The 114,849-nt window shown below is 63.2% G+C and carries 97 protein-coding genes, 2 tRNA genes and 1 pseudogene (1 of these 100 only partly in view); 55 read left to right on the top strand and 45 right to left on the bottom strand.

Features of this window, described 5'->3' with window-relative positions:
- The 7 genes from AC3WR3_RS14035 to AC3WR3_RS14005 all read left to right on the top strand — a co-directional run.
- Positions 1-1,007: the 3' portion of a polyamine ABC transporter substrate-binding protein gene (locus AC3WR3_RS14035; protein ID WP_492292135.1), read on the top strand. Its footprint begins 73 nt before the window's first position; the window shows 1,007 of its 1,080 coding nt (coding positions 74-1,080); the start codon falls outside the window, past its left edge; it ends in the stop codon at positions 1,005-1,007.
- Between the two features lie 76 nt (positions 1,008-1,083).
- Positions 1,084-2,238: a polyamine ABC transporter ATP-binding protein gene (gene potA / locus AC3WR3_RS14030; protein ID WP_005328474.1), complete on the top strand. Its 1,155-nt coding sequence runs from the start codon at positions 1,084-1,086 to the stop codon at positions 2,236-2,238.
- A complete protein-coding gene (locus tag AC3WR3_RS14025) occupies positions 2,235-3,140 on the top strand; it encodes an ABC transporter permease subunit (RefSeq protein ID WP_139438030.1) in 906 nt (301 codons plus the stop codon). The genes potA and AC3WR3_RS14025 overlap by 4 nt, the downstream gene beginning before the upstream one ends.
- Positions 3,137-3,979, top strand: a complete 843-nt coding sequence (locus AC3WR3_RS14020) for an ABC transporter permease subunit (protein ID WP_025328719.1) — start codon at positions 3,137-3,139, stop codon at positions 3,977-3,979. Before AC3WR3_RS14025 ends, AC3WR3_RS14020 begins: the two co-directional genes overlap by 4 nt.
- A gap of 89 nt (positions 3,980-4,068) precedes the next feature.
- Complete coding sequence (locus AC3WR3_RS14015) at positions 4,069-4,794, top strand: MOSC domain-containing protein (RefSeq protein WP_265435062.1); 726 nt, start codon at positions 4,069-4,071, stop codon at positions 4,792-4,794.
- Positions 4,795-4,934: 140 nt separating this feature from the next.
- Positions 4,935-5,011: transfer RNA gene (locus AC3WR3_RS14010), tRNA-Pro, on the top strand.
- A gap of 564 nt (positions 5,012-5,575) precedes the next feature.
- Positions 5,576-8,554 carry a hypothetical protein gene (locus tag AC3WR3_RS14005; RefSeq protein WP_342058870.1) on the top strand — a complete coding sequence of 993 codons (2,979 nt, stop codon included), beginning with the start codon at positions 5,576-5,578 and terminating at the stop codon, positions 8,552-8,554.
- A 711-nt stretch (positions 8,555-9,265) separates the two neighbouring features.
- On the opposite strand, the gene AC3WR3_RS14000 is transcribed toward AC3WR3_RS14005, so the two are convergent.
- Both AC3WR3_RS14000 and AC3WR3_RS13995 read right to left on the bottom strand, forming a co-directional pair.
- Positions 9,266-9,793, bottom strand: a complete 528-nt coding sequence (locus AC3WR3_RS14000; RefSeq protein ID WP_139438026.1) for an AbiTii domain-containing protein — start codon at positions 9,791-9,793, stop codon at positions 9,266-9,268.
- Between the two features lie 123 nt (positions 9,794-9,916).
- Complete coding sequence (locus AC3WR3_RS13995) at positions 9,917-10,381, bottom strand: thioesterase family protein (protein WP_162519265.1); 465 nt, start codon at positions 10,379-10,381, stop codon at positions 9,917-9,919.
- Between the two features lie 133 nt (positions 10,382-10,514).
- Here AC3WR3_RS13995 and recQ point away from each other — a divergent pair, with 133 nt between their 5' ends.
- Entirely contained in the window at positions 10,515-12,338 is a 1,824-nt protein-coding gene (recQ, locus tag AC3WR3_RS13990) for an ATP-dependent DNA helicase RecQ (protein ID WP_492292134.1), read from the top strand.
- A 108-nt stretch (positions 12,339-12,446) separates the two neighbouring features.
- On the opposite strand, the gene AC3WR3_RS13985 is transcribed toward recQ, so the two are convergent.
- Complete coding sequence (locus tag AC3WR3_RS13985; protein ID WP_171272867.1) at positions 12,447-12,749, bottom strand: c-type cytochrome; 303 nt, start codon at positions 12,747-12,749, stop codon at positions 12,447-12,449.
- 104 nt (positions 12,750-12,853) lie between these two features.
- Between AC3WR3_RS13985 and AC3WR3_RS13980 the strand changes: the two genes are divergently transcribed.
- The 3 genes from AC3WR3_RS13980 (at position 12,854) to AC3WR3_RS13970 (ending at position 15,365) form a co-directional block, all read left to right on the top strand.
- Positions 12,854-14,281 (top strand): protein adenylyltransferase SelO, encoded by a 1,428-nt coding sequence (locus AC3WR3_RS13980; RefSeq protein ID WP_492292133.1) that lies wholly within the window; start codon positions 12,854-12,856, stop codon positions 14,279-14,281.
- A gap of 10 nt (positions 14,282-14,291) precedes the next feature.
- Complete coding sequence (locus AC3WR3_RS13975) at positions 14,292-14,585, top strand: DUF3630 family protein (protein ID WP_492292132.1); 294 nt, start codon at positions 14,292-14,294, stop codon at positions 14,583-14,585.
- A 105-nt stretch (positions 14,586-14,690) separates the two neighbouring features.
- A complete protein-coding gene (locus tag AC3WR3_RS13970; RefSeq protein WP_247627556.1) occupies positions 14,691-15,365 on the top strand; it encodes a 7-cyano-7-deazaguanine/7-aminomethyl-7-deazaguanine transporter in 675 nt (224 codons plus the stop codon).
- Positions 15,366-15,637: 272 nt separating this feature from the next.
- Here the strand turns inward: AC3WR3_RS13970 and rraA are convergent, their stop codons facing one another.
- The 12 genes from rraA to AC3WR3_RS13910 all read right to left on the bottom strand — a co-directional run bounded on the left by rraA (position 15,638) and on the right by AC3WR3_RS13910 (position 30,247).
- Positions 15,638-16,123, bottom strand: a complete 486-nt coding sequence (gene rraA, locus AC3WR3_RS13965) for a ribonuclease E activity regulator RraA (RefSeq protein ID WP_005328442.1) — start codon at positions 16,121-16,123, stop codon at positions 15,638-15,640.
- A gap of 209 nt (positions 16,124-16,332) precedes the next feature.
- Complete coding sequence (gene mgtE, locus AC3WR3_RS13960) at positions 16,333-17,757, bottom strand: magnesium transporter (protein ID WP_429161850.1); 1,425 nt, start codon at positions 17,755-17,757, stop codon at positions 16,333-16,335.
- 133 nt (positions 17,758-17,890) lie between these two features.
- Positions 17,891-19,297 (bottom strand): siroheme synthase CysG, encoded by a 1,407-nt coding sequence (cysG, locus tag AC3WR3_RS13955; protein WP_492292131.1) that lies wholly within the window; start codon positions 19,295-19,297, stop codon positions 17,891-17,893.
- Positions 19,298-19,309: 12 nt separating this feature from the next.
- Entirely contained in the window at positions 19,310-20,122 is an 813-nt protein-coding gene (nirC, locus tag AC3WR3_RS13950; RefSeq protein ID WP_492292130.1) for a nitrite transporter NirC, read from the bottom strand.
- 134 nt (positions 20,123-20,256) lie between these two features.
- Entirely contained in the window at positions 20,257-20,574 is a 318-nt protein-coding gene (gene nirD / locus AC3WR3_RS13945) for a nitrite reductase small subunit NirD (protein ID WP_319861933.1), read from the bottom strand.
- A 106-nt stretch (positions 20,575-20,680) separates the two neighbouring features.
- Entirely contained in the window at positions 20,681-23,227 is a 2,547-nt protein-coding gene (gene nirB / locus AC3WR3_RS13940) for a nitrite reductase large subunit NirB (protein ID WP_492292129.1), read from the bottom strand.
- Positions 23,228-23,464: 237 nt separating this feature from the next.
- A complete protein-coding gene (locus AC3WR3_RS13935) occupies positions 23,465-24,553 on the bottom strand; it encodes an ABC transporter permease (RefSeq protein WP_492292128.1) in 1,089 nt (362 codons plus the stop codon).
- A 2-nt stretch (positions 24,554-24,555) separates the two neighbouring features.
- Complete coding sequence (locus tag AC3WR3_RS13930) at positions 24,556-25,665, bottom strand: ABC transporter permease (protein ID WP_492292127.1); 1,110 nt, start codon at positions 25,663-25,665, stop codon at positions 24,556-24,558.
- Entirely contained in the window at positions 25,662-27,416 is a 1,755-nt protein-coding gene (locus AC3WR3_RS13925; RefSeq protein WP_492292126.1) for an ATP-binding cassette domain-containing protein, read from the bottom strand. The genes AC3WR3_RS13930 and AC3WR3_RS13925 overlap by 4 nt, the downstream gene beginning before the upstream one ends.
- Positions 27,413-28,381, bottom strand: a complete 969-nt coding sequence (hlyD, locus tag AC3WR3_RS13920; RefSeq protein WP_492292125.1) for a secretion protein HlyD — start codon at positions 28,379-28,381, stop codon at positions 27,413-27,415. The genes AC3WR3_RS13925 and hlyD overlap by 4 nt, the downstream gene beginning before the upstream one ends.
- A gap of 85 nt (positions 28,382-28,466) precedes the next feature.
- On the bottom strand, positions 28,467-29,099 hold the full coding sequence (locus AC3WR3_RS13915) for a TetR/AcrR family transcriptional regulator (RefSeq protein ID WP_492292124.1): 633 nt from the start codon (positions 29,097-29,099) through the stop codon (positions 28,467-28,469).
- A gap of 227 nt (positions 29,100-29,326) precedes the next feature.
- Positions 29,327-30,247: a LysR family transcriptional regulator gene (locus AC3WR3_RS13910; RefSeq protein WP_492292170.1), complete on the bottom strand. Its 921-nt coding sequence runs from the start codon at positions 30,245-30,247 to the stop codon at positions 29,327-29,329.
- A gap of 187 nt (positions 30,248-30,434) precedes the next feature.
- Here AC3WR3_RS13910 and AC3WR3_RS13905 point away from each other — a divergent pair, with 187 nt between their 5' ends.
- Positions 30,435-31,823 (top strand): MFS transporter, encoded by a 1,389-nt coding sequence (locus tag AC3WR3_RS13905; RefSeq protein WP_492292123.1) that lies wholly within the window; start codon positions 30,435-30,437, stop codon positions 31,821-31,823.
- 60 nt (positions 31,824-31,883) lie between these two features.
- Here the strand turns inward: AC3WR3_RS13905 and hslU are convergent, their stop codons facing one another.
- From hslU to argS, 4 genes are all read right to left on the bottom strand, one after another.
- Positions 31,884-33,212, bottom strand: coding sequence for an ATP-dependent protease ATPase subunit HslU (gene hslU / locus AC3WR3_RS13900; RefSeq protein ID WP_005328414.1), 1,329 nt, complete (start codon positions 33,210-33,212; stop codon positions 31,884-31,886).
- A 68-nt stretch (positions 33,213-33,280) separates the two neighbouring features.
- Positions 33,281-33,814, bottom strand: a complete 534-nt coding sequence (gene hslV / locus AC3WR3_RS13895; RefSeq protein ID WP_025328697.1) for an ATP-dependent protease subunit HslV — start codon at positions 33,812-33,814, stop codon at positions 33,281-33,283.
- A 187-nt stretch (positions 33,815-34,001) separates the two neighbouring features.
- The gene (locus AC3WR3_RS13890) at positions 34,002-34,841 is read right to left on the bottom strand and encodes an SPOR domain-containing protein (protein WP_139437992.1); all 840 of its coding nucleotides are present in this window, start codon (positions 34,839-34,841) and stop codon (positions 34,002-34,004) included.
- 3 nt (positions 34,842-34,844) lie between these two features.
- Positions 34,845-36,590, bottom strand: a complete 1,746-nt coding sequence (gene argS / locus AC3WR3_RS13885; RefSeq protein ID WP_492292122.1) for an arginine--tRNA ligase — start codon at positions 36,588-36,590, stop codon at positions 34,845-34,847.
- Positions 36,591-36,904: 314 nt separating this feature from the next.
- Between argS and AC3WR3_RS13880 the strand changes: the two genes are divergently transcribed.
- The 3 genes from AC3WR3_RS13880 to AC3WR3_RS13870 all read left to right on the top strand — a co-directional run bounded on the left by AC3WR3_RS13880 (position 36,905) and on the right by AC3WR3_RS13870 (position 38,823).
- A complete protein-coding gene (locus tag AC3WR3_RS13880) occupies positions 36,905-37,471 on the top strand; it encodes an LON peptidase substrate-binding domain-containing protein (protein WP_319917398.1) in 567 nt (188 codons plus the stop codon).
- Between the two features lie 124 nt (positions 37,472-37,595).
- Positions 37,596-38,165 (top strand): sigma-70 family RNA polymerase sigma factor, encoded by a 570-nt coding sequence (locus AC3WR3_RS13875; RefSeq protein WP_025328693.1) that lies wholly within the window; start codon positions 37,596-37,598, stop codon positions 38,163-38,165.
- Positions 38,158-38,823, top strand: a complete 666-nt coding sequence (locus tag AC3WR3_RS13870; RefSeq protein WP_492292121.1) for a ChrR family anti-sigma-E factor — start codon at positions 38,158-38,160, stop codon at positions 38,821-38,823. The genes AC3WR3_RS13875 and AC3WR3_RS13870 overlap by 8 nt, the downstream gene beginning before the upstream one ends.
- A 59-nt stretch (positions 38,824-38,882) precedes the next feature.
- On the opposite strand, the gene bacA is transcribed toward AC3WR3_RS13870, so the two are convergent.
- The 6 genes from bacA to galE form a co-directional block, all read right to left on the bottom strand.
- The gene (gene bacA, locus AC3WR3_RS13865; protein ID WP_247627545.1) at positions 38,883-39,698 is read right to left on the bottom strand and encodes an undecaprenyl-diphosphate phosphatase; all 816 of its coding nucleotides are present in this window, start codon (positions 39,696-39,698) and stop codon (positions 38,883-38,885) included.
- A 270-nt stretch (positions 39,699-39,968) separates the two neighbouring features.
- A complete protein-coding gene (locus AC3WR3_RS13860; protein ID WP_492292169.1) occupies positions 39,969-40,964 on the bottom strand; it encodes an aldo/keto reductase in 996 nt (331 codons plus the stop codon).
- 131 nt (positions 40,965-41,095) lie between these two features.
- The gene (locus AC3WR3_RS13855) at positions 41,096-42,088 is read right to left on the bottom strand and encodes a galactose-1-epimerase (RefSeq protein ID WP_492292120.1); all 993 of its coding nucleotides are present in this window, start codon (positions 42,086-42,088) and stop codon (positions 41,096-41,098) included.
- Positions 42,089-42,136: 48 nt separating this feature from the next.
- On the bottom strand, positions 42,137-43,285 hold the full coding sequence (gene galK / locus AC3WR3_RS13850; protein ID WP_492292119.1) for a galactokinase: 1,149 nt from the start codon (positions 43,283-43,285) through the stop codon (positions 42,137-42,139).
- A 91-nt stretch (positions 43,286-43,376) separates the two neighbouring features.
- Positions 43,377-44,426 carry a UDP-glucose--hexose-1-phosphate uridylyltransferase gene (locus tag AC3WR3_RS13845; protein WP_492292118.1) on the bottom strand — a complete coding sequence of 350 codons (1,050 nt, stop codon included), beginning with the start codon at positions 44,424-44,426 and terminating at the stop codon, positions 43,377-43,379.
- A gap of 51 nt (positions 44,427-44,477) precedes the next feature.
- Positions 44,478-45,491, bottom strand: a complete 1,014-nt coding sequence (gene galE, locus AC3WR3_RS13840; protein WP_492292117.1) for a UDP-glucose 4-epimerase GalE — start codon at positions 45,489-45,491, stop codon at positions 44,478-44,480.
- Positions 45,492-45,708: 217 nt separating this feature from the next.
- Between galE and AC3WR3_RS13835 the strand changes: the two genes are divergently transcribed.
- From AC3WR3_RS13835 to AC3WR3_RS13810, 6 genes are all read left to right on the top strand, one after another.
- Positions 45,709-46,713: a substrate-binding domain-containing protein gene (locus AC3WR3_RS13835; protein ID WP_106885518.1), complete on the top strand. Its 1,005-nt coding sequence runs from the start codon at positions 45,709-45,711 to the stop codon at positions 46,711-46,713.
- Between the two features lie 691 nt (positions 46,714-47,404).
- Positions 47,405-50,446, top strand: a complete 3,042-nt coding sequence (locus AC3WR3_RS13830) for a beta-galactosidase (protein ID WP_492292116.1) — start codon at positions 47,405-47,407, stop codon at positions 50,444-50,446.
- Between the two features lie 221 nt (positions 50,447-50,667).
- Positions 50,668-51,654, top strand: coding sequence for a galactose/glucose ABC transporter substrate-binding protein MglB (gene mglB, locus AC3WR3_RS13825; protein WP_025328672.1), 987 nt, complete (start codon positions 50,668-50,670; stop codon positions 51,652-51,654).
- A gap of 53 nt (positions 51,655-51,707) precedes the next feature.
- Positions 51,708-53,228 (top strand): galactose/methyl galactoside ABC transporter ATP-binding protein MglA, encoded by a 1,521-nt coding sequence (mglA, locus tag AC3WR3_RS13820; RefSeq protein ID WP_265435042.1) that lies wholly within the window; start codon positions 51,708-51,710, stop codon positions 53,226-53,228.
- Between the two features lie 16 nt (positions 53,229-53,244).
- The gene (gene mglC / locus AC3WR3_RS13815; RefSeq protein ID WP_041206572.1) at positions 53,245-54,255 is read left to right on the top strand and encodes a galactose/methyl galactoside ABC transporter permease MglC; all 1,011 of its coding nucleotides are present in this window, start codon (positions 53,245-53,247) and stop codon (positions 54,253-54,255) included.
- A gap of 56 nt (positions 54,256-54,311) precedes the next feature.
- Positions 54,312-56,045: a methyl-accepting chemotaxis protein gene (locus AC3WR3_RS13810; protein ID WP_492292115.1), complete on the top strand. Its 1,734-nt coding sequence runs from the start codon at positions 54,312-54,314 to the stop codon at positions 56,043-56,045.
- Between the two features lie 801 nt (positions 56,046-56,846).
- Here the strand turns inward: AC3WR3_RS13810 and AC3WR3_RS13805 are convergent.
- Positions 56,847-57,023, bottom strand: coding sequence for a hypothetical protein (locus tag AC3WR3_RS13805; protein ID WP_139437965.1), 177 nt, complete (start codon positions 57,021-57,023; stop codon positions 56,847-56,849).
- 747 nt (positions 57,024-57,770) lie between these two features.
- On the opposite strand from AC3WR3_RS13805, the gene arcA reads away from it, so the two are divergent.
- From arcA to AC3WR3_RS13785, 4 genes are all read left to right on the top strand, one after another.
- Positions 57,771-58,991, top strand: coding sequence for an arginine deiminase (arcA, locus tag AC3WR3_RS13800; protein WP_025328667.1), 1,221 nt, complete (start codon positions 57,771-57,773; stop codon positions 58,989-58,991).
- 62 nt (positions 58,992-59,053) lie between these two features.
- Positions 59,054-59,980 (top strand): carbamate kinase, encoded by a 927-nt coding sequence (gene arcC, locus AC3WR3_RS13795; protein ID WP_043128648.1) that lies wholly within the window; start codon positions 59,054-59,056, stop codon positions 59,978-59,980.
- Positions 59,981-60,050: 70 nt separating this feature from the next.
- On the top strand, positions 60,051-61,055 hold the full coding sequence (gene argF / locus AC3WR3_RS13790) for an ornithine carbamoyltransferase (RefSeq protein WP_202047623.1): 1,005 nt from the start codon (positions 60,051-60,053) through the stop codon (positions 61,053-61,055).
- A 122-nt stretch (positions 61,056-61,177) separates the two neighbouring features.
- Entirely contained in the window at positions 61,178-62,584 is a 1,407-nt protein-coding gene (locus AC3WR3_RS13785) for a YfcC family protein (protein WP_139437958.1), read from the top strand.
- A 112-nt stretch (positions 62,585-62,696) separates the two neighbouring features.
- On the opposite strand, the gene AC3WR3_RS13780 is transcribed toward AC3WR3_RS13785, so the two are convergent.
- From AC3WR3_RS13780 to AC3WR3_RS13765, 4 genes are all read right to left on the bottom strand, one after another.
- Complete coding sequence (locus AC3WR3_RS13780; RefSeq protein WP_025328663.1) at positions 62,697-63,188, bottom strand: arginine repressor; 492 nt, start codon at positions 63,186-63,188, stop codon at positions 62,697-62,699.
- Between the two features lie 218 nt (positions 63,189-63,406).
- On the bottom strand, positions 63,407-63,871 hold the full coding sequence (gene pyrI, locus AC3WR3_RS13775) for an aspartate carbamoyltransferase regulatory subunit (RefSeq protein WP_005324452.1): 465 nt from the start codon (positions 63,869-63,871) through the stop codon (positions 63,407-63,409).
- Positions 63,872-63,888: 17 nt separating this feature from the next.
- Positions 63,889-64,809 (bottom strand): aspartate carbamoyltransferase, encoded by a 921-nt coding sequence (gene pyrB, locus AC3WR3_RS13770; RefSeq protein ID WP_005324450.1) that lies wholly within the window; start codon positions 64,807-64,809, stop codon positions 63,889-63,891.
- Between the two features lie 232 nt (positions 64,810-65,041).
- Complete coding sequence (locus tag AC3WR3_RS13765; RefSeq protein WP_492292114.1) at positions 65,042-65,626, bottom strand: hypothetical protein; 585 nt, start codon at positions 65,624-65,626, stop codon at positions 65,042-65,044.
- 202 nt (positions 65,627-65,828) lie between these two features.
- Between AC3WR3_RS13765 and AC3WR3_RS13760 the strand changes: the two genes are divergently transcribed.
- Positions 65,829-65,905: transfer RNA gene (locus AC3WR3_RS13760), tRNA-Trp, on the top strand.
- A gap of 328 nt (positions 65,906-66,233) precedes the next feature.
- Positions 66,234-67,052 (top strand): alpha/beta fold hydrolase, encoded by an 819-nt coding sequence (locus tag AC3WR3_RS13755; protein WP_492292113.1) that lies wholly within the window; start codon positions 66,234-66,236, stop codon positions 67,050-67,052.
- Positions 67,053-67,100: 48 nt separating this feature from the next.
- Here the strand turns inward: AC3WR3_RS13755 and AC3WR3_RS13750 are convergent, their stop codons facing one another.
- On the bottom strand, positions 67,101-67,697 hold the full coding sequence (locus AC3WR3_RS13750; protein ID WP_492292112.1) for a LysE family translocator: 597 nt from the start codon (positions 67,695-67,697) through the stop codon (positions 67,101-67,103).
- A 104-nt stretch (positions 67,698-67,801) separates the two neighbouring features.
- Between AC3WR3_RS13750 and AC3WR3_RS13745 the strand changes: the two genes are divergently transcribed.
- Both AC3WR3_RS13745 and AC3WR3_RS13740 read left to right on the top strand, forming a co-directional pair.
- Positions 67,802-68,719, top strand: a complete 918-nt coding sequence (locus tag AC3WR3_RS13745) for a LysR family transcriptional regulator (protein ID WP_454009162.1) — start codon at positions 67,802-67,804, stop codon at positions 68,717-68,719.
- Positions 68,720-68,906: 187 nt separating this feature from the next.
- Positions 68,907-70,796 carry a methyl-accepting chemotaxis protein gene (locus AC3WR3_RS13740; protein WP_404837354.1) on the top strand — a complete coding sequence of 630 codons (1,890 nt, stop codon included), beginning with the start codon at positions 68,907-68,909 and terminating at the stop codon, positions 70,794-70,796.
- Between the two features lie 61 nt (positions 70,797-70,857).
- On the opposite strand, the gene AC3WR3_RS13735 is transcribed toward AC3WR3_RS13740, so the two are convergent.
- A complete protein-coding gene (locus AC3WR3_RS13735; protein WP_492292111.1) occupies positions 70,858-71,364 on the bottom strand; it encodes a lipocalin family protein in 507 nt (168 codons plus the stop codon).
- Position 71,365: 1 nt separating this feature from the next.
- Positions 71,366-72,289, bottom strand: a complete 924-nt coding sequence (locus tag AC3WR3_RS13730; protein WP_139437943.1) for an AraC family transcriptional regulator — start codon at positions 72,287-72,289, stop codon at positions 71,366-71,368.
- Between the two features lie 118 nt (positions 72,290-72,407).
- Here AC3WR3_RS13730 and yqhD point away from each other — a divergent pair, with 118 nt between their 5' ends.
- The 6 genes from yqhD to AC3WR3_RS13700 all read left to right on the top strand — a co-directional run bounded on the left by yqhD (position 72,408) and on the right by AC3WR3_RS13700 (position 81,673).
- Positions 72,408-73,571 (top strand): alcohol dehydrogenase, encoded by a 1,164-nt coding sequence (gene yqhD, locus AC3WR3_RS13725; RefSeq protein WP_492292110.1) that lies wholly within the window; start codon positions 72,408-72,410, stop codon positions 73,569-73,571.
- 506 nt (positions 73,572-74,077) lie between these two features.
- Positions 74,078-75,604, top strand: coding sequence for a Re/Si-specific NAD(P)(+) transhydrogenase subunit alpha (locus tag AC3WR3_RS13720; protein WP_492292109.1), 1,527 nt, complete (start codon positions 74,078-74,080; stop codon positions 75,602-75,604).
- 11 nt (positions 75,605-75,615) lie between these two features.
- Positions 75,616-77,100, top strand: coding sequence for a Re/Si-specific NAD(P)(+) transhydrogenase subunit beta (gene pntB, locus AC3WR3_RS13715; protein ID WP_139437938.1), 1,485 nt, complete (start codon positions 75,616-75,618; stop codon positions 77,098-77,100).
- A 322-nt stretch (positions 77,101-77,422) separates the two neighbouring features.
- Positions 77,423-78,715 (top strand): L-cysteine desulfidase family protein, encoded by a 1,293-nt coding sequence (locus AC3WR3_RS13710; RefSeq protein ID WP_492292108.1) that lies wholly within the window; start codon positions 77,423-77,425, stop codon positions 78,713-78,715.
- A 156-nt stretch (positions 78,716-78,871) separates the two neighbouring features.
- Positions 78,872-80,272 (top strand): L-cystine transporter, encoded by a 1,401-nt coding sequence (locus AC3WR3_RS13705; RefSeq protein ID WP_492292107.1) that lies wholly within the window; start codon positions 78,872-78,874, stop codon positions 80,270-80,272.
- A 72-nt stretch (positions 80,273-80,344) separates the two neighbouring features.
- Positions 80,345-81,673, top strand: a complete 1,329-nt coding sequence (locus tag AC3WR3_RS13700) for a CoA-disulfide reductase (protein ID WP_492292106.1) — start codon at positions 80,345-80,347, stop codon at positions 81,671-81,673.
- A 199-nt stretch (positions 81,674-81,872) separates the two neighbouring features.
- Here AC3WR3_RS13700 and AC3WR3_RS13695 read toward each other — a convergent pair whose 3' ends face one another.
- Positions 81,873-82,628 carry an outer membrane protein assembly factor BamD gene (locus AC3WR3_RS13695; protein WP_162852238.1) on the bottom strand — a complete coding sequence of 252 codons (756 nt, stop codon included), beginning with the start codon at positions 82,626-82,628 and terminating at the stop codon, positions 81,873-81,875.
- Between the two features lie 116 nt (positions 82,629-82,744).
- Here AC3WR3_RS13695 and rluD point away from each other — a divergent pair, with 116 nt between their 5' ends.
- From rluD to AC3WR3_RS13675, 4 genes and pseudogenes are all read left to right on the top strand, one after another.
- On the top strand, positions 82,745-83,725 hold the full coding sequence (gene rluD / locus AC3WR3_RS13690) for a 23S rRNA pseudouridine(1911/1915/1917) synthase RluD (protein ID WP_005324417.1): 981 nt from the start codon (positions 82,745-82,747) through the stop codon (positions 83,723-83,725).
- Between the two features lie 109 nt (positions 83,726-83,834).
- A complete protein-coding gene (pgeF, locus tag AC3WR3_RS13685; protein ID WP_492292105.1) occupies positions 83,835-84,572 on the top strand; it encodes a peptidoglycan editing factor PgeF in 738 nt (245 codons plus the stop codon).
- A 274-nt stretch (positions 84,573-84,846) separates the two neighbouring features.
- Positions 84,847-87,420 carry an ATP-dependent chaperone ClpB gene (gene clpB, locus AC3WR3_RS13680; protein ID WP_492292104.1) on the top strand — a complete coding sequence of 858 codons (2,574 nt, stop codon included), beginning with the start codon at positions 84,847-84,849 and terminating at the stop codon, positions 87,418-87,420.
- Positions 87,421-87,479: 59 nt separating this feature from the next.
- Positions 87,480-88,303: pseudogene (locus AC3WR3_RS13675) on the top strand (MBL fold metallo-hydrolase).
- Between the two features lie 321 nt (positions 88,304-88,624).
- On the opposite strand, the gene asnA reads toward AC3WR3_RS13675, so the two are convergent.
- A complete protein-coding gene (gene asnA / locus AC3WR3_RS13670; RefSeq protein WP_492292103.1) occupies positions 88,625-89,617 on the bottom strand; it encodes an aspartate--ammonia ligase in 993 nt (330 codons plus the stop codon).
- Between the two features lie 153 nt (positions 89,618-89,770).
- Here asnA and asnC point away from each other — a divergent pair, with 153 nt between their 5' ends.
- Positions 89,771-90,232: a transcriptional regulator AsnC gene (asnC, locus tag AC3WR3_RS13665; protein ID WP_139437917.1), complete on the top strand. Its 462-nt coding sequence runs from the start codon at positions 89,771-89,773 to the stop codon at positions 90,230-90,232.
- A gap of 8 nt (positions 90,233-90,240) precedes the next feature.
- Here the strand turns inward: asnC and AC3WR3_RS13660 are convergent, their stop codons facing one another.
- Positions 90,241-90,996, bottom strand: a complete 756-nt coding sequence (locus tag AC3WR3_RS13660) for a substrate-binding periplasmic protein (RefSeq protein WP_492292168.1) — start codon at positions 90,994-90,996, stop codon at positions 90,241-90,243.
- Positions 90,997-91,088: 92 nt separating this feature from the next.
- Here AC3WR3_RS13660 and AC3WR3_RS13655 point away from each other — a divergent pair, with 92 nt between their 5' ends.
- Positions 91,089-91,625: a DUF2301 domain-containing membrane protein gene (locus tag AC3WR3_RS13655; RefSeq protein ID WP_492292102.1), complete on the top strand. Its 537-nt coding sequence runs from the start codon at positions 91,089-91,091 to the stop codon at positions 91,623-91,625.
- On the opposite strand, the gene AC3WR3_RS13650 is transcribed toward AC3WR3_RS13655, so the two are convergent.
- Complete coding sequence (locus AC3WR3_RS13650) at positions 91,622-92,026, bottom strand: CBS domain-containing protein (protein ID WP_265435022.1); 405 nt, start codon at positions 92,024-92,026, stop codon at positions 91,622-91,624. The genes AC3WR3_RS13655 and AC3WR3_RS13650 overlap by 4 nt on opposite strands.
- Before the next feature lie 129 nt (positions 92,027-92,155).
- Here AC3WR3_RS13650 and AC3WR3_RS13645 point away from each other — a divergent pair, with 129 nt between their 5' ends.
- The gene (locus AC3WR3_RS13645; RefSeq protein WP_492292101.1) at positions 92,156-92,860 is read left to right on the top strand and encodes an SDR family oxidoreductase; all 705 of its coding nucleotides are present in this window, start codon (positions 92,156-92,158) and stop codon (positions 92,858-92,860) included.
- A 71-nt stretch (positions 92,861-92,931) separates the two neighbouring features.
- Here AC3WR3_RS13645 and AC3WR3_RS13640 read toward each other — a convergent pair whose 3' ends face one another.
- A complete protein-coding gene (locus AC3WR3_RS13640) occupies positions 92,932-93,480 on the bottom strand; it encodes a 2-amino-4-hydroxy-6-hydroxymethyldihydropteridine diphosphokinase (RefSeq protein WP_492292100.1) in 549 nt (182 codons plus the stop codon).
- Positions 93,481-93,605: 125 nt separating this feature from the next.
- Between AC3WR3_RS13640 and cydH the strand changes: the two genes are divergently transcribed.
- The 4 genes from cydH to AC3WR3_RS13620 all read left to right on the top strand — a co-directional run bounded on the left by cydH (position 93,606) and on the right by AC3WR3_RS13620 (position 97,169).
- A complete protein-coding gene (gene cydH, locus AC3WR3_RS13635; protein ID WP_106885551.1) occupies positions 93,606-93,698 on the top strand; it encodes a cytochrome bd-I oxidase subunit CydH in 93 nt (30 codons plus the stop codon).
- Between the two features lie 102 nt (positions 93,699-93,800).
- On the top strand, positions 93,801-95,213 hold the full coding sequence (locus AC3WR3_RS13630) for an ATP-binding protein (protein WP_492292099.1): 1,413 nt from the start codon (positions 93,801-93,803) through the stop codon (positions 95,211-95,213).
- A gap of 104 nt (positions 95,214-95,317) precedes the next feature.
- Positions 95,318-95,827, top strand: a complete 510-nt coding sequence (locus AC3WR3_RS13625) for a hypothetical protein (protein ID WP_247627517.1) — start codon at positions 95,318-95,320, stop codon at positions 95,825-95,827.
- Positions 95,828-95,888: 61 nt separating this feature from the next.
- Entirely contained in the window at positions 95,889-97,169 is a 1,281-nt protein-coding gene (locus tag AC3WR3_RS13620; protein ID WP_139437902.1) for a sigma 54-interacting transcriptional regulator, read from the top strand.
- Between the two features lie 43 nt (positions 97,170-97,212).
- On the opposite strand, the gene AC3WR3_RS13615 is transcribed toward AC3WR3_RS13620, so the two are convergent.
- Positions 97,213-97,695: a DUF1097 domain-containing protein gene (locus AC3WR3_RS13615; protein ID WP_492292098.1), complete on the bottom strand. Its 483-nt coding sequence runs from the start codon at positions 97,693-97,695 to the stop codon at positions 97,213-97,215.
- Positions 97,696-98,065: 370 nt separating this feature from the next.
- Here AC3WR3_RS13615 and msrP point away from each other — a divergent pair, with 370 nt between their 5' ends.
- Both msrP and msrQ read left to right on the top strand, forming a co-directional pair.
- The gene (msrP, locus tag AC3WR3_RS13610; protein WP_454009171.1) at positions 98,066-99,070 is read left to right on the top strand and encodes a protein-methionine-sulfoxide reductase catalytic subunit MsrP; all 1,005 of its coding nucleotides are present in this window, start codon (positions 98,066-98,068) and stop codon (positions 99,068-99,070) included.
- A 91-nt stretch (positions 99,071-99,161) separates the two neighbouring features.
- On the top strand, positions 99,162-99,800 hold the full coding sequence (msrQ, locus tag AC3WR3_RS13605) for a protein-methionine-sulfoxide reductase heme-binding subunit MsrQ (RefSeq protein WP_454009172.1): 639 nt from the start codon (positions 99,162-99,164) through the stop codon (positions 99,798-99,800).
- Positions 99,801-99,840: 40 nt separating this feature from the next.
- Here the strand turns inward: msrQ and AC3WR3_RS13600 are convergent, their stop codons facing one another.
- On the bottom strand, positions 99,841-100,089 hold the full coding sequence (locus tag AC3WR3_RS13600; RefSeq protein WP_005332668.1) for a PepSY domain-containing protein: 249 nt from the start codon (positions 100,087-100,089) through the stop codon (positions 99,841-99,843).
- 63 nt (positions 100,090-100,152) lie between these two features.
- Between AC3WR3_RS13600 and AC3WR3_RS13595 the strand changes: the two genes are divergently transcribed.
- The 4 genes from AC3WR3_RS13595 (at position 100,153) to AC3WR3_RS13580 (ending at position 103,194) form a co-directional block, all read left to right on the top strand.
- Positions 100,153-100,485 carry a PepSY domain-containing protein gene (locus tag AC3WR3_RS13595; protein WP_139437895.1) on the top strand — a complete coding sequence of 111 codons (333 nt, stop codon included), beginning with the start codon at positions 100,153-100,155 and terminating at the stop codon, positions 100,483-100,485.
- Between the two features lie 81 nt (positions 100,486-100,566).
- Positions 100,567-101,223, top strand: coding sequence for an AHA_4052 family stress response regulator transcription factor (locus AC3WR3_RS13590; protein ID WP_025328630.1), 657 nt, complete (start codon positions 100,567-100,569; stop codon positions 101,221-101,223).
- 37 nt (positions 101,224-101,260) lie between these two features.
- A complete protein-coding gene (locus AC3WR3_RS13585) occupies positions 101,261-102,610 on the top strand; it encodes a sensor histidine kinase (RefSeq protein ID WP_139437893.1) in 1,350 nt (449 codons plus the stop codon).
- A 122-nt stretch (positions 102,611-102,732) separates the two neighbouring features.
- On the top strand, positions 102,733-103,194 hold the full coding sequence (locus AC3WR3_RS13580) for a hypothetical protein (protein ID WP_492292097.1): 462 nt from the start codon (positions 102,733-102,735) through the stop codon (positions 103,192-103,194).
- Between the two features lie 136 nt (positions 103,195-103,330).
- On the opposite strand, the gene torA is transcribed toward AC3WR3_RS13580, so the two are convergent.
- Complete coding sequence (torA, locus tag AC3WR3_RS13575) at positions 103,331-105,811, bottom strand: trimethylamine-N-oxide reductase TorA (RefSeq protein WP_492292096.1); 2,481 nt, start codon at positions 105,809-105,811, stop codon at positions 103,331-103,333.
- Between the two features lie 22 nt (positions 105,812-105,833).
- On the bottom strand, positions 105,834-106,964 hold the full coding sequence (locus AC3WR3_RS13570) for a NapC/NirT family cytochrome c (protein WP_202047597.1): 1,131 nt from the start codon (positions 106,962-106,964) through the stop codon (positions 105,834-105,836).
- A gap of 347 nt (positions 106,965-107,311) precedes the next feature.
- Here AC3WR3_RS13570 and AC3WR3_RS13565 point away from each other — a divergent pair, with 347 nt between their 5' ends.
- Positions 107,312-109,282 carry a DNA topoisomerase III gene (locus tag AC3WR3_RS13565; RefSeq protein WP_429108689.1) on the top strand — a complete coding sequence of 657 codons (1,971 nt, stop codon included), beginning with the start codon at positions 107,312-107,314 and terminating at the stop codon, positions 109,280-109,282.
- Positions 109,283-109,362: 80 nt separating this feature from the next.
- Here the strand turns inward: AC3WR3_RS13565 and AC3WR3_RS13560 are convergent, their stop codons facing one another.
- Positions 109,363-110,718, bottom strand: a complete 1,356-nt coding sequence (locus AC3WR3_RS13560) for a TrkH family potassium uptake protein (protein WP_265435007.1) — start codon at positions 110,716-110,718, stop codon at positions 109,363-109,365.
- Positions 110,715-111,368 carry a potassium channel family protein gene (locus AC3WR3_RS13555; RefSeq protein ID WP_042650608.1) on the bottom strand — a complete coding sequence of 218 codons (654 nt, stop codon included), beginning with the start codon at positions 111,366-111,368 and terminating at the stop codon, positions 110,715-110,717. Before AC3WR3_RS13555 ends, AC3WR3_RS13560 begins: the two co-directional genes overlap by 4 nt.
- A 125-nt stretch (positions 111,369-111,493) precedes the next feature.
- Between AC3WR3_RS13555 and murB the strand changes: the two genes are divergently transcribed.
- Complete coding sequence (gene murB, locus AC3WR3_RS13550; RefSeq protein ID WP_492292095.1) at positions 111,494-112,531, top strand: UDP-N-acetylmuramate dehydrogenase; 1,038 nt, start codon at positions 111,494-111,496, stop codon at positions 112,529-112,531.
- Entirely contained in the window at positions 112,528-113,493 is a 966-nt protein-coding gene (birA, locus tag AC3WR3_RS13545; RefSeq protein WP_492292094.1) for a bifunctional biotin--[acetyl-CoA-carboxylase] ligase/biotin operon repressor BirA, read from the top strand. Before murB ends, birA begins: the two co-directional genes overlap by 4 nt.
- Positions 113,494-113,570: 77 nt before the next feature.
- Here the strand turns inward: birA and coaA are convergent, their stop codons facing one another.
- Complete coding sequence (coaA, locus tag AC3WR3_RS13540; protein WP_202047593.1) at positions 113,571-114,509, bottom strand: type I pantothenate kinase; 939 nt, start codon at positions 114,507-114,509, stop codon at positions 113,571-113,573.
- Positions 114,510-114,849: the final 340 nt, after the last annotated feature.

Genomic DNA, 114,849 nt, shown 5'->3' with positions numbered 1-114,849 from the left:
TTTACAACTGGTCCGATTATATCGGCGAGACCACCCTCAGTGACTTTCAGCAGAAGACCGGGATCAAGACCGTCTACGACGTGTTTGACTCCAACGAGACGCTGGAGGGCAAGCTGCTGACCGGACGCACCGGTTACGATCTGGTCGTGCCTTCCAACAATTTCCTGGCCAAGCAGATCAAGGCGGGGGCTTTCCAGAAGCTGGATCCCGCCCTGCTGCCCAATCTGAGCAACCTGGATCCCCTGCTGCTCAAGCAGCTCGACAAGGTGGATCCGGGCCATCAGTACGCCGTGCCCTATCTGTGGGGCACCAACGGCATAGGTTACAACGTCGAGAAGGTGAAGGCCGTGCTGGGGGTCGACAAGATTGACTCCTGGGCGACCATCTTCGAGCCGGAAAACATGAAGAAGCTCTCCCACTGCGGGGTGGCCTTCCTCGACTCGGCGGACGAGATGATCCCGGCTGCCCTGAACTACCTCGGCCTCAATCCCAACAGCCACGATCCTGCGGATCTCAAGCGTGCCGAGGAGCAGTTGCTCAAGGTGCGGCCCTATGTGACCTACTTCCACTCCTCCAAGTACATAGGGGATCTCGCCAATGGCGACATCTGTGTGGCGGCGGGGTTCTCCGGTGACATACTGCAGGCGGCGGCCCGGGCCGACGAGGCGGGCAAGGGGATCAAGATTGCCTACAGCATCCCCAAGGAGGGGGGCAATCTGTGGTTCGACATGATGGCGATCCCCTCCGATGCCACCAACGTCAAAGAGGCTCACGCCCTGATCAACTACATTCTCGAGCCGCAGGTCATCGCCAAGGTGAGCGACTACGTGGGCTACGCGAACCCGAACCTCAAGGCGGGAGAGTTCATGGACAAGGCCGTGCGCGATGACGAGTCAGTCTATCCCCCCCAGGCGGTGCTGGAGCGTCTGTATGTGCAGGAAGCACATCCCCGCTCGGTGCAGCGCCTGATCACCCGGAGTTGGACCAAGATCAAGTCCGGAACCTAACCTTGGCGCCCATCCCGGGGCGCCAGATTGTATTGATGGATCGGCCCCGGCCGGTATCACCTTTGGGAGTTTGGTAATGGCGATAGCCTCCAGTGCCTACAAGAAAGCCCTCGAGGGCAGCCAGCAGCGTAAAGAAGTGCTGGTTAAAATAGACAGGGTAAGCAAGCAGTTCGACGAAACGCTGGCGGTCGATAACGTGTCTCTCAACATCCACAAGGGCGAGATCTTCGCCCTGCTGGGTGGTTCAGGTTCCGGCAAGTCCACCTTGCTGCGGATGCTGGCCGGGTTCGAGCGCCCCACCGAGGGGCGGCTGTTCCTGGATGGGGTCGACATTACCGACATGCCGCCCTATGAACGTCCCATCAACATGATGTTCCAGTCCTACGCCCTGTTTCCCCACATGACGGTGGCGCAGAACATCGCCTTCGGCCTCAAGCAGGATGGCCTGCCCAAGGCAGAGGTCGACGCCCGGGTGGAGGAGATGCTCAAGCTGGTGCAGATGACCCAGTATGCCCGTCGCAAGCCGCACCAGCTCTCCGGCGGTCAGCGCCAGCGGGTCGCCCTGGCCCGGTCGCTGGCCAAGCGCCCCAAGCTGCTGCTGCTCGATGAGCCCATGGGGGCGCTGGACAAGAAGCTGCGCTCCAAGATGCAGCTGGAGCTGGTGGAGATCATCGAGCGAGTCGGCGTAACCTGCGTCATGGTGACCCACGATCAGGAAGAGGCCATGACCATGGCGGAGCGGATCGCCATCATGCACCTCGGCTGCATCGAGCAGATCGGCAGCCCGATGGACATCTACGAAACCCCGGCCAGCCGGCTGGTGTGCGAGTTCATCGGCAACGTCAACCTGTTTGACGGCCTGCTGGTGGAAGATGAACAGGACCACGCCACCATCGCCTGCGCGGATCTGGAGCAGCCCATCTACGTGGGCCACGGCATCAGCTCCCGCGCCGAGAACAAGAAGGTGACCTACGCCCTGCGGCCGGAAAAATTGCTGATGAGCCTGCACAAGCCGGAGGAGATCGAGCATCCGGACTTCAACTGGACCAAGGGTGAGGTCTATGACATCGCCTATCTGGGCGGTCACTCGGTTTATCACATCCAGCTGCCCTCGGGCAAAATCGTTCAGGCTTTCATCGCCAATGCCGAACGCCACGGCAAGCGGCCAACCTGGGATGACCAGGTGTTCCTCTACTGGGAAGATGACAGCGGCGTGGTGCTGCAATCATGAAGGCATTGAGACGACTCAAGCAGATGGGGGGACGCCAGCTGGTGATCGGCATTCCCTTCTTCTGGCTGTTCCTGTTCTTCCTGCTGCCCTTCGTCATAGTGGTGAAGATCAGCTTCGCCGAAGCGGATGTGGCGATCCCGCCCTACACCGACGTGATGAGCTGGGCCGACAATCAGCTCACCATACTGCTCAACATGGGCAACTACCTGCTGCTGCAGGAGGATGAGCTCTATATCGCGGCCTATCTGGGCTCCCTCAAGATGGCCTTCATCAGCACCCTGCTCTGCCTGCTGATCGGCTATCCCATGGCCTACTCCATTGCGCGGGCCAACAAGGAGACCCAGACAGTTCTGCTGCTGCTCATCATGATGCCGACCTGGACCGCCATCCTGATCCGGGTCTACGCCTGGATGGGTATCCTCAGCAACAACGGCCTGCTCAACAGCGTCTTGCTGGGGATAGGGGTGATAGACGAGCCCTTGCAGATCCTCAACACCAACCTGGCGGTCTACATCGGCATCGTTTACTCCTACCTGCCGTTCATGGTGCTGCCGCTCTACGCCAACCTGGTCAAACATGACCAGAGCCTGCTGGAGGCGGCCTCCGATCTCGGCGCCCGCAACCTGACCCGGTTCTGGCAGATCACTGTGCCGCTCTCCAAGAACGGCATCATCGCCGGTTGCATGCTGGTCTTCATTCCCGTGGTGGGCGAGTTCGTCATCCCCGAGATGCTGGGCGGCCCCGAGACCCTGATGATCGGCAAGGTGCTGTGGCAGGAGTTCTTCAACAACCGTGACTGGCCGGTGGCGTCCGCCCTGGCGGTGGTGATGCTGGCGGTGCTGATCATTCCGATCATCCTGTTCAACCGCAACCAGGCCAAAGAGCTGGAGGGGAAAGTATGAGGCGCTTTGGTTTTGCCAAGCTGATGCTCTGGCTGGGGCTGCTGTTCATCTACCTGCCCATGATCATCATGGTCATCTACTCCTTCAACGCCTCCAAGCTGGTGACTGTGTGGGGGGGCTGGTCGCTCAAGTGGTACTTCGGTCTGCTCGACAACAAACAGTTGATTGGCTCCGTGTTCCGCTCCCTGGAGATCGCCTTCTACACCGCCATCGCCGCGGTGGCGCTGGGGACAGTGGCGGCCTTCGTGCTGACCCGGATCCCGCACTTCCGTGGCCGCACCCTGTTCGGCGGCATGGTGACGGCGCCCCTGGTGATGCCAGAGGTGATCACGGGTCTGTCGCTGCTGCTGCTGTTCGTGGCCATGGCCCAGCTGGTGGGCTGGCCCGCCGAGCGGGGCATGTTGACCATCTGGATTGCGCACACCACCTTCTGTACCGCCTATGTGGCGATCGTGGTGTCGGCGCGGTTGCGGGAGCTGGATCTCTCCATCGAGGAGGCGGCCATGGATCTGGGCGCCAAGCCGTGGAAGGTGTTCTTCCTCATCACCATCCCGATGATAGCCCCGTCGCTGGCGGCGGGCGGCATGATGTCGTTCGCCCTGTCGCTGGATGATCTGGTGCTGGCGAGCTTCGTCTCGGGTCCGGGTTCCACTACTTTGCCGATGGAGGTGTTCTCGGCGGTGCGCCTCGGGGTGAAACCCGAGATCAACGCGGTGGCGAGCCTGATCCTGCTGTCGGTGTCGCTGTTCACCTTCGGCAGCTGGTACCTGATGGCGAGGGCGGAGAAACGCCGCCGCGCCGAGATTGCCATGACCACCCAGATGCAGGCCGTCGCCTGACCCCGGGGCTGTTGACGCAGTAACACGGCTTGCGCCGACGGCTCAACAGCCCCTAAGATCCGCATTCTCTCATCCGTCAGGAGAATGGAATGCGGATCTCCCTCTTTATCGGCCAGAGCGCCGAGATGAATGCCGAACTCGCCCCCGGACTCGTCAGTGCCATCGACAAGCATGAGGCAGGGCATCCCCTGTGGTGCGGCTTCTCGGGCCTGGAGGGCGATGAGCAGAGCGACAAGCGCCATCACGGCGGCCCGGATCGCGCCCTGCACTACTACCCTGCGGATCACTACCCCTGGTGGAAGAGCTGGCAAACCGCGCTGGGTCTGCCTGCCCCCCGAGCCTCCTGGCAGCCGGCGGCCTTTGGCGAAAACCTCTCCGGCCTCGGATTGACAGAGGCGCAGGCCTGCATCGGCGATGTCTATCGCCTCGGCGCCGCCCTGATCCAGATCAGCCAGCCGAGATCCCCCTGCTTCAAGCTCAATCAACGCTTTGGCTACCCGCACCTCTCCCAGGTGATGCAGCTCAGCGGCCGCTGCGGCTGGTTGCTGCGGGTGCTGGAGGAGGGGCGCGTGGCCCCGGTGGATGAACTGCTGCTGATGGACAGGCCCTATCCCGAGCTGACGGTGAAGCGCACCGCCGACATCCTGTTCAACCAGGCCCGCCACGAAGGGGACCTGCAACTGCTGCTGGACAACCCGGCGCTCTCTCCAAACTGGCGCCAGCATGCGGCCCACTGGCTGGAGCACGGGGTCGTTGCCGATTGGAGTCGGCGTCTGCTGGGACCTGCCGAGTTTCAGCTGCCGCCAAAGGCGTAACTGAGCACCTGGACGAGCCCGGTGCTCCGTATCGCCATGAAACGCTGGATTATTGAGCGTAAAGCCCTTTTTTTACGGCAGATGCAAAAAAAGGCTTGTGTCATGTCGGGGCTTTCGGTAAATTCTCGCCCCGCAGACATCGGTGTGTAGCGCAGCTTGGTAGCGCACTTCGTTCGGGACGAAGGGGTCGGAGGTTCGAATCCTCTCACACCGACCACATTAGAAAAGGCCGCTCATCGAGCGGCCTTTTCGCATTTTGGACTGCCTCCATGCTGTAGGAGCTCTCCTCTGAATATCCTCGTCATTGTCCTTGTTCGCTCGGCGCATTACCCCTCATGCAAGGGCATATTCCTCGGGATGGCCATGCGCATCCCGTTCAACCCCCTTGAGCCAGTCACGCTGCTTTCACCGCTTTCGCCAGCACCAGACGCTCATTGACAGACCACTTTCAAGTCGCGGGCACCCCTGCCGTGGTCGCTCGACGGGGCAGGGTGCGTCAGGCACCGGCACCGCGAGTATCAATCGCGATACATCATGCACCATGTTCGTTTGGTCCAGTTATCAACGACTTGTGGCCCGTCCCGACGGATCGTTCGGTGCCATGTGTTTCATGCCTGTGACACGTCCGGCGGCAGATCTCCGTAACCCCTTGTTTTTGCACCTCACATTCACTGGCACACGACTTGCTCTATCGCTCTCGTCATGACGACCGGCGGTCGTGGGTGCTCGTGTCGAACGATGCTACCCGGCCACACAAGGACAACGTCAAGGAGACATCGACATGTTCGTCAGCAAACGATGGAAGACGACGCTGGGAGCCCTGCTCACGCTCGGGCTGCTCGGCACGCCGCCGGCGCAGGCCGCCGATCCCGTTGGGGTGCAGACTACCTTGGAGGGGTGTCGCAAAGACGCGAACTTCACCTTCCCCGATGGCGGTCCCTTTATCTGCCCCGACGCGGACTACACCACTGGTAACCTAGGCAAGACGTGGAACGAACTCGACCTCGTTCCTTATCGCATCACGCTGCAGGCCGGCAACTCCGCCCCTGCCAGCCAGATGTACACCCTTGGCGTGGTACTGGACAACGAGGATGCAGGCAAACCCGGATATGACATTATTTCGGTCCCGGTGCTGAATGTGGGCAAGTCGAGTGCGTCCTGTGCGGCAGCCCAGTCGACGCCGCAAACGGAATTGGATCCCGGCATTGGCGGAACCGACGTCTCGATTTACCGGCTGATCACGGTCACACAGGCGAAAAATACCACCTGTGTCTATGACTACTACGGCCGGTTGGCCCTGGGATCGCACCTGTTCCCGGGGTCATCGCTGCACGCCAATCTCCTGGCCGAGGATCTCGACACCGGAGGGGCTGGTGCACGCGACGTCTCCATCCCGGTGAAGGAGATAGAGCCGCAAGAGATTTCCAAGACGATGACGGCCCACCAGGGCGCGGAGCAGACCTGGAATATCTCCAAGGGGACCGAAGATTCGCTGGACTTTGGCAACGTCTGCCGCAGCGATGCGCCGACCTCCCTTCCCGTCCAGATCACTGTCACCTGGACCAAGGCGGAAGTCATCGGTGGCAAGGTTGCGGTCAACATAGTGTTGAATGCGAAGAATCCAGCCGCGCGTACGATCACCGTCGAGTTGACCGACAAGCTGTACAAGGGATCGGACAACACCGGTACCCTGCTCGACACCTATAACGAGGGTCCATTCGACCTCGCTGCCGGCTTCAATGGCATGGTCGCCGAATTCACGGTCGAATTCGACGCGGCGACGGCGGGCAAGGTCGGTGACTGGCTGCACAATGAGGTGTCAGGGACCTATACGGATAAGGCAACCGGCATCCCGGTTCCGGGCACCACGACGGCGGTCGCGAACGCCCAGATCCAGCAGGGCGAGGTCACGAATGCGTCGACGACCATCAAGGACGTGGAGGAGATCGACGGAGTGGGTCTGATGTATGCGGTCGGGGTGCCGTCGTTCGGCGACTTCCTGGATGGCTACCTGGCGGACACGCAGACGGACGGCGAGGTAGGGTGGCAGACGACTGGCCAGACAGACAGTGGTTCCATCACCTTTGAGAAGATGGTTTATCTCGACGATCCCAAGCGCGTCACGACGGGCATGTTGAGAGACACCGCCTACCTGACCGCCTCGGACGGATTTGCGGCCAGCACCAACGAGCTGCAGATCCCGATCGCTTCCTCGGCCAAGGCCAAGCTCACGATCCAGAAGAGCATTCCCAACTTCCTGGATGCGGGTGAGAAACTCGAGATAACATTCCACATTACCCGTGCCAATGACGAGTCGTTCAGCAAGACCAAGGTCATTACCTTCACGGGAGGAGGCGTGACGACGCAATCCGTCACGGCGTGGGGCCTGGTTCCCGACACCTATTATGTCGAAGAGGTGAGCAGCGTGTTCTTTGCCGCAGGCAGCGACATTGGCGTCCCTGTCGGTCTGGCTGACCCGCGCGATCCAGCCGAGTATCCGAACCCGAGGACGGTGGATCTCCAGCTCGAAGACGGCATCGCGACCCATTGTGCGGCAACCGTCGACTTCCTGAACGAACCGACAGACGAGCCTGCCAAGGCGCAGGTGCAGAAGACCACGGAGCCGGCACTCGAAAACTCGGATGACGACTATTACTGGACCTTCAAGTTGTATGGTCCGGGCGGTGGGCTGTTGAGTACGCAAGACGTCGGTGCGGGTGCGGGCTATAGCAAGTTCCAGAGCGCTGGCCTCGATCTGCTCCTCACCGCCGAGGGTACCTATACCGTGGTGGAGACGACCAAGACGGGTTGGGATCTGATTTCGGCCAATCCGGACTCGCCGATCCAGGACAAGGTCTGCGACTTTGTGGTCGACTATCCGGAAGATGCAGGCAAGGTCTTCTCCTGTTCGTTCCTTAACCGTGAACGCGGCAGGGCACAGGTTCTCAAGACCATGAACGGACTTCCCGACTTGGGCAGCTATTCGTTCACCTTCGTGCTGCGGCAGGGGGCTACCACCTTCTCCGTCGGCGAGACTCTGGAGTCGATGTCGGCCAATGCCGGGAACGGCGGCATCCTGGCATTTACGCAGGAGCTCATCCCGGGCCAGACCTATCAGATCTGCGAGATCGTGGGTCCGGGGTGGCTCAGCAACTTCGGAAACTTTGTTCCGAATGCGTTCATGCCACCGGATGGCGTCGTCATCAACCCGAATGTCGACAACAGTATTCTCTGTGGCAACTTCGAGGTGGGTCCGGGCGAGACAAAGGTGTTCAATATCGACAACACACCGCCCCCAGGCGGCCGTGCATTGACCATAGGTTTCTGGCGGAACTGGGCGTCCTGCGCCAAATCCAATGGCAAACAGGAACCCGTGCTTGATCAGACGCTGGCCTCCTTTGCCGGTGGCGGTGTCTATATCGGTAAGCTGTTCGTGGATACCTGCCAGGAGGCCGTACGCATCCTGAGCAAGCAGGATGTCGGGAGCGGCAAGCAGAAGTCGAGTGATCCGGCGTTCAACATGGCGGCGCAACTGCTGGCTGCGAAGTTGAACGTACAAGCCGGGGCGGGTCAGTGTCCGAATGCCGTCACGGCTATGGTTGCGGGCCAAGCCATTCTTGATGGACCGCCACCCAGCTACGCGGTGAACTTCACCGGGATGGGGGATTATCCGAAGAAGGGCCAATTCGCGACCGAGGCGAACAACCTCGCCACGACGCTGGACCAGTACAACAACAACTATCTGTGCACTGGACCGTAACGGCGTAGCATCGTTGCGCTCAACCGAGGGGCCCGCACAAGCGGGCCCCTCTTCTCTGTCTGCGCTCCTCAGCGAAGGCCATTGGCGCCTGTGCTTGTGGCACAACCGGTGTGACCGCACTGCTCATGCCCGATGCCAAAGACAGGACGCGATGACGCGGAGCAGCAGGAACATGGTGTTGGTATGTCGGGCGTTATGGGACTTGCTATCGAGAGTGGGCCTGGTCAGACGGAAGGGGCATCGCCCATAGGTGCACCCCGATGAGGTGAGCGTCAAGCTTGCATGCCAGCTCAGGGCCAGGCAGTTGATTGCCATGGCTGATGCCTTGGTGCCATGGCACATGTTGCGGAGGCAATGGAAGCAATGCAGCAGTACAGGCCGTCAGTTCATAGACCCCTAGGCCATCGAGGCGCAGATCGAGCAAGCTCTCAAAGAGCCGTCTTCCCGTGGCTCACCATGCAGCTCCGCTTGGGTGCATACCATGGGGTTCAATGAGCTGTCCTTCGCATTGGGCTATTTGCCTTGGCCGTGATTGGCAGACGCATGGTCGGTATGCAGGGGAGATGGTCCGGTGCTGAATGTCGCCCATTAAAAGGGCCACCGCTCGGTGGCCCCACAGGTGGAGTCTGATCCTGACTCCGGCACTCTAGATTGTGGCAATCTCGTTGTGGGTCTTGTCGATGGTGCCCTCCTTGCGCCCCGGGCGCATGATCAGATATGCCAGTGTTGATGCCGCAATGCCTTGAAGCCGTGCTGAGTTTGCAGAGCCGCATGCTTGGGGTACTCGCTGATGAAATGTGCTATTCCCTCCATCAGTTGTGACCGCAGAGAAGACACGGGCTCGTGCCAGGCCTGCAGGCAGAGATGGCCGGGGATCAACTGCTCTCGATACGCTTCCAGCAGCTGTTCTGGCCAGGGCTCGATATGGGAATCATGACGCAGTAAATAGTGGGCGGCGGGTTCACGGGCATAGATGAACTGAACTTGGGCCAGGTCGCGTTGGCTTAGCGTTTGGCTGCCGATATGGCAAGTCAGATATTTCCCCGTCTTCAGATTCAGGAAGTGACCGCGTTGCCGACAGGCAATGATGCGATACCAAGGCAGGGGTGAGCAGAGAGAATACCCCTCCAGCTCCTGTTCCAACCAGTGACGGCACTCAGGCGTCTGCACTTCTTCGCGCATGGACTCGAGCTGTGTCAACAAGGCTCTGGATGGTTGGGTAGCCAGCATCGCGCTCATCGTCTGCAATCCTCCCTCTGCACACAATCCCGACTTTCAGTATGGACCCTGACCGGTGGCGGGGGTAACTATTCTAATGATTAAAATCAGCTTAGAAGCGCACTTTTTATGCAATAAAGGCCATTAGCCGACCAGGTAGGTGCCGGTACCAAAGGCGATATGGGTCCCCTCTTCGTTGTGCAGCTCCATACGGGCGACGGCGACCTTGCTGCCTGCCCGAATGATGTGGGCGGTGGCGATGAACTCGTTGCCGCGACCGGGCCGCAGGTAGTCGACCCTCAGATCTATGGTGCCGAGGCGGGAGAAGCGCTCCTTGAGGTAGCTGGGGGAGAAGTCCTCCAGCTCGTCGATGCAGGAGGCGGCGACTATCATGCCGCCCGCCACATCCAGCAGGCTGGCGGTCACGCCGCCGTGCAGTATGTTGTGAAAGGGGTTGCCGATCAGCTTGTCATCCATCTTGATGCGCAGCTCCACCTTCTCGAAGTCATAGTGGGTCACCTGCATGCCGATGAGCTTGTTGAACGGCATCTTCTCGGCGAACAGGTTGGCAATGCCACTGAGCGCCATCTTCTTCAACATCTGTTTCATTCTCTGATACCGATCCCTGTCATCAAAGCCGAGTAAAAACCCCAGCCAGTCTGCAACACTTCCTTAACAGTCGCAATGGCAGGTTTATTGTGGGCGGCGGCTGCTTTAGAATGGCGACCCCAAAGGAGAGCCCATGACCGCCATTGCCGATACCTTGCCCGATACCCCCCTTGCCCTGCTGCAGGCGGTCTTCGGCTACCAGCAATTTCGGCCGGGCCAGCTCGAGATCATCGAGCAGATAGTGGCGGGGCGCGATGCCCTGGTGCTCAAGCCCACCGGTGGCGGCAAGTCGCTCTGTTACCAGATCCCGGCCCTGCTGCGGCCCGGTCTCGGGGTGGTGGTCTCCCCCCTTATCTCGCTGATGAAGGATCAGGTGGACAGCCTGCGCGCCAACGGTGTGGCGGCCGTCTACATCAACTCGGCCCTGAGCCGGGAGGAGATGATCCAGAACTTTGCCGCCATGCGCCGCGGCGAGATCAAGCTGGTCTATGTCTCCCCCGAACGGCTGCTCCAGCACGAGTTTCTGGATCGACTGGCAGAGCTACCCCTCGGGCTGTTCGCCATCGACGAGGCCCACTGCGTCTCCCAGTGGGGCCACGATTTTCGCCCCGAATACGCGGCGCTGGGGCGGCTCAAGCAGTGGTTCCCCCAGGTGCCCGTGGTGGCGCTCACCGCCACCGCCGACGAGGCGACCCGCAGCGACATGCTGCACCGGTTGGAACTCAACGATCCCTTCATCCACACCGCCAGCTTCGACAGGCCCAACATCCGCTACAGCCTGGTGGAGAAGTTCAAGGGGGCCGAGCAGCTGCTGCGCTACGTTCAGAGCCAGAAGGGCAACTGCGGTATCGTCTACTGCTCCAGCCGCAACCGGGTGGAGGAGGTCGCAGAGCGGCTCTCCCGCCACGGCTGCAAGGCTGCGCCCTATCATGCGGGCCTGCCGCTGGATCAGCGGCTGCGCACCCAGGATGGCTTCCTCAAGGACGACGTCGAGATAGTGGTGGCGACGGTGGCGTTCGGCATGGGGATCGACAAGCCCAATGTGCGCTTCGTGGTGCACTACGACATCCCCAAGAACATCGAATCCTACTATCAGGAGACCGGCCGTGCCGGCCGTGACGGCACCCCCGCCGAGGCGCTGCTGCTGTACGATCCCGCCGACATAGGCCGGGTGCGGCGCCTGCTCGACAACATAGAGAATCCCCAGCAGTTGCAGGTGGAGCAGTACAAGCTCAACGTGATGGCGGCCTTCGCCGAGGCGCAGACCTGCCGCCGTCAGGTGTTGCTCAACTATTTTGGCGAGTACAACGACAAGCCGTGCGGCAACTGCGACATCTGCCTCGATCCCCCCAAGAGCTATGACGGCACCGAAGATGCCCAGAAGGCGCTCTCCTGCGTCTGGCGGGTGGGGCAGAATTTCGGGGTAGGCTATGTGGTGGAGGTGCTGCGCGGTTCCCTCAACCAGCGCATCAAGGATCACGGCCACGACAAGCTGTCGACCTACGGCATCGGCAAGGATCAGAGCCACGAATACTGGATGAGCGTGATCCGCCAGCTGATCCACAAGGGGCTGCTGACCCAGAACATCACCCGCAACCTGGTGCTGCAGCTGACCGAGGCGGCCCGCCCCGTGCTGCGTGGAGAGACGACGCTGGCCCTGGCGGTGCCGCGGCTGCAGCCCATCTCCAGCCGCAAGGAGAAGCGCAGTGGCCTGCTCGACAATGCCAACTACGACAAGCGGTTGTTCAAGGAGTTGCGGGCCCTGCGCAAGCAGATCGCCGAGGACGAAGAGGTGCCGCCCTACGTGGTGTTCAACGACGCCACCCTGGTGGAGATGGCCCAGCTGATGCCCATGACCGAGGACGAAATGCTGGCCATCAATGGTGTCGGCCACCGCAAGCTGGAGCGCTTCGGTGAGGCCTTTATGGACCTTATCATCGAGTATTGCCGCCGCTAGGAAGTGACCCCAGCCTTCCCCTCGAGAATGGAGGGGCACTTTTACGCCTCTCTCTGTAAAGGAAGGTCCTCTTTGCAAGAAAGGGCCGGGTTGCCTGGGTAAGGCCGGTTATTTCAGGCTGGCGTAATAGGCCGCCAGGTTCTCCATATCCGCCTCGGTCAGCATCGCCATGAAGGGTGCCATCAGGGGCTCGGTGCGGCTGCCCTCCTTGAAGGCTTTCATCTGTTTCAGCAGATAGGCAGAGTTCTGTCCGGCCAGATGGGGATAGACGGGGACACTCGCCTTGCCATCCACCCCATGACAGGCGGCGCAGACAGTCGCCTTGGCCTTGCCCGCTTCGATGTCGGCGGCCTTGACCTGATGTCCCCAGGCCAGTGCCAGCAGGGGCAGGGCATATATCCATTTTTGCATTGTTTTCTCCGTGAAATGAAATAGCGCGATCGCCTGTTAGCCTGTGCGGGCAGACGGCGGTATAAAGAGTGACACGAGCATACGCAGGGACAACCCCCATCACCATGAAGTTGATCAACACTTTCGCCACCGAACTGCCCTGGGCCTGCGAGCCCGTTGCCCCCCAGCCATTGCATGCCCCCAGGTTGCTGCATCTGAACCGTGCGCTGCTTGGGGAGCTGGGGCTCGGTGAGGTGAGCGAGGCAGAGTGGCTCGCCTGCTGCGGCCAGGGGCAGCCGTTGCCGGGCATGCAGCCGGTGGCCCAGGTCTATGCGGGGCATCAGTTTGGCGGTTACAGCCCGCGCCTGGGGGATGGCCGTGCCCTGCTGCTGGGGGAGCAGCTGGCGCCGGATGGCCAGCGCTGGGATCTGCACCTGAAGGGGGCGGGCAAGACGCCGTTTTCCCGCTTCGGCGACGGCCGTGCCGTGCTGCGCTCCAGCATCCGCGAATACCTCGCCTCAGAGGCGCTCCATGCCCTCGGCATTCCGACCACCCGGGCCCTGGTGCTGGTGGGCAGTGACGAACCCGTCTACCGGGAGCAGGTCGAGAGCGGGGCGACAGTGCTGCGCACAGCGCCCAGTCACCTGCGTTTCGGTCACTTCGAGTACTTCGCCTGGAGCGGCCAGGGGGAGAAGATCCCGGCTCTCATCGATTATCTGCTGCGTCACCACTTCCCCGAACTGGAAAGCGGTGCCGAGCTGTTCGCCGAGGTGGTGCGGCGCACCGCGCGCCTCATCGCCAAGTGGCAGGCGGCGGGCTTCTGTCACGGGGTGATGAACACAGACAACATGTCCCTGCTCGGGCTGACCCTGGATTACGGCCCCTACGGTTTCATCGACGCCTATGTGCCGGACTTTGTCTGCAACCACTCGGATCCGGGTGGCCGCTACGCCCTGGAGCAGCAGCCGGCGGTGGGTTACTGGAACCTGCAGAAGCTGGCCCAGGCGCTGGCTGGCCACATCGATGGGGATGCGCTGGCGGCGGCCCTGGCCCAGTACGAGCATCAGCTGATGCTGCACTACTCCGAACTGATGCGCGCCCGGCTTGGCCTGGAGACCTGGGAGGATGAAGATCCCGCCCTGTTCCGCCAGCTGTTCCAGTCGCTGGCGGCACATCGGGTGGACTATCACCTCTTCCTGCGTCGCCTGGGTGAGCTGACCACCCAGGGGGAGTGGCCCGCCTCCCTGCTGGCGCTGTTGCCGGACCCGGCCGCCTGGCAGGAGTGGCTCGAAACCTATCGGGCCCGGCTGGTCCGTGAAGGGAGCCAGGATGCGGCGCGCAAGGTGCGGATGGATGCCGTCAATCCCAAGTACGTGCTGCGCAATGCCCTGGCCCAGCAGGTGATAGACGCCGCCGAGACGGGGAACATGGCGCCGTTCGAGCGGCTGTTTGCCGCCCTGCAGCGCCCCTATGACGAGCAGCCGGAATACGAGGATCTGGCGACCCCGGTGCCCCAGTGGTATTGCGGTGGCGAGCTCTCTTGCAGCAGTTGAGGAACAACAGATGAACTGGCGTGTCATGCAGATGGATCGGGAGGCCGGGGTGGTGTTGCTGGCCTGCCCGGGCCTTGACTGGGACAACTTCCCGGCTCTTGCCGAGGCCTTGCTGCAGGAGTGGGAACTGGCGGCACTCGAGCGGGAGTGGGGCGCGGATCGCCACAGCTGGCTGCTGGAGTTCGAAGGCAGCCGGTTGCGGCTGGAGTATGAGCAGCACAGCGGCTGCTGGCTGGAGGCGACGCACCCGGACGACAGGGAGGTGGTGCTCTGGCTCGGCCGTCAGCACTCAGCCGCCTCGTAGCATAAGGATTGAACTATCCGCGTCGGGGCGTATAATCTCGCCCCTCAATTATCGCCATGGTGGCGGTATGGGTTCCCTAACCCCATTAACCAAAAAGGTCACAACATGAATCTGACCCCTGCTCAGCACCAGACGGCGCTGGTGCGCCTCTCGTTGTTCCACATCCTGATCATCGCCAGCAGCAACTACCTGGTGCAGCTGCCGATCACCATCTTCGGCTTCCACACCACCTGGGGTGCCTTCAGCTTCCCGTTCATCTTCCTGGCCACCGATCTGACGGTGCGGATCTTCGGCGCCGGACTGGCCCGGAAGATTATCCAGACCGTGATGCTGCCGGCCCTGGCCGTTTCCTATGTGCTCTCCGTGCTCTTCTTCGAAGGCAGTTATCAGGGTATGGGCAACCTGGCGGAGTTCAACCTCTTCGTGGCGCGCATCGCCCTGGCCAGCTTTATGGCCTATCTGGTGGGCCAGTTCATGGACGTGGTGGTGTTCAACCGCTTGCGGCTGCTCAGGGCCTGGTGGGTGGCACCGGCCGCCTCGACCCTGTTCGGCAACCTGGTGGATACCATCGCCTTCTTCAGCATCGCCTTCTGGCGCAGCACGGATCCCTTCATGGCCGAGCACTGGGTCGAGATCGCGACCGTGGATTACGTATTCAAGCTGCTGATAAGCCTGGGATTGTTCGTGCCACTCTACGGCGTGCTGCTGCGCTACCTCAGCCGCAAGCTGGTGGGAGAGGCCGGCCTGGCCAGTCTGCAAACGGCCACACGACAAGCCTGACGAGAATGACCACCCGCGCGGTGGTCATTTTTTTTGCACTTTTTACAAATAAGGCTTGCACAGTTAAATGAGAATGATTATTGTTACCTTGTTTTCCGGGAAAGACTTCATTCGTTCCAACGTGATGGACTTCTTGTGAAGGCACGACATTGCTCACATTGCTTCCAGTTAAGGGGCCAGTTGTTTACTGGCCCTCTTTTTTTGTCTGTTTTTCAGCAAGTTGCAGCCATAAAAAATGGGAGCCAAGGCTCCCATCTTCAGTCTGTGTCGGCTTATTCGATGTCGAGAGCATCGGGGGAGAGGATCACCCCTGTGGTGTCGGCATAGAGGTGATCGTCCGGCAGGAAGGTGACACCGCCGAAGTTGACCGGCAGATCCGTCTCTCCCACATCCTTGTGGTCGGCACCGACCGGGATGGCAGCCAGGGCCTGGATGCCGATGTCGAGATCTTCCAGGATGTCGACCTCGCGCACGCAGCCGTAGCAGACGATGCCTTCCCACTCGTTCTCCGCCGCCGTGGTGGCGATCTCGCTGTCGATCAGGGCCCGGCGCATGGAGCCGCCGCCGTCGATCAGCAGCACGCGGCCGACGCCGTTCTCTTTGACGACTTCACGGATGAGACCGTTCGATTCGAAGCATTTGACCGTGGTGATGACGCCGCCGAAAGAGGCACGACCGCCGAAGGAGCAGAGCATGGGTTCGAGTACATCCACCATGTCCTGATAGATGTCGCACAGTTCTGAAGTGTTGTATTCCATTGTGTCAGATCCACCGCTGGAAACAGGTGGATCCAGTATAAGGAGTGGGGTTGGCATTTCAACGACTATTCCTTGCCCAGAGGCGGGAATCCCCGTTTTTGTCGCGGCGACGCCCCCGGATTCCTGCGTGGGACAAGAGCCTGCCCTCCGGGGCTGCCGGGGTCTGAGGCCACCAGGGTACCGGGCACCCTGGTGGCTGCCATCTGGGGCTAGAGCAGGAACAGGGTCGCGAGGCCGAGGAAGATGAAGAAGCCGCCGGTGTCGGTGATGGCGGTGATCATCACGCTGGCCCCCACCGCCGGATCCCGCCCCAGCCGACTCATGGTCATGGGGATGATGACCCCCATCAGGGCCGCTACCAGCAGGTTCAGCACCATGGCGAGCGTCATGACGGCGCCCAGGGCCGCATCCTGATAGAGGAAGTAGGTCGCGACCCCCATGGTGCCGCCCCACACCAGGCCGTTGATCAGCGCCACCCCCAGCTCCCGCCACAGCAGGAAGGAGACGTTGCCCGGCTGGATGTGCTGCAGCGCCAGGGCTCGTACTATCATGGTGATGGTCTGGTTGCCCGTGTTGCCGCCAATCCCCGCGACTATGGGCATCAGGGCCGCCAGCGCCACCAGCTGCGAGATGCTGTGCTCGAACAGGCCTATGACCCTGGAGGCGATGAAGGCGGTGCAGAGGTTGAGGGCGAGCCAGGCCCAGCGGGTCTTGACCGCCTTGGCGACAGGGGCGAACACGTCTTCTTCCTCGCTGATCCCCCCCATGCGGCGCAGATCGGTGTCGCTCTCCTCATAGACCAGGTCCACCACTTCGGCGACGGTGAGCCTCCCCATCAGCTTGCCCTTGCCATCCACCACGGCGGCGGAGACGAGATCGTCCCGCTCGAAGGTACGGGCGGCCGCCTCGTCGTTGTCTTCCGGATCGAAGGTGATCGGATCCTTCTCCATCACCTCGGCTACCAGGGTCTCGGGTCTGTGCAGCAGCACTGTGGTGAGCGGCAGCTCCCCCTGCAGCCGGTTGCGCCTGTCGGTGACGAACAGCTTGTCGGTGTTGGCGGGGATCTTGCCGAGCTGGCGCAGATAGCGCTGCACAGTCGCCAGGCTTATGTCGGCCCGTACCGTGATCAGCTCGAAGTCCATCATGGCGCCGACGGTGTGCTTGCCGTAGCGGATCACCTCCCGTACCCGGTCGCGCTGGTCGGGGGCCATGGAGGTGAGCAACCGGCCCATCAGGTTGCGAGGCAGGTACTGGCCCAGATAGATCTGGTCGTCGATGTCGAGGGTACGCAGGGCATGCAGCAACTCCTTGTCGCTCATGCCGCTGATCAGGCTGTCCCACACCGTCTCCGACGCCTCGACCAGGATCTGGCCGTGGCGCTCCGGGTCAACCTGTTGCCAGAGCACGTGGCGCTCGTCCGGCGGCAGGGATTCCAGGGCATCGGCGACGTCGGCGGCCGGCAGGCTGTTGACCAGGCGCGTCAGCTCGCTGGTCTGATCCCGCAGCTCGGCGTCCTGCACCCCTTGGGGATCGAGCAGGCTGTCGGTGAGGGCATCGTCGGCCAGCAGCAGGGTGAGGATGCGGGCTCTGTCGTGTTCACGCTGTTTGGCGCTGTTCTTGGGGGGGAGAGACATGCAGCAAGATTCCTGAATTCGGTTGGCCGGATGGCCTTGCTCCATAGGATACCAAATTCAAAACAAGAGGTTATGACAGTAAATGCAGGAAAAGAAACGCCACCCTGAGGTGGCGTTGGCATATGAAGCGATATCAGGCCGAAGCCAGGGCCGCGTCTGCGGCGCCTCCTTGCCCGAACCAGGCGAGCTGGTCCGCCAGGGTCACCACGGATCCCACCATGATAAGGGCCGGACTCTCGACTCCCACCGCCAGCGCGGGCAGTTCATTCAGGGTGCCGCGGATGACCCGCTGGCTCGGCTGGGTGCCGCGCTCGATCAGCGCCACCGGGGTGTCGCCTCCCTTGCCGTGGGCCAGCAGTTGCTCGCGGATGGTGGAGCAGGAGGAGAGCCCCATATAGAACACCAGGGTCTGCTTGTCTCTGGTCAACAGCGGCCAGTCGAGATCCCGGGCGCCCCCCTTGCCGTGGGCGGTGACGAAGCGCACGCTCTGGGCGTGATCGCGGTGGGTCAGGGGAATGCCGGCGTAGGCGGCGCAGCCGCTGGCGGCCGTGATCCCCGGCACCACCTGAAAGCCGATGCCGCTGCCCACCAGCGTCTCCAGCTCCTCGCCGCCACGACCGAAGATGAAGGGGTCGCCCCCCTTCAGCCGCACCACCCGCTGCCCCTTCTTCGCCTCCTCCAGCAAGAGCTGGTTGATCCCCTCCTGGGGCACGCAGTGGTTGCCCGCCTGCTTGCCGACGAAGATGCGTTTGGCATCGCGGCGCACCAGCGCCATCACCTCGTCCGAGACCAGGCGGTCATAGACCACCACGTCCGCCTGCTGCATCTGGCGCAGGGCGTGCAGGGTGAGCAGGCCCGGATCGCCGGGGCCGGCACCGACCAGCACCACTTCGCCGTGAGCCTTGCTCTCCTCGGCAAACAGGCTGTCGGCCAGCTGGTGGGCAGAGGCGCTATCGCCCCGTGCCAGTGCCTGGCCGAGCCGGTCGGCCCCGAGCAGCCTTTCCCAGAATCGGCGCCGCTCTCCCATGGTGGCGAAGCGCGCCTTGACCCGATCCCGCAGGCTGCCGGCGAAGGCCGCGACGGCCCCCAGATGCTGGGGCAGCAGGGCTTCGAGTTTTTCCCGCAGCAAGCGGGCCAGCACAGGTGCCTTGCCACCGGAGGAGATGGCCACCATCAGGGGCGAGCGGTCGATGATGGACGGCATGATGAAGCTGGAGCGTTTCGGGTCATCCACCACGTTGGCAAAGATGCCGGCCTGGTTCGCGCTCTGGTAGACCAGGGCGTTCACCTCGCGCCGATCGGTGGCGGCCACCACCAGCCACTTGCCTGCCAGTTGCTGCGGCGCGAATTCACCGGCCAGCCACTCGATGCTCCCGTTGGCAGCCAGTTCCGCCAGCTCGGAGTCGAGCTCGGGGGCTACGACTGTGAGGCGGGCACCGGCATCCAGCAGCAGGCGCGCCTTGCGCTCCGCTACCTCGCCGCCGCCGACCAGCAGCACGGGTTTGTTGTCGAGTCGGCAAAAGATGGGCAAGTAGTCCATGGGGCCTCCTGATCAGGCGGTTTGGGTCTGGCTGGCAGTGGTGGTGGTCTCGTTCACCGCGACCGGGCGCTCAGCCTTGGGGGTGGCATACCAGTAGCCGAGGCCCATGAAGAGGGCGCCGGAGACGGTGTTGCCGAGCGTCACCCACAGCAGGTTGTGGCCGATACCACCCAGGGTGTAGGCCTCGGAGTGGGCACCGAACCAGGAGAGGGCGAACAGGGTCATGTTGGCGACCGAGTGCTCGTAGCCGGAGGCGATAAAGGCCAGCAGGCACCACCAGATGGCGATGAACCTGGCGGCACCCTCGGTGCGCAGCGCCATCCAGATGGCGAGGCAGACCAACCAGTTGCACAGCACGCCCTTCATGAACAGGGTCAGGGCCGGTGCCTGGGTCTTGGCCAGCGCCACCTTGTGGGCCAAGCTGCCCGCGTCCGGCAGCAGGCTGCCGCCGTAGGAGTAGATCAGCGCCACGGCTATGGAGCCGAGCAGGTTGCCGGCCCAGGTCTGGGGCAGGATGCGCAGCAGGTCGGCCATGGCGATCTTGCCGGTCTTCACCCCGAAGGTGAGGAACATGGTGTGGCCGGTAAACAGCTCGGAGCCGGCGATGACAACTAAGGTGAGGGCTATGCCGAAGGTGGCCCCCATCACCAGCGGACGGATGGCGGGATCCACCAGGTTGCCCAGGGTGAAGATGAGGATGATGCCAAGGCCCACATAGGCCCCCGCCATGGCGGAGCTGAGCCAGAAGCCGAGCTTGTCGCTGCGCTCGAAGCGGTTGATGCGGGCCGCGTTGGCGGCGCACTTGTTGATGGTGTCGGTATACATCTTTGTTTCCTTCAAGAGGGCCGCCCGCGGGCAGCCCTGATATGCATGGTGTTAGCCGATGCCCCAGATCTGCGGATCACGTACTTTGACGGGGACGTAGCCCTGTACCGACATGGATCTGGGGTTTGTCGACATCAGACGGCGACCCAGACCTGCTGGTCGCGTACTTCAACGGGATAGCTTTGCACCGACATGGCGGCGTTCTCGAGGCAGTGGCCGTCGCGCAGACGGAAGTGCTGCTTCTTGAGCGGGCTGGCGACCCAGAGCTCACCCTCGTGTTCACCTACGATGCCGCGCGACAGTACGTTGGCGGCGAAGAAGGGATCCCGGTTGTCGATGGCGAACACCTCGGCCGCCGCGCTCGGGCGGAACAGGGCGATCTGGCGACCTTCAATGAGTGCGCACACACCGGTTCCCGGCAGGATGTCGCTGAGTTGGCAGGCGAATTTCATGATTGAACCTCCACATCGAGCGAAACAGGCATATTCTGGCGCCCCTCGATCAGAGCGCAGACACCGGTTCCCGGCATGATGTCGTTGAGTTGGCAGGCTAATTTCATCATTTAGTTTCCACCTCGATCTGGTAGACAGGGATGCGCTCGGCCGGGGTGGCCGGTCGGTGCTGGTCGCGTTCGCTGACGAACTGAACGTCCGGGTCGCGCTTGTCGCTGTTGATGAAGTGGCTGAAGCGCTGCAACGCTTCCTCTTCATTGAGGGTGCGCGACCATTCGCACTCGTAGCTGTCGATAAGGCGTTGGATATCGCGTTCCAGGGTGTCGGCCAGCCCCAGCTTGTCGTCGACGATCACTTCGCGCAGGTAGTCGACGCCCCCTTCCAGATTGCCGAGCCAGACCGAAGTGCGCTGCAGTTTGTCGGCGCTGGTGACGTAGAACATCATAAAGCGGTCGATCAGCTTGATGAGGGTCTCGCGGTCGAGATCGGAGGCCAGCAGGTCGGCGTGACGCGGCTTCATGCCGCCGTTGCCGCCCACATAGAGGTTCCAGCCCGCGTCGGTGGCGATGATGCCGACGTCCTTGCCCTGGGCTTCCGCACATTCGCGGGTACAGCCGGAGACGCCGAACTTCATCTTGTGGGGGGTGCGAATACCCTTGTAGCGGTTCTCGAGGAAGACCCCGAGGCCGACGCTGTCCTGCACGCCGAAGCGGCACCAGGTGCTGCCGACGCAGGTCTTGGCCATGCGCAGCGCCTTGGCGTAGGCCTGACCGGTCTCGAAGCCTGCCGCCAGCAGCTTGCGCCAGATGGCGGGCAGGTCATCCTTCTGGGCCCCGAACAGGCCGATGCGCTGGGCGCCGGTGATCTTGGTGTAGAGCTTGTAGTCGCGGGCCACTTCGGCCACCGCCAGCAGCCCTTCCGGGGTCACTTCGCCACCGGCCATGCGCGGGATGACGGAGTAGCTGCCGTCCTTTTGCATGTTGCCGAGGAAGATGTCGTTGGTGTCCTGCAGCTGGATGTTGAGCGGGCTCAGTACATAGTCGTTCCAGCAGGAGGCGAGGATGGAGCCGACGGTCGGTTTGCACACCTCGCAGCCATGGCCCTGACCGTGCTTGGCCAGCAGCTCGTCGAAGCTCTTGATCCCCTCCACCTTGACCAGGTGGAACAGCTCCTGACGGGAGTGGGGGAAGTGGCCGCAGAGGTGGTTGTTGACCTCGATGCCCTGCTTCACTAATTCTGCGTTGAGCACCTGACTGATGAGCGGCACACAGCCGCCACAGCCGGTACCGGCCTTGGTGTGCTGCTTGATGGCGGCCAGGGTGGTGTGACCCTCGGCCACCGCCTGGGCTATGTCCCCTTTGGAGACGTCGAAGCAGGAGCAGATCTGGGCGCTCTCAGGCAGGGCATCCACCCCCAGCGTCGGCTTGGCACCGGCGTAGGCGGGCAGGATCAGGGTATCCGGATGGCTCGGCAGCGGCAGGGCGTTGAGCATCATCTGCAGCAGGTTGCCGTAATCTTCCACGTCACCCACCAGCACGGCGCCGAGCAATCGGCTGTTGTCTTCGCTCACCACTATCTTCTTGTAGACGCCAGCCTGATCGTCCTGGAACACATAGCTGTGGCTGCCCGGGGTGCGGCCATGGGCATCGCCTATGGAGCCGACGGAGACGCCGAGCAGCTTGAGCTTGGCGCTCATGTCCGCCCCTTCGAAGCGGCTGTCGCCGCCGAGCAGATGGTCGACGGTGATCTGGGCCATCTTGTAGCCCGGCGCCACCAGCCCGAAGAAGCGGCCCTGCCAGGCGGCACACTCGCCGATGGCATAGATATCGGGGTCGGAGGTGAGGCAGTGATCGTCGACAGCCACGCCGCCACGCGGGGCTATGGCCAGTTCGCAATAACGGCCCAGGGTGTCCTGCGGGCGGATGCCGGTGGAGAAGACCACCACGTCCACTTCAAGCTGGCTGCCGTCGGCAAAGGCGAGGCGGTGTTTCGCCTGCTCGCCGCCATGCATCAGGATCTCGCTGGTGCTCTTGCTGGTGTGTACCTGCACCCCCATGGACTCAATCTTGCGGCGCAGCAGCTGGCCGCCCTGACCGTCGAGCTGCTCGGCCATCAGCACGGGGGCAAACTCCACCACGTGGGTCTCGAGACCCAGTGCCTTGAGGGCGCCGGCGGCTTCGAGGCCAAGCAGACCGCCCCCGATCACCACCCCGCTCTTGCCGCTCCTGGCGGCGCTGCGGATGGCTTTCAGATCCTCGATGGTGCGATAGACGAAGCACTCGTGGTGCTGACTGCCCTGGATGGGCGGCACCCAGGGGTAGGAACCGGTGGCCAGCACCAGCTTGTCGTACTCGACCACAGTGCCCTTGTTGGAATGCACCTCGCGGTTGGCCCTGTCGATTTTTTTCACCGCTTCGCCGAGCAGCAGGCGGATGCCGTGCTTGTCGTAGAAGCCGGGTTTGACGAGGGAGAGATCTTCGCTGGTGTGATGGGAGAAGTAGGAGGAGAGATGGACGCGATCGTAGGCGGGGCGGGGTTCTGCACCGAAGACGGTGATCTCGTAGCGGCCCGGGTCGGCCCGCTCGATCAGCTCTTCGATGAAGCGGTGCCCCACCATGCCGTTGCCCACAACGACCAGTCTGACTTTGCTCATAGTTGCCTCAAGTTTGGAGTAATAAAACATCATTCTGAGGCTAGGCTACCGAGTCGGCGGGGGCGGTCGATTGATGCAAATCAAGTGTCTATTTATATATCTCCTCAGGGGTAATTCGAGGAAATTCAAACTTATATATAAATGGGTATACCAGTTGATGGTTTCCGTACCCGGCGCGGCCCCGGTTGAGTGCCGGCCTGGCGGGCAAGAGGCCGGCCCCTGGCAGGGGCCGGGTCATCAGGCGATATGGCGGCGGAACATGGCCAGCGCCAGGGAGAGGGTGACACCGGCGATGGCGAGCAGGGGCCATAGCAGGGGCCAGGCCGCCGACCAGCCGAGATCCTTGAGGAAGACCCCCTTGAGTAGCAGGATGAAGTGGCTGAGGGGATCCATGGCCGCCAGCCACTGGAACAACAGCGGCATGTTCTCGATGGGGGAGACATAGCCCGAGAGGATCACCGCCGGCACCATGAAGGAGAAGACCCCGAGAAACGCCTGCTGCTGGGTCGAACAGAGGGACGAGACGAAGAGCCCTATCCCCGCCAGCGCCAGGCCGTAGCAGACCATACCCGCCATCAGCAGCGTGGTGCTGCCGCCAAACGGCACCTGATAGAGGAAGCGGGCCGCCAGCGCGACTATGGTGCCCTGGCCCACCGCCACCAGAATGCCGGGGACCGCCTTGCCCGCCATGATCCAGCCCGGGGTGAGGGGAGAGACCAGCAACTGATCGAAGGTGCCCTCTTCCCGCTCCCGCGCCACCGACAGGGCGGTGACGATGAGGCAGCCTATGGTGGTGATGATGGCCACCAGGGAGGGGAGCACGTGCCAGCGAAACTCGATGTTGGGGTTGTAGAGGTGGCGCACCGTGAGCGTAGGCAGCCCCTTGCCCTCGCTCTGCCAGCGGGCGATCACCTGATTGATGTAGCCCGCCGCCACCTGGCCCCCGTTGGAGCGGCGCCCGTCGATGATGAGCTGCACCTTGGCGGTGTCGCCACGCGCCAGACGGCGGGAGAAATCCTGCGGGATGATGAGGCCGATCAGCGCCTGCTGCCCGGTGATGGCATTGGTCATCCCGGCCTCGCCCGCCACCGTCATCACTGTGGTGAAGGCGGGCATATGGGTGAGGCGCTCGATGAGCTCCCGGCTCTGCGCCCCCCCATCCTGGTCGTAGATGGCGAGCGTGTTGCCGGTCACCTCCAGGGTGGCGGCGAAGGGGAAGAGGGCGGTTTGCAGCAGCACCGGCATGATGAGCAGGAAGCGCCCCTGGGTATTGCCCATCAGGGCCTGCAACTCTTTTCGGATCAGCCACCAGAGTCGGATCAGCATGTTTACTCCAGGGTGCGCCGCGTCTTGCGGGCGGTGAGGGCCAGCCAGAAGGCGGCCAGCAGCAGCAGGCAGACGCCGTTGACCAGCAGGATGGAGAGCACGTTGCCCGCCTGGTAGAGAGTCTGCAACGAGCTCGCGAAGTAGCGGGCCGGGATCAGGTGGGTGATGGCCCGCAGCAGGGGCGGCATGCTGGCGATTTCGAACACGAAGCCCGAGAGCATCATGGCCGGCAGGAAGGCCGCCGTCAGCGCGGCCTGGGCGGCGTTGAACTGGCTGCGCATCACGGTGGAGAGAAAGAGCCCGAGCCCGAGGGCGCTGCCGAGAAACAGGGTGGTGAGCACGAACAGGGAGATCAGCGAGCCGCGCCAGGGCACCCCCATCACGGCCACCGAGAAGAGCAGGCAGATGAGCATGGCGGCGATGCCGAGCCCGTAGTAGGGCAGCAGCTTGGAGAGCAGCAGCTCTGTCTTGGTCACCGGGGTGGCGAGCAGCGCCTCCATGGTACCGCGCTCCCACTCCCGGGCCACCACCAGGGAGGTGAGCAGGGCGCCTATGATGGTCATCACCACGGCGATGGAGCCCGGCACCAGGAAGTTGCGGCTCACCAGGGCCGGGTTGAACCAGGCGCGGCTCTCCACCGCCAGCGGCAGGGAGAATCCCTCCCTGGCGAGCCACCCCTGCCAGATCCCCTGCACGTAGTTGGTGACGAAGTTCGCCGTGTTGGGTTCGGAGCCGTCGGTGAGCAGCAGGGCTTTCGGCACGCCATCCCCCTGACCGGCCAGGGCGGCGGAGAAGCCGTCATCGATCACCAGCAGGCCGCGGATCTCGCCGCGCTCCAGGCTGGCGAGCAGCGCCGCCTTGCTCGGGCCGCCGTGGATTTCCAGCGCCGTGGAGCCGCGAAGGGCCTGCTCCAGCCGCACCGCAGGGGCGCCGCTATCGGTGCGCCAGATGCCGAGCCGCAGGTGGTCCACGTCCAGGTTGATGGCGTAGCCCATTACCACCAGCAGCACCACGGGCATGATGAAGGCGATGAGGATGCTGCTGGGGTCGCGCACGATTTGCAGGGACTCCTTGCGGCACAGGGCCAGCAGTCGGCGGCGGTTGATGCTCATGCGTCCTCCTCGCTGGCCTGCTCGACTAGCGTGATAAAGGCCTCTTCCATGGTGGGCAATGAAGAGGTGGGCAAAGAAGTTGCTGCGTCCTTGGCGGCCAGCCCCTTGAGCTCGTCCGGGGTACCCAGGGCCAGCAGGCGACCGCGGTAGATGAGGGCGATGCGATCGCAATACTCCGCCTCATCCATGAAGTGGGTGGTGACCAGCACTGTCACCCCGTGATCGGCCAGGGCATTGATGTGGGACCAGAATTCCCGCCGGGTCACAGGATCGACCCCTGAGGTGGGCTCGTCGAGAAACAGCAGCGGCGGCTCGTGGAGCAGGGCGCAGGCCAGCGATAGGCGCTGGCGCAGGCCGAGCGGCAGGGATTCCGTCTGCAGGCCGAGCCAGGGGCCGAGGGCGAACGCCTCCACCATGGCGTCGATGCGCGTCTGTTGCTGGCGACCGAACAGGCCGTAGATGCCGGCGAAGAACGACAGGTTCTGGGCCACGGTGAGCTGCTTGTAGAGGGAGAACTTCTGGGCCATGTAGCCGAGGTGCTGACGCGCCGCCGAGGGGCTGCGGGCCAGATCGATGCCGGTCACCAGCGCCTGCCCGCTGCTCGGGCGCAGCAGGCCGCACTCCATCTTGAAGGTGGTGGACTTGCCCGCCCCGTTGGGGCCGAGCAGGCCGAAGATCTCCCCCCGGCGCACCGCGAAGCTGACGTCGTCGGTGGCGGTGAAGTCGCCGAAGCGCTTGGTGAGGCGGCGCGCCTCGATCACCGCCTCCGGGGAGACCCCCTCGGGCAGGCTGGCCTCGCGCATCAGCTGTGCCAGGCTGGATTCCCCTCCGGGGCCGCCGCCAAGCAGATCGATAAAGGCATCTTCGAGCCGGGGTTGGGCCGGTTGAAAGGTGCCGTTGGTCAGTTGCAGCTCTGCCAGCGGCGGGGGCGTCATGCCCGGGTGCAGCAGCAGACGCACCCGCTCCCCCGCCACGGCGCCGTCCATCACCGCCGGGTGGGCCAGGGAGCGGCGCAACAGGGCCCGCCGCTCCCGGCCGTCCAGTTCTCCCGCTTCCAGCAGCCAGCAGCGGCTCGCCATGGCGCCCATGAGTGTCGCCGGGGTGCCGCTGGTGCGCACCTCGCCGTCCGCCATCAGCAGCACGTGATCGCACAGCTCGGCCTCATCGAGGTAGGCGGTGCTCCAGAGCACCGTCATGCCTCCCTCGGCCAGCTCCCGCACCATCTGCCAGAGGGCGCGCCGGGAGATGGGATCTACCCCGACCCCGGGCTCGTCCAGCAGCAGCACGTCGGGAGTGCCAAGCAGGGCGCAGGCCAGCCCCAGCTTCTGTTTCATCCCGCCAGACAGCTTGCCCGCCGGCCTTGCGGTGAAGCGGGCGAGATCGGTGAAGGCGAGCAGGCGCTCGAAGGTGGGAGTGCGCTCTGGCTCCAGCACCCCGCGCAAGTCGGCGTAGAGGCTGAGGTTCTCCTGCACGCTGAGATCCTCGTAGAGCCCGAACTGCTGGGGCATGTAGCCGAGGCGTTGACGAAGGGCATCCCCCTCGCGCACCGGATCCAGCCCGAGCACCCGGATTTCCCCGGCCTCCGGCACCAGCAGACCGGCCAGCAGGCGCAGCAGGGTGCTCTTGCCTGCACCGTCGGGGCCCACCAGGCCCGTGATGCCGCCGGCCGGAATGGTGGCCGAGATGGCGTTGAGGGCCACCCGATCGCCGAAGCGCTTGGTGAGCCCGGCGAGCTGGATGGCGGCATTCATGGTTGCAGCCTGACGGTGACCGGCATCCCCTGGCGCAGGGCAGAGTCAGGATCCTGAACCACGATGCGCAGCCGGTAGACCAGGTGAGTGCGAAGATCCGGCGTCTCCACGGATTTGGGGGTGAACTCGGCGGTGGGGGAGACAAAGCCCACCACCCCCTGATAGGGCTTGTCCGGCCGAGAGTCTGTGGTGAGAGTCACCTTGGCGCCGCTCGGGAAGTGGCCGAGCCAGGGCTCCTCCACATAGGCGCGCACCCAGACCGGGGCGGTCAGTGAAAGGTTGAAGGCGGTGGCCCCCGGTTGCACCATGCTGCCGATCTCGATGGCGCGGGTGAGGAGGATGCCGTCGCTCGGGGCGGTCAGCACGGCGTCGGCGAGCGCCAGCTCGGAACTGGCCAGCGCCGCTTTGGCCCCTTGCAGCTGGGCATCGGACTGGGCTATCTCCTCCGGGCGGTAGCCGGTCTCGAGCTGGCCGAGCTGCTCGCGGGTGGCGCGCACCTGGGCCTGGGTCTGATCCCGCTGGGAGCGGGCGCTGTCGAGCTGACCGCGGGAGATGGCGCCGGTCGCCGCCAGCGCGCTCTGGCGACGCCACTGCTGCTCTGCCTCGAGTGCGGCCGCCTCGGCGGCGGCCAGCTCGGCCCGTGCCCGATCGCGCTCTTCGCTGCGATACCCCTTGTGGATCAAGGCATTGGCTGCAGTGAGGGCGGCCAGATTGGCGCGAGCACTGTCGCGCTCGTGGGCGAGGGGCACGGGATCGAGACGGGCCAGCGGCTGACCCGCTGTCACGCTGTCCCCCTCATCCACCAGCACCTCGCTGACCCTGCCGCCGACTCTGAACGCCAGGTTCACATCGCGGATGTCGACGTTGCCGTAGAGGATGGAGCCGTCGGCCGGGCGGCCCTGCCACCAGAGATAACCGCCGATAACGGTTAGCAGCACGGCCAGGATGACGATGCGTTGTTTCATACGGGATCTCCTTCGGGGCGGCCCTGCCACCCGAGGTAGCCACTGAGCAGGGTCAGCAGTACGGCCAGGATGGCGATGCGTTGTTTCATGCGGGATCTCCTTCGGTGCTGCGCAGGCCGCGCAGGGCCCATACCAGGCGTTGCCGGGCGGCCTCAGGGTTGTCTATCTGGGACAGAAAGGGGGCGGCCTCCGGGGGCAACCAGCCGAGCTGGCGACCGCCGCCGGCGATCACCAGGGGCAGACCCACCGAGCCCATGATGAAGATCATCAGCTGCAGCGGGTTGCCCGCCACCAGGGATCCCTCCGCCTGCGCCTTCTGAACCTGCTCGAGCAGCAGCAGGGGGTGGCGGCGCGGCAGGCTCAGCAGAAAGCGCTGGGCCGCGCGCTCGCCAGCCAGGGCATCGCCAAACAGGTGGTTGATGAAGCCGCGCTGGCGCGCCACCAGGGCGATCAGTGCCTCCATGGTCGCTTCGAACATGGCGATGGCGGAGGGGTAGGAGCCTTTGGCCGCCACCGCCTTGAGCTCGTCATAGAGAGGGGCGTACCAGAGCTCCACCAGCTCGTCGATAAAGGCGTCGCGGTTGCCGAAGTGGTAGACGAAGGTGCCGAGATTGACCTCGGCCGCCGCCGCCAGCTCGCGTACCGTGAGGCCGCGCAACCCCTTGTCGGTCGCGATGGCAAGGCCGGTATCGAGCAGTTTTTGACGAGTGGGGTGCATCCAGCAAGGCTCCTTCCGCATAGATTTTGAACTGAATTATACGCTCGTATAAATCCGTGAGAAGGGGGCGGGTCGATCTTTTTTTGAACAAGGGTGAGCGGCGCCTTGCGGCGCTGTGTGAAGGAGGGAAAGGGCGGGTGCAGCGGACCAGAAGCCTCGGACGCCCGTACGGCCACGCCCTGCTTCCCGGGCGGCCCGCAGGTGGACTTGTCTGCCACCGGGGGCGATCAGCTCTCCCTGGCGTCCCCTCCATAGGGGGCCTGGGCGCAGGTCTCGCGGATGAGGGCGCGCAGCCAGCGGTGAGCCGGGTCGGCGTCCTGGCTGGGGTGCCAGATCAGGGCGACCCTGATCCCTGCCAGCGGGAAGGGCAGGGGCAGGGTCACCAGATCGGCGTGCAGGGCGGCGCAGTGCCGCTCGGGCACGGTCGCCACCAGGTCGCTGCCCCGCACCAGGGCCAGGGCAGTGGCAAAGCCGGGGACCAGGGTCGCCGCCGCGCGTGTCAGCCCGAGGCGCGCCAGGGCCTCGTCTATGGGGCCCTGCTCCAGCCCGCGCCGCGACACCAGTATGTGGCGGGCGGCGGCATAGCGGGCGGCGGTCAGGGGGCCTTTGCACAGGGGGTGGCCTGGACGTACCACAGCGACGAAGCTGTCCTGAAACAGCGCCTGGGTGCGCAGCTCGGGCGCCGTCTCTGCGCCTATGACGCCGGTTTCGAAATCCAGCTCGCCGCTGCGCAGGGGCCGGCTCCCCTTGTCGGGTTTGGCCAGGAAGTGCAGCCTGACCCCGGGGGCCTCGGCGGCGAGCCGGGCCAGCAGGGCAGGGCCGACCGCCTCCACGAAGCCGTCGCTGGATCTCAGGCGAAAGGTGCGCACCAGCCGGGCCGGATCTATCTCCTGCTGGGGGCGCAGCACGGCGTGCGCATCCTGCACCAGCTGGCTGACCTGAGCGTGCAGGGCCAGGGCCCGCGGCGTGGGCACCAGACCCCGGCCCGCCCGCACCAGCAGGGGGTCGCCCGTGGTCTCCCGCAGCCTGGCCAGGGAGCGGCTCATGGCGGAGGGGCTCAAGGAGAGTCGTCTGGCGGCGCCGGCCACGCTGCCCTCGTCCAGCAGGGCATCCAGGGTCAGCAGCAGATTGAAGTCGGGGGTATTCATGGCATTGCCCTCGCCGAGCCGGGGATCCCGGGTGATGACCCATGACGGCCGGTTGGCTTCATCATACGCGAGAACCTCTCTCTTCATATGGCGTCTGGTGCAGCTATAAGCTGCAAGTCGTGCGTCTTCCGCCTGATCATGCCTCCCGCTAGCCTTGTGGGCATCATCCTCTGCCGGAGATCGGATCATGTCGCCACTCAACCCCCTCCCGACCCCTGCCGCTCGCCGCCTCGGCCTGCTGGCGCTCGGCCTCGCCACCCTGCTGCCCATGCTGGGGGGGAGCCTGGCCAACATGGTGCTGCCTGCCCTGGAGCAGGCCTTTGCTGTGCCCTTTGCCAGTCTGCAGTGGGTGCTGGTGGCCTATCTGCTGGGGATCACCTGCCTGACTGTGGTGGCCGGCCGGCTGGGGGACAGGTTCGGTCGGCGTCGCCTGCTGCTCCTGGGGCTGGGGCTCTTTGCGCTGGCCTCATTGCTGTGCGCCCTGGCGCCGACCATAGGCTGGCTGATAGCGGCCCGTGCCCTGCAGGGGATCGCTGCGGCCTGCATGCTCTCCCTGGCACTGGCCATGGTGGGCCAGCTGGTTCCGCCGGCGCGGCGGGGCTGGGGCATGGGACTGCTCGGTACCCTGTCGGCCTGCGGCACTGCGCTCGGTCCCTCCTTTGGCGGCCTGCTGACGGCCGGCTTTGGCTGGCAGGCCCCCTTCCTGCTGCTGGTGCCCCTCAGCCTGCTGGCACTGGGCTGTGCCCGGCTCGGTCTGCCCCGGGACGGCTGCTCGCCACATGAAAAGGGGATGAACCTCGCTAGCCTGTCACTGCTGGTGGCGGCCCTGCTCTGCTACGGCCTGGCGCTGACCCTGGGGGGCGCCCTGGCCCTCTGGTGGGGGGCGGGGGCCCTGCTGGTCACGGCCTCGTTCGTTCGCCGCGAGCGCAACGCCCCTGTGCCCCTGCTGCCGCTGGCGCTGCTGGGGGCCCCTGGGCTGCGCAGCGGCCTTGTCGCCAGCGCTCTGGTGGCCAGCGTCATGGTGCTGACCCTGCTCATAGGCCCCTTCTACCTGAGGGGGGTCTTCGGCCTCAGTCTCGGGACTGTCGGCCTGATGATATCGGGCGGGCCCCTGCTGGCGGCCCTGACGGGCATGCCTGCCGGCTGGCTGGTGGACAGGCTGGGGGCGCGGCAGGTGGTTCGGCTGGGGCTGGCCGTCATGGGTACTGCGGCCCTCGCCCTGGCCGGGGCGGCGGGGCAGTTCGGCCCGCTCGGTTATCTGCTGCCCATACTGCTGCTGACCGCAGGTTATGCCCTGTTCCAGACCGCCAACAACAGTGCCGTGGTGGGTGGTGCGAGTGAGCGGACCCGGGGCGCCGTGGCCGGTCTGCTGACCCTGTCGCGCAATCTGGGTCAGCTGACCGGGGTGGCCGGGCTCGGCGGCCTGTTCGCCGCCCTGGTGGGGGAGCAGGGCCTGACCCTGGCCAACGAGCTGGTGTTTGGCACCCGGGCCCTCTTCGCCCTGAGCGCCCTGCTGATTGGCCTGGCGCTCTGGCTGGTGGGGCGCCGCCGGGAGGGGGTGCCGGTCAGGGCCTGAGCGGGATGGATAAAAAACGCCTCCGCGAAGGGAGGCGTTTTTTCATCGGGAGGGGCGAGCTTACAGAATATAGCGGCTCAGATCCTCGTCCTCGATCAGGGCACCCAGGTGGGCGTTGACGTAGTCGGTGTCGATGACGAAGGTCTCGCCGGACTTCTCGGAGGCGTCGTAGGAGATGTCTTCCATCAGCCGCTCCATCACTGTGTGTAGACGGCGGGCACCTATGTTCTCGGTGCGCTCGTTGACCTGCCAGGCCGCCTCGGCCAGACGGCGGATGCCGTCCTGGGTGAACTCGATCTTGACCCCTTCGGTGGCCATCAGGGCCTGGTACTGATCGGTCAGGGAGGCGTTCGGCTCGGTCAGGATCCGCTCGAAGTCATGGGTGGTGAGGGCGGTCAGCTCGACCCGGATCGGCAAACGACCCTGCAGCTCGGGGATGAGATCCGACGGACGGGCCACCTGGAAGGCGCCGGAGGCGACGAACAGGATGTGGTCTGTCTTGACCATGCCGTGCTTGGTGTTGACGGTGCAACCCTCGACCAGGGGCAGCAGATCGCGCTGCACCCCTTCACGGGAGACATCGGGGCCCGAGCTCTCGCCGCGCTTGCAGATCTTGTCGATCTCGTCGAGGAAGACGATGCCGTTGTTCTCGACCGCGGCAATGGCCTTCTGCTTCAGCTCTTCCGGGTTGACCAGGCGGGCCGCCTCCTCTTCGATCAGCGCCTTCATGGCCTCCTTGACCTTGATCTTGCGCTTCTTCTTCTGCTGCTGGCCCAGGTTCTGGAACAGCCCCTGCAGCTGGTTGGCCATCTCTTCCATGCCCGGCGGGGTCATGATGTCGACGCCCATGGGAGTGGCGGCGAGATCCAGCTCGATCTCCTTGTCATCCAGCTGACCTTCCCGCAGTTTCTTGCGGAAGATCTGGCGGGTGTTGGAGTTGTCGGCCTTCTCCTCCTCGCCCCAGCTGTTGCGCGGGTTCGGCAGCAGGGCGTCGAGGATGCGCTCCTCGGCGGCTTCCTCGGCGCGGTATTTCATCTTCTCCATCTCGGTCTCGCGCACCAGCTTGATGGCGACATCGGTGAGATCGCGGATGATGCTGTCCACTTCCTTGCCCACATAGCCCACTTCGGTGAACTTGGTCGCTTCCACCTTGATGAAGGGGGCGTTGGCGAGCTTGGCCAGACGACGGGCGATCTCGGTCTTGCCGACCCCGGTCGGGCCTATCATCAGGATGTTTTTCGGGGTCACTTCATGGCGCATCTCTTCGCTGAGCTGCATCCGGCGCCAGCGGTTGCGCAGGGCCACGGCCACCGCACGCTTGGCATCGGCCTGACCGATGATGTGACGGTCCAGCTCGTGGACGATTTCTCTCGGGGTCATCTCGGACATGATGGAGTTCCTGTATCCGGGGCGGGCAGGGCCCACCCCTTGGAGAATGAGTTGGCTGACGGGCGCCCTTACTTGGCGCTGTAGTCCAGCACTTCGATGGTGTGGTTGCCGTTGGTGAAGACGCAGATGTCGCCCGCAATCTTGAGGGACTTCTCGACTATGGTCCTGGCATCCAGATCGGTGTTTTCCAGCAGGGCGATGGCGGCGGACTGGGCGAAGTTGCCGCCCGAGCCGATGGCGATCAGATCATGCTCCGGCTGCACCACGTCACCGTTGCCGGTGATGATGAAGGATTTGTGCTCGTCGGCCACGGCCAGCAGGGCCTCGAGGCGGCGCAGGGCGCGATCGGTGCGCCAGTCCTTGGCCAGCGCCACGGCGGCGCGCTCCAGATTGCCCTGATGGGCCTGCAGTTTGGCTTCGAAGCGCTCGAGCAGGGTGAAGGCATCGGCGGTGCCGCCGGCGAAACCTGCCAGCACCTTGCCGTTGTAGAGACGATGAACCTTGCGGGCGTTGCCCTTCATGACGGTGTTGCCGAGGGAGACCTGGCCATCACCGCCGATCACGACCTGGCCGTTGCGGCGGACGGAAACTATGGTAGTCACTTTACTTACCTCGCTTGAGCCGAATGACGGCCGGACTGTGCATGGCAAGAAAGATGGGGATGGCAAACCGGCTTTTCAAGCCTGCCTGTTGTCGGGAAAAAGGGGGAGGCCTTGTCGGCGAGGAAGAGGGGAGTCGAAAGGAGAAGGGCCGGGGTTGTCCCCCGGCCCTTCTTGATTGGCTGTGTGGCTAGCCTTTCTTGGGGATGCAGCCGCTGATGCCGGAGCCTTGCAGCTTGCGGTTGGCCGCATCGACCGCCGCCTTGCCGCTGAAGGGGCCCACCATCACCTTGTAGACGGTGCCATTGGCGCCATTGACCACCTGCAGGCTGGAGGAGAGGCCGGCACCGAAGGCGATGCGCGCCTTGAGCGACTCTGCAGAATCCTGCGAGCGCAGGGCGGCGCACTGCATCATGTAACGACCGCCGTCGGCTGCCGCCGTCTGGGTCGCCGCCTTGGCCCTGGCGGCCTCGGCGCGCTCCCGCTCCAGTTCGGCACGGATCTCCCGCTCCATCCGCTCACGCTCGGCCTTCTGGTTGATCACCTGCTCCTGCGCGCTGGCGACCGGGGCGCCGGTGGCCGGCTTGGTCGGTTGCACCGGCTGCGGCTGGAAGGGTTTCACCTGGCCGAGAGGGGTCCCGGGCTGGGGGATCTCGGTCGGTACCGGCTGCGGCAGCTTCTCGGGTTGCAGGGTGAGGGTCTCGGCAGGCGGTGGCGGCAGCACGCCCGGCTGGGGCGGCGGCTCTATGATGTCCACCTGCTTGTTCTCCAGCCGCTCGATGTAGCTCCACTTCTCCTGGGGCAGGGTATGACCCTGTGCCTTGGGTTTGTTGGCCTTCACCTGTTCTTCGATGGTGGGGGCATCCGCCCCCTTGCCGTTGATCAGGTAGAGGAAGGCGCCAAAGCCGACGACCAGGGCCCCGGCCAGCAGTGCCGGGATAACAGGAAAGCGGCGAGGTGCCGCTTTCTTGATGTTACGACCACCGGCCCGTCGTCTCGGGCTGTTGCCGACGTAATCCCGGGTCGCCATCTATTACATGCGCTCCAGGGTGTGGATGCCCAGCACGCCCAGGCCCAGCTTGAGCACCTTGGCGGTGGCGGCACACAGCAGCAGACGGCTGTTGCGGGTCGCTTCGTCCACGCCGTCCTTGTTGATCGGGCAGGCTTCGTAGAAGGTCATGAAGTTGCCGGACAGCTCGTACAGATAGGTGCACAGCAGGTGCGGCATGCCCTTGTCCGCCACGCTGTTGACCGCGTCGGAGAACTGGATCAGCTTCTGGGCCAGCACCTCTTCGGCCTCTTCGTTCAGGGTCACGTGGCCGGTCAGGGCCTCGGCATCGATGTTCGCCTTGCGGAAGATGGACTGGATGCGGGTGTAGGCGTACTGCAGGTAAGGGGCAGTGTTGCCTTCAAACGACAGCATCATATCCCAGTCGAAGATGTAGTCTGTGGTGCGGTTCTTGGAGAGATCCGCATACTTGACCGCGCCCATGGCGATGGCGTGCACCACCTTGGCCTTCTCTTCGGCAGAGAGATCGCTGTTGCGGCTCTCCAGCAGGGCACTCGCGCGCTCTTCGGCTTCATTGAGCAGATCGACCAGCTTGACGGTGCCGCCGGAGCGAGTCTTGTAGGGACGACCGTCCTTGCCCAGCATCATGCCGAAGGCGTGGTGCTCGAGGGGGACGGACTCCGGCACATAGCCCGCCTTGCGGGTGATGGTCCAGGCCTGCATCAGGTGCTGGTGCTGACGGGAGTCGATGAAGTACATGACACGGTCGGCGCCCAGGCTCTCGTAACGGTACTTGGCACAGGCGATGTCGGTGGTGGTGTAGAGGAAGCCGCCGTCGCTCTTCTGGATGATGACGCCCATGGGCTCGCCATCCTTGTTCTTGAACTCGTCCAGGAAGACCACGGTCGCCCCTTCGCTCTCGACCGCCAGGCCGCGGGCCTTCAGGTCGGCCACTATCTGGGGCAGCATGTCGTTGTACATGGACTCACCCATGATGTCCTTGTTGGACAGGGAGATGTTCAGGCGGTCGTAGTTGCGCTGGTTCTGCTCCATGGTCATGTCGACCAGCTTCTTCCACATGGTGCGGCAGTACTCATCGCCACCCTGCAGCTTGACCACGTAGTTGCGGGCGCGCTCGGCGAAGGCTTCGTCCTCGTCATAGTGACGCTTGGCCTGGGTGTAGAAGGCTTCCAGGTCCTTGAGCTCCATGTCGGAGGCGTGCTCGTTGGCCATCTTCTCCAGATAGGCGATCAGCATGCCGAACTGGGTGCCCCAGTCGCCGATGTGGTTGGCACGCACCACCTTGTGGCCGAGGAACTCCAGGGCGCGGGCGGCGACGTCACCGAGGACGGTGGAGCGGATGTGGTGCACCGCCATCTCCTTGGCCACGTTCGGCGCCGAGTAGTCCACCACCACGGTCTGCGGGGCCGGCAGCTTCACGTTGGCGTTGGCGGAGGTCACCATGGCTTCCACCTGACCGGCCAGCCAGCTCGGGTCGAAGAAGAAGTTGATGAAGCCGGGGCCGGCGATCTCGACCTTGGCGATCAGATCGGAGGCGGGCAGGTGCTCTATGATGGCAGCGGCCAGCTCACGGGGGTTCTTGCGGGCCGGTTTGGCCAGCAGCATGGCCAGGTTGGTGGCCAGGTCGCCGTGAGCCTTCTCCTTGCATCGGTCTACTTGCACCCGGGCTTCCAGGTCGGCCGGCAGGACGCCCGCAGACTTGAGATTGGCTACCGTTTGTTCAAGTAGATGATGAATATGCTCTTTCATAACTGACCACCGAGGTTGCGCGTCGAAAAATGACTGACTGGATAAGGGCGTGAATTTTACCCGCATCGGGCCGAGAAAACTATAGGAATGGCCCGACCCCCTTGGGGTGGCGGATATTTCACTGCGTTTTTCACCACATTGCAGAATATTGATTTGGATAAGTGGTGGTTATCCATTTCTACTGCATATCGAAGCGGCTTGTCCAGGCTATTTTCCCCTGATTGTTAAGGGGTTATTTATTCCAATTTGGTCTGAATGATCCCGTGTCGTCCGGCGGTCGTATCCTTAGAGGAAGTCGCTAGAGGACGATTCCCATGACACTGGTGCTGTTTCCACTCTCCGCCCACCTGCTGCCCGGCGGCATCATGCCGCTGCGCATCTTCGAGCCCAGGTATCAGCGCATGATAGCCGAGGTGCGGGAGCGGGAGTTTGCGCTCTGCATGCTGGACCCCCGCCAGCCCGATGCCCTGCGCAACATGTATCCCATCGCCACCCGGGTGCGGATCATCGATTTCGATCTGCTGCCGGACGGCCTGCTCGGCATCACGGTGCTCGGGGTGGAGCGGGTCAGGATAGTCGATCTGTGGCAGGAGCCGGACGGCCTGCGGGTCGGCGAGGTGGAGCCGCTGCCCCCCTGGCAGAGCGGACGGCTCAAGGCCGACCAGCACTCCCTGGCCAAGGCGCTGCAGGATGTGTTCAACGACTACCCCGAATACGCGGCCCTCTACCCCGAGCCCGACTGGGATGACGCCAGCTGGGTAGCCCAGCGCTGGCTGGAGGTGCTGCCCATCCCGGTGGAGCAGAAGCAGTGGCTGGTCGCGGCCAAGGACAACCAGCCCGCCCTCTCCCTGTTGAGCGGCCTGCTGGTCGCGAGCCACTGAATTCCCGTCCCCGGTGATCCTTTTGCCCCGCCCGTCGTAATGGTGATGACAGCAACACTCAAGGGATGGCGCTATGGCATATACTGGCCAACCACAATCGGCTCCACGCAGGACATTGCCCCCCATGGACAACCCAGATGGCGATCTGACGTCTCTTCTCATCCGGGTGGCCGAACATGGCGACAAGGTCGCCTTCGCCACCCTGTTCCACCACTTCGCGCCGCGTATCCGCAGCTATGGGATGCGCCACCTCGGCAGCGAGGCCAATGCCCTCGAGCTGGTGCAGGAGACCATGCTGCTGGTGTGGCAGAAGGCGCGCCTCTATCACCCCGAGAAGGGGGCGCCGACTACCTGGATCTACACCGTCATGCGCAACCAGAGTTTCGACATGCTGCGGCGCCGTCGCGCCAGCAAGGAGGATCTCTGCGCCGAGGAGCTGTGGCCCCTGCTGGAGTTCAGGGCGGAGGAGGAGCACCTGAGCGGCGGAGAGGACGCCGTGCTGACCCGCCAGATGGCCGATTACCTCGCCACCCTGCCGGAGCCGCAACAGCAGGTGGTGCGCGGCATCTATCTGCAGGAGTTTTCCCAGCAGGAGCTGGCCGACAGGCTAGGTGTGCCGCTCGGGACCATCAAGTCCCGCCTCCGGCTGGCATTACAGAAACTGAAAGAGCAAGTGGAGCAAGGCCATGATTAAGACCCATCCGACCGAACTCATGTTGCGGGCCTTCGCCGCCGACGAGTTGCCGCTGCCGCTGGCCGTCGGTGTCTCTGCCCATTGCGAGCTCTGCCCCGAGTGTGCCGCCCGGGTACAGACCCTTGAGGCCGAGCTGGCGAACCAGCTGCTGGCGCCAGCCGCACCGGACCAGGTGCTGCCGGCCGGGCTCGACGCCATGCTGGCGGAGATACTGCAACAGCCGGTGGCAACGGCGGCCGAGCTAGCGCCGCGCGCGCAGCCGGCGCCCGAGTTGCGGGTCGCGGGCCAATCCTACCGGCTGCCACGGGTGCTGGCCCGCCACCATGCGCCCAAGTGGCGCCATGTGGGCGCCATTCGCCAGCACAGCCTGCCGCTGGACGAGATGGGGGCCCGCGCCAGCCTGCTCCATATCGAGGCCGGTGGTCGCATCCCCGAGCATACCCACAAGGGCTATGAGCTGACCCTGCTGCTGGCGGGCAACATGCAGGAGGGGGACATCTGCTATCAGGCGGGGGACTTCATCTGGCGCGACGCCAGCCACGCCCACAGCCCGCACACCCCGGACGGCTGCCTCTGCTACACGGTGCAGGACGCCCCCGTCCACTTTACCAAGGGACTGTCGCGGCTGCTCAACGGCATCAGCCACCGCCTCTACTGAGGTGGGCAGCAATAGAAAAAGGGACCGAAAGGTCCCTTTTTCATGGTGTCGCGGCTGAATCAGGCCACAAATACCAGGTAGACGGCGAAGGCCACCACGAAGCGGTAGATGGCGAAGGGGATGAAGTCGAGGCGACGGATCAGCGCCAGGAAGGTCTTGATGGCGATCATGGCGACCACGAAGGCGGTGACGAAGCCCACCGCAAACATGGGGAGGTCGGCCATGGAGAGGAAGTCGCGGCTCTTGTAGAGGTCCAGTCCGCTGGCCGCCATCATCATGGGTACCGCCATGATGAAGGAGAACTCGGCCGCCGCATGGCGGCTGATGCCCATCAGCATGCCGCCGCTGATGGTGGCGCCGGAGCGGGAGAAGCCGGGCCAAAGCGCCAGGCACTGGAACAGACCTATGCCGAACGCCTGCTTGTAGCTGATGTCGTCCAGGGTCTCTGCGGTGACGGCGGGGCGGCACTTCTCGGCGATGATGAGCAGTATGCCGCCGGCCACCAGGGCATACATCACGGTTTCAGGGCCAAACAGATGGGCCTTGATCCAGCTGTGGATGGCCAGCCCGATGAGCACGGCGGGCAGCATGCCGAGGATGATGTGCACCAGTGAGAGGGTGGCATGCCCAGGTGCCGGTTTCTGACCGAAATGGATGCCGATGAGGCCGAACAGGCGGCGCCAGAACATGACGACCACCGCCAGGATGGAGCCCAGCTGGATCACCACCTCGAAGGTGGCGGCCTTGGGGCCTTCGAAACCGAGCAGGTGGCCGACGATGATCATGTGGCCGGTGGAGGAGACGGGCAGAAACTCGGTCAGGCCTTCCACTATGCCCAGCACGAAGGCCACAAACAGGGCGTAGGATTCGGTCATGGTACAGATCTCTTGGTTGATGGGTCCGGATAAAATCAGCCCCGATCAGGGTCGGGGCGGCCAATGATGGCGGAAAATCACGCGGGCAACCAGAGAATATTGGGGGCTCCTGTGCGGTTTCCGGCCCTTGTCCGGCGGCCTGCCCCTTCCGCATGGTGCAGGGCCAGGGCGCTGCGGCTTGAGTGGTTCTGCCCCGGGCGTCGTTGCCGCCCCGTCACCTTCTGACATGGCCGCCACGGGCAGCCAGCGGCCCGTGGCGGGGCCAATTCGTCATGCCAGCACCGCCAGGATCTGCTGCTGCAACACCTCGTCCAGTGGCGGCAGGGCCAGGGCCTCGACCGCGCTCACTATCTGCTGCGGGCTGCTGGCGCCGATCAGGGCGCAGCTCACCACGGGATCGCGCAGTACCCACTGCAATGCCAGCTGTGACAGGGGTTGCCCCCTCTGCTGCGCCAGGGCGTGGAGGGCGCGAATGCGGGCCAGCTTGTCCGCGGTGATCTGGTCGGGCTTGAGGAAGGGGCTGGCGCTGGCGGCGCGGGAGTCCGCCGGGATCCCTTCCAGATAGCGATCGCTGAGCAGGCCCCCCGCCAGGGGCGAGAAGGCGACCACCCCCATCCCCTGTTCGCGGCAGACCGGTAGCGTCTCGGCCTCGATGTCGCGCTGGAACAGGGAGTACTTGAGCTGATTGACCAGGCAGGGGGTGCCGAGTTCGGCCAGCCGGGTCGCCGCCCTGGCGGCAAGCTCGGCCGGGTAGTTGGAGAGGCCGACATAGAGCGCCTTGCCCTGGCGCACCATGAGCGCCAGCGCCTGACAGGTCTCTTCCAGCGGGGTGCGGGGATCCGGCCTGTGGTGGTAGAAGATGTCCAGGTAGTCGAGCCCGAGCCGGCGCAGGCTCTGGTGCAGGCTGGCAAACAGGTATTTGGCGCTGCCGCCGTCGCCGTAGGGGCCGTCCCACATCACATAACCCGCCTTGCTGGCGATGATGAGCTCGTCTCTGTAGGGGGCCAGACTGCGTTTGAGCACGCCGCCGAAGGTGGTCTCGGCGGAGCCTGGCGGCGGCCCGTAGTTGTTGGCGAGATCGAAGTGGGTGATCCCGAGATCGAAGGCCTGATGCACCATGGCCTTCACCCTGGCGGGCTCGCTCCCGGCGCCGAAGTTGTGCCAGAGGCCGAGGCCTATGCTGGGCAGGCGCAGGCCGTGGCGACCGGCGGGGCGGTAGGGCTGGCGCTGGTAACGATCCGGCGCGGCGAGGTAGTGATCATCCATGTTCATCAAGACTCCTGAGTTGGCTCGGTGGACTGTCGTTAGCAAGAGGAGGCGAAGAGCCCCCTCCTCTTCATAAGGGGAGGGGTATCATCACGCCTCCCCCTTTTCGAAGGGGGAGGTCGGGAGGGGTCTTAGCCTGCGGGGATCAGACGGTAACGGGTCTGATGGTGATACAGCCGGCCTGGCAGCAGCCAGGGGTCGCCGAGCTCGGGCCGGTTCGGGCTGTCCGGCAGTTGCTGCGCCTCCAGGCAGAAACCGTCGTAATCCCGGTATGGCCGACCGCTGCGGTCCAGCGTGCTGGCCAGCCAGTTGCCGGTGTAGAACTGCAGGGAGGGCTGATTGGTGTGGACCTCCATCACTAGCTGCCCATCCCCCGAGACCACCCGTGCCGCCCACGGCTGTGCGGGGCCGTTCAGCACAAAGGCGTGGTCAAAGCCCTTGGCCTGCAGCTGCTGGGGATGGCTCAGCCAATCCTGCCCGATGAGGCGCTCATTGCGCAGATCGAAGGGGCCCTCCACCGGTGTGATGGTGAGCGGCAAACCGCTCTGGTCGGTGGGCAGGAAGCGATCGGCATTGATGCTGATGGCATGATTGCGAATATCGGAGCGCACATCGCTGCCGCCCTGGTGGCTATCGAGATTGAAGTAGGCGTGGCTGGTGAGGCTGACCGGGGTCGGTGCATCCGTGCTGGCTCTGAAGTCGATTACCAGATCCTGTTGCTCCAGCCGGTACTCCAGGGTCACCCGCAGGTTGCCGGGGAAGCCCTGATCTCCCGCCCTTGAGAGCAGCGCCAGCCTGACCCTGTCCATCTCCTGCTCCTTGATCTGCCAGGGCTGGCGATGGAATCCGTCGTGCCCGCCGTGCAGGCAGTGGGGGGCCTGATTGGCGTCGAGAGACCAGCGTTCGTCCCCTCGTACCAGCTCGGCGCCGCCGATGCGGTTGGCAAAGCGACCCGCTACCGCCCCCAGCCACACCTGCTGGGTGGCATAAGCCTCGTCGGCACAGCCCAGCAGTACTTCACGGCGCTGGCCAGCTACCGGCAGGCTGAGGGAGGTGAGGGTGGCGCCAAATTCGAGGCCGCGCAGGCGCAGCCCCTCCTCGTTTTCCAGTTCGAATGTCTTCATGGTTTGCCCGTTTCGATGATCGGTGAGCTGTCACTCATCTGCTTCCCGTTAGAGCCTGCCGGCCCCGGCGCTGGCGCGGCAGACGTAGCAGTCCGCCTTGAGGCCAAACCTGGCCGGATACTCGGCCTCGACCACGGCGATCACCTCGTCCACCTGCACCGGGCGCAGCAGGGCCACCACGCAGCCGCCAAAGCCGCCGCCGGTCATGCGCACGCCGCCCTGGGTGCCGATCTGGGCCTTGATGATCTCCACCAGGCCGTCGATAGGGGGCACGGTGATCTCGAAGTCGTCCCGCATGGCGGCGTGAGACTGCCCCATCAGTTCGCCGAGGCGTACCAGATCGCCGCTTGCCAGGGCGTCGGCGGCGGCCAGGGTGCGGGCGTTTTCCCCCACCACGTGGCGGGCACGACGGTAGCAGGCCTCGTCCAGTCCGGCCTTGCCCGCTTCCAGCGCGGCCAGATCCAGGTCGCGCAGCGCCTTGACCCCGTAGTGACGGGCGGCGGTCTCGCACTGCTGGCGGCGGGTGTTGTATTCGCTGTCCACCAGGCCGCGGCGCACGTTGGAGTTGATGATGAGCACCGCCAGATCAGTGGGCATGGGGATGAGGCGGGTCTCCAGGGAGCGGCAGTCCAGCAGCAGGGCGTGGTCCGCCTCGCCGCTCGCCGAGATCATCTGATCCATGATGCCGCAGTTGCAGCCGACAAACTGGTTCTCCGCCTGCTGGCCGTTCAGGGCGATGTCGGCCTGGCTGATGGAAAGCCCCAGGGCTTCCTTGAAGGCCTGGCCTATGGCCACCTCCAGGGAGGCGGACGACGACAGGCCGGTGCCCTGGGGCACGTTGCCCGAGACCACCAGGTTGAGGCCGCGCAGGGCATGGCCACGGGCCTGCAGATGCTTGACCACGCCGCGGATGTAGTCGCTCCAGCGCTGGTCCGGGTGATGGGTGATGGGCTTGTCCAGGCTGAACAGATCCCGCTGGTTGCCGTAGTCGGCGGCGATCACGTGCACCAGGTTGTCGCTGCGCAGGCCGATGGCGACGCAGGTCTCGTAGTCGATGGCACAGGGCAGCACGAAGCCGTCGTTGTAGTCGGTGTGCTCGCCGATGAGGTTGACGCGACCGGGGGCGCGCACCAGCAGGTCGGGTTGTTGCTCAAACTGCTCGGCAAACACGGCGCTGACGCGTTGGCTGGGGGTCATGGGGTCACCTCATTGGCTTTGTAATGAACGGGGGAGAGGGAACGCAGGCGCTCGGCGGCTTGCTCCGGCGTCAGAACACATTGACTGGGTTTCATCGCATTTCCCCATCGGCCTGGTTGTAGTGAATGGGGGAGAGGGCGCGCAGTCGTTCTGCCGCCTGTTCCGGCGTCAGGTCCCGCTGGGTTTCGGCCAGCATCTCGAAGCCCACCATGAACTTGCGCACCGTGGCGGAGCGCAGCAGGGGCGGGTAGAAGTGGGCGTGCAACTGCCAGGCCTCGGGGCAATCGGAGCGCGGCGGCGCGAAGTGCCAGCCCATGGAGTAGGGGAAGCTGCACTCGAACAGGTTGTCGTAGCGGCTGGTGAGCTCCTTGAGCGCCACCGCCAGATCCTCTTGCTGCTCCGGGGTGAGATCCAGCATTGAGGGCACATGGGCCTTGGGCAGCAGCAGGGTTTCGAATGGCCAGGCCGCCCAGAAGGGCACCACGGCCAGCCAGTGTGCCGTCTCCACCACGATGCGTGAGCGGTCTTGCAGCTCGCGCTCCACGTAGTCCCGCAGCAGCGGGCGGCCGTGCTCGGCCAGCCAGTCGCGCTGGTGCTGCTCTTCGCGGGCTATCTCGTTGGGCAGGAAGTCGCTGCCCCACAGCTGGCCATGGGGGTGGGGGTTGGAGCAGCCCATGACGGCGCCCTTGTTTTCAAAGACCTGCACCCATTCCCACTGGCTCGACAGCTCGGCGACCTGGCTCATCCAGGTGCGGATCACCGCCTCTATGGCGGGCAGGGGCAGCTCGGGCAGTGTCTTGCCGTGATCCGGCGAGAAGCAGATGACCCGGCTGGTGCCGCGGGCGGCCTCCAGCTTGAGCAGGGGATCCTGCTCGCCGTCGGCGGCCGGGGTGTCCTGCATCAGGGCGGCGAAGTCGTTGGTGAAGACGAAGGTGTCCCGATAGTCGGGGTTCTGGTCGCCGGTGACGCGCTTGTTGCCGGCGCAGAGGAAGCAGTCCGGATCGTGGGACTGGCTCGGTGCCTGGCTTATTTTTTCGACCTGACCCTGCCAGGGGCGCTTGGCCCTGTGGGGGGAGACCAGCACATACTGGCCGGTCAGCGGGTTGAAACGGCGGTGGGGGTGATCAACAGGGTTGAACATCATCACTCCAATCAATGAGTTGAGAAAATCGTAACGGGCAGGCCGGCAGGCCTACTCCTCGTAACCGTTCGGGTTGGCGAGCTGCCAGCGCCAGCTGTCGGCGCACATGGCCGCGAGATCCCGGCTGGCGTGCCAGCCCAGCTCGCGCTCGGCCTTGGCGGGGTCTGCCCAGCATTCGGCGATGTCGCCCGGGCGCCTCGGTTCGATGCGACAGGGCAGGGGGCGGCCGCATGCCGCCTCGAACGCCGCCACCATCTGCAGCACACTCTGGCCCTGGCCGGTGCCCAGGTTGTAAGGGTGGACGCCGCCTTGCCCCGCGCAGTGGTGCAGCGCCTTGACGTGCCCCTCGGCGAGATCCATCACATGGATATAGTCGCGCACCCCTGTGCCGTCCACGGTGTTGTAATCGTTTCCAAAGACCGAGAGGCAGTCACGACGACCTATGGCCACCTGAGTGATGTAGGGCATGAGATTGTTGGGCATGCCCTGGGGATCCTCCCCCAGAGTGCCGGATTCGTGGGCGCCGACCGGGTTGAAGTAGCGCAGCAGCGTCATGCTCCAGTGGGGTTCGGCGGCTTGCAGATCCTCGAGGATCTCCTCGATGATCAACTTGGATCTGCCATAGGGATTGGTGGCGCTGCGGGGGAAGTCTTCCCGGATGGGGGTGCTGGCCGGGTCGCCGTAGACGGTGGCCGAGGAGCTGAACACCAGGTTGTGAACCCCGGCCCGCTTCATCGCCTGCAGCAGCACCAGGGTGCCGCTCAGGTTGTTCTCATAATATTCGAGGGGGATCCGGGTCGATTCGCCGACCGCTTTCAGGGCGGCGAAGTGGATCACGGCGTCTATCTGCTGCTCGGCGAAGATGCTGTCCAGCAGGGCGGGATCACGAATGTCTCCCTGATAGAAGCGGGGCATCTGTCCGCTGATGGCGGCAACCCGTGTCAGCACGGCGGCCTTGCTGTTGCAGAGGTTGTCCACCACCACGGGCTCCATGCCTGCCGCCTGCAAGGCCAGGCAGGTGTGGCTGCCGATATAGCCGCAACCGCCGGTCACCAGTACTCTCATCCTCTTCTCCACCGTTCGTGCCTCACGCAAGGAAAGCCTGAGCAGGAGTCTAGCCGAGGGGCTGGCGGACAAACTGTGAACTGGTTAACAAAATGGTGGAAACGATTACACTTATTTGTGTGGTTATAAATGCATCGATATGGCTTTTCCCCCTGTTATCAGTGACATTGCCCGGTATAATGGCGCCATATCGAACCGTGAAATAAGTGAAAACAGCATGAGCACCATCAAGGATGTCGCCCGTTTGGCCAACGTATCGGTGGCAACGGTTTCACGGGTGATGAACAACTCACCCAAGGCCAGTGCCGCCTCCCGCGAGGTGGTGCAGAAGGCCATGGCCGAGCTGGGCTACACCCCCAACGCCAACGCCCGGGCCCTGGTCAGCCAGACCTGCGACACCATGGGTGTGGTGGTCGGTGACGTGGCGGATCCCTTCTTCGGTGCCCTGGTCAAGGGGGTCGCCGCAGTGGCGGTGGAGCAGGGGTTGCACCTGCTGATGGGTAATGGTTTTCACCGCGCCCAGCAGGAGCGGGAAGCGATCGAGCTGCTGATCGGCAAGCGCTGCGAGGCGCTGGTGGTGCACAGCAAGGCGCTCAGCGACGAGGAGCTCATCGACTACGCCCTGCGGGCCCCCGGTATGGTGCTGATCAACCGCGACATCCCGAGCCTGAGGGGGCGCTGCATCGCCCTCAACAACCGGCAGGGGGCCGCCACCGCGACCCGCCATCTGCTGGAGCTGGGGCACCGCCACATCGCCTTCCTCAGTTCGGATCACGCCATCGAGGATGCCCTGCTGCGCCATCAGGGTTATCAGGATGCCCTGGCCGAGGCGGGCCTGAGCGCCGATCCCGAGCTGGTGGAGAGCGGCATGCCCAATGAGGAAGGGGGGGAGCGCGCCATGCTCAACCTGCTGGCCAAGGGGTTGCCCATCACGGCCGTGGTGGCCTACAACGACGCCATGGCGGCAGGGGCCATCTCCGTACTGGCAGACAACGGTCTCAAGGTGCCGGAAGAGGTCTCTGTGGTGGGCTTCGATGACATCATCTATGCCAGATACCTGAGGCCCAAGCTCTCTACCATGCGCTATCCCATCGAACTCATGGCCGCCCAGGCCGCCAAGCTGGCGTTGCAACTCGCCGCCGGGGAGAGCGAGACGGTGCAGAGCCGGATCTACACCCCGACCCTGATCAATCGCCACTCGGTCGCGCCCGTCAGGCTCTGATCGCTTCATCTTCCCGCCGCCCATGGCGGTGGGGTGAAGGCGGTTGGAGGCACGTCTACAGGCTCAGGCTTTTGTTCAACAGCCCCTCGGCGACGCCCGTCGTGCTCTGCGCGTTGCGCCCCCTGTCGCCGTCATGGCGGTGGGGTGAAGGCGGTGGAGGCACGTCTACCGGCTCAGGCCTCTGCTAAGCGCCCCATTCTCTAATTAACAGCCCGTCGGACTCTGCGCGTTGCGTCTCCTGTCGCCGTCATGGCGCTGGAGTCGGGCGCAGAGGCGTCTTTGCGTGGTCATGTCTTTGTTCAACAGCCGCCTGATGGTGCCCGCCGCTCTCTGCTCAATCGCCACTCGGCTGCGCCTGCCAGGTTCTGAGTGCTGCGCCTCCTTGCCGCCGTCATGGCGGTGGGGTGGGACGCAGAGGCACAGCCGCCAGCCGCGGCTCTGATGACGGGCTGTGAAAGGCCCGTTCGAAGCCAAACCCTCTCTTTTCCCCCACTTCCCCGGTCCGGATCGCCCTGTTTCAGCCTGCCTGTGCGGCGGGGTGACCTTTTACTTTCATTTATCTGATTTTTACTCTGTTTTACTTAACAAAATCAGTGTAATCGTTTACATCTGTGTGAGCGAGATCGCCGATCACCGGGCAAAACTCCCCTACACTGCATGCGTTATCTGTTGCATGCAGGGAGAGAGAAGAATGCTCAGGGAGATAGTGGCCCGTCAGGACTGGCAGACCCAGGCGATTACCTCGGTGAATCGTCTGCCTGCCCATACCCCCTTGTTCAGCTGGCGCAGCGAGGCCGATGCCCGTGCCGGGCTCCCTTCGCCGTCCCGCATGCTGCTCGATGGCGACTGGCGTTTCTCCTTCTTCAAGGCCCCCGAGCTGGTGCCAGAGGCGTGGCTGAGTGGGGATCTGCCCGGTGCGACGCCCATCAGGGTGCCTGGCAACTGGCAACTGCAGGGGTTTGATCGCCCCATCTATACCAACATCAAGTACCCCTTCCCCTGCGATCCGCCCCGGGTGCCGGCCGAGAATCCCACCGGCTGCTATTCCCGCGAGTTTGAACTGCCCGTCGACTGGCTGGCCAGCGGCCAGACCCGCATCATTTTCGATGGGGTGGACAGCGCCTTCCATCTGTTCTGCAACGGCCGCTGGGTCGGTTACTCCCAGGACAGCAGGCTGCCCGCCGAATTCGATCTCGGCGACTTCCTGCAGGCCGGTCCGAACCGGCTGGCCGTGCTGGTGCTGCGCTGGTCCGATGGCTCCTATCTGGAGGATCAGGACATGTGGCGCATGAGCGGCATCTTCCGCTCCGTCAGCCTGCTGCACAAACCCGAGCACCGGCTGCTGGACGTGCGGCTGACCCCGGTGCTGGACGCCTGTTACCGGGATGCCCGTCTCAAGGTGGCGCTGCAGGTCAATGAGGGCGCAGGGCTGGCGGTGGAGGCCAGGCTCTATTTCGGTGAGACCCTGATCGCCGATCGGCGCCAGCCGTTGGGCACTAGTACTATCGACGAGAAGGGCGCCTACACAGACAGGGCTGAGCTGTGGCTGGAGGTAGCGGCGCCGCACAAGTGGAGCGCCGAGACGCCGCACCTCTATCGACTGACCCTGACCCTGCTGGACGAGCAGGGCGAGCCCATCGAGAGCGAGGCCCATGACGTGGGTTTTCGGGCTGTGGAGATCCGTGGCGGCCTGCTGAGGGTCAACGGCCAGCCCCTGCTGATCCGTGGCGCCAATCGCCACGAACACGATCCCGCCCTGGGCCATGTGGTGACCCCGGCCGCCATGGAGCAGGATCTGCGGCTGATGAAGCAGCACAACTTCAACGCGGTGCGCTGCTCCCACTACCCCAACCATCCCGAGTTCTACCGGCTGTGTGACCGGCTTGGCCTCTACGTGGTGGACGAGGCGAACCTTGAGACCCACGGCATGACCCCCATGGGGCGGCTGGCGCAGGATCCCGCCTGGAGCAGCGCCTTCCTCGAGCGGGTGACCCGCATGGTGGCGCGGGACTTCAACCACCCCAGCATCATCATCTGGTCGCTGGGCAACGAGTCCGGCTATGGTCCGGCCCACGACGCCATGTACCAGTGGGTCAAACGGGCGGATCCGAGTCGCCCGGTCCAGTACGAAGGGGGCGGGGCCGATACCCCGGCCACCGACATCATCTGCCCCATGTATGCCCGTACCCACCAGGATCAACCCTTTCCGGCGGTGCCCAAGTGGGCGCTGGCCAAGTGGATAGGCCTGCCGGAAGAGACCCGGCCGCTGATCCTCTGCGAATATGCCCACGCCATGGGCAACAGCCTGGGGGGCTACGCCCACTACTGGCAGGCGTTTCGCGATCATCCCCGCCTGCAGGGCGGTTTCGTGTGGGATTGGGTGGATCAGGGGCTCGACAAGCAGACCGACGATGGCCGCCATTTCTGGGCCTACGGCGGTGACTTTGGCGATGTTCCCAACGATCGCCAGTTCTGCTGCAACGGCCTGCTGTTCCCGGATCGGACGCCGCATCCCGCCCTGTTCGAGGCGAAACGGGCCCAGCAGCCCTTCGTGCTGACCCTGGTCGGCCAGAAGCCGCTGACGGTGGAGATTCATAGTGAATACCTGTCCCGCCCCACGGACAACGAAGTGCTGCGCTGGCAGCTGCTGGAGGACGGTGTGGTGCTGAGCCAGGGCGAATGCCCGCTCGCGCTGGCGCCCAGAGGCAGCGTGACGCTGACCCTGCTGGAGCGGCTGCCGGGCTTTGCCGCAGGCTCCCTGGCCTGGCTGGATCTGGCCATAGTGCAGCCCGCTGCCACGGCCTGGGCCGGGGCGGATCACGAGGTGGCGCGCCAGCAATGCATGCTGCCGACCCCTCTGGCCATGCCAGCTACCCGAGCGCCCGCCCCCTTGAGCGAGCAGCCGGACCACTGGCTGGTGCGTGCCGCGGGCAGCGAGTGGCGGCTGGACAAGGCCAGCGGCCGCATCAGCAGCTGGCAGAAACAGGGCCGCGAGCGGCTGCGTGAGGCCATCGCCGATCACTTCTACCGGGCACCGCTCGACAACGACATCGGCACCAGCGAGGCGGATCACGCGGATCCCAACGCCTGGATTGCCCGCTGGCAGGAGGCCGGGCTCAATGATCTGCAGCACCGCTGCCTCGGCCTGGAGGCTAACCCCGATGGGGGGACGCTGGTCGCATCCCACGGCTACTTCGTCGGGGAGTCGCTGCGGCTGCTGACTCGCTGGCATCACAGCTTTGATGCCGACGGCGCCATGGCGCTACGCATCGAGGTGGAGGTTGCCGCCGACATGCCGTCGTTGCCCCGGATCGGCGCCAGGCTCTGGCTGGTCGACGAGGTCGACGAAGTGAGCTGGCTGGGGCGCGGTCCCCACGAGAACTACCCGGACAGGCTGCTTGCCGCCGACCTCCATCGCTGGCAGTTGCCGCTCGCGGCCCTGCACACCCCCTATGTGTTCCCGACCGACAACGGGCTGCGCTGCGATACCCGTGAACTGCAGCTTGGCGAGATTGCCGTCGAGGGCCAGTTTCACTTCAGCGTCAGCCGCTACAGCCAGCAGCAGCTAGCCCAGGCCCGTCATCAGACCGATCTGCTGGCTCGGGGGGGAGTGCACCTCTGTCTGGATGGTTTCCACATGGGTGTTGGGGGGGATGACTCCTGGAGCCAGAGCGTGAGGCCCGAATTCTGGTTGCCACCTGGAAGTTACAGCTGGAACTGCATTTTTCGCTAGATGGACTAGTCTTGCATGGTGAGGCTTCGAAAGAGGCCCTAACTTACATAACTATTTAATTTTTAACAATATTGCTTCTATGTAACAGAGTGTAAACGTTTTCATTTTGTTGCCATGATCACAGACCGATATACAACAAACTGATTACATTAGGCTGGCGCCAGTTCAAATGGTGTACAGCATTCCCTACAAAAACAGATATTAGAGATCGGAGCATAACAATGAAAAAACTCACGACAGTTGCCACCTTGCTGATGGGACTGATGGCGGGAGCCCAAGCCCAGGCCGATACCCGTATCGGTGTCACCGTCTACAAGTATGACGACAACTTCATGGCCGTGGTGCGCAAGGCCATCGAGAAGGAAGCGGCAGCCAATCCCGGCGTGGAGCTGCTGATGAATGACTCCCAGAACGACCAGTCCAAGCAGAACGACCAGATCGACGTGCTGCTGGCCAAGGGCGTGAAGGCGCTGGCCATCAACCTGGTTGACCCGGCGGCGGCCCCTGTCGTGATCGAGAAGGCCCGTGCGGACGAGATCCCCGTGGTCTTCTACAACAAGGAACCGAGCGCGGCCGATCTGGCCAGCTATGACAAGGCCTACTACGTGGGTACCGACTCCAAGGAGTCAGGCATCATCCAGGGCCAGCTGATCGCCAAGCACTGGAAGGCACACCCCGAGTGGGATCTGAACAAGGATGGCGTCATCCAGTTCGTGCTGCTGAAGGGCGAGCCGGGCCACCCGGATGCGGAAGCCCGCACCACCTACGTCGTCAAGACCCTGAATGACGGCGGCGTCAAGACAGAACAGCTGCACATGGATACCGGTATGTGGGATACCGCCATGGCGAAAGACAAGATGGACGCCTGGATCTCCGGCCCCAACGCCAACAAGATCGAAGTGGTCATCGCCAACAACGACGGCATGGCAATGGGCGCTGTTGAATCCCTGAAAGCCCAGGGCAAGACTGCCATCCCTGTGTTCGGCGTCGATGCCCTGCCGGAAGCCCTGGCCATGGTCAAGAGCGGTGCCATGGCGGGTACAGTGCTGAACGATGCGGCCAACCAGGCCAAAGCCACCTTCGAGCTGACCAAGAACCTGGCTGAAGGCAAGCCGGCCGGTGAAGGCACCAACTGGAAGATCGACAACAAGGTCGTGCGCGTTGCCTACGTGGGCGTAGACAAAGACAACCTGTCCCAATTCGAGTAATTCCTCCCCTCAGGGCAAGGGAGATCCCCTTGCCCTTTTTTCAACCAGATGTGATGGCTGATATGACAACACGGCAACAATCAGAATGGCTGTTGGAGATGATTGACGTCAGTAAGAGCTTTCCTGGCGTCAAGGCACTCGATAATGTCAATTTACGGGTCCGTCCTCATTCTGTGCATGCGTTGATGGGCGAGAATGGCGCAGGGAAGTCCACGCTGCTCAAGTGCCTGTTCGGCATCTACGAGAAGGATCAGGGCAAGATCTTCTTCAAGGGACAGGAGATCAACTTCACCTCGTCCAAAGAGGCGCTGGAGAATGGCGTTTCCATGGTGCACCAGGAGCTGAACCTGGTACTGCAACGCACCGTGATGGACAACATGTGGCTCGGTCGCTACCCCACCAAGGGGTGGTTCATCGACCACGGCAAGATGTATGACGACACCAAGCGCATCTTCGACGAACTGGACATCGACATAGACCCGCGGGTCAAGGTCGGCACCCTCTCCGTCTCCCAGATGCAGATGATCGAGATCGCCAAGGCATTCTCCTATGACGCCAAGATCGTCATCATGGACGAACCCACCTCCTCCCTGACCGAGAAAGAGGTCAACCACCTCTTCAAGATCATCAACAAGTTGAAGGACAAGGGGTGCGGCATCGTCTACATCTCCCACAAGATGGAAGAGATCTTCCAGCTCTGTGACGAGATCACCATATTGCGGGATGGCCAGTGGGTGGCGACCCAGCCGCTCGAGGGCATGACCATGGATCAGATCATCGGCATGATGGTCGGTCGCGAGTTGACCCAGCGCTTCCCGGAGAAAACCAACCAGCCCAAAGAGGTGATCCTCGAAGTCGAGCACCTGACGGCCAAGAATCAGCCTTCCATCAAGGACGTGAGCTTCAACCTGCACAAGGGGGAGATCCTCGGTATCGCCGGTCTGGTGGGGGCCAAGCGCACCGACATAGTCGAGACCCTGTTCGGCATCCGCGATCACAGCGACGGTGTCATCAAGCTGCACGGCAAGGAGGTCGCCAATCGCAACGCCCATGAGGCGATCCAGAACGGCTTCGCCCTGGTGACCGAGGAGCGCCGCTCCACCGGGATCTACTCCCGTCTCGACATCGCCTTTAACTCCCTGATCGCCAACATGGACAACTACAAGGGATCCATGGGGCTGCTCAGCGACAACAAGATGAAGAGCGATACCCAGTGGGTCATCGACTCCATGCGGGTCAAGACACCGACCCAGCAGACACAGATTGGCTCCCTCTCCGGGGGCAACCAGCAGAAGGTGATCATAGGCCGCTGGCTGCTGACCCAGCCGGAGATCCTGATGCTGGATGAACCGACCCGCGGCATAGACGTCGGGGCCAAGTTCGAGATCTACCAGCTCATCCTGGAGCTGGCGAAGAAGGACAAGGGGATCATCATCATCTCGTCCGAAATGCCCGAACTGCTGGGGATCACCGACCGCATCATGGTGATGAGCAATGGCCGGGTCGCCGGGATCGTCAATACCAAAGAAACTGACCAGAGCGAGATACTGCGCCTGGCATCTCTGTACCTCTAGAGACAGGAAGACATTTATGGAGTCGGCTAAAAATTTCAATCTGATGCAGGCGCTCAAGGAAAACGCCATCTACCTGGTGCTGCTGGTGCTGCTCATGGTTATCGTGATCCAGGAACCCTCCTTCCTGAGCCTCACCAACCTCAGCAACATCCTGACCCAGTCCTCGGTGCGGGTCATCATAGCGCTGGGGGTGGCGGGCATCATCATCACCCAGGGGACGGATCTCTCGGCCGGTCGTCAGGTCGGTCTGGCGGCGTTGATCGCGGCCACCATGTTGCAGGCCCTGACCAACGTCAACAAGGTGTTCCCCAGTCTGGGTGAAGTGCCCATCCCGGCGGTGATCCTGCTGGTGTGTGCTGTGGGGGCCCTGATCGGTCTGGTCAACGGCCTGATCGTGGCCTACCTGAACGTGACGCCCTTCATCACTACCCTGGGCACCATGATCATCGTCTACGGCATCAACTCCCTCTACTTCGACTCGGTAGGTGCCTCCCCTGTGGCCGGCTTCGACCCCCGCTTCTCCAGCTTCGCCCAGGGCTTTATCCGGATAGGGGGATTCAAGCTCTCCTATCTCACCTTCTATGCGGCCATCGCCAGCGTCTTCGTCTGGGTGCTGTGGAACAAGACCCGTTTTGGCAAGAACATCTTCGCCATCGGCGGCAACCCGGAAGCGGCCAAGGTCTCCGGCGTCAACGTGGCGGTCAACCTGGTGATCATCTATGCCCTGGCCGGCGTCTTCTACGCCTTCGGCGGCATGCTGGAAGCGGGCCGGATCGGCAGCGCCACCAACAACCTCGGCTTCATGTATGAACTCGATGCCATCGCGGCCTGCGTGGTGGGCGGGGTTTCCTTCGCCGGCGGTGTGGGAACTGTCGCGGGTGTGATCACCGGCGTGCTTATCTTCACGCTGATCAACTATGGTTTGACCTACATAGGTGTCAGTCCCTACTGGCAGTTCATCATCAAGGGCGGCATCATCATCCTGGCGGTAGCCCTGGACTCCATGAAGTACGCCAAGAAGAAGTAAGCATTGGCAGGGGGGCCGGGTTATCCCGGCCCTTTCTCTTTGGAGGGATCCAATCCATGGCATTCAAAGTCAAGATCAACGTGCTGCTGCTGCTCGCCATCCTGGTCACCATAGGTACCGCCTGGTTCAGCGTCAACCACTTCATCAGCGCCTACATCCGCACCCAGGCCACCCAGAACATCAACGAGCAGATCACCCTGGTCAAGGAGAAGCTGGCCGGTGACATCAACCAGAAAGTGCTGCTGGCGGCGAACCTCAATCTCGGGGTGACCAGCGTCAAGAAGGCCCTGCAGGAGACCGGCTTTCACAACATCGTCAAGCTGATCGGCGACATGGCATTCGACGTGAACGGGGTCATCGACGACAAGGCCAGGGTCGAGGCTCTGCGCAAGCTGATCCCCGCCGCCAACAACCAGATCACCGTCAGCCCGCTGGAGCAGCTGGACGGCAAGCCGGTCATCTCCATCCTGGTGCCGCGCGGTGCCGATTCCGCCTACCTCTACTACCTCGACATGAGCGAGTTCAAGGCGCTGCTGGAGAAGGTGAGCGGGGAGGGGCGCTACTTCTCCCTGAGCGACAGTCAGGGCCAGGTGCTCTACAGCAGCAAGCCACAGGGGGAGAGCGAGTCTCGCCCCAACCAGCTGGATATCCGTGGCAGCCAGTGGACCCTGACCGGTTACGTGGATCTCGATTACATCCGGTCCATGACCCGGTCCCTCAACGGCCAGATCATCATGGCGCTGTTCGGCGTGGCGATAGTGGTGATGGTGCTGGCGATGCTGGCGCTCAATGTGGCCTATAGGCCCATCCTCTCCCTGCGAGATCTGGTGCTGGAGCTCTCTCGCGGCAGCGGCGATCTGACCCGCCGGCTGACGGTGACCAGCACGGACGATCTCGGCCAGATCTCGGCGGGCATCAACCGCTTCATCGAGCGGCTGCAGGAGATGATGGGAGAAGTACGGGAAGCCTGCGGCCAGCTCAACAGCGGCATCGAGGGGCTGGCCAGTCAGACGGGCTCCGCCCAGGGACTGCTGGCGGACCATGTGCGGGAGACCGAGCAGGTGGTCACCGCCATCAACGAGATGAGCCGCACCGCGGTCTCCGTCTCCGAGAGTGCCGCCAGCACGGCCCAGCTCACCGGCCAGAGCCAGCAGCTCGCGAGCCAATCGCGCCGGGTGGTGGATCAGGCCATGGCCAGCGTGACCGCCCTGGTGACCGAGGTGGAGACCACGGCCCACTCCATCGCCGCCATGCAGCAGGATGTGCAGCAGATAGGTTCCATCCTGGGGGTCATCGGCGGCATCGCCGAGCAGACCAACCTGCTGGCCCTCAACGCCGCCATCGAGGCAGCCCGGGCCGGTGAGCAGGGGCGCGGGTTTGCGGTGGTGGCCGACGAGGTGCGCTCCCTGGCGGGCCGTACCCAGAAGAGCACGGCCGAGATCCAGACCATGCTGACCCGGTTGCAGCGGGGCACCCAGACCGTGGTGGCGGCCATGGGCAACACCCGGCAGAGCTGTCAGGATGCGGCAGAGAACACCAGCAAGGTGAATGCGTCGCTGGATCTGATGGCGGGGGAGGTGGTGGAGATCAACGATCTCATCAGCCACATCGCCACGGCGGCGGAGCAGCAGAGTGCGGTCGCCGAAGAGATCAACCGCAACATGAGCGCCATCGCCGAGGTGATCACCCAGCTCAAGGGCAATGGCGAGCGGACGGTGGAGAGTTCGACCTCGATGCAGCACACCTATGACAGGCTGCGGGAGATAGTGGGGCACTTCCGGCTGGAATAAGGTCGGTTGGACTGGTGATGGGCACCCTGGCCGCCGTGGTCAGGGTGACAGCGCGCCGGGAAAGCGTGAAAACGCCCAAAAAAGATGGGGGCGACTTGCGTCGCCCCCGATAGTCTTATCGCTCATATCCTTGAACGAAGTTGCTCCCTGCAATCCCTGACTATACCTCTTCCTTTAGGTTTCCCCTTCCCAATCCTTTGGGGTGTCCTTTAGCCATCATGGCCTGACGAGTCATCCGTTCCCGTCGCACTTTCTCCGTCCTGGGAGGTGTCCTTTACCACATCCTGTGGTGAGTCCATTTGCCCAACCCTGGCAGCCAGTCTTCCTGACCGACTTCATTGCGTCCGTGCAGGAGTAACTATAAGGATTTCCCGGGGGACGACAACGGCATGTTGAAAAACGTTTTTTCCAAACTCGTTTCTCGAGAAATGATAATGATGTTATTTCTTTATGGAACAATATCTTGTGCTTTTTAAGTGCGGTTTTTTTGCGCCTATCTTCCGACTATGGCGAGAATTTTTGAGGCTCTTGGCTTACACCTGCCATGGCGAATGTCTCACAGCTCGTTTAACTGAGGTTCAGAAAAGTCACCAGGGTCAGAGTCGATCGCGGATAGGCGAGCCGGGGCCGACAGCATCCAGGTCGTAGGCGCCTGTGCCAGGTCGGGTTGAGGGGGAACACGGAGGGGTGCATGGGGTTGCTGGCCGGAAGCGGCTAACAGGAGCTGGCTATAGGGGGAGGGGTATGCCGGCGTGGGGAGCTGACAAGCCAGGAGGAGGGATCCTCCCCCTGGGGGCAGTATCAGTGGTGCTGCTGACCGCCATACCATTGGCACAGATAGGCGGGGATCAGCATCTGGGGCGCCTGGTCAACATGGCACACCACCAGCGGCATGGCGGGGGCGCCCTGGGCCTGAACCAGGGCCGGTGTCATGGGCAGAACCAGGGCGACCAGCAGAAACAGCGATTTGATCTTCATGGTTATCTCCTTGGTGATAGAAAATAGCGTGATCTTGATCACTTTCTGAGTTAAGGCGAACCAGGGAGCGGCGCAAGGCGGTGCAATAAATTCAACTAATGAAAAAACTTTAAAACCCGGATGCAATGGCGCTGGTGAGAAAAGCATCGCCAGGATGCGCTCAGAATGCATATCCATATAAAGGAGATGCGATGAGTACCACAGCACGGAGGGCTGTCCGTGCGGGTTGGCGCCGATGCCATGATCTGGGACAAGAGATGGATTATTCAGGCGAAGGGATGCAGATGACTATTTATGTGACGAGGGGAGGGAGTATTTATGAGGATAAATGCATGGATGAACGCATAAAATTCAAACAAAAAATAAAATGAAGCTATGTTAATGATTTTATTGATTATTTATAATTGAGAATATCCATTTATAGATATCGCGCATGAATGAAAACGTTATCTTTGAGAAATAAAACCTGTCTTTATTGCGTAAAAATGCGGTCAGCATTAATGGGTAAATGTCATTTATGTAAACTCCATCATAAATTAACTTCTGATTTTATTCAGTCTCGAGTGAATGTGATCAATGTCTAAGTTTGCAGTGATTGCTAGTCCTAACCTCTGTCACGAAAGGCAAGGGCAGGATAGAACACAAGCTGAATACCCTACATAAAGAATATCCCGCCTTAGCCACGAGCCAGAATAGAAGGAATCTATTCAATCACTCGCAGGGACCACTGCTAGACGGAATATAATCATGAGCAAATTTTATGTAGGTTCTGAAGTTGGCCAACTGCGCCGCGTCATGCTGCACCGCCCCAACCTCAGTCTGAAGCGTCTGACCCCTTCCAACTGCCAGGATCTGCTGTTCGACGATGTCCTGTCCGTTGAACGTGCCGGTCAGGAGCACGACAAATTCGCTCAGGTACTGCGCGATCAGAATGTCGAAGTCTTCCTGCTGACCAACCTGCTGGCCGAAACCCTGGATGTGCCGGAAGCCAAAGCCTGGCTGCTGCAACATCAGGTCTCCGATTATCGCCTCGGCACCGCCCTGGCCAATGACGTGCGCTGCTTCCTGGCGGACATGCCGCACCGCGAGCTGGCCCGCATCCTCTCCGGTGGCCTGACCTACTCAGAGATGCCCTACAGCGGCGTCAACATGGTGGTCGGCATGCACGCCCCGACCGACTTCATCATAGAGCCGCTGCCCAACCACCTCTTCACCCGTGACACCTCCTGCTGGGTCTATGGTGGCGTCTCCATCAACCCCATGGCCAAGGCCGCCCGTCGCCGCGAGACCAACCATGTGAAGGCCATCTACCGCTGGCACCCGCAGTTTGCCGGCCAGGACTTCATCAAGTACTTCGGTGACGAGGATCGCGACTACGACAACTCCACCATCGAAGGGGGCGACGTCCTGGTTATCGGCCGTGGCGCCGTGCTGATCGGCATGTCCGAGCGCACCACGCCGCAAGGGGTGGAGCACCTGGCCCGCGGCCTGTTCAAGCACGGTCAGGCCAAGCAGGTCATCGCCATGCAACTGCCGAAACACCGCAGCTGCATGCACCTGGACACCGTCATGACCCACATGGACATAGACACCTTCTCCGTCTATCCGGAAGTCATCCGCAAGGACGTGAACTGCTGGAGCCTGACCCCGGGCGGCGCCACCGGCATGAACATCAAGGAAGAGGGCTACTTCGTCACCGCCATCGAGAAGGCGCTGGGCGTGGATCAGCTCAAGCTCATCACCACAGGCGGTGACAGCTTCGAGGCCGAGCGCGAGCAGTGGAATGACGCCAACAACGTGCTGACAGTACGCCCCGGCGTGGTGGTGGGTTACGAGCGCAACACCTACACGAACGAGAAGTACGACAAGGCCGGCATCACAGTGCTGCCCATCCCGGGTGAAGAGCTGGGACGTGGCCGCGGCGGCGCCCGCTGCATGAGCTGCCCGATGGAACGTGACGGCATCTGACAAGACGGCGTGGCGCCGGCAGAGGCTGGCGCCACACACACCAAGACTCGAGAGTAACACTCATGAAAAAACCAACTGTCGTCGTCGCCCTGGGTGGCAATGCCCTGCTCCGTCGTGGCGAGCCCCTCGAAGCTGACATCCAGCGCAAGAACATAGCGACCGCCGCCAAGACCATCGCCCGGATCGCCGAGGATTACAACGTGGTGCTGGTGCACGGCAACGGCCCGCAAGTCGGCCTGCTGGCCCTGCAGAACAGCGCCTACACCAAGGTCTCCCCCTATCCCCTGGATGTGCTGGGCGCCGAGTCCCAGGGCATGATCGGCTACATGCTGATCCAGGAGCTCAAGAACCTGATGCCGAGCCGCAACGTCACCGCGCTGCTGACCCAGGTGCAGGTCGACCCCAAGGATCCGGCGTTTGCCAACCCGACCAAGTTCATCGGCCCCGTCTATGAGGAAGCCGAAGCCCGCGCCCTGGCTGCCGAGAAGCAGTGGAGCGTCAAGGCAGACGGCAAGTTCTTCCGCCGTGTGGTGCCGTCCCCGCTGCCCCAGCGCATCGTCGAAGGCGACGCCATCGAAACCCTGATCGCCCAGGGCCACCTCATCATCTGTACCGGTGGTGGCGGCATTCCGGTGACCTGGGATGGCCACTGCCTGACCGGCATCGAAGCCGTCATCGACAAGGACATGTCTGCCGCCTACCTGGCCAAGCAGATCAAGGCCGATGCCCTGCTGATCCTGACCGATGCCGATGCCGTCTACCTGGATTGGGGCAAGCCGACCCAGCACCCGCTGCGGGTCACCAGCCCGGCCGAGCTGGCTGGGGTCAAGTTCGACGCAGGCTCCATGGGGCCCAAGGTCGAAGCGTCCTGCGAATTCGTCAAGGCAACCGGCGGCATGGTCGGCATAGGTTCCCTGGAAGATGGCCTCGCCATCCTCAAGGGGGAAGCCGGCACCAATATCGTCGCCACCCATACCGTGAATGCTTGAGTCGTTGAATCACTGCGTAGTTAACAACACTGCCCGAATTGGTCTGACACAAATATAGAGAGAACTCATCATGGCTTTTAATCTGCGTAACCGTAACTTCCTGAAACTGCTGGACTTCACCCCGCGCGAAATCCAATACATGATCGATCTGGCCATCGATCTGAAAAAAGCCAAATACGGTGGCTATGAGCGCAAGCACCTCACCGGCAAGAACATTGCCCTGATCTTCGAGAAGACCTCCACCCGTACCCGCTGCGCCTTTGAAGTGGCGGCCTTCGACCAGGGCGCCCAGGTCTCCTACCTCGGCCCAAGCGGTTCCCAGATCGGTCACAAGGAGTCCATGAAGGACACCGCCCGTGTGCTGGGTCGCATGTATGACGGAATCGAGTACCGTGGCTTCGGTCAGGAGATCGTCGAAGAGCTGGGCGCCCATGCCGGTGTACCGGTCTGGAACGGCCTGACCAACGAGTTCCACCCGACCCAGATCCTGGCCGACTTCATGACCATGCTGGAGCACGGCAAGGGCAAGCGCCTGGATCAGATCAAGTTCGCCTACCTGGGCGACGCCCGCAACAACATGGGCAACTCCCTGATGGTCGGTGCCGCCAAGATGGGCATGGACATCCGCCTGGTTGCCCCGAAAGCCTTCTGGCCGGAAGAGGAGCTGGTTGCCAAGTGCCGCCAGATCGCCGAAGAGACAGGTGCGCGTATTCACCTGACCGAAGACGTGAAGGAGGGCGTGCTGGGTGCCGACTTCCTCTATACCGACGTCTGGGTCTCCATGGGTGAAGCGAAGGAAGCCTGGGATCAACGGGTCAAACTGATGACCCCCTATCAGGTCAACATGGACGTCATCAACGCCACCAAGAACCCGGATGTGAAGTTCATGCACTGCCTGCCGGCGTTCCACAACGACGAGACCACCATGGGCAAGGAAGTGGCCGACAAATATGGCATGAAGGGTCTGGAAGTGACCGAGGACGTGTTCGAATCCGAGCACAGCATAGTCTTCGACGAGGCCGAAAACCGGATGCACACCATCAAGGCAGTGATGGTTGCTACGCTGGGCGACTGAGGTCGCAGTAGTGGTGCCGGGGGGTGACCCCCGGCTTTTCGACCATGTGACGGCGGCATAATACCTCTAACCCTACGACCCGCAGATACATGGATACCACACCCACAGAAGGAAGCTGGACCATGACCAAATTCAAGTTCCCGTCAGCCTACACCATATTGTTTGTGCTGATCGCCCTGGTGGCCGCCCTGAGCTGGATAGTGCCGGCCGGCAAATACGACATGGTAATGAATGAAGCCCTCGGCAAGGAAGTGCCGGTGGCAGGCACCTACAAGCTGGTGGATGCCAATCCCCAGGGGATCGTCGACGTGCTGCTGGCACCCATCGACGGCCTCTACAACCACGACACCTATGAGGCAGGCGCCATCGACGTCTCCCTCTTCATCCTGATCATCGGCGGCTTCCTTGGCATAGTGACCAAGACAGGTGCCATCGATGCCGGTATCGAGCGCGTCACCGATCGTCTGCGTGGCCGCGAGGAGTGGATGATCCCCATCCTGATGGCGTTGTTCGCCGCAGGGGGCACCATCTACGGCATGGCGGAAGAGTCGCTGCCCTTCTACACCCTGCTGGTGCCGGTGATGATGGCCGCCCGCTTCGACCCTGTGGTCGCCGCCGCGACCGTGTTGCTCGGCGCCGGTATAGGGACGCTCGGCTCCACCATCAACCCGTTCGCCACCGTGATTGCCGCCAACGCGGCCGGCATCTCCTTCACCGACGGCATCTGGCTGCGGGTCGCCATGCTGGTGGCCGGCTGGCTGCTGTGCGTGGCCTACGTGATGCGTTACGCCAAGATGGTGCGCAACGACCCCAGCAAGTCCCTGGTGGCCGACAAGTGGGAGGAGAACCGTGCCCACTTCCTCGGCAACAAGAGCGATCAGATGCTGGAGTTCACTCTGACTCGCAAGATAGTGCTGGGTATCTTCGTCGCCGCCTTCGCCGTGATGATCTACGGGGTGGCCGTGCTCGGCTGGTGGATGGCGCAGATCTCCGGCGTCTTCCTGGCCGCCGCCATCATAGTCGGCCTCATCTCCCGCATGAGCGAGGAGGAGCTGACCTCCAACTTCATCGACGGTGCCCGTGACCTGCTCGGCGTGGCCCTCATCATAGGTATCGCCCGCGGTATCGTGGTGGTGATGGACAACGGCATGATCACCCACACCATCTTGAACAGCGCGGAAGGCATAGTGACCGGCCTCTCCACAGTGGTGTTCATCAACGTGATGTTCGTGCTGGAGGTGGTGCTCTCCTTCCTGGTGCCGTCCTCCTCCGGTCTGGCGGTGCTGACCATGCCGATCATGGCGCCCCTTGCCGACTTCGCCAACGTGGGTCGCGAGCTGGTGGTGACCGCTTACCAATCCGCCTCCGGTCTGGTGAACCTGGTGACCCCGACCTCCGCCGTGGTCATGGGAGGCCTGGCCATCGCCAAGGTGCCCTATGTGCGCTGGCTGAAGTGGGTGGCGCCCCTGCTCGGTATCCTGACCGTGCTGATCGTAGTCTGCCTGAGCCTGGGGGCCGTGCTCTCCTGAGGGATGACAAGCAAGATGCAACGGGAGCCTGAAGGCTCCCGTTTTTTTATGGTCAGGATGACAGGCAACAAAAAGGCGACCCAGGGGTCGCCTTGCTGCATGCGGGCTTGGCTTAGCGCGCCTGCTCCAGGGTGCGCACCACGGCGGCATGGGCCTGGCGGGTGCGGCTGATGTGGCGCGGGGCGATGAGCACCACGTCGTTGCCGGCCACGGCCCCCAGGATCTCGGGATCGGCGTGGCGATCCAGCAGGCGGGCCACCACGGTCGCGGCCCCCGGGGTCGTGTGCACCAGCACCATCTGCTGGTTGTGCACCACGGCGCGCACCATGTCGTGCACGGAGCGGGTGCTGCCGGCGGGTTCCAGCTGCTCGTCAACTAGCGTGTAGACCTTCTTGCCGTTGGCATTCTGGGCCTTGGCGACGCCGAGGCGGCGCAGCAGGCGGGAGATGGTGGACTGGCTGATGTCGGCGAAGCCGCGCTCCGCCAGCTCGCGGCGGATCTCTTCCTGGGTGCTGTAGCAGTGCTGGCCGATGATCTGGCGGCAGGCATCGAGCTGGGCCAGGTCGGACTCCTGTTCCGGGGGGCGACTGAGGGTCTTGACCATGGCGACTTCCTTTGACGATGACAGATGGCTATGGCGCTCAGTCTGTCACGCCTGTTTTTCATAGCGAAAAACACTGATGACGAGCATTTCGGTAGGTGATGAGCGATGTCTAGCCGTTGCGAGATGGCAAATTATAACCAAAGGGGGAATAAGTGATGTGACAGGGGTCAAAAATGGGCCCGATAGGGCCCACATGGATATCAGTTGCAGGCGGAAAATCAGTAGCGTTCGCTGACGATGTCCTGAGTGAAGGATTTCTCGCAGTATTTGCACTTCATGCGCACCGCACCCTTCACTTCGCGCACCCGGAAGTAGCTGTCCACCGGCTCGTTGTGGGAGATGCAGTTGGAGTTGGGGCAGTGGAAGACCCCGGCGATGAACTCCGGCAGCTTCAGCTGGTGCTTCTTCACCACGGCGAAGTCTTCGATGATGTTGACGGTCGCGGTCGGGGCAAACAGCGCCAGCTGGTTGGCCTGCTGCTCGGTCAGCCGGGTGTTCTCTATCTTGATGAGATCCTTCTTGCCCAGGGCGCCGGATTTCAGGTTGAAGCCGACGGTGATCCGCTCCTGGGTCTCGATCAGCTGGAACAGCTTGAGGATCTTGATGCCCTGGCCGGCGGGGACGTGGTCGATGACGGAGCCGTGACGGATGGCTTCGACTTGCAGTTGGTTCTTCTCGGACATGATGTTCCCCTTTTCCCTTAGACGGTTTCGTTCAGTACCAGTGCCAGCAGCGCCTGGCGTGCATAGACCCCGTTTTCCGCCTGCTGGAAGTAGTAGGCGTGAGGGGTCTTGTCGACGGCGACCTCGATCTCGTCGACCCGGGGCAGGGGATGCAGGATCTTCATGGTGGGCTTGGCCCCTTCCAGGGTCGCCAGCTCCAGCACGAACTTGGCGGCCATGTGCTTGTACTCTGTCTCGTCGAAGCGCTCTTTCTGGACGCGGGTCATGTAGAGGATGTCCAGCTCCGGCATCACCTCTTCCATGGTCTCGTGGACGCTGAACTGAATGCCCTTCTCCTCCAGCTCTTCGCAGAGGTAGTCCGGCATCGCCAGGGCCTCCGGGGAGATGAAGAAGAAGCGGCAGTTGAACAGGCTCAGGGCCTGGGCCAGGGAGTGGACGGTGCGGCCGTATTTCAGGTCACCGACGAAGGCCACGTTGAGGCCGTCCAGCTTGCCTTGGGTCTCATGGATGGAGAAGAGATCGAGCAGGGTCTGGGTCGGATGCTGGTTGGAGCCGTCACCGCCGTTGATGACAGGCACCCGGGAGAACTCGGAGGCCAGACGGGCGGCGCCCTCCTTGGGGTGGCGCATCACCACGGCATCGGCATAGGAGCCGATGATCTTGATGGAGTCGGCCAGGGTCTCGCCCTTCTTGGCGCTGGTGTTGCCGCCGTCGGCGAAGCCGATGATGTTGCCGCCGAGGCGCTGTACCGCGGTCTCGAAGGAGAGACGGGTACGGGTGGAGGCCTCGAAGAAGCAGCTGGCGACCAGCTTGTCTTTCAGCAGGCGGGTGTCGGGTTCGGCCTTCAACCGCTGTGCGGTGGCGACCACCAGTTCCATGTCGGACCGGGTCAGGTCCGAGATGGAGATGACGTGTTTGTTATAGAGTGGATTGGTCATCGTCTGCATTCCCTTTGACATCAATGAAGGTTTTTCTGGCACAAAAAAAAGCCCCTGAAACAGGGGCTCTTTTTAAAAACAACTGGGGATCTGTGGGTCGGAAACCGGAAACAACGGGGCCGCTCTGGTGCGCTCCACCCGTCTGCAAGGCTGCTTTTTTCATCAAAAACGGCATCGTCCTGTCCCGACCTTTTTCAAAACCGGACAGATTATAGGGCTGGTTTTTGAATTGTCAAAAATTTATTTCAGAGGCAGGATTTGCCGGTAAAAACGTTTGAGTGTCGCGAACGGGTCGACAAATCCAGACCTTGTGCTCGGGCTGCAGCGGCAAGCCATCTTCGGCCATGCTGCGCAGATAACCGAGCCTGTGGTGCCCCTCCAGCAGGCAATATGGCTGCGGCAGGGGTTGGCCATCTGGGTAGCAGGCACCGGACTCGGGGGCGAGCACTATGATGGGCTCGGACCAGGTGCCCCGGCTCAGCATGTCCTCGCCGAGCCAGGAGCGGCGCACATAGCGGTTGCTGCGCAGCATCTCCCCCCAGCGCTCGATCACCTCCATGTGGCGGGAGCCAATCTGGCTCACGACCTGGGCCGTGTCCCAGGCTTCGCACTCGAAGTGGTGGCGGGCAAGGTCGATAAAGCTCCAGTTGGACTCAAAACCGCGCCAATGGCGGTAAATCCATTGGGTCAGCACATTTTGGGGAATGAAGGGCACCAGGGGAGAGACCCGCTCGAGATAGTCAGGCAGGGACTCGGTTTTGCGCTCATCCCGGAAGTTGAGGGGCGCAAGTTGTTGAAGCAGGCGGTAATTGAGCATGAACGACCTCCCTGTAGCTGGTTTCACCCTACCCCCATTTATGCCCCATTCCTACCCCGGCGGGACTGCAAATACAGCAAGTTACCCCGGCTGGTTGCGGGAATTACCGCGATTTGCTCGTGAATTGTTCGATCGCATCGAAAGTGAGAAAAAAAGCCTTTACCTTTGATCCCGGCTTTGTATAATTCGCCTCGTTTGTTGCAGGGGCGTAGTTCCAATTGGTAGAACAGCGGTCTCCAAAACCGATGGTTGCGGGTTCGAGTCCTGCCGCCCCTGCCATTTTCAGAAAGGCCAGCTCATTGAGCTGGCCTTTCGCATTTCTGCGATCCTCCATTCTGTCCCTTGTTTATCTCTTTATCCTTGATGGTTTGAATCGATATAGCCGTTGTTGTCGGTTGCTCGTGGTTCGTATCTGACGGCTTGCTCACGGGTTAGCCTTGTGTCTGGCTGCGACGGGGTTGATTCTCCAGGTAAATCGAATGGAGAGTCTGTCTATCATAGTTTCAAGCTATGGCGCCGATACTCGGAACAAAATTCACGGTCCCTTCTTGTCTGGCCATAATCGAGAGCCCGGCCACTTTAAGGCCGCCAGCATCAAGGAGATCCCATGTCCCCCCGCTTTAACGAATGGCGTCAGCCTCTGCAACTGGGCGAGACCAGCCTGAACCTGGCCACCATCGGCCGCACTGGTCTGCGTGCTCCAGTCGTCTTCCTGCACGGCTTTGGTTCCACCAAGGAGGATTACGCCGACTTCGTCCATCATCCCGAGTTTGACGATCGCCCTTTCCTGGCCTGGGATGCGCCCGGTTGCGGCGCTACTGCGATAGATGACCCTGCGCAGATCGATCTGCCTCTGCTGGTGGAGACGGCCGTGAAGATGATAGACAGCAGGGGATTTACACGCTTTCACTTGGTGGGGCACTCCATGGGGGGGCTCACCGGCTTGCTGCTGGCACATCTCCAGCCGGAGCGGGTGCTCAGCTTCACCAGCATAGAGGGCAACCTGGCTCCGGAGGACTGCTTCCTGAGTCGCCAGGTGCACGAGCATCCGGCAGAGGGGGACGAGGCTTTCTTCGCCGCGTTTATCGAACGGATCCGCCAGGGGCGCGATTTATCGAGCACTCTCTATGCTTCATCCCTGCGTCACAAGGTACGCACCGAGGCGGTGCGCCCCATCTTCCGCTCCATGGTGACGTGCTCGGATGAGGGGGCATTGCTTGACAAGTTTCTGGGACTGCCTTGCCCGGTTCACTTCATGTATGGAGAGCAGAATGCCCATCTCTCCTACCTCGGCAAGTTGGCACAGGAGGGGGCTCGCTTGACCTCAATCCCCCATTGCGGCCACTTCCCCATGTATTCCAACCCGGTACTGATGTGGTGGGCGTTGGCCGACTTCTTCAACGAGAGTGAACGCATCCTGAACTAATCTGCCCGCGGCCGGTTTGGCACAGCGAGAACTGTGCCATCAAGCCGTTCAGCTACTCAGCAACACTATGGCGAGTATCCCGAAGGCGAGGGCGCTGATACGGTTGATCCAGCTCCCACCTTTCCCTTGTAACCAGCGGCGCGCCTTGCGGGCCGAGAGGATGTAGCCGCCGTGCACCAGGATCATCAGCAGGCAGAAGCTGGTGACCAGCAACAGAAATTGGGGCAGGTAGTCGCGTTCGCGATCGATAAACTGGGGAAGCACGGAGAGGAAGAAAATGAGGGCGTTGGGGTTGGCAAACTGCAGCAAGAGTCCTTCGACGAAGAGGTGGTGGCGCTGAGTCGGGGCTACCTCGGCCAGTGGCGCGGGCACGCTGCGCCACAGTTTCACGCCAAGCCAGGCGAGATAGAGGACGCCGCCATAGCGTACCAGTTCAAAGGTGGTCGGGGAGGCGGCGATGAGCACACCCAGGCTGCTGGCTGACAGGGTGGCAACCGCGAGCACGCCGCAGGTGAGGCCTGCCATGCCGACCAGGGCCGGACCCAGCCCGTGATTGAGGGCGTTGGTGAGGGACTTGAGGGTACTGGGGCCCGGGCTCAGTATGGTCAGGGCCGCCATGGCGAGAAACATCAGGTAGAGGTGCACATTTGCTCCGATACGGGTGACAGGGACGGGCGTATTGTTCAGCGCGCTTGTTCATACGTAAAATCCAAAGAACGTAATGAGACGATTCGTACAGGCTATCAACCATGATCAACTTCAGACTTGTGCGACATCTGTGGCTATTTCTGGCGGTGGCCGAGGAGCGACACTTTGGGCGTGCTGCCCGCCGCCTCGGCATGACTCAACCTCCTCTGACCGAGCAGATCAAGGTGCTCGAGCATGCCCTGCGGGTGAAGCTGTTTGATCGTACCCCCAAGGGCGTGCAGCTTACGCCAGCAGGGCAGGCGATCCTGCCTGCGGTGCGGCGCCTGGCCGATCACCTGGATCACCTGGAGTTGGCGGTGCGGGAGGCGGCATCGGGTCAGGTGGGGCTGCTGACCATAGGGGCCATCACTTCCGCCATGCTCGACGAGTTGCCCAGGGTGATCGAGCGACTCAAGGTAAGCCACCCAGGGGTCACTGTCTCGGTGCGGGAGATAGACAGTGCCGACGCCATTCCTGCACTGGAAAGCGGTGAGCTGGATCTGGCCTTGGTGAGGCTGGCCGGACGGGATGAAGGAAGTATCCGGGTGCACCCCCTCAAGCAGGATCGGCTGGCGGTGGCCCTGCCAGTCACCCACGCGCTGGCAGGGGAAGCATCTGTCCCCCTTGCTGCCCTGGCAGAGGAGCCCTTCGTGCTGTTCCCGCGCTCCCTCAATCCGACCTACTTCGATACCCTGATGGCCTGCTGCCACGAAGCGGGATTTGCCCCCAGGGTGCTGCACGAGGCGCGCACCGTGGCCTCCCAGGTGGCCTTCGTCGGTTGTGGACAAGGAGTGGCCCTGGTGCCGGAGACACTGCACAAGAGCGCACCTGCCAACGTTGTCATTCGACCGCTGGCGGGGGAGGTGCAGGTGGTGACCACTGCGCTGGCCTGGCACAGGGAGCGGCCCCCCGCGCTGCTGGGCTTGTTGTTGACCGAGCTGGCCGGACAGTCGTCCGCTCCCAGTCACCATCACCCCTGAACGGCGGAGGGCGCCTGAAGGAGGAGAGAGGAGGCGAGGATCTTGTGATTTTCGTGACCCACAGCAGCTCCTGTTGCCGAAAATAAGAAAATTGAGGTGATTCACTAAAGTCCAGTGGTGCTGCCGCCGATATCCCTACCAATATGGGGGTATTCCTGGCCTCCTGTCACCACAAGGATTTGTAGTCATGACACTCTCGTTGCGCGGCAAGCTGCTCGCGACCAGCCTGGGGGTAGTGCTGCTGATGGCTGCCCTGCTCGGTATCGTCGCCTTCCACACCCTCAAAACACGGACTCTTGACGCCATCCAGAGCGAGGCGGTCAACTACGGTCACGCCCATTCGGTGGCCATCGGCAACTGGATGGCGGATCGCAAGCACGCGGTCGATGCCCTGGCCGCCGTCATTGCCGACAATCCCCAGGCGACCCTGGTGCCGCACCTGCTGCAGACCCGCACCTCCGGCGGCTTCGGCCTCACCTATTTCGGCTCGGCGCAAGGGGCCATGACCCGCCACGATCCCTCCCTCAACACCGCCAACTACGACCCCAGGGTGCGCCCCTGGTATCAGAGCGCCAGCAAGGCGGGCAAGCTGATCGTCACGCCTCCCTACGTCAGCGTGACCATGCAGCAGATGGTGGTGACCCTGGCGGAGCCGGTGAGTCATCAGGGTCAGGTGATCGGGGTGGCGGGGGCGGATCTCTCCCTGGATGCCCTGATCGACGAGGTGCTGGCCATGAAGGTGCAGGGGGAGGGCTACGCCATGCTGCTGGACAGCTCCGGCCTCATCGTCGGCCACCCGCAGAAGGAGCTGGCCCTGAAGCAGGTGGCCGAGCTGGCCCCCGGCCTCACCGGGGCGACCCTGGAGGGCTGGAGCCGGGACGGCGAGCTGCACGTCGCCACCATAGCGGGGCGTGAGGTGCTGCTGTCGGTGCAGGGGGTGCCAGGCACCGACTGGCTGCTCGCCATGGTGATGTACAAGGATGTGCTGGAGGCGCCCTTCGCCAGCCTGCTGTGGCAGCTGGTGGGGCTGACCCTGGTGCTGCTGCTGGTGTTCAGCGCCCTGCTCATCGCCATGTTCAACTACCTCTTCGCCGATCTCGGCCGGGTGTCAAAGGCGCTGGCCGACATCGCCCACGGCGAGGGGGATCTCACCGTGCAGATCGCGGCTCATAGCAAGGACGAGGTGGGGCTGCTGGCCCAGAACTTCAACCTGTTCGTGGCCCGGCTGCACGGCATCGTCAGCCGGTTGCGGGACGTCACCATCGAACTGGCTGCCCAGTCGCGGACCCAGGCGGCGGGGGCCGAGGCGCGCAGCCAGCGGGTGCGCGAGCAGCAGGACGAGATCGTCATGGTGGCCACCGCAGTGACCGAGATGGCGTCCGCCACCCAGGAGATCGCCGGCAATGCCGAGTTTGCCGCCACCACCTCCGGCGATGCGGTGCGCCTCGCGGTGGCCGGCCAGTCCCAGGTCGGCCAGAGCCAGCGCAGCATCAGCGGCCTGGCGGGGGAGGTGGCCGACGCCAGCCAGACCATTCACGAGCTGGATGGTCATGCCCAGAAGATCAGCGGCATCCTGGCCACCATCAGCGGCATCGCCGAGCAGACCAACCTGCTGGCGCTCAACGCCGCCATCGAGGCGGCCCGGGCCGGGGAGCAGGGCCGCGGTTTCGCCGTGGTGGCGGACGAGGTGCGGGTGCTGTCGCGCCGCACCCACGACTCCACCGCCGAGATCCAGCAGATGATCGAGGCCCTGCAGCAGACCACCCGCCGCGCCGTGGGGGGCATGGAGACCAGCCGTCAGCTGGCGGGCACCAGCGTGGAGGATGCGGAGGCCGCCAACCAGAGCCTGGCGCGGATCAACGAGGCCATAGGTGCCATCAGCGACATGGCGACCCAGATAGCGGCGGCCGCCGAGGAGCAGACCTCGGTCACCGGCGAGATCAGCCGCAACACCGAGAACATCCGCCACGTCTCCCAGACGCTCGCGGCGCAGGCGAAGGAGGAAGCCACCCAGGCCGCCGAGCTCAAGTCCCTGACCGAGCGGCTGGAGCAGGAGATAGGCCGCTTCCGACTCTGATCCTTCCGTCATTCAGCCAAGAGAAAGGGCAGCCCGCGGGCTGCCCTTTTGTGTTGCCGGCTCAGGGGATCTGGCTGACCCAGATCAGCTGGTCGGTGGCAAAGCCGAGCCCCCTGGCCCGCTCGACCAGGGCCTCTACCTTCTCCTTGGGCGGATGGGGTGTGCGGGAGAGGATCCAGAGGTACTGGAGGTTGTAGCTGCTCACCAGGGAGAGGTCATAGTCCGTCGCCAGCACGTTGTAGCTGCCGTAGAAGGGGCCGAAGAAGCTCACCTTGAGGCGCCCCTCATCGCTGTTGCCCACTAAGTAGGCGCGCCCCTCGGCCTCGCGCCACTCCCCCTGTTCGTCCTGCCCCCGGTTGATCACCCTGACGCCGCCGTCATCCCGCAGGCTGTAGCTGGCGGTGACCCGGCTCAGGCCGCGCTCGAAACCGTGATCGAGGCGGGCCACCTCGTACCAGGTGCCGAGATAGCGGTCGAGCTGGAAGGGCTTGACCACCTGGTGCCCCGGTGGAATGCCGGTGCAGGCGGTGGCCAGCAGGGTCAGGGCGAGCAGGATCAGCGTGCGCATGTCATCCCTCCACGATACGCAGTTGTCCCGAGCGGAAGCGTGCCGCGTGTTCGCTCGGGGTGTTGCCGAAGAAGCGTTTGTATTCGCGGCTGAACTGGGAGCCGCTCTCGTAGCCTACCTTGTCCGCCGCCACCCCGGCCTTGAGGCCGTCGTGCAGCATCATCAGCCGCGCCCGGTGCAGGCGCAGGGTCTTGATGTACTGCAGGGGCGAGGTGGCGGTGGCCGCCTTGAAGTGGTGGTGGAAGGCCGAGACGCTCATGTTCGCCTCCCGGGCCAGCTCCTCCACCGTCAGGTTCTCGGTAAAGCGCTGCTCCATGATACGCAGCACCCGGGCGATCTGGCTCACCTGGCTGTGACGGCTGGCCATGGCCAGCAGGGCAGGGGCTCCCCCCTCGTGCAGGGCGTGGAACAGGATCTCGCGCACTATCTGGGGCCCCAGCACCCGGGCGTGGAGCGGCTTGTCCATCACGTCGATGAGGCGCTCCACCGCGCAGAGCATGGTCTCTGAGAGGGGCACCGAGACCACGCCGCGACCCGGCTCCGCCGGGGCGGGGGCGGCATCCCCCATCTCCAGCAGCAGGGCCTGCAGCGCCGCCACGTCGATCTCCACCGAGAGCCCCACCAGGGGGGCTTCGGGGGAGGCGAAGCATTCGCACTCGCAGGGCAGCGGCAGTGTCATCATCAGGTAGTGCTCGGGGTCGTAGCGGAAGGTGAAGTCCGAGAGATAGCCCACCTTGTGCCCCTGCAGGATGATGATCATGCGCGGCCGGTAGAGCACAGGGATGCGGTCGTGGTGCTCGGTGGTGTAGATGAGGTGCACGCCGGGCACGGGGGCGGCGGTGATCCCCGGGTGCGGCGCCAGGGCGGCGAGGCGGCTGGCGAGGGCGGACTGGTGGGTCGCCGCGACGGGCTGATTTGTACTCATTTATCCAGGCTCAGTAGAAATAGGCAAGAAATCGGCAGAAAGCTCCCTTGATGGTAGGTGGTTATAAGAGAAAAATGCAACCCATACCTTACCGACTACGATCACCCCAGGAGATCCCATGAACAACTTCATCCTGCACACCCCCACCAAGGTGCTGTTCGGCAAGGGCCAGGTGGCCCAGCTGTGCGGCCAGATCCCGGCCGACGCCCGTGTCCTCATCACCTACGGTGGCGGCAGCGTGGTGCGCAGCGGCCTGCTGGCACAGATCCGCAGCGAGCTGGCGGGCCTGACCCTGTTCGAGTTCGGCGGCATAGAGCCCAACCCGGCGTATGAGACCCTGATGGGCGCCGTCGAACTGGCTCGCGCCGAGCGGATCGACTTCCTGCTCGCCGTCGGCGGCGGCTCCGTGCTGGACGGCACCAAGTTCATCGCTGCGGCCGCCCACTACGATCTGGCCAGGGAGCCCTGGCACATCCTCGAGACCGTGGGCGGTGAAGTGGCTTCCGCCATTCCCCTCGGTGCCGTGCTGACTCTGCCGGCTACCGGCTCCGAGATGAACATGGGGGCCGTCATCACCCGCAGGAGCACAGGGGACAAGCAGCACTTCTTCTCCCCCTTCGTGATGCCGCGCTTCGCCGTGCTGGATCCCGTGCTCACCTACACCCTGCCGGCCCGTCAGGTCGCCAATGGCGTGGTGGATGCCTTCATCCACACCCTGGAGCAGTACCTCACCTATCCGGTGGACGCCAAGGTGCAGGATCGCTTCGCCGAAGGCCTGCTGCTGACCCTGATCGAGGAGGGCCCCAAGGCGCTGGTGGAGCCGGAAAATTACGACGTGCGCGCCAACATCATGTGGAGCGCCACCCTGGCGCTGAACGGCCTGATCGGCGCCGGCGTGCCCCAGGACTGGGCCACCCACATGCTGGGTCACGAGCTGACCGCCCTGCACGGCCTGGACCACGCCCAGACCCTGGCGGTGGTGCTGCCCGCCCTGCTGCAGGCCAAGCGTGAGCAGAAGCGCGCCAAGCTGCTGCAATACGCCGAGCGGGTCTGGGATCTGCGCAGCGGCAGCGAGGCCGAGCGCATCGACGGCGCGATCAAAGCCACCCGCGACTTCTTCGAGCGGATGGGGGTCAAGACCCGGCTGCGGGACTACGGCCTGGCCGACGCCAATATCGACACCCTGCTGGCCAAGCTCGAAGAGCACGGCATGACGGCGCTCGGGGAGCACGGCGACATCGACCTGGTGCAGAGCCGGCATATTTATGAAGCCGCCTGGTAAGAGGCGATAGACCAGTTCCGGCCTTGTCCGGGGTTGAATCAGGGGGCCCGCTCCCGCCTTGTGGCGGCGGCGCGGCCCCCGAGTCGTTACAAAACGGTTACTTTTTCCCCTTTCATCTCATCTGATGAGCCAACGGCAGATTTCATAAGAACAAAAAACGCTAAGGTAGAGGCTCGGCAAAACATTTTTTTTGACTGGTTGGATCACTTTTTTCAGCGCATTTTGCTGGTATAAGCCACTAATTTGGTTTGTTTTTTTTAATCATGAGCCGGGATGGGCTGAATTCTGTACCCGCTCGCCCGGGGTCGTGGTTGTAATAAAACTCCAAAATTTGATACTAATCACCTTCGCGCCTGAAAAGCGGGGGCCTGACCATGACAGGAGGTTGAGGTAAAGCCTGCTGATTTTCATAACAAAGGGCCCGTGACCTGCACTTTGATCATGCCTTGTCCCCTCAGACATGAGAGACTGGGCAATGATTGTTTATTAACCATCAGGGAATAGTCATGCAGATTGGAATACCGAGAGAGAGTCTCGCCGGTGAGACCCGGGTCGCAGCGACCCCGGCCACCGTCGAGCAGCTGAAAAAGCTCGGCTTCGAGGTCGCCATCGAGGCCGGTGCCGGCCAGCTGGCCAGCTTCGATGATGCCGCCTTCGAGGCTGCCGGTGCCAGCGTGGTGCCGGACGTCTGGCAAGCCGACCTTGTCTTCAAGGTCAACGCGCCGACCGATGCCGAGATCGCACAAATTAAGGATGGTGCCACCCTGGTGAGCTTCATCTGGCCTGCCCAGAACCCCGAGCTGGTCAAGAAGCTGTCCGAGCGCAACATCAATGTGATGGCGATGGACATGGTGCCGCGGATCTCCCGTGCCCAGTCCCTCGATGCCCTCTCCTCCATGGCCAACATAGGTGGCTATCGCGCCGTGGTCGAAGCCGCCCACCAGTTCGGTCGCTTCTTCACCGGTCAGATCACCGCCGCCGGCAAGGTTCCACCCGCCAAGGTGCTGGTGATCGGTGCCGGTGTGGCCGGTCTGGCTGCCATCGGGACTGCCGGTTCCCTCGGCGCCATAGTGCGTGCGTTTGACACCCGCCTGGAAGTGGCCGAGCAGATCGAGTCCATGGGTGGGCAATTCCTCAAGCTGGACTTCGGCGGCGAAGATGGCGCCTCCAGCGACGGTTATGCCAAGGTGATGAGCGAAGAGTTCATCAAGGCCGAGATGGAGCTGTTCGCCCAGCAGGCCAAGGAAGTGGACATCATCATCACCACCGCCCTGATCCCGGGCAAGCCGGCACCCAAGCTGATCACCAAGGAGATGGTGGACAGCATGAAGCCGGGCTCCGTCATCGTGGACATGGCGGCCCAGGCCGGCGGCAACTGCGAATACACGGTACCGGGTGAACTGCATGTCACCGACAACGGCGTCAAGGTGATCGGTTACACCGATCTGCCGGGTCGTCTGCCCGCCCAATCCTCCCAGCTCTACGGCACCAACCTGGTGAACCTGATGAAGCTGATGTGCAAGGAGAAGGACGGCAAGGTCGCCATCGACTTCGAAGACGTGGTGCAGCGCAACATGACGGTGATCCAGGCCGGTGAAGTGACCTTCCCGCCCCCCGCCATCTCCGTCTCCGCCGCACCGCAGAAGCCGGCCGCCGCCAAACCGGCAGCCAAGAAGGAAGAGGCCAAGCCCTCCAACAAGAAGTTCGTGTTCGGTGCCCTCGGCATCGCCGCCTTCGGTTGGGTCGCTGCGGTGGCACCTGCCGCCTTCCTCTCCCACTTCACCGTCTTCATCCTGGCCTGCGTGGTCGGTTACTACGTGGTGTGGAACGTTTCTCACGCCCTGCACACGCCGCTGATGTCGGTCACCAATGCCATCTCCGGCATTATCGTGGTCGGTGCCCTGCTGCAGATTGGGCAAGGGTCGACCCTGGTCACCGTATTGGCCTTTATCGCCGTGCTGATTGCCAGTATCAACATCTTCGGTGGCTTCACCGTCACTCAGCGCATGCTGAAGATGTTCCGTAAGGATTAAGGGGGTTTAACGTGTCTCAAGGACTGGTAACAGCATCCTATATCGTTGCCGCCGTGCTCTTCATCCTCAGTCTCGCGGGACTGTCGAAGCAAGAAACGGCCAAGCATGGCAACCTGTTCGGTATCGCGGGGATGGCCATCGCCCTGCTCGCCACCGTCTTCAACCCGGAAACCAGTGGTGTGCACTGGATCATCCTGGCCATGGTCATCGGCGGCGCCATCGGCGTGCGGCTGGCACTCAAGGTCGAGATGACCGAGATGCCCGAGCTGGTGGCCGTGCTGCACAGCTTCGTGGGCATGGCGGCGGTGCTGGTGGGCTTCAACAGCTTCATCGACTTGCACCCCTCTGCGCCCGCTGAGGTGGTCGTCTCCGTCGGCTCCAACCTGGATGCGACCCTGGCTGCGGCCCGGGCGGCGTTCGAGCAGGCGGCCAGCGTCGCCCAGGTCGAGCACCTCTCCGGCGCCATGCTGAACATCCACCTGGTGGAAGTGTTCCTCGGCGTCTTCATCGGTGCCGTGACCTTCACCGGTTCCGTGGTGGCATTCGGCAAGCTGCGTGGCCTGATCTCTTCCAAGCCGCTGATGCTGCCGCACCGCCACAAGCTGAACCTGCTGGCCGTGGTGGTCTCCATCGCGCTGATGATCCACTTCGTCAACGCCGGTGGCTCCACCTTCGCCCTGCTGCTGATGACCCTGATCGCCTTCGCCTTCGGCTGGCATCTGGTCGCCTCCATCGGCGGTGCCGACATGCCGGTCGTGGTCTCCATGCTGAACTCCTACTCCGGTTGGGCGGCGGCGGCGGCGGGCTTCATGCTCTCCAATGACCTGCTGATCGTGGTGGGTGCCCTGGTGGGTTCCTCCGGTGCCATCCTCTCTTACATCATGTGCAAGGCGATGAACCGCTCCTTCATCTCCGTCATCGCCGGTGGCTTCGGCTCCGACGGTGTGGCCTCCACGGCCGATCAGGAGATGGGCGAATACCGCGAGACCAACGCCGAAGACGTGGCCGACATGCTGAAGAACGCCAGCTCCGTCATCATCACCCCGGGCTATGGCATGGCGGTGGCGCAGGCCCAGTACCCGGTTGCCGAGATCACCCACAAGCTGCGCGAGCGCGGCGTCAAGGTGCGCTTCGGTATCCACCCGGTGGCCGGTCGTCTGCCTGGTCACATGAACGTGCTGCTGGCGGAAGCCAAGGTCCCCTACGACATCGTGCTGGAAATGGACGAGATCAACGAGGACTTCAGCGACACCGACGTGGTGCTGGTGATAGGTGCGAACGACACCGTCAACCCGGCCGCCATGGAAGATCCGGGCAGCCCCATCGCCGGCATGCCGGTGCTGGAAGTGTGGAAGGCGCAGAACGTCATCGGCTTCAAGCGCTCCATGAACACTGGCTACGCTGGCGTTCAGAACCCGCTGTTCTTCAAGGAGAACACCCAGATGCTGTTTGGCGATGCCAAGGCCAGCGTCGAGGCCATCCTGAAGGCGCTCTAAGCGTCGATGGGATGAGACAAGAGGAGGCTTCGGCCTCCTTTTTTATTGCCCGCTTTTCACGGAGGCAGGCAAGACATTGATGGCAAAGGGCCCTGGCCGGGAGGGGGGATCCATTGCCGGCGGCAGGGCAGCAATCCGGTGACGTTGCCCTCGCTGGAAGGCATAATGGCGGCAAAAGGCGAGGGGGCTCAATTTTATTTGAGGCTCGTGCCACTAGAATCAAATAAAGTGACATGGACTGGGTGGCCCGGCGGGCGGCCCTCCAGATAGCACCCATACCCTCATACGATGCCTGCGGCACAGTGAACCAGAGAAACCACAGATGAAAGCACAATGGACCGACTTTATTACTCTGCTCAAGCGTGAAGTGGTGCCGGCCCTGGGCTGCACCGAGCCCATGTCGGTGGCGCTGGCCGCCGCCAACTGCCGCAAGCTGCTGGGGCAGGATCCTACCCGTATCAGCGTCTGGGTCAGCGGCAACCTGTTCAAGAATGGCATGGGGGTCGGGGTCCCCGGCACCGGCATGATAGGCCTGCCGGTCGCCGCCGCCGTCGGCATCACGGGGGGCAACCCGGATGCGGGTCTGGAGGTGCTCAAGACCCTCACTCCGGCCCAGGTGGACGCCGCCAAGGCGCTGCTGCCCATCATCAAGGTGGATGTGAAGGACGTGCCTGACGTGCTCTACGCCGAGGTGCTGGCCGAGACCGACGGCCACAGCGCCCGGGTGGTGATCTGCACGGATCACACCCGCATCGTGCTGCTGGAGAAGGATGGCGAGGTGCTGATGGAGCAGGACAGTGCCCCCGGGGTGCAGATCCAGCCCGCGAAATCCGACAAGCCCGCCATGACGCTGCGGGAGATAGTGGAATTTGCATTGCAGGCGCCGCTGGGCGAGATCGACTTCATCCGCGAGGCCGCCACCATGAACCAGGCGCTGGCAGATGAAGGCCTGCAGGGCTATGGCCTGCGCATCGGCAAGATCCTCACCGAGCAGGTGGAGCGCAAGCTGCTCTCGGACGATCTGATGACCCTGGCCATGCGCCTCTCTTCTGCCGCGTCGGATGCGCGCATGGACGGCGCCATGCTGCCCGCCATGTCCAACTCGGGCTCGGGCAACCAGGGCATAGCCGCCACCATGCCGGTGGTGGCCGCCGCCCGCTTCCTCAAGGCCGATGACGAACAGCTGGCCCGGGCGCTGGTGATGAGCCACCTGGTGGCCATCTACATCAAGGCCTACCAGAACAAGCTGTCGGCCCTGTGCGCCGCCAGCACCGCCGCCATGGGCTCGGGCGCCGCCATCACCTGGCTGCTGGGGGGGCAGTTCGAGCAGATCAGCCACTGCATCAACAACATGATTGGCGACGTCTCCGGCATCATCTGCGACGGTGCAGGCAGCGCCTGCTCCATGAAGGTGTCGACCTCCACCTCGGCGGCGGTCAAGTCGTCGCTGATGGCCATCAACAACCTGCACGTGCCTCAGAGCGAGGGCATAGTCTCCGACGACGTGGACCAGACCATAGCGAACCTGGGCCGCCTCTCGAAACAGGGGATGCTGGACACCGACATAGAGATCATCAACATCATGCGGGCCAAGCAACAAGGCAAGGCCAGCTGATGAGGGGGGCGGCACTGGCCGCCCCCGGTTTTTACAGCCATTGACGTCACCCCGAACGGGGGGCGTGCCGCCACGATGCGGCGAGTTTCGGGGCGAGGTGCAGGGTGCGCCCGTCCATCCATCTCGGGCCTCGCCCGTTTATTTTTGGGGAATATCATGACTCTTAGCGTTATCGGTAATCTGGCCATCCTGGTCATGTTGCTGCTGTTTCTCTACCGCTTGCAGCAGACCCACGTCAGCTTCACCCGCCGTGTCTTCTCGGGGCTGGGGCTCGGGGTCCTGTTCGGCTGGGCCTTGCAACTGCTGTACGGCGTCGGCTCCGAGGTGCTGGTCCAGACCGGCGACTACCTGGATCTGGTCGGCAGCGGCTATGTGAAGCTGCTGCAGATGATCATCATCCCGCTCATCATGGTCTCCATCATAGGCGCCATCCTCAAGCTCTCCGGCGGCAGCGCCCTCGGCAAGATCAGCGCCCTGACCATAGGGGTGCTGATCTTCACCACCATGATCGCCGCCGGGGCCGGGATACTGATGTCCAACCTGTTCGGCCTGAGTGCCGAGGGGCTGGTTGCCGGCGCCGCCGAGACGGCCCGTGGCGCGGCCCTGCAGACCAGCCTCGGCAGCGTCGAGAGCATGTCCCTCGCCAAGATGGTGCTGGAGTTCATCCCGGCCAACCCCTTCCTCGACATGACGGGGGCGCGCAAGACCTCCACCATAGCCGTGGTGATCTTCTCCATCTTCATCGGCCTCTCCGCCACCGGCATCGCCCGCAAGCAGCCCGAGATCTTCGCCAGCTTCGAGCGCTTCATGGGGGTCGCCCACGCCATCGTCATGCGGATGGTGACCCTGGTGCTGCGCCTCACTCCCTATGGCGTGCTGGCGCTGATGGCCAAGGTAGTGTCCGGCTCCAACTACGCGGACATCATCAACCTGCTGAACTTCGTGCTGGCCTCTTACGGTGCCATCGCCATCATGTTCCTGGTGCACCTGCTGCTGGTGAGCCTGGTGGGCATCAACCCGCTGCGCTTTCTGAAGAAGATCATGCCGGTACTGGCCTTCGCCTTCACCTCGCGCACCAGTGCGGGCTCCATCCCGATGAACGTGCAGACCCAGACCCGGGCCCTCGGCATCCCGGCGGGCATCGCCAACTTCGCCGCCTCCTTCGGCGCCACCATTGGCCAGAACGGCTGCGCCGGCATCTACCCGGCCATGCTGGCGGTGATGATAGCCCCGACCGTGGGGGTCAATCCCCTGGATCCCGGCTTCATCATGACGCTCATCGCCATCATCACCGTCAGCTCCTTCGGGGTGGCCGGTGTGGGGGGCGGGGCCACCTTTGCGGCGCTGATCGTGCTCTCCGCCCTGGACTTCCCGGTGGCCCTGGCGGGGCTGCTCATCTCCATCGAGCCCCTCATCGACATGGGCCGTACCGCCCTCAACGTCTCCGGCTCCATCACCGCCGGCACCCTCACCAGCCGGTTGATGGGGCAGACCGACATGGCCGTCTTCAACGGCGATGCCGAGGTAAGCCTGGACGGGGAAGAGTCCGCGGTCTGACCTGGCCTCATCTTCTGATTTGTATATGAAAAGGGGAGGCGAAGCCTCCCCTGTCGTGACTGGAGTCAAGCTATGCGTATTGTGATCATCGGTGGCGAAGCCGCCGGTATGAGTGCGGCGGCAAAGGCGCGCCGTCTGGCCAGGGACGCCGAGATTGTGGTGTATGAAGCCTCAGAGGTGATCTCCTTCGGCGCCTGTGGTCTGCCCTACTTCGTGGGGGACGATTTCCAGGAGCCCGGCTACATGGCCGAGTTCACCCCGGAGCAGTTCGCCGCCAAGGGGATAGAGGTGAAGATTGGCCACAGGGTGCTGAGTCTGGATGCAGCCGCCCAGACCCTGATCGTCGAGCACAAGGGCGACAGCTTCAGCGATCGCTACGATCGGCTGATGATCGCCACCGGTGCCCGCGAACAGATGCCCCCCATCCCCGGCCTGCAGCAGCATGGGGTATTCGGCCTTCGCCGCATGGCCGACGGGCTGGCGCTCAAGGCCGCGGTGCAGGATCCGCGCAGCAAGAAGGCGGTAGTGATCGGCTCCGGCTTTATCGGGCTGGAGGTGGTCGAAGCCCTGGTCCATCAGGGCAAGGAGGTGCGTCTCATCGAGCTGGCAGACAGGGTCATCCCCGAGGCGTTCGATGGCGAGATCACCCAGCACATCGAGACCGAGCTGCGGGAGCAGGGGGTCTCTCTGCATCTGGGGGAGCGCGTCCAGGCCTTGCTCGGTGAAGGTCGGGTAACCGGCGTGCGCACCGACCAGGGGGAGTACGAGGCCGATATCGTCGTGGTCTGCACCGGGGTCAGACCCAACACCGAGTTCCTGGCCGATACCGGCATAGAGCGGCTCGGCAATGGCGCCATCAAGGTGGACCGTCAGGGGCGCAGCTCGCTCGCCAATGTCTGGTCTGCGGGGGATTGCGCCAGCGTCTGGCACAGCGTGAAGCAGCAGCAGGTCTATGTGCCGCTCGCTACCATAGCCAACAAGCTGGGGCGCATGGTGGGGGAGAACCTGGCGGGGGCCGAACAGGAATTCCCGGGCACGCTCGGCTCGGCGGCGCTCAAGGTGCTGGGGCTGGAGGCGGGCCGCACCGGTCTTTCCGAGCAGGAAGCCAAAGCGATGGGCATCGACTATCGCACCGTGGTGATAAAGGACAAGTGCCACACCAACTACTGCCCGGGCCAGTCCGACATCCACGTCAAGCTGGTCTATGAGGCGGGCAGCAAGCGGCTGCTGGGGGGCCAGATCCTGGGGCGCAAGGGAGCGGTACACCGCATCGACGCCCTGGCGGTGGCCATCACCATGGGGGTGACCACGGATCAGCTCGGCATGCTGGACTTTGCCTACGCGCCACCCTTCTCCCGCACCTGGGACGTGCTTAACGTGGCGGGCAACGTGGCCAAGTAGCTGGGCAGTCATGGCGGCGCTTGCCTATGCGCTCTTTTTCCATGCTTGGGATGCACTCAACGTGGCGGGCAACGTCGCCAAGTAGCTGAATGAAGATGACGGCGCATGCAGGGCGCCGTCATGGGAGGCGCACTCTGCGGGCAGATTGCAGCCATAAAAAAACCGATGCCAAGGCATCGGTTTTTTGTCCCCGTCATGCTCAGCCGCGGCCGAGGCGATTGTCCGGGTAGTTCTTGGCCAGCACTTCGCGGGCGTGGCGGGCCAGGGTCGGCATCTTCAGGGTATCGTAGGCGTTGACCATGATCTCCAGTGCCTTCTCTGTCTCCACTGTGTCGGGATAGGTCTCGACCACCAGCTTGGCGCGGTTGGCGGCGGCGATCAGGGCATCACGCTTCACGTAATACTCGGCCACCCCCAGATCGTAGCGGGCGAGGCGGGTCTTCAGACCGACCATGCGGGCACGGGCATCGGCCGCATACTGGCTGTTCGGGTAGTTCTGCAACAGGGTCTTGAAGTCCTGGAAGGCCTGACGGGCGTAGGAGGGGTCCTTGTCGTCCCGATCGATGCCCAGGAAGTCCTGGAAGAAGTTGTAATCCGCCGCCATGTTGGTCAGACCGCGCATGTAGAACACGTAATCGATGTTCTTGTGCGCCGGGTTGAGGCGGATGAAGCGGTCGATATTGGCGATCGCCTGGGCGGTATCATCCTGCTTGTAGTAGGCGTAGATGAGATCGAGCTGCACCTGGTTGGAGTAGGCGCCGAACGGATAGCGCGAGTCCAGCGCTTCCAGCAATTCGATGGCATTCAGGTAGTTGCCTGTGTCCAGTTTGAGACGAGCTTTCTGGTACAGAACTTCCGGCGGTTCGTCGGGAACCTTGGGTTTGGTGCTGGAACAGCCAGTGATCAGCGTAGCGACCAAGGCGAGCGACATCAGCAGGCGAGACTTCTTTCCCATCAACAACATCCGGTCCATTTCCACGAAATTGGCAAAGTATCCGTTATGCTTGGCTAAAAGAAAAGCTAGAATACCCGGATTATTTCGAATTGATACCCCCGCTCAAGAGACCATACATGAGCCAGCATATTGAACTGACAGGCGAATTTCAGGATCACCAATTCGGGCAGCGACTCGACCAGGCTCTGGCCGAATTGTTTCCAGACTACTCCAGAACCCGCATCAAGGAGTGGATTTTACAGGACAGAGTGACCCTGGACGGTCAGGTTGCCAATACCCCGCGCGAGAAAGTGGTGGCCGGGCAGCAGGTACATGTAGATGTCGAGTTGGAAGATGACACCCGCTGGGATGCCCAGAACATCGACCTCAACATCGTCTATGAAGATGAACACATTCTGGTGATCGACAAGCCGGCCGGTCTGGTGGTCCACCCGGGCGCCGGCACGCCGGACGGCACCATACTGAACGCCCTGCTGCACCGCTACCCCGGCATCGCCGAGGTGCCCCGTGCCGGCATAGTGCACCGTCTGGATAAAGACACCACCGGCCTGATGGTGGTTGCCAAGACGATCCCGGCCCAGACCCATCTGGTGGAGGCGCTGCAGGCGCGTCAGATCACCCGTGAATACGAGGCCGTCGCCATAGGTCACATGACCGCAGGCGGCACTGTGGATGCCCCCATCGGTCGTCACCCGACCCAGCGTACCCACATGGCTGTGGTGCCCAATGGCCGTCCTTCCGTGACCCACTACCGGGTGCACGAGAAGTTCCGTGGCCACACCCGCCTGCGTCTGCGTCTGGAAACCGGTCGTACCCACCAGATCCGTGTCCACATGGCGCACATCAAGCATCCGCTGGTGGGGGATCCCGCTTACGGTGGCCGTCTGCGCCTGCTGCGCAATGCGACCCCTGAGCTGACCCTGGCCCTGCGCAACTTCAACCGCCAGGCGCTGCACGCCACCATGCTGAAGCTGGCTCACCCCATCACCGGCGAAGTCATGGAGTGGCACTCTGCCACGCCGCAAGACATGCTGGATCTGATGGAAGTGCTGCGTGCCGATACGCTCGCCAATCCGGACGATTTAGTCTGGAGCTGATGCGATAGGGCCTGCGTCGGTTTCTGCCGCCGTCCGGCCCGAAGAGATGACAAACGGGGTTCCCTTTCAGGAGCCCCGTTTCTATATCCGTGAATGGAAGGAGTCACAGATGAACTGGATTGAACCCGACTGGCCCGCTCCTGGCAATGTCAGGGCCCTGTCGACCACCCGGGATGGTGGCCTGAGCGAAGGGGTCTTCGCCGGTCTCAACCTGGGTGCCCATGTGGGGGACGAGCCGGCACGGGTCGAGGCCAACCGTGCCCGCCTGCAGCAGGCGGCGCAGATCCCCGGGCCCCTCAACTGGCTCAACCAGGTGCATGGCATCGCAGTCCATAGGGTCGGCAGCGACTATGAAAGGGCGCCGGATGCCGATGCGGCCTGCGCCCACGAGGCCGGGCAGGCCTGCATAGTGATGACGGCCGACTGTCTGCCGGTGCTGTTCTGCGATCGGGCCGGCACCGTGGTGGCTGCCGCTCATGCCGGCTGGCGTGGGCTGAAGGAGGGGGTACTGGAAGCCAGTATCGCCGCCATGGGCTGCGAGCCGGAGGAGATCCTGGCCTGGCTCGGCCCTGCCATCGGCCCTGCGGCCTTTGAAGTGGGGGGCGAGGTGCGCGAGGCCTTTATGGCGGAGCAGGACGAGGCGGCAGCCGCCTTCGTGCCTTCCAGCCATGAGGGCAAGTGGCTGGCGGATATCTACCAGCTGGCCCGGCTGCGCCTGGCCCGCGCCGGTGTGAATGCGGTCTATGGCGGTGAATACTGCACCTTCAGCAACGCTGAACGGTTCTACTCTTATCGCCGCGACGGCCAGACCGGCCGCATGGCTTCGATTATCTGGCTGGCTGAGTAAGTGTCTGGGGAAGTTCCCCCATGCAGCGAGCAGTTCTGCTGCCCATGTCGCCGCGACGGCCAGACCGGCCGCATGGCCTCCCTTGTCTGGCTGACGCCTTGACGAATCTCCCGCCCTGCATCTTGCAAGGGCGGGGATCCTGCCAGCGCCCCTCGTTGCAGAAAAAATAACCAGGCCCGCCCCTTGAAATAGCCCGTACGGGCCTCATCTTTCATCTCAGAAAGTTATGTTGTTTGCCGCGCAAGCGGCGTGTCTGTTTCAAAGGGGGAGTGCAATGCGCCTCGATCGCCTGACCAGCAAATTCCAAGTCGCTATTTCCGATGCCCAGTCTCTCGCACTGGGTCGTGACCACCAATTCATCGAACCCGTCCACCTGATGACAGCCCTGCTCAATCAGGACGGCGGCTCCATCCGCCCGCTACTGACCCTGACCGGGATGGACATCAATGCCCTGCGCTCCCGTCTCGGCGAGGAGCTTGACCGCCTGCCCAAGGTGAGCGGCGTCGAAGGGGATGTGCAACTTTCCAACGGCCTGGGTCGTCTGCTCAATGTCTGTGACAAGCTGGCCCAGCAGCGCAAGGATCAGTTCATCTCGTCCGAGCTGTTCGTGCTGGCGGCTCTCGACGAGAAGGGCAATCTGGGGGAGCTGCTGCGCGCCCAGGGGCTGACCAAGGAAAAACTCGAGCAGGCCATCGACAAGGTGCGTGGCGGCAAGAAGGTGGATGATGCCAACGCCGAGGAGAACCGCCAGGCGCTGGAGAAATACACCATAGACCTCACCGAGCGGGCCGAACTCGGCAAGCTCGACCCCGTCATCGGGCGGGATGAAGAGATCCGCCGCACCATCCAGGTGCTGCAGCGCCGTACCAAGAACAACCCCGTGCTGATCGGTGCCCCCGGCGTCGGCAAGACCGCCATCGTCGAGGGGCTGGCCCAGCGCATTATCAATGGCGAGGTGCCTGAGGGGCTCAAGAACAAGCGGGTGCTGTCGCTGGACATGGGGGCCCTGGTGGCCGGTGCCAAGTATCGCGGCGAGTTTGAAGAGCGGCTCAAAGCCGTGCTCAGCGATCTCGCCAAGGAGGAGGGCAGCGTCATCCTCTTCGTGGACGAGCTGCACACCATGGTCGGCGCCGGCAAGGGCGAGGGGGCCATGGACGCTGGCAACATGCTCAAACCCGCCCTGGCCCGTGGCGAGCTGCACTGCGTCGGTGCCACCACCCTCGACGAATATCGGCAGTATGTGGAGAAGGATGCCGCCCTGGAGCGCCGCTTCCAGAAGGTGCTGGTGGAGGAGCCCTCGGTGGAGGACACCATCGCCATCCTGCGTGGCCTGAAGGAGCGCTATGAGCTGCACCACCATGTGCAGATCACCGACCCGGCGATTGTGGCGGCGGCCCAGCTGTCCCACCGCTACATCGCGGATCGCCAGCTGCCTGACAAGGCCATCGACCTCATCGACGAGGCGGCGGCCAGCATACGGCTGCAGATCGACTCCAAGCCGGAATCCCTGGATCGCCTCGAGCGGCGCATCATCCAGCTCAAGCTGGAGCAGCAGGCGCTGATGAAGGAGGACGACGACGCCAGCCGCAAGCGGCTCGATCTGCTCAACCATGAGCTGACCGAGAAGGAGCGGGAATACAACGAGCTGGAAGAGGTGTGGAAGGCCGAGAAGGCCGCCCTTGCCGGTACCCAGCACATCAAGGCGGCGCTGGAGCAGGCCCGTCAGGATCTCGAGGTGGCCCGCCGGGCCGGGGATCTCGGTCGCATGTCCGAGCTGCAATATGGCCGCATCCCCGAGCTGGAGAAACAGCTGGATCTCGCCACCCAGGCGGAGATGCAGGAGACCAGCCTGCTGCGCAACCGGGTCACCGACGTGGAGATCGCAGACGTGCTGGCGCGCTGGACCGGTATTCCGGTGGCGCGGATGCTGGAAGGGGAGCGCGACAAGCTGCTGCGGATGGAAGATCAGCTGCACAGCCGGGTGATCGGCCAGGAAGAGGCGGTGGACGCCGTCTCCAACGCCATCCGCCGCTCCCGGGCCGGGCTCTCCGATCCGAACCGCCCCATCGGCTCCTTCCTGTTCCTGGGGCCCACCGGGGTGGGCAAGACAGAGCTGTGCAAGGCGCTGGCGGAGTTCCTGTTCGATACCCAGGACGCCATGGTGCGCATTGACATGTCCGAGTTCATGGAGAAACACAGCGTGGCCCGTCTGGTGGGGGCGCCTCCGGGATACGTGGGCTACGAGGAGGGGGGTTATCTCACCGAGGCGGTACGCCGTCGCCCCTACTCGGTGATCCTGCTGGACGAGGTGGAGAAGGCGCACCCGGACGTGTTCAACATACTGCTGCAGGTGCTGGACGATGGCCGCCTGACCGATGGTCAGGGCCGCACCGTCGATTTTCGCAACACCGTGGTGATCATGACCTCCAACCTCGGCTCGGATCTCATCCAGGAGCACTACGCCGAGAAGGACTACGAGGAGATGAAGTCCCTGCTGATGGAGCTGCTGACCCGCAGCTTCCGCCCGGAGTTCATCAACCGGATCGACGAGACTGTGGTGTTCCATCCGCTCGGCGAGGATCACATCAAGTCCATCGCCCGGATCCAGCTCAAGAGCCTGATGGGTCGTCTGGAGTCCCAGGGCTTCGAGGTGGAGGTGAGCGAGGAGCTGCTGACCAAGCTGGTCCACGCCGGTTTCGATCCCGTCTATGGGGCGCGTCCCCTCAAGCGGGCGATCCAGCAGAAGGTGGAAAACCCGCTGGCCCAGGCCCTGCTCAGCGGTCGGGTCATCCCCGGCAAGCGGCTGCTGCTGGGTGCCAACAGCAACGGGCTCACCATGACCCAGTGATGGGTTGTCGACTCAAAACGCAGGCCTTGTGCCTGCGTTTTGTTTTCAGGGGGATTGAGATGCTGAAGTTTTCCGTCTTGGTGGATGATGAGGTTCATCTGCCTGGTTGTCTGCCCGAGCGAGGGTTGGCGCTGCTGCTGGAGTGCGATGGCCTCAGGGTGTTGTTCGACAGTGGTCGGGGCCGGGCGCTGCGCCATAACGCCGCCGTGATGGGGGTCGATCTCGGCTCCCTCACCCACATCGTGCTGTCCCACGGTCATTACGACCATGTGGGCGGCATCGGCTCCCTGCCCGTCTACCCCGATCCCATCCCGCTGATCGCCTGCCCGGATGTGTTCAATGAGCGGGGCTACTTCCTGCCGTTGCTGCTCCGGCGCTACAACCTCTACCGCCTCTCGGGCGATCTGGATCCGCAACAACTGGCGGCGAGAGGGCTGCTCCCTCACTGCTCGGCCGAGCCGGTCTGGCTGTCCGAGCGGCTGTGTTCCTGGGATCCATACTGCGACGGGATCAGGCCAGACCCTCCTTGCTGGGTTACATGGTGCGAGGCGGGCGAGTGGAGAAGGATCTCATCAGCGACGACTCGGCGCTGGTCTACAAGATCGAGCAGGGCCTCATCGTCTTCATCGGCTGCGGTCATGCCGGGGTCGAGAACATAGTGCAGCGGGCCAGGGAGGTGTGTGCCGACGATAGAGTGCACGCCGTCATCGGCGGCCTGCACCTGAAATTTTCCGGCCCGCGGCGGGCGGCGGCGCTGGGGTCCTATCTGCAACGGGAAGGGGTCGGCAGCCTCTTTGCCTGCCACTGTACCGGCAAGCGGAAGGTGGGGCTGCCACGGCAAACCAACATAGGTGCGGGGTTCGCATATGTATTCCCGCCATAAAAAAACGGCAATCCGAGGATTGCCGGGAGGAATGTATTCGATGCGACCTTGCGTGGGTTGAGCGGGTCGCAGGGGCAAGCCCCGGTTTCGCAGAGGGGTATCCAGGATGCCCCTCTCCTTACAGCCTGTCCGGACTGCGCTCTTTCAGTCCGTACCGCCACACACCTTCAGCATCCGGCATGGGTTGCCGGATGCCATCAATCTGCTTACAGCATGCCTGGGATAGCGGCTTTCATCCCGGATGGCCAGACGCCGACCTGTATCTGCTGGTCTATGTGCTCCTCTGTGCCGACCCGGGATGACCCTATGCCCATGACCTGCTTACAGCATGCCCGGGACGGCAGCCTTCATCTCGGATGGCCAGACACCGACTTGCACCTGACCTATGTGCTCTTTTTGCAGCAACAGCATGGCCAGACGGGATTGGCCTATGCCGCCGCCTATGGTCTGCGGCATCCGTGCGGCCAGCAGGGCCTGGTGCCAGTCGTACTGCAGGCGATCCTCGTCGCCGGTGATGGCGAGCTGGCGGCGCAGGGCCTCGGCGTCCACCCGGATCCCCATGGAGGAGATCTCGAAGCTGTCTTCCAGCACCGGGTTCCACACCAGGATGTCGCCGTTCAGACCGGCCAGACCCAGTTCGCTCTCGCTGCTCCAGTCGTCATAGTCCGGGGCGCGCACGTCGTGGCGCTCGCCGTGGGAGAGGGCGCCGCCGATGCCGATCAGGAACACGGCACCCAGCTCCTTGGCGATGGCGCGCTCGCGCCCCTTGGCGTCGAGATCCGGGTAACGGGTCAGCAGCTCTTCGCTGTGCAGGAACTGGATCTCCGCCGGCAGGAAGGGGGTCAGCTCGTGCTCGGCGCAGACCGCGCGCTCTGTGGCCTTGATGGCGGCCCAGATGCCGCGCACCGTCTCCTGCAGATAGGCCAGATCCCGGCGCTCGCCCGGCATCACCTTCTCCCAGTCCCACTGATCGACGTAGACGGAGTGGATGGGGGTCAGCCTGTCCTCGTCCGGACGCAGCGCCTTCATGTGGGTGTAGATCCCTTCACCCGGGCCGAAGCCGAAGCGACCCAGAGTCTGGCGCTTCCATTTAGCCAGTGAATGAACCACTTCGTAGCTGTGCTCCGGCAGGGTTTTTACTTTGACCTGCACCGCATTCTCATGGCCAGAGAGGTTGTCCTGAGTGCCATCACCGACCCGGCTCAGAATGGGGGCTTGCACCTCCATCAGGCCCAGTTGCTGGGCGAGCTGGCGGGAGAACATCTCTTTGACGAAGCTGATCTGTTGTTGGCTGCGAATGTAGTGCTGTTTCATGGGAAATACCTGTTTCAAACCCGTTGGATGTGGCGATTCTTCAACAGATTGCGCACTAAATTCAATATTCGATAATAGAAATAGGCTTTACGTATTTTTTTGTTCAAAATGTCCGGGCTTTTACTGATATATCGTCAACGGGAGTGCAAAAAAGTGTCGGAAAATTATCGGATCGATAATCTCGATCAGGCCATCCTCACCGCCCTGATGGAGAATGCGCGTATCCCTTACGCCGAGCTTGCAAAACAACTGCTGGTCAGCCCGGGCACCATCCACGTGCGGGTGGAGAAGATGAAGCAGGCGGGGATCATCGAGGGGACCCGGGTACAGGTGAACCCCAAGAAGCTGGGTTACGACGTCTGTTGCTTTATCGGCATCAATCTGAAGAGTGCCAAGGATTACCCCTCGGCCCTGGCCAAGTTGCAGGCGCTGGACGAGGTGGTGGAGGCCTACTACACCACGGGCCACTACAGCATCTTCATGAAGGTGATGACCCGCTCCATCGACGAGTTGCAGACCGTGCTGATCCACAAGATCCAGACCATAGACGAGATCCAGTCCACCGAGACCCTGATCTCCCTGCAAAATCCCATTCTGAGAGACGTGAAGCCCTGACCGACTGGTCAGGGTGCGATATAGGGGATGCCGTACTTGTGGTAGAGGGCCTTGAGCCGGCCATCCTGTTTCATGTGCAGCAGTTCGGCGTCGTAGGCCGCCATCAGGGCCGGGGTGTCGGCATCGGCCCGGGAGCGGGTCCAGACATTGAAGTAGGGGCTGGTCTTGAGGGGTTTTGGAAGGTAGCCGAGCCTGCCCTCCAGCCCCTCTTCTTTTATCTGGGTGAAGGCGGTGACCAGGGACATGGGAACCAGATCGATGCGCCCGGCGATCAGCTTGCGCAGCTGCAGCTGATTGATGGGGATCTCCTGGAAGCGATAGGCCGGGTCGGCCATGGCCGCCGTGAGCGCGGGGGTGTAGGAGAAGTCCCTGGTGACACCGATACGCCAGGGCTTGAGATCGACCAGGCTATCGTAGTGGATCTTGTCCATGTCGGCCTTGCGCACGAAGAAGTGCCAGCTATGGAGCATATGGGCCTGCTTGGGATAGAGCAGATAGGCCTCCCGCTCCGGCTTGTAGGAGTGGCTCAGCAGCAGGTCATAGACGCCGCCCTCGGCGTTGCGGGTGAGTCTGGCACCGGAATCGAGCAGCTCTATCCTGATGGGGACCCGGAGGACGCCAAAGATGGTGGTGACCAGATCCACATCCAGCCCTCGTGGCTGCCCTTTCTCATCCAGCCACTTCAGGGGGGGCTCAAGAAGGCCGCCAATGACCAGCTCCCTGGCCGACAGCCAGCAGGGCAGCAGCAAGCAGAACACGAGCAAGATTCGCAAATCACATCTCCTGAACACTCGGGGCTGGTTTATGCGCAACGGGGTATAGTGACCAGCAGATACCTGACAAGAGACGACCCCGGATGGCAAACCCTGAAGTAGAAAGCGAACTGGATGGCATCGACAGGCTCTCTGTCTGTCTCTATCGTCTCGGTCTGAGTCTGACAGCTTTGCTGCTGTTGTGTCGAGGGGTTGGCTTGCTGGGGGGACCGGTGCCCCTGTCTCCCTCCGTCTGGCTGACCATGCTGGTGGTGGCCAGCGGCCTGTGTGGATTCTGCCTGCACATTTATGACAAGCGGGTCCGGTTTCTCCTGCAGGGGCTGGCCTGGGGCGGCGTGATGCTGGCCGCCTGCGGTGCCCCCGCCATCCTGGTGCTGGGGGCGGCCCTGGCCACCCTCAGTGGCCTGGCGTTCAAGGAACAGTTCTGCTTCGCCATCCCGGGCATCAGGCTCTTGCCTCTGTTGTTACCCCTGCTGTGGCTGCTGGAGTGGACCCGCTTCACCTGGGCCACGGCCCTGGTTGCTCTGGCGAGCGGCCTGCTGCTTGGCCTGCTCAGTCTGGCCAAGTGGCGCATGCCCCTGCATTTCGATATCGGCGATCGGGGACGCTATCAGCTCTAGGTGGCCTGGCACTGCTTCATCTGCGCGTTGAGGGCCTGCATCACCTGCCGACGGTTGATGATGCCGATCACCTTGCCCCCTTCCAGCACCGGATAGACCTTGGGCCTGGCCCCCGTCATCTGGCGGGCGAGATCCAGGATGCTGTCGTCCGGGCTGACGAACAGCGGGGTGCGGCTCATCAGATCCTCCACCCGGGTGCGGCTGTCGCAGTGATAGCTGCCGGTGAGCAGGCTGGGGATGCAGTCCTGCTCGGAGAGGAATCCGATCAGCCGTTTCTGGTCATCCAGCACCGGCAGGCCGCTCGCGTCAGCCTGATGGAGTCTGTCGAGGGCTTCGGCCAGGCCGAGTTGCGGGCTGAGGAAGTGGGTCGGGCGGCTCATGTGATTGCGGATCTGCAGCATCTGGGTGGCTCCAAAAGAGTTAAAGTGGTGTCACTATGTCCGCTGGACGGCGGACGGGGCCAATGGCTTGTGCCGTGGAGATTGATAGGCAGGGCCCCGGGTCGGCAAGCACTGACAAAAGGAGAGGTTATGCGTGCATTGGTAACGGGCTGTGGCCGTCGGCTGGGATTCTACCTGTGCGAACAGCTGGTGGCCGCAGGCTGGCAGGTGACGGGCAGCTATCGCAGCGAGCGGCCCGAGCTGGCCCGCTTGCGGGCCCTGGGGGTGGAGCTGGTGCAGGCGGATTTCGCCCTGGAAGGAGATGTGGCCCGCCTTGCCACGGCGCTGGGTGCCCATGACGATTTGGCATTGATCATCCACAACGCCTCGGCCTTTGAGCCGCAGGCCGGTGAGCCGGCGGCGCAGTTGGCGCAGTTCGAGCAGTTTTATCGGGTGCATATGGCGGCCCCTTTCCAGCTGAACCGGGCCCTGGCCCCCAAGCTGGCTGGCAATCCCAACGCCAGCATCATCCACATCACCGACATCTACATTCACGCACCGGCGCCCCAGTTCGCCGCCTATGTGGCCACCAAGGCGGGGGCCCATTCGCTGGCCATGAGCTTTGCCCGGGAGCTGGCACCCGAGGTGCGGGTCAACACCATAGAGCCTGGCCCCATTCTGTTCCTCGATGAACATGGGGACGCCTGGCGCCAGCAGGTGCTGGCCCGGACGCCGCTGGCGAGGGAGGGGGGGCTGGAACCCATCTGGCAGGCAGTCAGGCTCTTGATGGCAAACGACTATATGACGGGGGCCAGCATCCGGGTGGACGGTGGCCGGGCCCTCGCCGTCATCTAGATGTCATGGGAGGGCGATGGTGCGGGGGCTATGGTGGCCTGTCCGGGCCCTCGCCGCCCTGTGCCGGGCGCCTAGTGGGGCCGAATGGTCGCCTGATGGGCAGGCAGGTCCGGGTGCACGGCGGGCAGCTCCTGACGCTGCTCGGCGGGTTGGCTCAGGGCCACGGGCTGCTGGCCGAAGCTCTGCTGCGCAAACACCTTGCTGGTCTGCAGGCGCAGCGTCACCTTGTGGGCGCCGACCCGCCCCCCCTCATACATCTCGGCCAGCAGATCCCCGAGATAGGCATCCACCCCGACCCCGGCGAAGGCATCCCTCTCGTGGCTGGCCAGGATGTCGATGTCGAGGGGCCTGTCCGTCACCTTGCACAGGGGATTGCCGCGATCCCGCCCATGGGCCAGCTCCATGGTGATGAATTCGGCTTTCAGCTGGGCGGCGGAGAGCTCGCTCTGGACGACGAACAGGCAGTTGAGAAAGTCATGGCGCGACTGCATCCCCACCGGTTTGGTCTGGATCACCGAGCTCAGACGCAGCTGGCCGAAGCGGGCCAGCAGCTCTTCCACGGCCTGGCTGACGTGCTGGGCTGGGTCTAGGTTGGATCCAATGCTGCAGAGGTAAAACATGGTTGCCATTCCTTGGGTTGGGCTCGTCTGAAATATATACGCAGCTCACGGTTATCGGATTTACTATGAATTAACATGCCGTTATCTGTTGTGATCCAACTCTGATTGGCAGAAAGGAGGTTCATATGAGTGTGGAAATGAAGTGGGCGCTGTTGACCGCCTCAGGTGCCCTGGCAGTGATCCTGATAATCTGCCTGGCGTCCGTCGGTCTGGCGTGAACCCGGACCCCGAGTGCAATCAAACCGGCCCCCTGGCCGGTTTTGCTTTTTCATGGAGTGCGGATATGCTGGCCCACCCATGACGAATCGAGACAGCAGAAGATGACCAAGGTTCGGCCCCGTTCCCTGCTCCAGGTGGTATTGATGGGCTTCGTGCTGGTGCTGATGCCCCTGGGGGGCATGATCTGGCACGACAGCCAGGCACTCTCCCATCTGGGTCAGCTGACCAGCGACGAGATGGAGCGGGCGGTGCGGGATACCCGCCGGGCAACCCTGCTCACCACCCAGGCCATCGATCTGGAGCGCACCTTGCGCCGCTATGCGGTGCTGGGGGACGAACGCATCCTCGGCAGCTATCAGCAGCAGTTGGCCCGCTATCGCGAGCTGCTCGCCACCCATCGGCAGTCCATCCCGGATGCCGCCGCTTACACGGATCTCGAGGCCACCCTGGCCTGGCTGGATGGCTTGCTGGATCTGCGCAAGGCCAGAGAGGAGGCGACCAGCCCCAAGTTCACCCGGTTCAATGAGCTCAACCAGCAACTGGAAGTGGTCACCCGCAGCCAGGTCGATGAGCATGTGGTGGGCATGCGGGCGGCCATCGCCGAACTGAGGAAGGAGATCTGGTGGGTGAGCGGCTTCGTGGCGGGGCTCAGCCTGTTGCTGGTGCTGCTGTTTACCTACCTCATCATCCACCCCGTGCGTCAGATTGAGTCGCGGATCCTGAGCCTGGGAGCCGGTGTCGAGCCGGACAAGCGCCCGGTGGATGGCCCCGCCGAACTGGTGCTGCTGGGAGAGCGGATCGGCTGGCTGCACGACAAGCTCAAGGAGCTGGAACAGCAGAAGTACCAGTTCCTGCGCCACGTCTCCCATGAGCTGAAGACCCCCCTCGCCGTGCTGCGGGAGGGAGCGGATCTGCTCTCCGAACAGCTGGTGGGGCCGCTCAACGGGGATCAGCAGGAGATCTGCCAGATGCTGGAGGAGAACAGCCGCCGGCTGCAGACCCTGATCGAGCGCCTGCTGGATTTCAACCGCCTCAGCCAGCAGGAGGTGTTCAGCCTGACGGCGGTGCCGCTGGCCCCCCTGTTGTCAGAATTGTCTGCAGAATACCGGCTGGCACTGGAATCCAAACAAATCAGTGTACACTTGCCGCCCGAGCCCATCAGCCTGCAGGCCGAGCCCTATCGTCTGCGGCTCATCCTCGACAACCTGTTTTCCAACGCGGTCAGTTATGGCGCCAAGGGTGGCCAGATCTGGATCCGTGCCGGCCAGGATGCCAACGGCAGCTGGCTGGAGGTGGCCAACGAAGGGCCCGTCATCCCGCCAGACGAGCGGGAGCGGATCTTCGAGCCCTTCGAGCAGGGCAGCATAGTGCGCCAGGGGTTGTTGAAAGGATCCGGGATGGGCCTCTCCATTGCCCGCGAGTCGGCGATGAGTCTGGGGGGCGAGCTTAAATTAATTGAGGATAAACAGGCCGATGTCTGTTTCCGGCTGGATTTGAACGTGCGCCCAAGCTGACGGGCGCGGTGGACACCCCGCAGGTGCGGGCGGCACCTTGACACAGAATATGAGAGGAACGGGCAGGTGCCTGTTCTCCACCAGGATCTGAAGTGACATTCAAGATGAAACGATTCGTTGTACCCGTATTGATGATGAGCCTGCTCGCAGGCTGCTCCCTGCTGCCATCGCGCAGCCTGACAGAGCCCTCCGAGCAGGTCCTCGCCAAGCGGATGGAGTTCGCCAACAAAGAGATGCAGGTACGCCTGCAATACTCGGACTGGCTGCTGGCCAGCCGTCCCCAGCAGCGGGCGCAGGAGCGCGAGCGGCTGGCCGGTGCCACCGATCTCGAGAGCCGGGTCAGCCTTGCCATGGTCAACACCCATCCGTCCGAGTCGGTGGCGAGCCGCCGGGCCGGGCTGGACAAGCTCAAGGCCCTGCTGCCCGAACTCGGCCTGGATGCCCAGGCCTTCCTGCGCAGCTGGATAGCCCTCGGCGAGGAGCTGCTGGCCCGTGACAGTCGCCGCGACGATCAGAGCCAGGAGGTGCAGCGTCTGCGCCGCCAGATAGAGCAGCTCTCCGCCATCGACGAACAGCTCAACCAGCGCAAGCTCAATGGGGGCGCCCAGCCATGACGTGCCGAGGGCGTGCAAGGCAGGGAACAACAACAGGTCTTCAGGGTAAAGGGGTGAGAGCATGAGTCGCATTTTGCTGGTGGACGACGATGCCAGCCTGCTCAAGCTGATGAGCATGCGCCTGCGCAGTCAGGGTTACGAGGTGGATACCGCCGACAGCGCCGAGGGGGCGCTGGACAGGTTGCGTCAGCAGCGGGCCGATCTGGTGCTGAGCGACCTGCGGATGGGTGGCATGGACGGACTGGCGCTGTTCGAGCGGATCCAGTCCCAGTGGCTCGGCATGCCGGTCATCATCATGACCGCCCATGGCACCATCCCCGACGCCATCCAGGCGACCCGTTCCGGGGTGTTCAGCTTTCTCACCAAGCCCATCGACAAGGACGAGCTGCTGGTCACCATAGAGCACGCCCTGAGTCTGACCCGCCCGAAACAGCAGCACGAGTGGCAATCCCTCATCCAGACCCGCAACCCCCAGATGGAGCAGTTGCTGATCCAGGCGAGCAGCATCGCCGCCATGGAGGTGCCCGTGCTGATCCTGGGCCCTTCGGGCTCCGGAAAGGGGGTGATGACCCAGGCGCTGCATCAGGCAAGCCGTCGCCGTGACCAGCCGCTGCACACCATCAATTGTGCCGCGCTGCCCTGGCCTGTGCTGGACTTGCAGCTGTTTGGCGAGGATGGACAGTCCGGCCTGTTCGAGCAGGCCAAGGGGGCGACCCTCTTCCTCGACGAGATAGGGAATCTGTCTGAGTCGTTGCAGGCCAAGTTGCTCCAGGTGCTGGCGGAATATGGTCAGGGCACCCCCGAGGTGCGGGTCATCAGCTCCAGCCATCAGGATCTGGTCACCGCCATGGAGGAGGGGCGTTTTCGGGAGGATCTCTTCTACCGCCTCAACGTGGCCAACATCACGCTGCCACCCCTCAGCGCCCGCAGCGAGGATATCCCCCTGCTGGCGCGCCAGGCGCTGGACGACTATCGCAGTCGTCACGACAACTGCGCCGCCCTCGGCTTTTCGCCGGAGGCGCTGGCCCTGCTGGCGGCGGCGGCCTGGCCCGGCAACGTCCGTCAGCTCTATGGGGTGGTGGAGCAGCTCGCCAGCCTCTGCTGCAGCCCGGTGATCGGCGCCGCCATGGTGGAATCGGCCCTGAGCGGTGGCGTCGGCGGCATTCCCTCGTTCAACGAGGCCCGCGCCGAGTTCGAGAAGGAGTATCTGATCCGCCTGCTGCGCACCACGGAGGGGAATGTGACCCTGGCGGCCAATATGGCGGGAAGAAACCGCACCGATTTCTACAAGTTATTGAATCGGCACGGTATCGAGGCGGCAAACTTCAAATCGAAAGGATAAGCGAGGCGGGAGCGGCCGGTCGGCGACTGGCCGCTCCCCTTGTTCAGGCCGGGTCGGTCACGCCGGTGCTGGTCTGGGTTTTGCGGGTTTTATGGGAGAGCCAGAGGCCGCTCGCCTTCATCAGGTAGCCAAAGAGCGCGCCTATCACCAGGGAGGGCAGGATGAGCCGCCACTCCCCCGCCGCCCCGAAGGTGGCGCAGCAACCGGCGAAGGTGCCGGGAATGTAGCCCAGCCACTGCTGCCTGGCCTGCACGCACATCAGGGTCGCCACCACACCCGTCATCAGATAGCCCGCCATGCCGGCCCCCCACCAACCTTCGCCGTGGATCAGCAGCAGTGCCCACAGCATGCCGCTGGCATTGCACAGCAGGGTCTGCAGCAGCGCCTTGTAACCGCCGCTCGAGGCGAAATAGCTGGTACAACCGAGGAAGCCGACCCAGGAGATGAGGCCGAGGGCGGCGGCCAGTCCGCCCCAGACGGCGGAGAGGATCCCGGTCGTGATGGCGATGGCGATCAATGGGCTCATGGCATGACTCTCAGTGGTTGAATTCGGAAAAGGAGGCAGCCTACCCTTCGGCAAGGGGGCGGCAAGCAGGGGCCGGATTGTGTGTGATCTCCGTCACTCTTTTCAACTCGGGAATACGCTTGCGCTCGCGAAAAAAATTCATTGGAGGCGTCCTTGGCCTTCGACCATAGTTAGAGGCCCTGTCCTGCTCATGGAGTGAGTCTGATGGTGCCAAACGTGATAGTCCCCCTGCTGGTATTCATTCTGCTGTTCCTGGTCGGCACCATGGCCAAGGCACTGCCTCTTTACCAGCCCATGTAAATTTGTGTGAAATAAAACTCGGCCGGGGCGGGTCTTATGGTTGTCAGCCTCATCGCCCCGGGAGTTTTCCATGTTGATCAAGCGCCGTACCTCTCATCACCTCACCGAACAGGATGTCACGCCGGAAGCCGTCTATCAGGATCGCCGACTCATTCTGAAAGGGCTGGGACTGAGTGCCGCCACCCTGGCATTTCCCACCCAGGCCAGCCTGCTGGATCTCTTCTCCACCGAGGAGTCGACCCCGGCACCTGCCACCAAACCACTCAATTACAAGGCTGCGACCCGGCAGGACGGATTGACCCTGACGCCGCTGGAGAAGGCGACCAGCCACAACAACTTCTATGAGCTCGGCACCGACAAGGGGGATCCGGCCCGCAACGCCCACTACCTCAAGCCCGAGCCCTGGACGCTCAAGGTGGAGGGGGAGGTGGCCAACCCCTTTACCCTGGATGTGTGGGATCTCATCAACAAGAGCACCCTGGAGGAGCGGATCTACCGGCTGCGCTGCGTGGAGGCCTGGTCCATGGTGCTGCCCTGGAGCGGCATCCCGCTGGCGGATCTGATCCGCCGTGCCGAGCCCAACAGTCGCGCCAAGTTCGTGGCGTTCGAGACCCTCTATGATCCCGAGCAACTGCCGGGACAGGCCTCCCGCTCCCTCGGCGGCGGTATCGATTACCCCTATGTGGAGGGCTTGCGCCTCGACGAGGCGATGCACCCGCTCGCCTTCCTGGCGATGGGGCTCTACGGCAAGACGTTGCCCGCCCAGAACGGGGCGCCCATCCGGCTGGTGGTGCCCTGGAAGTACGGCTTCAAGAGCATCAAGAGCATCGTCTCCATCCGTCTGGTGGAGGAGATGCCTCCCACCACCTGGAACCTGCTGGCACCGAACGAATATGGTTTCTATGCCAACGTCAATCCCGAAGTGGATCATCCGCGCTGGAGCCAGGCGAGCGAGCGCTTCATCGGCGAGGGGGGCATCTTCGGCGCCAAGCGCCAGCCGACCCTGATGTTCAACGGCTATGGCGACGAAGTGGCCTCCCTCTATCAGGGGATGGATCTACGCAAATGGTATTGAGACTGACGCTCTGCCCGCATGGTCTTGTGCCCCCTTCTCCCCTGGCGGGAGAGGTGATGAGAAGCGGGAAAAACATAACGGGAACTGCGATATGACGCCGAGACTGAAAACAGCCCATATCAACGGCTTGCGCCTGCTGGTACACCTGGCCTCGCTCGGCTTTCTGCTCTGGCTGGGCTATGCGGTGCCGGCCGGGCTGCTGGGGGGGGATCCGGTACAGGGGCTGACCCACTACCTCGGCAAGGGAGCCCTGCACCTGCTGCTGCTCACCCTGCTGGTGTCGCCGCTGGCCAAACGCTGGCGCCAGGGGCAGCTCATCAAGCTGCGCCGCCCCCTCGGGCTCTGGTGCGCGACCTGGGCCGGCTTGCATTTCATGGTGTGGCTGGGGCTGGATCTGCAGTTCGACTGGGGACTGATCGGCGGCGAGCTGGTGAAGCGCAGCTACATAGTGGTGGGCATGGTGGCGCTGTTGTTGCTGCTGGCGCTCAGCATCACCTCGATCCCGGCCCTGCTGCGGGTCATGGGGCCAAGCTGGCAGAAGCTGCACAACTGGATCTATGCGGTGGCCCTGCTGGTGCCGGTGCACTACTGGTGGTCGGTCAAGAGTGGCTGGCAGGAGCCCCTCATCTACCTGTTGCTGGCGGGGGGGCTGTTGTGGCCGCGGCGGGAGAAGCTGCTGCGTCCCTGGCGCCAGCGCCGGCAGCAGCGCCAGAAACTGAAAGAGGCGTGACTGGGCACGCCCTCATCCCCGCGCACCTGGCAAAAGAGGCCTAATCGGCCTCTTTTTTGGTGATCTCTCCGCTGTAGGCATCGACCTGCAGCTGCACTCGCCTATCGTCGGCGTCCAGGGTTTCCACCTCGAATTTGTCCCCTTCCAGCTCGACTTCCCGAATGTCGTGGTACCCTTGTGCCAGCAACAGCTTGACCAGGGCCGGCATGTCGAGACGCGCCTGAGCCGCCCAGCCAAGGGTGGAAAAAAGGCAGAGGATCAGCAGGATACTGCGTGGGATCATATTCATTCCGGATTCATGGCTGGCACACTATAAACGGCATTATGTTAGGTTTTGAGAGATGAATCACCCATGAATAGCGCGCTGCCCCTGCTTGGATTGCTGCTGCCGATGCTGGCCCAGGCGGCCCAGCCGAACGAGGCCTTGCTGCAACAGGCGGTCAGCGAGGGGCGGATCCGGCCTTTTCATGAGTTGATGGAGGTGGCTTCCCGCCTGCCGGTGCGCGTACTGCGCGTCGATCTGGGGGAGGAGGACGGGGTCTGGCTCTACGAGCTTCGGCTTATCGACGACGAGAACAGCGTCATCAAGGTGGGCTATCGCGCCGACAACCTGGAGATGGTGTGGCTCAAGGGCCATCATCTGGAGCGCCTGTTCGAGCCTCGCCCGCCCCCGGAGGAGGAGTGATCCGCCGCATGCTCCCCGCCCTGATGACTCGTCCCCCAATCGCCGCCGCGACAGGCGCAACTCTGCTTTGGATACCCATTTATGCGAATTCTGATAGTTGAAGATGAAAAGATCCTGGCGGGCCAGCTGGCGGAACAGCTGCGTCTGTCCGGGTTTGTGACCGATCTCTGCCACGATGGCAACGAGGCGGGTTTTCTCGGCGAGACCGAACCCTACGACGCCATCATCCTGGATCTCGGCCTGCCGGGTCGCGATGGCCTGAGCGTGCTCAAGGAGTGGCGCAGCAAGGGGATAGACACACCCGTGCTGGTACTGACTGCCCGTGGCCAGCTGCACGAGAAGATAGAAGGGCTCAACGCCGGGGCAGATGACTACCTCACCAAGCCGTTCCAGGTCGCCGAGCTGGTGGCCCGGGTACAGGCCCTGGTGCGGCGGGCGGCGGGCAACGCCAGCTCCATCCTGGAGATTGGCGGGGTGCGGCTCGACATGGCGGCCTCTCAGGTATGGTACGAAGGGACTCCCATCAAGCTCACCGCCCACGAGTTCCGGGTGCTGGGTTACCTGATGCAGCACAGGGGCAAGGTGGTGTCCCGCAGCGAGCTGATCGACCACATCTATGCCCAGGATTTCGATCGCGACTCCAACACGGTGGAGGTGTTCATCGGCCGGATCCGCAAGAAGACCCACGCCGATCTGATCGAGACGGTGCGCGGTCTCGGCTACCGGATCAACGAGTGAGACGGGCGTTGATGCCAGCACGGCTGGGGGGCGGTGAATGAGGCTGGTGCGTACCCTGCGGGGACGGTTGGTGGCCATAGCACTGGTCTGGTGCGGGCTCTTCCTGTTCGCCACCGGCTTCAGCCTGCAGACAATGATGCGCAACTACTGGCAGGAGGCGGAAGCCGACGGCCTGCGGTTGCAGCTCTACGATCTGCTCTCCCGCCTCGAGATCCAGCCCGACGGCCTGCCCGTGGTCACCGAGCCCATGGCGGACCCCCGTTTCCGCCAGCCCTATTCCGGCTATTACTGGCAGCTTGAGCTGGGGGATGCCGTGGTCAGCCGCTCCCGCTCCCTGTGGGATGTACACCTGAGCGCCCACGGCCTGAAGTCGGCCTTCGGGGATCCGGATCTCTTCGTCGGCAAGGGGCCCAACAAGGAGCCCTTGCTGATCATGACCCGCACCGTGTTGCTGCCGGGCTCTGACAAGGTGTTTACCCTGGTGATGGCCAAGGACAGCAGCGCCCTGACCCAGACCCTGAAGAAAACCCGGATCAGCCTCTTCCTCGGTCTCGGCTTCGCGGCCGCCGGTCTGGTGCTGGGCTTCATGTTCCAGATCGTCTACGGCCTGAGGCCGCTCCACCTGCTGCGCCGCGAGCTGGGCCGGGTCCATCAGGGCCATCAGGAGGGGTTCAGGCTGCGCTATCCGTTGGAGATCCAGCCGCTGGTGGAAGACATCAACCGCCTGCTGCACCACTACGGCGAGCTGCTGCAGCGAGCCCGCTCCCACACCGGCAACCTGGCTCACGCCCTCAAGACGCCGCTCAGCATCATGCGCAATCAGGTGGCCCAGCTGCCCCCCGAGGATCAGGCCGCCATCGGCGAGCAGCTCGACCAGATCCAGCGCCACATCGACTATCACCTCGGCAAGGCGCGGGTCACCGGGGCCGCCAAGATCCTCGGGGTCTCGACCCCGGTGCGGGCGCGGGTGGAGTACATCTGCCGCGCCTTCTCCCGGCTCTACCCGGGCAAGACGGTGGACCTGCAGGTGCCGGCCAACCTGGCGGTCGGGGTGGAGGAGCAGGACTTTGACGAGATGGTGGGCAACCTGCTGGAGAACGCCTTCAAGTGGTCCGCCAGCGAGCTGCGCATCTCCAGCGCCGAGCTGGGGGGCTGGATCACCCTGCGTATCGAGGACGACGGCCCCGGCATGAGCGAGGATCAGATAGCCAAGGCGGTGCTGCGCGGGGTGCGCCTCGACGAGAAGGTGCCGGGATCCGGGCTCGGCCTCAACATAGTGTCAGACCTGGCCGAAGCCTATCGTGGCAGCCTCATCATGGGGCGCGCCGAGCTGGGAGGGCTTGCCGCCTCCCTCTCCCTGCCCAAGGTGGCCAGGGTAGACGGTTAGCACACGTATGAGCGAGGCGGCCCGGCATGGGCCGCTCGGGCCCGGGTCGTCCTCCGAGGTAGCATGGGGGGCGCACCAGGCATAAGATAGAGTCCTTAATTCAAGTGGTAGGAAGGGTAGCAATGACTGACGATCCATGGGCGCTGTGCCATCTCGATGATTCGTTCGATGCCTCCGTGCTGGGTGCCAAGGGGGCCCAGATCCAGTGGTTTGAGGACAGGGAGTCCCTGATCCAGTTCCTGCTGGAGGACTTTGTCGATCTGCTGGCCGATGTGGGCGAGCTGGAGGAGGATCAGACCGAGAGCGCCCGCGAGCGCTTCACCCTGCTGGTGGAGCAGAGTCAGGACGATCGCACCCTGATGGATGCCATCAACGATCTCGCCTCCGGCCTGCGCCGCATCGCCTGGCTGGGGCCGCTCTCGGAGCTTGCCGAGATCAGCGACGACTTCGCGAGCGGCCTGCGCGCCTTCTTCTGGACCCAGTATGATGGGGACGAGGATGACCCCGAAGCCTGGGTGCCGGAAGAGCTCTGGCCCCAGCTCGTCGAGTGTGCGGAAGAGTACATGGTTGAGGGAGACTTCTGATCCACCTTGTCTGACTCTGGCGGCAAGGCGGGTGGAGTGTGCACAAGAGTACATGGTTGAGGGAGACTTCTGAGTCACATCGGAAACCACGATAAAAAACGGCGCCTTATGGCGCCGTTTTTGTTTTCACCCGGGATCAGGCGTTGGCCGGTACCTCATGGGCTGTGTTGACGAGTTCTGGCCCGCTGTATTTCTCGATCTGCAACTGGGCCATGTGACCGCAGTTGCCTTGCGCCAGGCTGGAAGAGCCCTCGTCGAAGGTGAGGCAGTTGACGTTGCCGTTCTTGCAGATGGCGCCCACCTCGCCCGGTTTGGCCGGATCGAACCAGGCTCCTTCGCAGATCCGCACCACGCCGGGGCGAATGTCTTTCGAGAGCAGCGCCCCCACCAGGATCTGGCCGCGCTCGTTGAAGGCGCGCACCAGGTCCCCGTCCTGGATGCCGCGCGTCTTGGCGTCGTCCGGGTGGATCAGTATGGCCTCCCGATCGGCGATGGCGAACTTGTCCCGCAGGGGGGTGTTGTCCAGCTGGGAGTGCAGCCGCTGGGTCGGGTGGGAGGTGTTGAGGGAGAGCGGATAGCGCGCCGCCACCTCGCTCTTGACCCACTCTTTGGGCTCATACCACTTGGGGTGACCGGCGCAGTCGGCATAGCCCATGCCGGCTACCGTGTTGGAGAAGATCTCTATCTTGCCGGACGGGGTGCCGAGCGGGTTGAGCAGCGGGTTCTCGCGAAAATCGGCGTGACGGATCCACTGACGGTTCGCCTCCGGGATCGGGAAACGGATGTAGTTGTTGGATTCCCAGAACATGCTGAACGGCGGCAGCGCGACCCGGGCACCCCGGGCCTGGGCGGCCATGCCGTCGTACATCTGCTTGAGCCACAGCATCTCGTCCTTGCCCTCGGTATAGGCCTCCTGCTGGCCCAGCTTGGCGGCGATGGCGCTGAAGATGTCGAAGTCGTTGCGGGCCTCATGCTGGGGCGGCACGCACTGGTGCATGGGGAACACATAGCGCTGGGAGTAGTCGCCCCCCATCTCCAGATCGTTGCGCTCGTAGCTGGTGGTGACCGGCAGCACTATGTCGGCGTGCTTGGCGGTGGCGGTCCAGTAGGGTTCGTGGACTATCACGGTCTGCGGCCTGCGCCAGGCCTGCAGCAGGTTGTTGGTGTCCTGGTGGTGGTGGAAGGGGTTGCCCCCCGCCACGTAGACCAGCTTGATGTCCGGATAGGTCACCTTGCGGCCGTTGAAGTCGATGGTCTTGCCCGGATTGGCGAGACAGTCGGCGATGCGCGCCACCGGAATGGGGGCCGGGCTGTTCTTGGGGGCGTTGCCGGCGGAGATGCCGGCCAGAATGCCGCCCTTGGCGGTGGGGCTGCCACCGGAGGAGTAGTGATAGCTGAAGCCGTAGCCGCCCCCCGGCAGGCCGATCTGGCCCAGCATGGCCGCCAGGGTCACCAGCATCCAGTTGGGCTGCTCCCCGTGGTGTTGCCGCTGCATGCCCCAGCCGGCCATGATCATGGTGCGCTTGGCCGCCATGTCGAGGGCCAGCTGGCGAATCACCTTGGCCTCGACGCCGCAGACGGTGCTTGCCCACTCGGCGCTCTTCGGCTGGCCGTCGTCCTGGCCGAGCAGGTAGGCGAGGAACTTGTCGAAGCCGACGGCGTAGCGATCGAGGAAGGCCTGATCGTGCTTCTTCTCGCTATAGAGGGTGTGGGCCACCCCCAGCATCATGGCCACGTCTGTGTAGGCGTTGGGGGCTATCCACTCGGCGTTGGCCAGCTTGGCGGTCTCGTTGTAGACGGGGTCGATGCTGATGACCCGGGTGCCTTTCTCTTTCAGCGCCTTGAAGCCTGCCTGACCCTCGTGATCCGGCATGTTCCAGCTGTTCTTCAAGGTGACCTGGGCGTTGACCCCCCAGAGCACCACCAGTTCGGCGTGTTCCACCACGTTCGGCCAGGCGGTCTGCTGCTCGTACACTTCGATGGAGCCCATCACGTGGGACATGATCACCTGGGCCGCGCCGGTGGAGTAGTCCCCGGCATAGCCGGTGAAGCCCCCGGCGAGATTCATCAGGCGGTGCAGCAGGGTGCGGCTGTTGTGGAACATGCCCACACTCTTCCAGCCGTAGGAGCCGGCGTGGATCGCCTGGGGGCCGACGTCGCGCTGGACCCGCTGGATCTCGCCGGCCACCAGTTCGATGGCCTGCTCCCAGCTCACCCGCACCCACTCGTCGGCGCCGCGCAGCTCGGGTTTGGCGCCCGGGCCGTGCTCCAGCCAGCTCTTGCGTACCATGGGGTACTTGATGCGGTTCTTGGCATGGACCTGGAACGGCGCCATGTCGATGAGGTCGTTCGGCGCCGGATCGTCGGCCACCGGCTGGACCCGCACCATGCGGCCATCGGCGACTATGGCCTCGAAGGCTCCCCAGTGGGCGCCGGTCAGTATGCCCTTCTGGGCGGGGACCAGGGTGGGGAACTGCTCAAGCGCGGTGCTGATGGCCTGGGCCAGGGCGTGCTTCGGGAACAGGGCGCCGAGCAGGGGCAGGGCGGCACAGGCCCCCATGCCCTTGAGCAGGCTGCGGCGGGACAGATTGGTCTGTTGATCATTGAAAAAAGTCATATCGAATTCCTCTGTTCCAGCCTTAGTGTGCCGCGCTCATGTCACTGGCGTGTTTCTGCACGTATTGGGTCAGCATGCGAGCCTGCTCCGGGGTGAGGGAGGTGCGGGACTCCATGCCCTTGATGACGCCTATCCACTGGTTGGCATTGAAGTGATCCAGCGCGGTCAGACCGTGGCAGCCGGTACAGTTGTTGGACATCAGGGTGGAGGCGTATTGCCACAGCTTGCCCTGATCGCCGATGAGCTGGTTCTGATCCACCCAGGCGGTCAGGCTGACCTGATGCCAGGTGAGGTTGGTGGCGCTGTCGGTCTCGCTCTTGCCGGTGACCAGCGCCTGCTTGGCGGCATCGCCGACCAGCACGCTCAGGATGCGCTTGCCGGGGGCGGCGTAGAACACCTCGCTCACTCCGTCCTGCTGCCAGCCCTCGATCTGCACCTGGGCGCGGCCGTTGTCGTTGGCCAGGATCTCGACCTGGGTCGACGGCATCAGGGTGCCCTCGTCCGTGGTGGCCTTGGCATCGAGGAACAGGGGCGTGGTGGCGATGGCGTAACGGGTGGTGACGCTGGCCGGGGTCTGGGCCGCGGCGGCAGCCAGTTCACTGGCACCGGCGGCAGCCAGACCGCTCATGTCAGGCATGATGTGGGCGACGCCGCGGTGGCAGTCGATGCAGGTCTGGCCCTCCTTGATGGCGACCGGGTGCTCGGCCCGGGCGTTCGGTCGCTGGGCCAGGATGTCCATGGCGGCGTAGCTGTGGCAGCTGCGGCAGGTGGCGGAGTCGTTGGCCTTGAGCTGATCCCAGACCGTCTGGGCCATGCGCAGCTTGTGGTCTTCGTATTTTTCAGGAGTGTCGAGCGTACCGATCGCCTCGTGATAGATGTCCTTCACGGCGCGGATCTTGGTCCAGAGGTAGGAGGCGGGCTCATTGGGAATGTGGCAGTCGGCGCACTCTGCGCGGATCCCCTTCACGTTCTGGAAGTGGACGCTGCCCTGATACTCGGCGAGCGGTGTCTGCATGGAGTGGCAGGAGACGCAGAATTCGGTGGAGCTGGTCTTGTGCAGCACTGTGACTGTCACTCCCAGTGCCGCGACGCCCAGCAGGGCTCCGAGCAGCAGGAGCCAGAACCAGGTCTTTCTCAACATTTTTCCAAGCATGGCGCAGTGTCCTTCGAATCGGGTATTACCAATATAGTAGTAGTCTTGGTGGGTGAGGGGTTGACCTCGGTTATGATTTTTATTCTTTAAATTGGTTTTTTTTGGTTTTAAGTTTCACCAAGACACTTTGATTTGAATTTAAATCAAATCCAGAGGGTTAACTCTGTCAGTTTAGCCTTATTTGGCTCTCTTTTGGTCATCATATCCGCACTCATCATGCTGGAAACGGCGCTGTCGCGACGTTTTGCGCCCCAGTGCGACGCTCTGGTCCTGAATGGGCCTGTGTTGGGCTTTATGAAAGGCTCGATATATACTGTTTGCATATACAGTGATCAGGTTTGTCAGTCATGCGACTCTTTATTGCCGAAAAGCCCAGCCTTGGCCGCGCCATCGCCGATGTTCTGCCCAAGCCCCACAAGAAGGGGGAGGGCTTCATCGAGACGGCGCAGGGAGACGTGGTGACCTGGTGTATCGGCCACCTGCTGGAGCAGGCGGAGCCCGATGCCTATGATGCCGCCTACAAGCAGTGGCGCATGGAGCAGCTCCCCATAGTGCCGAGCCAGTGGCAGCTGGTGGCCAAGCCCAAGACCAGGAGCCAGCTTGCCGTGATCAAGCGGCTCATCAAGCAGGCCGACTGCGTGGTCAATGCCGGTGACCCGGACAGGGAAGGGCAGTTGCTGGTGGATGAGGTGATCGACTTCCTCGGCTACCCCAAACTCAAGCCGGTGCAGCGCTGCCTCATCAGCGATCTCAATCCCCCCGCGGTGCGCCGCGCCCTCGACAAACTCAGAGACAACAAGGAGTTCGTGCCGCTGGCGGTGTCGGCGCTGGCCCGCAGCCGGGCCGACTGGCTCTACGGCATCAACATGACCCGCGCCTATACCCTGCTCGGGCGCAAGGCCGGTTGCAGCGAGCTGCTCTCGGTCGGTCGGGTGCAGACGCCGTTGCTGGGGCTGGTGGTGCGGCGGGATCTCGAGATAGAGGCCTTCGTCCCCAAACCCTTCTACGAGGTGCTGGCCCATGTGGTGACGGAGCGTAACGAAAGGTTCGGCGCCAAGTGGCTGCCCTCCGAGGCCTGTGCGCCCTGGCAGGACGAGGAGGGACGTGTGCTCAACCGGGCGCTGGCCGCCAAGGTGGTGGAGCGGATCCAGGGCCAGCCAGCCCGGGTGGAGGAGGTGGAGGAGCAAGCCCGGAAACAGGCGGCGCCACTGCCTTACAACCTCTCCAGCCTGCAGATCGATGCCGCCAAGCGGTTCGGCATGGACGCCAAGCGGGTGCTGGATGTCTGCCAGAGCCTCTACGAGCGCCACAAGCTCATCACCTACCCGAGATCCGACAGCCGTTATCTGCCAAGCGATCACTTCAACCGGGCGCCCAAGGTGAGGGATGCCATCGCGGCGACGGCCCCGACGCTGGCCAGCGCCGTGGCCGAGGCGGACGGCAAGATCCGCAGCAAGGCGTGGAATGACGGCAAGGTGGATGCCCATCACGCCATCATCCCCACCGAGAAGCATGGCAACCTGGCCAGCCTCTCCGCCGACGAGGGCAAGCTCTATGGCTTGGTCGCCCGCCAGTACCTGCTGCAGTTCTATCCCCCGTTCGAGTACAACGACAGCCGGGTGTTGCTGCGCATCGCCGGTGGCCTGTTCCAGGCCAAGGCGCGGCGCATCCTCAAGGCGGGCTGGAAGGCGCTGCTCGGGGTCGAGGAGGACGATGAGGAGGAGGCCGGCACCCTGCCTGCGCTGCGAGAAGGGGAGCAACTGTCGTGCGAGCGGGGCGAGCTGCTGGAGAAGATGACCCAGGCCCCCAAGGCATTCACCGACGCTACCCTGCTGGCCGCCATGACGGGCATAGCCCGCCATGTGCAGGATCCCGAGATCCGCAAGATCCTGCGGGAGACCGATGGCCTGGGCACCGAGGCAACCCGGGCCGGCATCATAGACCTGCTGTTCAAGCGGCGCTTCCTGGTGCGGCAGGGCAAGAGCATCAAGGCGACCCCGACCGGACGGGCCCTGATCCAGGCCTTGCCTGCCACCGCCACCACGCCGGACATGACGGCGCTGTGGGAGCAGCACCTGGGCCGGATCGCCGAGCGTCACGCGAGTTACCAGCAATTTATGGGGCCGCTGACGGATCAGTTGCATGCCTTGATCGAGGGGGCCAGGCAGGATTCGGGGGCAAGTTTCAGCGCCCTGCCCAGGGAGGCGCCGGGGGCCAGCAAGCGGCGCTTCAGCCGCAAGCGCTCGGCGGCCAGTGGCACAGGTGCGGCGCCCCGCAAGGGGGCGGGCAAGCGCCCGGCCAGAAGCAAGGCGGCCTGAGTGACCCGGGATCATGGCGGCGACTTGAGGCGCAAAAGCGAGAGGGGCCCTGGGCCCCTCTCGCTTTATCTGGCATTCGATCAGCCGGTGTAGACGTTCTCTTCCGGGTAGCGGATCCGGGTCTCGCTCGGTCTGGAGAGCATGATGGCCAGGGTCAGCGGGCCGAGACGGCCGCAGATCATCACCAGCACCAGGATGAGCTTGCCCGGTTCGCTCAGGGAGGCGGTGATGCCGGTCGAGAGGCCGACGGTGGCAAAGGCCGAGACCGTCTCGAACATGATCTTGTCGAAGGGCTGCGACTCGGTGAGCATCAACAGGAACATGGCCAGCATCAGCACCATGGTACTGACGATGATGATGGCCAGGGAGCGGGTCACTATCTGGGGTGACAGGGTACGGCCGAAGGCGGTGACATGGGGTCGCTTGGTCAGAAAGGCCCTGGTGGCCAGCAACACCACGGCGAAGGTAGTGACCTTGATGCCGCCACCGGTCGAGGTGGTACCGGCGCCGATGAACATCAGCATCATCATGAACAGCAGGGAGGCGGGCACCATCTGGCCTATGTCCACCGTGTTGAAGCCAGCGGTGCGCGCCGTGGCCGACTGGAAGAAGGCCGCCAGCAGCTGGCCGCCAGGCCCGGCGTTGCCGAGCGTGGCGGGATTGTTGTGCTCCAGCAGCCAGAACATCAGGGTGCCAAGCAGCAGCAGGGCGGGGGTCATCAGCAGCATCAGCTTGCTGTGCAGCTTCAGCTTGCGCCAGCGATGGTTGCGCGCCAGGTCGACGATGACGGTAAAACCTATCCCGCCGAGGATGAGCAGGGCCGGTATGGTCAGGCTGATGATGGGGTCGTCTCTGTAGTCGATGAGGTTGTTGGCAAACAGCGAGAAACCGGCGTTGTTGAAGGCAGAGACCGCATGGAAAAAGCTGACGTAGAGGCCATGGCTCCACCCCATCTCCGGCACCCAGCGAATGGCCATGATGGCGGTGCCGATCAACTGGGCTATCAGGGCGAACAGCACTATGCGCTTCACCAGCTGGATGATGTTGACCGAACCCTCCTGACCAAGCGCCTCCTTCGCCAGTATCTGCTGGCGCAGACCGACCCGCTTGCTGAACATGGCGATGAGCAGCAGGGTCATGGTCATCTGGCCCAGGCCCCCTATCTCCATCAGCATCAGCAGTATGATCTGCCCTTGCAGGGTAAAGGCGGTGCCGGTATCCACCACCCCGAGACCGGTCACACTGATGGCCGAGGTCGCGGTGAACAGGGCATTGATGAAGGTGACTTCGCCCTTGTGACTCGAGGGCTGCACCAGAAACAGGGTACCGACCAGCAGGATGATGAGAAAGCTGCCCAGGATCAGCCTGGCTTCACTCCAGCGGGATTCGGTATCCCGATGCAGGGCGAAGGCGTAGTTGCTGCGCCAGTTGATCATAGGGTGTCGAGCCAGTGATCGATGGCGTGCTTGTTGCCGGCGAGGATCAGGATGTCACCGAGTTGCAGCTCCATCTTGCCGGTCAGCACGTTGTGCAGCACCTCGCCGCGCTTGATGGCCAGCAACTGGAAGTCGTTCTGTTGCAGCAGATTGAGATCGGCCAGGGTACGACCGTTCTGTTGCAGACCGATCACGAACTCGGTCAGCACCATCTCGTGCCCCAGCTCCAGGTAGTCGAACAGGCGGTTGTCCAGCATGCTCTGGGCGACCCGGCGGCCCATGTCCCACTCCGGGTTGATCACCTTGTCGGCCCCCACCTTTTGCAGGATCTTGGCGTGGAACTTGTCGCGCGCCTTGACCCACACCTTCTTCACCCCCGCCTCCTTCAGCACCAGCGTGGTGAGAATGCTGGTTTCGAGGTTGTCGCCGATGGCCACGAAGACGATGTCGAAATTGGCCAGTCCCAGCTCGGCGACCGTGGCCTCATCGGTGGCATCGGCGACGATGACGTGATTGCACAGGGTCGCGATCTGGCGGGTCTTGCTCTCGTCGATATCGATGGCCAGCACCTCGGCATTCTGCAACTGCAGCTCTTCACACAGTGCGCTGCCGAACAGGCCGAGGCCGATGACGGCGAATTGATTGTTCATTCATGCTTCCTCAACGGGCTGAAGGGCTTACTTTACTCCAGCGGTTTGAGTCCGAACAGTACCCGGGTTTTTCGTCCCGGGGGATCTGGGGTAAACTGCGCCCTTGTCCTTGTCGGAACACGCAGATGAAACTCACTCCCCATGCCCCCCTGTCGGCCCTCAATACCCTGGGCCTGGACGCACACTGCCTCTGGCTGGCCGAAGTGGCCGAGCTGGATGATCTTTGCCAGTTGCGGGCCGATCCGGAGCTGAGCGTCTTGCCGCGCCTGGTGCTGGGTGGTGGGAGCAACATCTTGTTCTGCAATGATTTTGCCGGTCTGGTCGTGCTCAACCGAATGAAAGGCATCGAGCTGCAGGATGACGACAGCCACTGGTTGTTGCACGTGGCGGCGGGGGAGGAGTGGCACCAGCTGGTGTGTCATGCCCTGCAACAGGGCTGGCACGGGCTGGAGAACCTGGCGCTGATCCCGGGCACCGTCGGTGCGGCCCCGGTGCAGAACATAGGCGCCTACGGGGTCGAGCTGGCCCGGTTCTGTGCCTATGTGGAGGCATTCAACTGGCAGAGCGGCGAGGTGGAGCGCATAGCGGCGGCCGACTGCCGGTTCGGCTATCGCGACAGCATCTTCAAGCACGATTATCAGGACACCCACTTCATCACCGCCGTCGGCTTGCGCTTGCCCAAGGCCTGGCAGCCCGTGATCGGTTATGGCCCCCTGGCGGCCCTCGGCGAGCACCCTGGTGCGCAGGCCATCTTCGACACCGTCTGCGCCACCCGCATGGCCAAGTTGCCGGATCCCGCGGTGCTCGGCAACGCGGGCAGCTTCTTCAAGAACCCCGTGGTGCCGGCCTCGGTGGCGGATGCACTCAAGGGGCAATACCCGCAGATGCCCTGCTATCCGGCAGGGGAAGGGCAGGCCAAGCTGGCGGCGGGCTGGCTCATCGATCAGTGCGGGCTCAAGGGGTTTGCCATCGGCCGCGCCGCCGTCCACCAGGAGCAGGCGCTGGTGCTGGTCAACCTCGGGGGCGCCAGTGCCATGGAGCTCATCGCCCTGGCGGCCCATGTCCGCGATAGCGTGGAACAGACGTTTGGCGTGGTGCTGGAGCACGAGGTGCGCTTCATGGGGCTCACCGGCGAGACCTGGCTCGACGAGGTGCTGGCATGACCCTCACCCCCGTCAGGCAGACCCTGATCACCCTGCTCAGCGATGGCCAGTTTCACTCCGGCGAACAGCTGGGGGAGCAGCTCGGCATCAGCCGGGCGGCGGTGAGCAAGCACATGGCCGCCCTCAAGGAGCTGGGGCTGGATCTGTTCAGCCTGACCGGCAAGGGGTACCGCCTGGCCGTCCCCATGGCACTCTATGACGAGGCGCAACTGCAGGCCCTGGCCCCCATGGCGCCGGTGCACTGCTTCTCGGTGATCGACTCCACCAACCAGTATCTGTTTGAGCGGGTCAACCAGCTGAGCTCTGGCGAGAGTTGCCTGGCGGAGTGCCAGACCGCCGGTCGGGGGCGCCGTGGCAAGTCCTGGGTCTCGCCGTTCGGTTGTCAGCTGATCCTCAGTATGTACTGGCGGCTCGAGCAGGGCATGGCGGCCGCCATGGGGCTGAGTCTGGCGGTGGGGGTGGCCGTGGTGGAGGCGTTGGAATCCCTCGGCTACCCCGGGGTGGAGCTCAAGTGGCCGAACGACCTCTATTACCAGGGCCGCAAGCTGGCGGGCATCCTGGTGGAGATGAGCGGCAGCGCCGGCGCCAGCTGCCATCTGGTGATCGGCATCGGCCTCAATCTGGCGATGCCGAGCCAGCAGGGGGAGAAGATCGATCAGGCCTGGTCAGAGCTGCGCCAGGTTCAGCCCGAACTGGTGGATCGCAACCAGCTGGCGGCCTGCGTACTCCTGCGTCTGCAAGAGGCCATGCAGACCTTCGAGCAGAGCGGTCTGGCGAGCTTCGTCGAGAGCTGGAACCGGCTCGACTACTTTGCTGGCCAACCGGTGAAGTTGCTGATGGGGGAACAGGTGATCCGCGGCATAGCCCGGGGCATCGACGATCGCGGTGCCCTGCGGCTGGAGACGGACGAGGGGATCAAGCTCTATCTGGGGGGGGAGATCTCTCTGCGCCGGGGGGATTGAGCGAGAGCGGCTCATGAGAATCCAATGGAAGAGGGGGCCTGCGGGCCCCCTCTTCGTTATCCAGCGATCCGCTGCGATCATTTGCGCAGCTTGATCTGCTCGATGGCGTGCTCTTGTCCCTTGGTCAGGATCAGGTTGGCCCGCTCCCGGGTCGGCAAGATGTTCTCTTGCAGATTCAGATAGTTGATGTCTTGCCATATGTTGCTGGCAATCTCGGTCGCCTCGCTTTCCGCCAGCTTGGCATAGTGGTGGAAGTAGGAGTCGGGATCCGAGAAGGCACCGCTGCGGAACTTGAGGAAGCGATCTATGTACCAGGCGCGCAGCAGTGCGGCGTCGGCGTCCACATAGATGGAGAAGTCGACAAAATCTGACACGAAGACCCTGTGAGGCTCCTGAGGGTAATCCATGCCGCTCTGCAGCACGTTGAGTCCCTCCAGGATCAGGATGTCCGGCTGCTCCACCACCTTCTTCTCATCGGGCAGGATGTCGTAGATGAGGTGGGAGTAGACGGGGGCCTCGACCTTCTCGTGACCCGCTCGTATGTTGGCGACAAACTCCACCAGATGGCGGATGTCGTAGGATTCCGGAAACCCCTTGCGGCGCATCAGCCCACGCGCTTCCAGCTCCTTGTTGGGATAGAGGAAGCCATCCGTGGTGACCAGTTCCACCCGCGGATGCTCGGGCCAGCGTTCCAGCAATGCCTGCAGGATGCGGGCCGTGGTGCTCTTTCCCCCCGCCACACTGCCGGCGATGCTGATGATGTAGGTGCCCTTGCCGCGAGACTGGCCGAGAAACTGCTCCAGCACCCGACTGCGGCGCTGCTTGGCCTTGACATAGAGATTGAGCAGGCGGGAAAGGGGCAGATAGATCTCTTCCACCTCGCGTAATGACACCTTCTCGTTGATCCCGCGCAGGGTTTGCAGATCGTGTTCGGTCAGGGTCAGGGGGACCGCATCGCGCAATAACGCCCATTGTTCGCGGGTGAATTGCAAATAGGGGTTATGCTCTGTCGTCATGGTGTCATCACTGTTTCTTGGGCAGGGCGACCATACACCAAGGGATCGGGAGCGACAAGGGACGCGTCCGGTTGGGACGGAGGAGGAGCGTTTTTTTGCCTGGATCCCGGCAATAATGCACATTTTGCAGGGCGCAATGGTTGCATCCCCAAAATCCTTACCATAAAATGCGCGACGCTTGGATGTCTGTCGTCTATTTGCCCAGCAAAAGCGACAAACACAACGGGTGCAAGCAGAATTACCGTTGTGGCATTCGTGCAATCGGAGGGGTTCCCGAGCGGCCAAAGGGATCAGACTGTAAATCTGACGGCTCTGCCTTCGAAGGTTCGAATCCTTCTCC

This window comes from Aeromonas sp. EU05-FHT14A05 (assembly GCF_058791175.1).
Note: the sequence above shows the minus strand (reverse complement) of the source record. Positions and strands in the feature narration are given on the sequence as shown.

Coding starts and splice junctions, on each gene's coding strand:
- potA (WP_005328474.1), top strand. CDS start 1,084: ATGGCGATAGCCTCCAGTGCCTACAAGAAAGCCCTCGAGGGCAGCCAG.
- AC3WR3_RS14025 (WP_139438030.1), top strand. CDS start 2,235: ATGAAGGCATTGAGACGACTCAAGCAGATGGGGGGACGCCAGCTGGTG.
- AC3WR3_RS14020 (WP_025328719.1), top strand. CDS start 3,137: ATGAGGCGCTTTGGTTTTGCCAAGCTGATGCTCTGGCTGGGGCTGCTG.
- AC3WR3_RS14015 (WP_265435062.1), top strand. CDS start 4,069: ATGCGGATCTCCCTCTTTATCGGCCAGAGCGCCGAGATGAATGCCGAA.
- AC3WR3_RS14005 (WP_342058870.1), top strand. CDS start 5,576: ATGTTCGTCAGCAAACGATGGAAGACGACGCTGGGAGCCCTGCTCACG.
- AC3WR3_RS14000 (WP_139438026.1), bottom strand. CDS start 9,793: ATGAGCGCGATGCTGGCTACCCAACCATCCAGAGCCTTGTTGACACAG.
- AC3WR3_RS13995 (WP_162519265.1), bottom strand. CDS start 10,381: ATGAAACAGATGTTGAAGAAGATGGCGCTCAGTGGCATTGCCAACCTG.
- recQ (WP_492292134.1), top strand. CDS start 10,515: ATGACCGCCATTGCCGATACCTTGCCCGATACCCCCCTTGCCCTGCTG.
- AC3WR3_RS13985 (WP_171272867.1), bottom strand. CDS start 12,749: ATGCAAAAATGGATATATGCCCTGCCCCTGCTGGCACTGGCCTGGGGA.
- AC3WR3_RS13980 (WP_492292133.1), top strand. CDS start 12,854: ATGAAGTTGATCAACACTTTCGCCACCGAACTGCCCTGGGCCTGCGAG.
- AC3WR3_RS13975 (WP_492292132.1), top strand. CDS start 14,292: ATGAACTGGCGTGTCATGCAGATGGATCGGGAGGCCGGGGTGGTGTTG.
- AC3WR3_RS13970 (WP_247627556.1), top strand. CDS start 14,691: ATGAATCTGACCCCTGCTCAGCACCAGACGGCGCTGGTGCGCCTCTCG.
- rraA (WP_005328442.1), bottom strand. CDS start 16,123: ATGGAATACAACACTTCAGAACTGTGCGACATCTATCAGGACATGGTG.
- mgtE (WP_429161850.1), bottom strand. CDS start 17,757: ATGTCTCTCCCCCCCAAGAACAGCGCCAAACAGCGTGAACACGACAGA.
- cysG (WP_492292131.1), bottom strand. CDS start 19,297: ATGGACTACTTGCCCATCTTTTGCCGACTCGACAACAAACCCGTGCTG.
- nirC (WP_492292130.1), bottom strand. CDS start 20,122: ATGTATACCGACACCATCAACAAGTGCGCCGCCAACGCGGCCCGCATC.
- nirD (WP_319861933.1), bottom strand. CDS start 20,574: ATGAAATTCGCCTGCCAACTCAGCGACATCCTGCCGGGAACCGGTGTG.
- nirB (WP_492292129.1), bottom strand. CDS start 23,227: ATGAGCAAAGTCAGACTGGTCGTTGTGGGCAACGGCATGGTGGGGCAC.
- AC3WR3_RS13935 (WP_492292128.1), bottom strand. CDS start 24,553: ATGCTGATCCGACTCTGGTGGCTGATCCGAAAAGAGTTGCAGGCCCTG.
- AC3WR3_RS13930 (WP_492292127.1), bottom strand. CDS start 25,665: ATGAGCATCAACCGCCGCCGACTGCTGGCCCTGTGCCGCAAGGAGTCC.
- AC3WR3_RS13925 (WP_492292126.1), bottom strand. CDS start 27,416: ATGAATGCCGCCATCCAGCTCGCCGGGCTCACCAAGCGCTTCGGCGAT.
- hlyD (WP_492292125.1), bottom strand. CDS start 28,381: ATGAAACAACGCATCGTCATCCTGGCCGTGCTGCTAACCGTTATCGGC.
- AC3WR3_RS13915 (WP_492292124.1), bottom strand. CDS start 29,099: ATGCACCCCACTCGTCAAAAACTGCTCGATACCGGCCTTGCCATCGCG.
- AC3WR3_RS13910 (WP_492292170.1), bottom strand. CDS start 30,247: ATGAATACCCCCGACTTCAATCTGCTGCTGACCCTGGATGCCCTGCTG.
- AC3WR3_RS13905 (WP_492292123.1), top strand. CDS start 30,435: ATGTCGCCACTCAACCCCCTCCCGACCCCTGCCGCTCGCCGCCTCGGC.
- hslU (WP_005328414.1), bottom strand. CDS start 33,212: ATGTCCGAGATGACCCCGAGAGAAATCGTCCACGAGCTGGACCGTCAC.
- AC3WR3_RS13890 (WP_139437992.1), bottom strand. CDS start 34,841: ATGGCGACCCGGGATTACGTCGGCAACAGCCCGAGACGACGGGCCGGT.
- argS (WP_492292122.1), bottom strand. CDS start 36,590: ATGAAAGAGCATATTCATCATCTACTTGAACAAACGGTAGCCAATCTC.
- AC3WR3_RS13880 (WP_319917398.1), top strand. CDS start 36,905: ATGACACTGGTGCTGTTTCCACTCTCCGCCCACCTGCTGCCCGGCGGC.
- AC3WR3_RS13875 (WP_025328693.1), top strand. CDS start 37,596: ATGGACAACCCAGATGGCGATCTGACGTCTCTTCTCATCCGGGTGGCC.
- AC3WR3_RS13870 (WP_492292121.1), top strand. CDS start 38,158: ATGATTAAGACCCATCCGACCGAACTCATGTTGCGGGCCTTCGCCGCC.
- bacA (WP_247627545.1), bottom strand. CDS start 39,698: ATGACCGAATCCTACGCCCTGTTTGTGGCCTTCGTGCTGGGCATAGTG.
- AC3WR3_RS13860 (WP_492292169.1), bottom strand. CDS start 40,964: ATGGATGATCACTACCTCGCCGCGCCGGATCGTTACCAGCGCCAGCCC.
- AC3WR3_RS13855 (WP_492292120.1), bottom strand. CDS start 42,088: ATGAAGACATTCGAACTGGAAAACGAGGAGGGGCTGCGCCTGCGCGGC.
- galK (WP_492292119.1), bottom strand. CDS start 43,285: ATGACCCCCAGCCAACGCGTCAGCGCCGTGTTTGCCGAGCAGTTTGAG.
- AC3WR3_RS13845 (WP_492292118.1), bottom strand. CDS start 44,426: ATGTTCAACCCTGTTGATCACCCCCACCGCCGTTTCAACCCGCTGACC.
- galE (WP_492292117.1), bottom strand. CDS start 45,491: ATGAGAGTACTGGTGACCGGCGGTTGCGGCTATATCGGCAGCCACACC.
- AC3WR3_RS13835 (WP_106885518.1), top strand. CDS start 45,709: ATGAGCACCATCAAGGATGTCGCCCGTTTGGCCAACGTATCGGTGGCA.
- AC3WR3_RS13830 (WP_492292116.1), top strand. CDS start 47,405: ATGCTCAGGGAGATAGTGGCCCGTCAGGACTGGCAGACCCAGGCGATT.
- mglB (WP_025328672.1), top strand. CDS start 50,668: ATGAAAAAACTCACGACAGTTGCCACCTTGCTGATGGGACTGATGGCG.
- mglA (WP_265435042.1), top strand. CDS start 51,708: ATGGCTGATATGACAACACGGCAACAATCAGAATGGCTGTTGGAGATG.
- mglC (WP_041206572.1), top strand. CDS start 53,245: ATGGAGTCGGCTAAAAATTTCAATCTGATGCAGGCGCTCAAGGAAAAC.
- AC3WR3_RS13810 (WP_492292115.1), top strand. CDS start 54,312: ATGGCATTCAAAGTCAAGATCAACGTGCTGCTGCTGCTCGCCATCCTG.
- AC3WR3_RS13805 (WP_139437965.1), bottom strand. CDS start 57,023: ATGAAGATCAAATCGCTGTTTCTGCTGGTCGCCCTGGTTCTGCCCATG.
- arcA (WP_025328667.1), top strand. CDS start 57,771: ATGAGCAAATTTTATGTAGGTTCTGAAGTTGGCCAACTGCGCCGCGTC.
- arcC (WP_043128648.1), top strand. CDS start 59,054: ATGAAAAAACCAACTGTCGTCGTCGCCCTGGGTGGCAATGCCCTGCTC.
- argF (WP_202047623.1), top strand. CDS start 60,051: ATGGCTTTTAATCTGCGTAACCGTAACTTCCTGAAACTGCTGGACTTC.
- AC3WR3_RS13785 (WP_139437958.1), top strand. CDS start 61,178: ATGACCAAATTCAAGTTCCCGTCAGCCTACACCATATTGTTTGTGCTG.
- AC3WR3_RS13780 (WP_025328663.1), bottom strand. CDS start 63,188: ATGGTCAAGACCCTCAGTCGCCCCCCGGAACAGGAGTCCGACCTGGCC.
- pyrI (WP_005324452.1), bottom strand. CDS start 63,871: ATGTCCGAGAAGAACCAACTGCAAGTCGAAGCCATCCGTCACGGCTCC.
- pyrB (WP_005324450.1), bottom strand. CDS start 64,809: ATGACCAATCCACTCTATAACAAACACGTCATCTCCATCTCGGACCTG.
- AC3WR3_RS13765 (WP_492292114.1), bottom strand. CDS start 65,626: ATGCTCAATTACCGCCTGCTTCAACAACTTGCGCCCCTCAACTTCCGG.
- AC3WR3_RS13755 (WP_492292113.1), top strand. CDS start 66,234: ATGTCCCCCCGCTTTAACGAATGGCGTCAGCCTCTGCAACTGGGCGAG.
- AC3WR3_RS13745 (WP_454009162.1), top strand. CDS start 67,802: ATGATCAACTTCAGACTTGTGCGACATCTGTGGCTATTTCTGGCGGTG.
- AC3WR3_RS13740 (WP_404837354.1), top strand. CDS start 68,907: ATGACACTCTCGTTGCGCGGCAAGCTGCTCGCGACCAGCCTGGGGGTA.
- AC3WR3_RS13735 (WP_492292111.1), bottom strand. CDS start 71,364: ATGCGCACGCTGATCCTGCTCGCCCTGACCCTGCTGGCCACCGCCTGC.
- AC3WR3_RS13730 (WP_139437943.1), bottom strand. CDS start 72,289: ATGAGTACAAATCAGCCCGTCGCGGCGACCCACCAGTCCGCCCTCGCC.
- yqhD (WP_492292110.1), top strand. CDS start 72,408: ATGAACAACTTCATCCTGCACACCCCCACCAAGGTGCTGTTCGGCAAG.
- AC3WR3_RS13720 (WP_492292109.1), top strand. CDS start 74,078: ATGCAGATTGGAATACCGAGAGAGAGTCTCGCCGGTGAGACCCGGGTC.
- AC3WR3_RS13710 (WP_492292108.1), top strand. CDS start 77,423: ATGAAAGCACAATGGACCGACTTTATTACTCTGCTCAAGCGTGAAGTG.
- AC3WR3_RS13705 (WP_492292107.1), top strand. CDS start 78,872: ATGACTCTTAGCGTTATCGGTAATCTGGCCATCCTGGTCATGTTGCTG.
- AC3WR3_RS13700 (WP_492292106.1), top strand. CDS start 80,345: ATGCGTATTGTGATCATCGGTGGCGAAGCCGCCGGTATGAGTGCGGCG.
- AC3WR3_RS13695 (WP_162852238.1), bottom strand. CDS start 82,628: ATGGGAAAGAAGTCTCGCCTGCTGATGTCGCTCGCCTTGGTCGCTACG.
- rluD (WP_005324417.1), top strand. CDS start 82,745: ATGAGCCAGCATATTGAACTGACAGGCGAATTTCAGGATCACCAATTC.
- pgeF (WP_492292105.1), top strand. CDS start 83,835: ATGAACTGGATTGAACCCGACTGGCCCGCTCCTGGCAATGTCAGGGCC.
- clpB (WP_492292104.1), top strand. CDS start 84,847: ATGCGCCTCGATCGCCTGACCAGCAAATTCCAAGTCGCTATTTCCGAT.
- asnA (WP_492292103.1), bottom strand. CDS start 89,617: ATGAAACAGCACTACATTCGCAGCCAACAACAGATCAGCTTCGTCAAA.
- AC3WR3_RS13655 (WP_492292102.1), top strand. CDS start 91,089: ATGGCAAACCCTGAAGTAGAAAGCGAACTGGATGGCATCGACAGGCTC.
- AC3WR3_RS13650 (WP_265435022.1), bottom strand. CDS start 92,026: ATGCTGCAGATCCGCAATCACATGAGCCGCCCGACCCACTTCCTCAGC.
- AC3WR3_RS13645 (WP_492292101.1), top strand. CDS start 92,156: ATGCGTGCATTGGTAACGGGCTGTGGCCGTCGGCTGGGATTCTACCTG.
- AC3WR3_RS13640 (WP_492292100.1), bottom strand. CDS start 93,480: ATGTTTTACCTCTGCAGCATTGGATCCAACCTAGACCCAGCCCAGCAC.
- cydH (WP_106885551.1), top strand. CDS start 93,606: ATGAGTGTGGAAATGAAGTGGGCGCTGTTGACCGCCTCAGGTGCCCTG.
- AC3WR3_RS13630 (WP_492292099.1), top strand. CDS start 93,801: ATGACCAAGGTTCGGCCCCGTTCCCTGCTCCAGGTGGTATTGATGGGC.
- AC3WR3_RS13625 (WP_247627517.1), top strand. CDS start 95,318: ATGAAACGATTCGTTGTACCCGTATTGATGATGAGCCTGCTCGCAGGC.
- AC3WR3_RS13620 (WP_139437902.1), top strand. CDS start 95,889: ATGAGTCGCATTTTGCTGGTGGACGACGATGCCAGCCTGCTCAAGCTG.
- AC3WR3_RS13615 (WP_492292098.1), bottom strand. CDS start 97,695: ATGAGCCCATTGATCGCCATCGCCATCACGACCGGGATCCTCTCCGCC.
- msrP (WP_454009171.1), top strand. CDS start 98,066: ATGTTGATCAAGCGCCGTACCTCTCATCACCTCACCGAACAGGATGTC.
- msrQ (WP_454009172.1), top strand. CDS start 99,162: ATGACGCCGAGACTGAAAACAGCCCATATCAACGGCTTGCGCCTGCTG.
- AC3WR3_RS13600 (WP_005332668.1), bottom strand. CDS start 100,089: ATGAATATGATCCCACGCAGTATCCTGCTGATCCTCTGCCTTTTTTCC.
- AC3WR3_RS13595 (WP_139437895.1), top strand. CDS start 100,153: ATGAATAGCGCGCTGCCCCTGCTTGGATTGCTGCTGCCGATGCTGGCC.
- AC3WR3_RS13590 (WP_025328630.1), top strand. CDS start 100,567: ATGCGAATTCTGATAGTTGAAGATGAAAAGATCCTGGCGGGCCAGCTG.
- AC3WR3_RS13585 (WP_139437893.1), top strand. CDS start 101,261: ATGAGGCTGGTGCGTACCCTGCGGGGACGGTTGGTGGCCATAGCACTG.
- AC3WR3_RS13580 (WP_492292097.1), top strand. CDS start 102,733: ATGACTGACGATCCATGGGCGCTGTGCCATCTCGATGATTCGTTCGAT.
- torA (WP_492292096.1), bottom strand. CDS start 105,811: ATGACTTTTTTCAATGATCAACAGACCAATCTGTCCCGCCGCAGCCTG.
- AC3WR3_RS13570 (WP_202047597.1), bottom strand. CDS start 106,964: ATGCTTGGAAAAATGTTGAGAAAGACCTGGTTCTGGCTCCTGCTGCTC.
- AC3WR3_RS13565 (WP_429108689.1), top strand. CDS start 107,312: ATGCGACTCTTTATTGCCGAAAAGCCCAGCCTTGGCCGCGCCATCGCC.
- AC3WR3_RS13560 (WP_265435007.1), bottom strand. CDS start 110,718: ATGATCAACTGGCGCAGCAACTACGCCTTCGCCCTGCATCGGGATACC.
- AC3WR3_RS13555 (WP_042650608.1), bottom strand. CDS start 111,368: ATGAACAATCAATTCGCCGTCATCGGCCTCGGCCTGTTCGGCAGCGCA.
- murB (WP_492292095.1), top strand. CDS start 111,494: ATGAAACTCACTCCCCATGCCCCCCTGTCGGCCCTCAATACCCTGGGC.
- birA (WP_492292094.1), top strand. CDS start 112,528: ATGACCCTCACCCCCGTCAGGCAGACCCTGATCACCCTGCTCAGCGAT.
- coaA (WP_202047593.1), bottom strand. CDS start 114,509: ATGACGACAGAGCATAACCCCTATTTGCAATTCACCCGCGAACAATGG.